Raw genomic sequence first — 115,343 nt, forward strand, 5'->3', positions numbered from 1 at the left:
ATACGTCTCGGAACTTGATCATTCGCACACCTTGATTGGCTTCCGACCGGCGCATCCTGACCCCGTTTAAAAGGTCAAGACTTACCGGACAGATCGTGTGCTACCTAAACCGGACATATCGTGTGCTACCGACACCGAGCATTCGAAAAAGATTCACCAGTGTGCGAAATCTGGTATAATGAGTACCTAAGTATTGCAAGACATATCCGCTGGAAGCCTTGGTCGGATCGACAGAGGGCAATTTCGGGGAATTGTGGCGGCAGTGTTAGATATGGCCGGGTCAAGGGAGTGATTCGCGACGATGAACCGTTCGGAACCGATTGTCCGACGCAAGCTTTCCGATGAGGTCTTCTTGCGGCTGAAGCGCCTGATCACCAGCGGCGAACTGATGCCGGGCGACGACATGCCATCAGAGCGAGAGCTGATGGAGCGCTTCGAGGTCGGCAGGCCGGCGATCCGCGAGGCGATGCAGGCGCTGAGCAATATGGGGCTCGTCGCGATCTCGCATGGCGAGCGCGCCAAGGTGCTTCAGTTGACAGCCAAGTCGATCATCAAGCAGGTCGATGGCGCGGCCAAGATCATCCTGTCGTCATCGAAGGACACGCTGGAACATCTGAAGACCGCGCGCATCTTCTTCGAGCGCGGCATGGTCAGGGAAGCCGCCGAAAAGGCCACCGCCGAGGACGTGCAGCGGCTGCGCGCCACCATTGCCGAACAGCGCGGCTTTCGCGGTGATTCCGAGGCTTTCATCTCCGCCGATATGAAGTTCCATACCCAGATCGCCGCGATCTCCGGCAATCCGATCTATGTCGCCGTCAGCGAGGCGATGCTGGGCTGGCTGAAGGAATATCACACCGAAATGCTGATCTGGACCGGTAAGGAAAACTTCACGCTGACCGAGCACGAAGAGATCATCGGCCGCATCGAGAACAAGGATGCCGACGGCGCCGAGAAGGCGATGATCAAGCACCTTGAGCGCTCGCGCGCGCTCTATGTGATGAACTCCGAAAAGTAACTTCAGCCGATCCGGACTATCGCGTAAGGGGTCATCACGAGGTGGCCTCGGCCAAAAGCTGAAATGTCGACCGGCACGTCGTCCGCCGTCAGGTTCGCCAGCCACGCGATAGTCTCGCCCGAGGCAGAACGACCTGCCAGCGCCAGCACCTTCGTCTCATCGCTCGTCCTTGCCGCCACATGCGCAAGGCCGGCCATCTCGCAAAGTCCCTTGATCGCCCTGAAGATCGGCCGGGGTGATCCTTCCGCGACGGGTTCCCCGGATGACGCCAGCACGCCGAATGGCCCGGTGAAGCTGGAAAGCGTCAGCATCTCCAGCCCGGCCGGTGCCACACGCGCGGCATATCCGATCGTCCACGCTGCGGCGAAAAGGCCGGCATGACGAGGATCGCTGTCGGCCATGGCGATGCGCTGTCCCCCGGGATTGGGCTTGGTCGCGCCGCCATAGGGGTTTTGGCGCATGGCAATCGTCGACGGACCGATCCGGTAGGGTTTTGTCCCGAAGATCGCTCGTGCCGATTGGGTGACGAAATGCAGCGCCTCCAGCGATTGCATGATGCTGAGATCATCGGCCGCATGCACGATCGGGCAGGTGCAATGGGTGATGAAATCGAGCTGGTCCGCCGGCACGCGCTTGCGGTTGAGCTCTGTGAAATAGCTGAACATGCCGCCACCGAGGCGGATATCGGGAAAGGCGCGCCGCGCCGCGGCATAGACCGCTTCGAGTGGCGGGCACTCAGGCCACGCGCTGCCCGGCGGCGTCGACTGCCGGTCGACCGAAGGCGACACCGCAATGGCCGATAGGCTCAGCCCGGCCTGGCGCACCAGGTCGGCGACGCCTGACAGCTCTGCATCGAGACCGCCGACGCAGGGAACGACGCATTCGAGGGTCGTCTCAACTGGGTAGGCAGTTGCGAGCCGGGCGAAAGCACGCAAAGCGTCGAGCCCGTGGCCGCGCGTCGGATCGTAGTGAAACAGCAGTTGTTGGGGCCCGAGTGTCGCCAGCAAAGCGAGGTTCGCCAGCGCCGTCTCGACATCCTCGGGATAGATGACCACACCGACATCGGGCAGCCTCGGTCCGGCTTCGCCGAGTTCAACGCGGACCGGCTCGCTGGCCACGGCGGCAGCCGGCGCTTTGCCTTCACCAGTGATGCGCAGGCTGATCGTCTGCCGCAGAGGTTGGCCGGCGGCCAGCACATAGGGCCATGGCAGCGCCAGCGGTCGCACATAAGTCTTGTAGGAGGCGTCCGACCAGTTGCGCTGGTCTTCCATCTCGAAAGTGTCGCCCTCCATCCGGCATTCGGCAATGACGCCAGGCCGAACTGGGTGCGTGATCGCCCGCAAATCCTTGAAAGGCTGCCAGGGATCGATCAGTTCGGGAAATCTCGTCGCGACGATGCGGCCGTCCGTATGCTCGATCGTAACCGGGCTGCCGGCGAGGCCAGCGATCGGGTGCAGGATGCAGAAGCCGCAGCGATTGGTTTCGAAATCGCCTTCGGGTAGGGCGCTGACGTCGAAGACCAGACGGCCATCGGCGGAGCCATTGATCGCGGCGCGGAAGCCCAGCCGGCTTCCGTCCGGCCCGGTGCAATTTGCCGAATAGCTGACCGAGAAAGTGTCTGCGTCTTGGTCAATGGCAAGGTCCGTCAGCACTGGCTCATAGGTGCCCCAGTCGCGATCCCTGACGATGTAGGCGATGGCGCGCAGCACTTCGGTGCCGCCATGGCGGATGGTGCGCAGATTGCCGTTGACGAAGTCGGCGGTGAGCGCGCCTGCGCTCAGCCTGACCGGCTCGGCTTCTACCGCACGCGTGCCATAGAGCGGGAAGGCGTCGGTGGTCATTTCAGCAAGGCGTCGAGCTGCACCGGTTGGCGGCTCACGGCACCCGCATAGGCGGCCTCGACCAACGCAAAGGTTTTGAGATTGTCGGCGCCAGAGGTCGCCGGTTCAATTCCCTTTGCCAGGCAGTCTACCCAGTGCTGCTGGATGGCGACGACGCTTTCCTGGATGTTGTGCCAGGGCCGCGATGTCCACGGCAGCAGCGGCGGCGAAACGTCGGTGACGGCCGTGCCGTTCTTGCCGGTCACGGTGAGCCGGTATCCCTGTGCCAGCCGGATCGTGCCATCGCTGCCGTCGATCTCGATCAGCGTCTCGGGGAACGGCTCGGTGGCGAGCTTCGTCGCGTAGCTGCAATCGACCACAGATATCGCGCCGCTCACGTGATCCATCAGCATGGTCGCGACGTCCTCACCAGCGATCGCTTGGTTGATGCGAGCCGTTCGTGTCGTGATCGTCGAGACGTCGCCGAGCAGGAAGCGGGCGATGTCGAGGATATGGATGCCGAGGTCCTCGATGATGAAGCGCTTTCCCGTCGCCAGATAGGGCTGGCCGGAAAACACGTCATAGGCTGAGCGGAAGGAGATGCGCCCGAAGAAAGGCGTGCCGATCTCGCCGCTGTCGAGCACGGCGCGTACCGCCTGGATCGCTGACTGCCAGCGAAAATTCTCATGCACCATCAGCGGCACGCCTGCGTCGGTGCAAGCCCTCACCATCGCCTTGGCGTCGGCGAGCGTCGGCGCGAACGGCTTTTGGCAGATCGCCGGAACGCGATGGGCGGCCGCCATCTCGACAAGCGGGCGATGGCTGGGCGCGGTGGTGGCGATATCGACGAAGTCGAGGCTTTCGCCGGCAAACATCTCCGCCGCGTCGATATAGCGCTTCGCGATGCCAAACTGGTCGCCGACGATCCGCAGTCGTTCCGGATCGCGGTCGCAGATGGCGACGATCGAGGCGCCTGCTATGTCGCGCCATGCATGCATCTGGTTGACGGCAAAGAAGCCGCAGCCGATCAGTGCTCCCCGCAACTCCGCCATGATCAGCCCGCCTTTGCCATTTGCATCAGCGTTACGCGGCTCTGCAGCCGGCGCTGCGCCTGGTCGACGACGACGGCGACGATGATGACGAGGCCCTTGATCACCATTTGCCAGAAGGAACTCACACCCATCATCACCAATCCGTCCGAAAGAATGCCGATGACGAACGCGCCGACGATGGTGCCGCCGATCGTGCCGCGGCCGCCCGACATCGACGTGCCGCCGAGCACCGCCGCCGCAATGGCGTTGAGCTCGAAACTTTCGCCTGTCGCCGGATGCGAAGCCATCAGCTCGGACGAGATGATTAGGCCGACGATCGCCGCGCAGAAACCTGAGAACATATAGACGAACATCTTCACCATGTTGACACGGACGCCCGAAATCCGCGACGCGCGTTCATTGCCGCCGACGGCAAAGATGTGGCGCCCGAGCGGTGTGTACTTGGCGAGATAGGCGGCCCCCAGTGCAACGACGATCAGGATCCAGATCGCCACCGGCAGGCCAAGCAGCCGGCCGGCACCGAGGAAACCGAAACCGGTGGTTCCAAGCTCCGGCTTGCCGACGAGGTTGGGGAAGGTGCGTCCGTCCGACGACAAGAGCGCCAGGCCGCGCGCGACATAAAGTACGCCCAGCGTGGCGATGAACGGCGCGACGTTCAGCCTGGTGATCAGCAACCCGTTGACGGCGCCGATTAATATGCCGACCGCCAGCGTGATCAGCGCGATCTCGAAGACGTTGAAATAGATGGTGTAGCCGATCTGCAGGTCGATGCCGTTGAGCACGAGATAGCCGGCCACCATGCCGCACAGGCCGACGATCGAGCCGACCGAAAGGTCGATGCCGCCGGTGATGATGACGAAGGTCATGCCCATCGCCAGGAACGCGTTCAGCGCCACGTGCTTCGACATCAGGATCAGGTTGGCGGTCGACAGGAAATTCGGCGCCGCGATCGAGAAGAAGATCAGGACGGCGATGAGAGCGATGAAGGTCCTGAGCTTCATCAGCGTCAACAGCACGGAGCCGCTGGAAGCGGAGGGAGCGGCCGCCTTGGCTGGGATGTCAGTCATGCGCGGTGCTCTCCATCTGTCGAACCGGTCCGTGGCCAAGCGCCGAGGCAGCGACGAGTACCGCCTCCGTCGCTTCTGCGCGATCGAATATGCCGGTCAGTTTTCCGTTGCTCATCACCGCGATGCGGTCGGACAGGGCCATGACCTCGTCGAGATCGGAGGTCGCAAAAAGAATCCCTAAGCCGTCGCGGGACAATTTGCGCATGGTGCGGAACACATCCGCCTTGGCGCCGACATCGATGCCTCGGCTGGGCTCGTCCATCAACAGCACCTTGGGTCCGGTGAGCAGCGCCTTGCCGATCACCACCTTCTGCTGGTTGCCGCCCGACAGTGACGAAACCTCCTGCGCCGGGTCGGCGACCTTGATCGCCAGTTCCCGCACCATCTGTGTCACCGCCTGCCTTTCGTCGGCGCCACGGATATGGAACAGGCTGGCAAATCGCGACAGGCTGGCCAGCGTCAGGTTGCTGGCGACCGAGAGGATCGACACCAGCCCTTCGCGCTGGCGGTCCTCCGGGATCAGTGCCAGCCCGCGCCGGATGCGCCGCGTCGTATCGTGCTCCTTGACCTGTTTGCCGCCAATGAAGATCGCACCCGTCGAATGGCTGTGGCGGCCCATGATGCAGTCGAACAACTCGCTGCGCCCGGCGCCCATCAGGCCGTAGATGCCGAGGATCTCGCCGGCTCGCAGCGACAGCGAGACATGGTCGACTGCAAGCCCGCCGGTGGCACGCGGCAGGCAAATGTCCTCGGCGCGGAAGATTTCTTCGCCGGGAATATGACCGTCGGCCTTGGCGAAATCCTTGGCATCGGAGCCGATCATCTGCCGCACGATCCATCGCGTGTCGACGTTCTTCATCTCCTCCTGGCCGGTGATGTGGCCATCGCGCAGCACGGTGATGTAGTCGCCGATGCGGATCAGTTCCTCCAGCCGGTGCGAGATGTAGACGATGGCGACGCCGCGCGCCTTGAGGTCGGCGATCACCTTGAACAGGATTTCGACTTCCGCCGCGCTCAGCGCCGAGGTTGGCTCGTCCATGATCAGGATGCGCGCGTCGAGCGAGACCGCCTTGGCGATCTCGACCAGCTGCTGCTGGCCGATGCGCAGATCCTCGACCAGCATGTCGGGCCGTATGCCGGCTTGCAGGCGTTCCAGAAATTCCGCCGCGCGGCGCTCTTGTTCCTTGCGGTCGATCTTGCCGAAGCGGTTGGTGATTTCGCGGGTGGCGAAAATGTTCTCGGCGACGCTCATGTTGCCGAACAGGTTCAGTTCCTGGAACACCATGCCGATGCCGCGGTTCACCGCATCGCCGGACGACGAGAAGGACACCTCTTCGCCCTCCAGCAGTATGCGGCCGGCTGTCGGCCGTTCGACACCGGCGATGATCTTCATCAGCGTCGACTTGCCGGCGCCGTTTTCGCCGACCAGCACGTTGACCGCGCCCTTTCGCACCTCGAAATTGGCGCGCTTGACCGCAATGGTTCCGGAATAGACCTTGGAGACGTCCTCCAGTTTCAGGATGATGTCGCGCTCTGCGGCCGCGCTCATGGCTTCGACCCGATTTCTGCCTCCGCCGGAGTTACCAGCGGCAGGTCCTGGCCGCTGCCCAGCGTATAGGCGCCGAGCACCTTGGCGCTGCGGCCCTCCAGCGCTTCCCGCGGCAGCTTGGACAGCATTGTCTTGTCGGCGTAGCTGTTGAACGCCTTGCCGAACTGGGCGAAGTCGATCTGGTTGGTGAAGTCGTTGAACTGGATGAAGTCCAGGCTGTCGCGCAGCGCGGTGCCGCGCACCGCCGGTCCGATCTGCACCCGCGCATCGGCCTTGCTGTCGCCGTCGACATCAATGTCGACCGTCGCCGCGCGGGACTGCATGTTCGCAGCGACGATCTTGCCCTCCACGCGAACCGCGAAGGTCCACGGCGCGTTCGCCTGCTTGTTCGGATTGCCGTATTTGGCGCCGGCAGAAGCGGCATCGGTTGTTGCCAGTGTGTGAACTTGCGGAAACGGTCCGGCTTTCTGTTCGAGATAAGGCACGACCTTCGCCGCCCATATCTCTTCCACCATCTTGTCCGGATCGAAGGCGGGCGCACTTCCGCCGTCTGCCGATTTCGTCGGCAGGATCTTGCAGGCGGTCAGGCTGATGCCGATCATCACGGCAAGGATCGGCCAGTTCGGCTTGGTGTTCAGCATGATGGCCTGTTGTTCAGCTGGTGGTGGTCGGCCCACAGAAAATGGCGGCGAGGGGCGAACCGAAATTCGCCCCTCGCTGTTCAAATCACGCTGGCTCAGTTGGTCAGCGCGAAGGTCTCAAGCTTGGCGGCATTGTCGCCATTGACCAGAACGCAGTCCATCAGCTGCTTTTCCTTGGCCGGCGACTTCTTATTCTTGATGAAGTCGTTGGCCTGCTCGACCGCCATCTGCGCCTGCGCGAAAGCCGGCTGCAGGACGGTCGCCTTGATGCCGCCCGAGGTGATGGAGTCGCGCACGTCGTTCGATCCGTCGAAGCCGACGACGATGACATCCTTGCGGTTCGCGGCGGCAAGTGCTGCATTGGCGCCCATCGCCATCGTGTCGTTGCCGGAGATGACGCCCTTGATGTCGGGGTTGGCCTGCAGGATCGATTCCATCTTGGAATAAGCTTCCGTCTGGCTCCAGTTGGCCGACTGCTGCGCGACCATCTTCAGATCCGGATAGTCGTCGATGACGTCGTGATAGCCCTTGGAGCGAATGCCGGCATTGGTATCGGATTCCTTGCCGACCAGCTCGACGAAATTGCCCTTCTCGCCCATCAGCTTGACGAATTCCTGCGCGCCGAGTTGGGCGCCCTGATAGTTGTTGGAGACGATCTGCGCCACGGCGACGCCGGTGGCGTTGATCTCGCGATCGATCAGGAAGGACGGGATTCCCGCATCCTTGGCCTTCTGTACGGCGGCGACTGTGGCGTCGGCGCCGGCATTGTCGAGGATGATCGCCTTGGCGCCACGACCGATCGCGGTGTCGATCAGCTCCGACTGCTTGTTGGCGTCATCGTCATGGACGAGGACCAGCGCCTCGTAGCCGAGTTCCTTGGCCTTGGCCTCGGCGCCGACTGCTTCCGCCTTAAAGAACGGATTGTCGTGCGAGGGTGTGATGATGGCGATGAGATCCGCCGCGTAGGCGGGCATCGCCGTGCCAAGCGCCAGCATGCCGGCGAAAGCCGCAAGCGTCATTCTGCGTGTGAGTTTCATGAAGTCCTCCCTTTTGAAAAATTGCCTTGGTCAACCAAGGCCTCGGCATTCGAATTCGTCAGCGGCGCGGTCGGCAGATCGCTTTCGGGCCAAAGCCGTCGATGGCTTCCCCTCCACGGATCGTTGCTCCCCGGCCATCCTCCCCTCGCCAAGGCTTCGTGCGAAACCTTGTCGATCCGAGCCAAGAACAGCTAAGCCAACTGGTATGATGAGTCAACCACAAATTCAGGTGATATGTACCTGATGATCGCAAACTGGACGCCGGAAAACAGTACGCAGGCACATCGAGGCGCGATGGCAAGCGCCTGTCGTCTGTCAGGTGATGCGCTGAATGCTGGCGGCGATCTCTTCCGGCTCGAAGACGCGCTTCCAGTCGTCACGCATCAGAACCGGCTTGCCGAATTCGATCGCCTTGTTGCAGGCGTCCGAGAACACGCCCTTGGTCTCGCCGAAGATGACGGCGCCGAGCACGTTCATATGGCCGAGCAGGAAGTCGAGCGCCGCCTGCTTGTCGACGCCGCGTGCCACGACCTCGTCGACGGCCTCCTTCATGACCACCAGCAGCGAGGCGCAGACCGTCTCCGAAAGGCCGGGCTCGAGCAGCGCCATCTGTTCGACGCTGACGCGGTGCGAGCGCATGACCGGCGCCCAGATGATTTTCGCGATCGCCTCGCCCTTGGCGTAATCCTCTTCCGGTCCCTGCATCAAGGCGCTGACCATATGCTGCTTGGCCTTGACCCCGCCGAAATAATCCTTCTTGGCCGCCATGTCGGTCTCGTCATTGAAGATTGGCGGATGGCAGGGGTGGGTGACGAAATAGGTGAGGTCCGGCCGGTTCGGCAGATGACCGGCGAAAGGTGCCGCCGCGTCGAGCACCACCACCATCGTGCCCGGCGCCAGCTGGCTCTCGATGCTAGTCGCCACTTTGCCGATATGCGTGTCCGGAACGGCCAGGATCACCACGTCGGCGCCCTTGAGCGCCTCGTCGGCGCTCACCGCATCGAAACCCAGTCCGGTCTTCAGCCGTTCGCGGCCGGCCCCGCTGACCTCGACATGGCGTATCGTGTAGGGCGATCCGCGAAAGTTAGTTGATAGGCGGTACCCCATTTTCCCGCCGGCACCGAACAGCGCAATCGTTGTCATCTGGCCACTACTCCTGATCTCATCCGACGGCATCGCCCGTCGTCAGCTTATCAACTGGTATAATCACACTACCATACCTTGGCAATCCGATAACGGTGAATGCCCCAAGTCATGACTGCCGGTCTCCGGCCGCGCGTCCCCCGTTGCCCGTAGCTCGACCGGCTCTCACTTGCGCGGATCGCGTACCCACGCCAGTCTCGTTTCTATATAGTCAGGAATCTCGCTGGAGCTGTTGCATGCAGGACGACTTTCTGACCGGGCTGAAAGGCCAGCGCGTGCTGGTGACGGCAGGCGCTGGAGGCATCGGGTTTGCCATAGCCGACACGTTGTCGCGGCTCGGCGCTCGCATCATAGTCTGCGACGTTTCCGACGAGGCGCTGGCCGCTGCTCCCGGCAAGATCGATCTGGTCGCCGCGATCAAGGCCGATGTCTCGCGCGACGACGACGTCGACCGGCTTTTCGAAGCCGTTAAGGAAAAGCTCGGCGGTCTCGATGCGCTGATCAACAATGCCGGCATTGCCGGACCGACCGGCGGTGTCGAGGAGATCGATCCGGCGGACTGGCGACATTGCATCGACATCTGCCTGACCGGCCAGTTCCTGTGTGCCCGACGCGCGGTGCCGCTGATCAAGGCGGCGGGCGGCGGCTCGATCGTCTCGATGTCATCGGCGGCAGGCCGGCATGGCTACGCCTTCCGCACGCCCTATTCGGCGGCGAAGTTCGGCGTCATCGGTTTCACGCAGAGTCTCGCCAAGGAACTCGGGCCGCACGGCATAAGGGTCAACGCCGTCCTACCCGGCATCATCGAGGGGCCGCGCATCGAACGCGTCATCTCGGCACGTGCCAAGCAGGTCGGCATCAGCCATGAGGAGATGAGGGATCGCTATCTGCAGAACATCTCGCTGCGCCGCATGACCAGCCCCTATGATGTCGCCGCGATGGTCGCCTTCCTGCTCTCCGACGCGGGCATCAACATTTCCGGCCAGTCGCTCGGCGTCGACGGCAATGTCGAAACACTCTGAGGAATAATCCATGGCCAATGTCGCAATTGTCGGAAGCGGGTTCATTGGGCGAGCCTGGGCGATCAGCTTTGCCCGTGCCGGCCATGATGTGCGGATGTGGGACCAGTCGCCCGCCGCGACAGGTGGCGCCCGCGACTACGTTGCCGGCGTGCTTGGCGATCTCGCCCGGAACGACCTCCTGCGAGGACAGGCGGTCGACGCCGTGCTCGGCCGGATCGCAATCGTCGCCGAGTTGGCGGAGGCGCTGGCCGGTGCAGCCCATGTCCAGGAGAACACGCCCGAAAACCTGGAGGTGAAACGTGGCGTATTCTCTCTGATCGACAGGCTTGCCGATCCGCAAACGATCATCGCCAGCTCCACCTCGGCGCTCTTGCCATCGAAATTCACCGACCATCTGCAAGGGCGCCATCGCTGCCTGGTCGTACATCCAATCAATCCGCCCTATCTCATTCCGGCAGCCGAGGTCGTGCCGGCGCCGTGGACGTCCGCCGAGGCGTTGGAAAGGACCCGCGCCTTCCTCATCGATGCCGGCCACGCACCGCTTGTGATGAAGCGCGAGCTCGACGGCTTCATCATGAACCGCTTGCAAGGCGCATTGCTTGAGGAAGCGTTCCGGCTTGTCGCCGACGGTTACGCCAGTGTCGAGGATGTCGACATCGGCATCCGCGAGGGACTGGCGCTGCGCTGGTCATTCATGGGTCCGTTCGAGACAATCGATCTGAACGCGCCCGGCGGCGTGCGCGACTATGTCGAGCGCTATCAGTCGATCTATTCGAACATCTTTCCGCAGATGCTGCGCCGCGTCGACTGGGCGGGCGAGGTGATGAAGACCGTCGAATCCGACCGCCGCGAACGCCTGCCGCGCGAGAACCTCGGCGAGCGTCAGGTATGGCGCGACCGCCGGCTGATGGCGCTGGCGGCGCACAAGAAAAAATCGGACCAGGAGTATGGACGATGATCGAGACGACCCGCAAGCTCGGCGTCCAGCAGACTAAGGGCAAGATCATCATCACCTGCGCGGTGACGGGCGCGATCCACACGCCGACGATGTCGCCCTATTTGCCGATCACACCCGACCAGATTGCCTCGGACGCAATCGCCGCGGCGGAAGCCGGTGCCGCGATCCTGCATCTGCATGCCCGCGACCCGGAGACCGGCAAGCCCGACCAGACGCCGGAGGCCTTCGCCCGCTTCCTGCCACGCGTCAAGCAAGGCACCAAAGCCGCTATCAACATCACCACCGGCGGCAGCCCCTACATGAAGGTCGAGGAGCGTGTGCGCCCAGCCGCCCAGTTCAAGCCCGAGGTCGCCTCGCTTAATATGGGTTCGATCAATTTCGGGCTCTATCACCTCGCCGACAAATACGAGACCTTCAAGTTCGACTGGGAAAAGCCGCATCTGGAAGCGACGCGCGACCTCGTCTTCCGCAACTCGTTCAAGGACATCGAGTACATCCTGGCGACCTGCTACGACAATGGCACGCGCTTCGAATTCGAATGCTACGACATCGCCCATCTCTACAACCTTTCCCATTTCGCCGACAGAGGGCTGGTGAAGCCGCCCTTCTTCGTGCAGTCGGTGTTCGGGCTGCTTGGCGGTATCGGCACGCATCCCGAAGACGTGGCCCATATGAAGCGCACTGCCGACCGGCTGTTCGGCGACCAGTTCCGCTGGTCGGTGCTGGGCGCCGGCGCCAGCCAACTGCGGATCGCCGCGCAATCAGCCTCACTCGGTGGCAACATCCGCGTTGGGTTGGAGGACAGCCTGTGGGCGGGCAAGGGCAAGCTTGCCAAATCGAACGCAGAACAAGTGCTCCTAGCCCGCAAGATCATCGAAGGGCTCGGCATGGAAGTGGCGACGCCCGACGAGGCACGTGAAATCCTGTCATTGAAAGGCGGCGACAAGGTCGCTTTCTGACGCGGCCCGACCAATCGCTGTGCGGCGCCAAATACCGAGATGACGGCATGAAGATCGAAGCGTGAAGACAGGCGAGCCTAGTCGGGTTTCGCCAGACCCGAATTGAACTTGCGCCGGGCGTTTTCCAGATGCTCGCGCATCGCTCGGCCGGCAGCTTCCGGGTCGTGCCGCTCGATGGCCTCGAACACGGCTTTGTGGCCGGCAAAGCTCCTGCGGTTCTCCACCTCGGTGTTGGCCATATGGATGCGCTGGTTGATCAGCCATTCCACCAGCGCTTCATGCGCGGCGAGGAAGATCGGGTTGTCGGGAATCGCGGTCAACACCCGGTGAAACGCCACATCGGTGATGGCGAAGGCGCGAGCGCGCGGGATGGCGCGCTCGTTCTCGGCAAGTGCCGCCGCCAGCGCATCGACCTGTTCGCGCGTCGCCACCTCGGCGGCATGGCGCGCGATCGAAACTTCGAGGAACAGCCGCAGCTGCTCGAAATGGCCGATGCCGTCGGGCTGGTCCATCAACAGATGCGCCGTGCCGGTCAACTGCTCCAGCATATTTTTCGACGTCGGCCGCGTCACCTTCGGCCGCTCGCCGCTGTTGATGCGCACCAACCCCATTTTCTCCAGCGCAAACAGCGCTTCGCGCACCGAGGGGCGCCCGACATCGAACATCGACATCAGGTCGCGCTCGGACGGCAGCGAGCCGCCGACCGGATAGACCTCGTCGCGGATCATCTCCTCCAGACGGAGGCGGACTTCATCGGACAATTTTTTTCGAACCGGCATATTGTGCATGGTCTACCTTTTAAGCTATTAGACCAGTCGCCGCAAGCGAGGACTTGCGGAACCGAAGGGTTGGAGGAGGTCGCCGCCGGCCAATGGCGCGGCGGTCGGCGCGGCAGGCGAGGGTCTGACGCGGGAGCAGGCCTAGAGCAGGGGCATCGCCCCGATTTCGGCCGGCGGAAAGCAATGGGAGGAGAATTCCATGAGACGACTGCTGATGAGCCTTGTGCCCGCGATGGCGCTGATGTTTGCCGCAGTGATCGCCAAGGCCGAGGAGGGCGGCACGTTCCGTTCCGCCATGCGCACCGGCTGCATCGAGATGGGAACACTGCACACCACGTGCGGCCATAGGCTCGACGAGACCGTGCTGCAGGGACTGGTCCACATCAAATGGACGGGCGATGGCGTGCAACCGATGCTGGCCGAAAGCTGGAAGACGCCCGATGGCGGCAAGACCTATGTCTTCAGCCTGCGCCACGGCGTCAAATGGCATGACGGAACGCCCTTCACCGCCAAGGACGTGGTGTTCAGCCTCAACCTCTACGCCAACCCCAAGGTTGGCTCGCCTTGGGCGCAGAAGCTCGGCGCGGTGGCCGGATACAAGGCTTTCCAGGATGGCTCGGCCTCCTCGCTTGCCGGTGTCAGGGCGCTTGACGACACGACTGTCCAGATTGAACTCGACAGCGCCAAGCCTCTCTGGGTCGAGCTGCAGCTTATCGCCATCAGCATCTTTCCCGAACACATCCTCGGCAAGGTCGCGCCCGGCGATATCAAGGGCAACGCCTTCTGGGTCAACCGCGTCGGCACCGGCCCGTTTATCTGGAAGAAATACGAAAGCGATCAGTATGTCGAGGTCGACCGCAATCCAGACTATTTCCTCGGTGCGCCGAAGCTCGAGCGCATCATCTACCAGATCTACAAGGACGTGCCGCCGATCATCGCCGCACTCGAAACGCAGGAGGTCGACGCCATGTCCTATGAGGGCGGTGGCGTGCCGATCTCCGAACTCGCCCGGCTGCAGAAGCTCGACTATCTGACGGTGCTGCCGAAATTCTCCGCCGGCTTGCCGACCTACTTGCAGTTCAACCTGGAGAACAAGCGCTTTGTCGACGTGCGGGTGCGTCAAGCTATGCTCTACGCCATCGACCGCAAGGCCATCATCGAGACGGTCAAGCAAGGCGCCGGCGAGCTGTCGAACACGCTGTTTCCGCAGGATTGGGCGCGCGCCAAGGACCTCGAGCCCTACGACTACAATCCCGACAAGGCCAAGCAATTGCTCACCGAAGCGGGCTGGGACAGCAGCCAGCCGGTCGATTTCATCTACTACTATTCCGACCAGATGAACGTCGACACCGTCACCGCCATCCAGAGCTATCTGGCCGCCGTCGGCGTCAACATCCAGCCGCGCCTGCTCGATCCGGCGGCAATCAACCAGACCTATGCCGACGGCAGCTTCCAGATGGGCTTTTTCGCCAACGGTATGGGGCTCGATCCCTCGCTCGGTTCGCCGGTCGTCGTCTGCGGCGCAAAACCACTCAGCATGGGCTATTGCAATACCAAGGTCGATGAACTGTTCAACAAGGGGCTGGAATCGACCGACCGAGCCGTGCGTGCCGAAAGTTACCAGGAAGCCTCACGCATCCTCAACGAGGAGCTGCCCAAGGCCTGGCTGTGGAACGAGGTGCGGCCGCTGGCTTTCAACAACCGCATCGTCGGCCTGGCGCAGCACTTCAAGGAGCAGCCGCTCGTGATCTTCAACCACCCGGTCTACAACGAAGTCGAGAAGTGGGAAGTGGCCAAATAGGCCGCTGCGTAGACGCCATCATCGGTTGGTTATGAGGTGGAACCTCATGACCAACCGCCTCAACAGCCGCCTTCAGCGATAGGAGAAGCCGGTGCTCAGCTATCTCTTGCGCAAGCTGCTGCTCAGCATCCCGGTGCTGTTCGGCGTCACTGTCATCGTGTTCGCGATCGCGCATGCCATGCCGGGCGATGCAGTGCTGGCGATGATCACGGCGGAGGCGCCGTCGAGCGAGGCACTGATCGCGATGCGGCGCGGCGAACTCGGCCTCGACCAGCCGTTCTACATCCAATACCTCAACTGGATCGGCCAGATCCTGCACGGCAATCTCGGCCGCTCTTTCGTCAATGGCCGCGGCGTCGGCGAGATCATCGGCGAGCGCCTGCCGATGACGCTGGAGCTGATGGCGGTGGCACTGCTGGTCGCCTTCCTTATCGGCACCACGCTGGGCGTGATCTCGGCGCTCCGGCAATACAAGTTGACCGACTATTCGCTGACGCTGGGCGGCTTCGTCGGCGTCTCGATCCCGGATTTCTTCATGGGGCTGCTGCTCGTCTACGTCTTTGCGCTTGAACTGCGCTGGCTGCCGTCGTCGGGCATCTCGACGGCCGGCGACAGCTTCTCGCTCGTCGACAATCTCAGGCATCTGATCCTGCCGGCCGCCGCGCTCGCCTTGTTCCGCGCCGCGATCTTCATGCGCTACGCCCGCGCCGGCATGCTCGAAGTGCTGAACCAGGACTATATGCGCACCGCCAAGGCCAAGGGCCTCAGGCCAAGCACGATCACGCTGCGCCACGGCCTGCGCAACGCGCTGATCCCGCTGGTCACCGTCTTCGGCCTCGCTTTGCCGACGCTGTTCGGCGGCTCGGTGGTGATCGAGACGATCTTCCAGTGGCCGGGCATCGGCCTGATGTTCATCGACGCGGTGGTCAACAGAGATAGTCCGGTCATCATGGGCTATGTGCTGATCACTGCCATCATCGTCATGCTGGCCAACCTTGCGACCGACCTTGCCTACAGCGTGCTTGACCCGCGGGTGAGCTATGACTGACGTCGCCGCCGCCGATATGACGATCGCTGCCGGCGCCTCGCGCGGCCTGTGGGCCGAGGCGGCGCGCCGTTTCCTCAACCACCGTCTGGCGACGCTCGGGCTGATCATGCTCGCCATCATCGTGCTCGCCTGCATGCTGGCGCCGCTGATCGCGCACTACGGTCCCAACGACATCGACCTGCGCGGCCGCAACCAGCCGCCCGGCGGCGTGCATTGGCTGGGCACCGACGGCACCGGTCGCGACATCTTTGCCCGCATCCTCTATGGCGGCCGCATCTCGCTGACGGTCGGCTTCGTCGCGGTGGCGATCTCGGCGGCAATAGGCATCTTCGTCGGCTGCATTGCTGGCTATTTCGGCGGCAAGGTCGACCTCTTGCTGATGGGCCTGATCGACATGGTGCTGACCTTTCCACGCCTGGTCATCATCATCGCCTTCGTCGCAGTGGTCGGCCCGAGCATCTTCAACACGATGGTGGTGATCGGCCTGCTCAGCTGGCCGTCCATCGCCCGGTTGACGCGCGGCGAGATCCTGGCGCTGCGCAACCAGGAATTCGTCCTCGCCGCGCGCTCGCTCGGTACCTCGCCGTCGGTCATCATTCTCGAACACATATTGCCCAACGTGCTGGGCCCGATCCTGGTGGCGATCACGCTCGACGTGGCCACCGTCATCCTGCTCGAAGCCTCGCTGTCCTTCCTCGGCCTCGGCGCGCAGGCGCCGGCGGCCAGCTGGGGCAACATGCTGCGCGATGCCCGCACGCTGTCGATCCTCGAGAGCCAGCCCTGGATGTGGATCCCGCCCGGCGCGATGATCGCGATGGCCGTGCTCAGCGTCAACTTCGTCGGCGACGGCCTACGTGACGCGCTCGACCCGCAGCACATCATGGGCGGTGGTGGCAAATGATGGAGGCCAACACGCTTTCCGTCGACAGGGCTGCAAAGGGGATAGGACAGCAAGCTGTGCTTTCCGTGCAAGGGCTGAGTGTCGAATTCGGCCCCAAAGGCAGCTCCGTCTATGCCGTCAATGACGTCTCATTCGATCTTGCCGAGGGCCAGTCGCTGGCCATTGTCGGCGAAAGCGGCTCCGGCAAGTCGGTCACCGTGCAGACGCTGATGGGCCTGATCCGCAAGCCGCCCGGCCGCGTCACCGCCGGCCGAGCGTTGTTTCGCGGTCGCGATCTGCTGGCCATGCCCGACAGCGAACTGCGCCAGATACGCGGCCGCGACATCGCTATGATCTTCCAGGATCCGATGTCGTCGCTGAACCCGGTGCTGACCATCGGCCTGCAACTGACCGAGGCGCTGCGCGAGCACCAGGGCCTGAGCCAGCCACAAGCACAGCGCCAGGCGCTCGACATGCTGGATCTCGTCGGCATTGCCAACGCGCCGCAGCGCATGCGCGCCTTTCCACATCAGTTCTCCGGCGGGCAATTGCAGCGCATAGGCATCGCCATGGCCTTGGTTTGCAAGCCGTCGATCCTGATCGCCGACGAGCCGACCACGGCACTCGATGTCACCATCCAGGCACAGATCGTCGAGCTGGTCGCTCGCCTGCAGAAACAGCTCGGAATGGCGATCATCTGGATCAGCCATGATCTCAGCCTTGTTGCCGGCTTTGCCGATCGCGTCGCGGTGATGTATGCGGGCTCGATCGTAGAATGCGCGCCAGTCGACGAGCTGTTCTCGGCAACAACGCACCCCTATGCGATCGGCTTGTTGAATTCGATTCCATCGCTGACGGCGGCAAACACAAGGTTGGTGCCGATCAAGGGCGCGCCGCCCAATGTCACCCTGCCGCCGGCGTTCTGCCCCTTCGCGCCGCGCTGCGATTATGCCGAGGCGCGCTGCCGCGAGCAGAAACCGCCACTGGAAACGGTCGGCGCCGGCCACACCGCCGCATGCTGGCGCTGGCGGCAAGTCGAGCGATCGCCGCGTGCGCCGGCAGCTGCGCCAAGCGCGGCACCGGCTGCGACGCTCCAGCAAGAACCGCTGCTCGTCGTCGCCGATCTCAAGGTGCATTTTCCCATTCGGCGCGGTGTGCTCAGGCGACGGGTCGGCGCCGTGCATGCCGTCGATGGCGTCAGTTTCGAGGTGCTGCGCGGCGAGACTCTGGCGCTGGTCGGTGAAAGCGGCTGCGGCAAGTCGACGACCGGCCGCGCGGTGCTCGGGCTCGAGCCGCCGAGCGCCGGCAGCATCGTCTTCGAGGGCAGGGACTATGCCGCTGCGACAGGCGAGCAGCTCAAGCAGCGCCGCCGCGACATGCAGATGGTTTTCCAGAACCCGTTCGGATCGCTCAACCCGCGCATGACGGTCGGGCGCATTATCGGCGAGGGGCTGCGTGCGCAGAAGATCGGCACGCGCGCCTCGCGCGATGCCCGCGTCAGTGAATTGCTGGCGCTGGTGGGCTTGCGGGAAGCGCTGCGCGACCGCTACCCGTTCGAGCTCTCCGGTGGCCAGCGCCAGCGTGTCGGCATTGCCCGCGCTCTGGCGGCCAATCCAAAATTCATTATTGCCGACGAGCCGATCTCGGCGCTCGACGTCTCCATCCAGGCGCAGATCGTCAATCTGCTGGACGACCTCAAGGCGCGCCTCGGGCTGACCTATCTGTTCATCGGTCATGACCTGTCGATGATCCGCTATCTCAGCGACCGTGTCGCGGTGATGTATCTGGGCCGGATCGTCGAGATCGGCACCACGGCAGGGGTGTTCGGCAGGCCGCTGCACCAGTATACACGCGCGCTGCTGTCGGCGATCCCGGTGCCCGACCCCAAGGCCGGCGGTACACGCCGGCGCATCGTGCTGGGCGGTGCGGTGCCCGATCCGTCGAAGCCACCGCCCGGTTGCCATTTTCATCCGCGCTGTCCGATGGCGAGCGACATCTGCACGCGGGTGACGCCGGAGGTGCGCGATTTCGGCTCACCCATCACCGGGCAACATCTCGTCGCCTGCCACCATGCAGGCGAGGCCACACAATGAAATTTCCGAACGGACTGAGGATTCCCAAATGACCAAGGAATTGGCGGGCATGTATGCCGCCTTGATGACCGGACTAAGCGATGCCGGCGAATTCGATCCGCAGCGCCAGCGCAACATTAACGACTACGTCCTGCGCCAGGGCCTGGCCGGGCTCTATGTCGGCGGCAGCAGCGGCGAATCCGGCCTGCTGACGGCGGACGAATTGCTGGTTCAGCAAGAGGTGGTGTTCGCCAGTGCTGCAAGCACCGGCACCAGGCTGATCGCTCATGTCGGCATGCCGAACCTGCGCGATTCCATCCGCTTGGCACGGCAGGCGCAAAAGCTCGGCTATCACGCGCTGTCGGCGCTGCCGCCGCATTCCTATCCATTCTCCGACGAAGAGGTCTTTGGCTACTACCAGGCGCTGGCGGCGGCGACGGACCTGCCGCTGATCGTCTACGAAATCCCCTTGCGCACCGGCCGGCCGCTGCCGCTCAACCTGCTGGTCCGGCTGCTCGATCTGCGCAATGTCGTCGGCATCAAATACACCTCCACCGACCTTTTCAAATATTCGCTGCTGCGCAAGCGGCAGCCGCAAAAACTATTCTACTACGGCTTCGACGAGATCTATGCCGCCGCCGGCATGCTCGGCACCGACGGCGGCATCGGCACCACATACAATTTGCTCGGCAGGCTGTACGTGGCAGTGGATCAGGCGATCCGCGCCGGCGACCTGGCACGGGCGAAAGTGCTGCAGATGGTGTCCCAGGACTTCGTCGAGGTGCTGCTGGAAACCGGCGTCCTGCCGGGCATGAAAGCAGCGTTCCGCGTCATCGGCGTCGATTGCGGCCCGACCCGTGCGCCGATGGCGCTGGCTGTCGCCGACGCCGAGGACCGGATGCGCGCGGTTCTTACTCGCCCGGCGGTGAAAGAGTGGCTGGCGTGAGAGGAGTTGGCTGAAAGACCTACAGTCGACGAATACGACAACATATATGGCGCTTGCCAGATCTGCACGACCATTCTCGGTCCGGCTTCATGGCCAAGGCCAGCTCATAGGCATCAGGTCGAGTCTCAGCCCTGCGGGGGGCCTGCGTTCGACGATGTAGATGTGGTCGGCCGCGAGCACCACTTCGCCACGCTGGTTGATCACTTCGCAGCGTTCGATTACCCGTCCTGAACCCGGCCGCTTGGGATCGTCTTCCTTGGCCGCGATGGTTGTGCGTGTGCGGATCGTGTCGCCGATGAACACCGGCTTGATGAAGCGCAACCGGTCGTAGCCATAGGAAAAGGCGACAGGGTTGACGACGGTTGCCGTCAGCCCGATGCCGACCGAGAACACCAGCGTACCGTGTGCAATACGCTGGCCGAATGGCGTCGTCTTCATGAACTCGGCGTCCATGTGGTGCGGGAAGAAATCGCCGGTGTGGCCGGCATGGACGACGAAGTCGGTCTCGGTGATGGTGCGGCCGCTGGTGAGGCGTGACGAGCCGATCTCGTAGTCCTCGAAATACTGGATCTGTTCCATCAGGGCCTTTCTGCGATCGGCGTTGCCGGTGCCGCACTCGACTGATACGCGGCCTCGACCAGCGCCATCGTGCTCCATGCGTCCTCGACCGGACTGATCAGTGTAGCATCTTCTCCGGCGGCGAACCGTTGGACATTGGCCATGCGACCGACGAATGCGTCGGGAAACCACTCGCCGGCCAAGGGCACTGCGACCCAGTCCGTTCCGCCCTTGGGATAGATCTCCAGTACATCGGGCTCGCCTGTGGGATAGTCGAGATTGAGACCGAGCTTGAGATAGGCCGCGCCCTCGGTGCCGCAGATGCGGAACTCGGAGGCTTGGTGCCGGCGACCGAACTTGTGATCGTGGTTGATCGACAGCGCGCAGCGCACGGTGTCGCCATAGTCGAGAATGGCGCTGGTGCGCGTCTGCGCCACCGAATGGTTGGGGTGGCCGAGCGTCTTGGCGTGCACGCCGCGCGGGTCTCCAAGCAGCTGCCGGATCAGGTCGAGATAGTGGATCGAGTGCATGGCGATCTCGACGCGCGGTGCCTTGAGCAGGAACTCCCACAGCTCCCACGGTGTCGCCAACGCCAGCCAGGCATCGAAGTCGACGATCTCGCCGAGCCAGCCCTTGGCGGTGGCATCCTTCAGCGCCAGCATCATCGGTGCGAAGCGCCCCTGGAAATTCACTGCGGCCTGCAGCTTCTTGGAACGGCAGATCTCGAGGATTTCGGTTGCCTCGGCAAGGTGGCCGCCCATCGGCTTCTGGATCAGCGCCACGGCGCCGTCAGGTAATGCTTTCAGCACATCGGCATGGCGGGTGGGCGGCGTCGCGAGGTCAAAGATCGCACCCTCGACGGCGGCCGCTTCCTCAAGTGTGCGAAAGGCCGTCACGCCCCATTGGCTAGCAAGCTTTTCCGCTTTGGTGTGATCGGGATCATAGAGCCCAGCGACGGGAAAGCCGGCCTTCCGGTAGGCCGGGAAATGCGCGTCCCCGACAATCGAGCCGGCGCCGAAGGTGACGATCGGCCGGGGCTTGGAGGGTTTGGGCCATGACTGTACGAGCAAGGCAGGGTCGAAACCGCTTTCAGTCATGATGGAAGACCTCGTCCATATCAGCCCACCATTCGCCTTCCCTGCGCGTCGCCAGCGGTTCCTGGCAAGGCATGCAGACCGCCCACCATTCCTGTGTCCTGGGGTCGGCAGCCATCTTGGCCATGTCGGCTTCGTAGTCGGTGCCATGGTACTCGAAGGTGCTGAACAGCAGGTTCTCCGGCCGCTTCAGGTAGATCGAATAGTTCTTGATGTTGCAGGCCGAGATCATGGTCAGCACGTCGGGCCAGACGGCGGCGTGCAGGCGGACATACTCCTCGACTTTTTCCGGCTTCAGCCCCAGAACCATCCCCATCCGCTGCATGCCCGTCTCCTATTTCGTGATCGCCGTGGTGAATTCGGCGATGCTCATGGCCTTGACCGCGTCCCAGTCCCAGTCGATGCCGATGCCCGGTTCGTCCGGCGCCAGCGCCTGGCCATCTTCGATGCGTATGCGCTTGCCGGTCAATTGGTCGAGTTGCGGAATGTACTCGACATATCTGCCGTTCTGAACAGCGCAGGTCAGGCTGACATGCAGTTCCATCAGGAAATGCGGACAGACCGGAATGTCGAAGGCCTCCGCCGCATGGGCAATCTTGAGCCAGGGCGTGATGCCGCCGATGCGGCCGACATCGACCTGCACGATCGAGCAGGCGCCTTTCTGCATGTATTCGCGGAAATGGCGGATGGAGTAAAGCGACTCGCCGATGGCGATCGGCGTCGGCGTCGAGTTCGACAGCCGCACATGCCCATCGATGTCGTCGGCCGGCAGCGGCTCCTCGATCCAGGCGAGGTCGAGCTCGCGCAGCCTTGCCGCGCGCCGGATCGCTTCATCGATCGAGAAACCCTGATTGGCGTCGGTCATGAGCTCGTAGCCATCGCCGACCGCCTTGCGCACCGCCGATAGGCGGGCAAGATCCTCCGAACCGTGCGGCCTGCCGATCTTCACTTTCGAGCCGCGAAATCCCTTGGCCTTGGCGGCCAGCGCGTCGTCGACCAGTGCCTGCGTCTCGATATGCAGCCACCCGCCTTCGGTCGTGTAGAGCGGGCAGCGGTCCTTGGCACCGCCGGCCAGTTTCCACAGCGGCAGGCCCTGCTTCTTCGCTCGCAGATCCCACAGAGCGGTATCGATCGCCGCGATCGCGATTGCGGTGATCGCGCCGATCGTCGTGGCATGCGTGGCGAATTCGAGATCGTGCCAGATCGCCTCGATCATTTCGGGGTCGCGGCCGATCAGGCGCGGCACCAGATGGTCGGAGAGGAGCCGCATCACCGACGAGCCACCGGTGCCGATCGTGTAGCTGTAACCGGTACCGACCGCGCCGTCAGAATCGGTGATCGTCACGATCGGCGTTTCCTGGCTGACGAAGCTCTGGATCGCGTCGGTGCGCTTGACCTTGGGCACAAGGTCCACCATTCGCAGTTCGACTCTCGTGATCTTGGCCATGCCGATCAGCTCCGCAATGTCTTTCCGGTCTGGGTGGCAAACAGATGCGCCTGCGACATGTCGAGGCTCATGGCCACCCGCTCGCCCGGCCTCAATGGCCTCGGGTTCAGCATGCGCGAAACCCAGTCGGTGCCGTTGAATTCGACGAACACCAGCGTCTCGTTGCCGAGCGGTTCGGTGACCGTGATCGGCAGTTCGATCTGGTGGACGTCGGCCGCACCCCCGGAGCTGATGCCGTGTCCGGTCGGATAGATGTCGTCCGGCCGCAGCCCGAACACGACCTTGTCTCCGGCTGCGACATTGGCCTTGAACTGACCGGGCAATGGCAATTTTTCGCCGCTGGCGAAAACCATCCGGCCGTCATCGATCGTGGCCTCGTGCAGGTTCATCGGCGGCGAGCCGATGAAGCCTGCGACGAAGCGCGTCGCCGGGCGCCGGAACACTTCGTCGGGCGTGCCGACCTGTTCGATATGGCCGTCTCGCATGATGACGATGCGGTCGGCAAGCGTCATTGCCTCGACCTGATCGTGGGTGACGTAGATCACCGTTGACCGCACCTTGGCATGCAGCTTCTTGATCTCGGTGCGCATCTGCGTGCGCAATTTGGCGTCGAGGTTGGAAAGCGGCTCATCGAACAGGAACACATCGGGGTCGCGCACAATGGCGCGGCCCATGGCGACGCGCTGGCGCTGGCCACCCGACAATTGCGACGGGCGTCGGTCCAGCAGCGCGTCGAGGCCGAGGATGGCCGAGGCCTCTGCGACGCGGCGCTCCATGTCTTCCTTGGCCGCATTCGCGATCTTCAGGGAGAAGCCGAGATTCTCGCGCACCGTCATGTGCGGATAGAGCGCGTAGGACTGGAACACCATCGAGATGTTGCGCGAGCGCGGCGGCAGATCGTTGACGACGCGCCCGCCGATCTCGATCGAGCCGGCGCTGATCTCTTCCAGTCCGGCGATCATGCGCAGCGTCGTCGATTTGCCGCAGCCGGATGGACCGACCAGCGCGATGAATTCGCGGTCGGCGATATCGAGATCGATCCCGTGCACGATCCCGATATTGCCGTAGCGCTTGGTCAGCTTGGTGAGGGTAACGGTTGCCATTGGATCAGCCTTTCACCGCGCCGGAGGTCAGGCCGCCGACTAGGTGTTTCTGGACGATGTAGGTGAGGGTGAGCGCCGGAATGATCATCACGACGGCCAGCGCGCACATGCCGCGCCAGTCGATGGTGAACTCGGCCGTGTAGTCGAGCAGGCCGACCGGCAGCGTCTTGGCGCTTACCGAGCGGGTCAGCTGCGAGGCCAGCGCAAACTCGTTCCAGCAGGTCAGGAAGGCGAAGATCGCGGCGGATGCGATGCCCGGCCCGGCGAGCGGGAACTCGACCTGCCAGAATGCCTGCCAGCGCGTGCAGCCATCGATCTGTGCCGCCTCAGCGAGGTCCTTGGGCACCTGGCGGAAGAAGCCGTCGATCAGCCAGATGGTGAACGGCACGTTGAGCGCGACATAGGCTAGGATCAGCCCGAAATGCGTGTCGATGATGCCAAGCCGCACATAGAGGAAGAACAGCGGCAGCGACAGCGCGATGCCGGGGACCGTGCGGGTCAGCATCAGGCCGAGAAAGACGCTCGACTTGCCGCGGAAGCGGTAGCGCGCAAAGGCATAGCCGCCAGCCATGCCGATGGCCACCGCGATGACCGTCGAGGTCACCGAGATGATCAGCGAGTTTCGGAAATATTCGATGACAGGGATGCCACCCTTGCCGATGCCGGAGAACATCGCGATGTAGGCGTCGAACGAAATCTCCTGCGGGATCCACACCGGCGGCTTGGCCATGATCTCCACCGCCGGTCGCAGCGACGAGAGCACGATCCAGAGACCCGGCAGGCAGATGGTCAGCATCGCCAGGAACAGGCCGATGCGATAGACAATGCCAATCAGCCGACGCTTCAGGCGGGCGGAAGAATTTTCGTCCATTCTCACCACTCAGCACCGATCTGCGTGCGCGCCGCGGCGAGCTTGTTGAAGAAATAGACGGTGAAGGCGATCGACAGCAGGATCGAGAAATAGGCCATGGCGTTGGCCATGCCCATGCGTCCGTCGCTGTAGGCGGTGCGCGCCACCAGTGTCCAAAGCAGTTCGGTTCGGCCCGCCGGTCCGCCATCGGTCATGATCTTGACGATGTCATAGGCGCGCGCCACGTCGAGCGAACGGATGGTCATGGCAATGTAGGCGAACGGCATGACGAACGGCCACGTCACATAGCGGAAGGTCTGCCACGGCGTGCAGCCGTCGACCCGTGCCGCCTCGATCGGCTCCTTGGGCATGGCGAGCAGTCCGGCGAGGATCAAGATCGCGAAGATCGCCGTCGACGACCAGATCTCGGCGATAGAAATGGCGATGAAGGCAAGATGGCCTTCGATCAGCCATGGTATGGCATCCCTGGTGATGCCGAGCGACTGCAGGGCATTGTTCACCAGGCCGATATTGTCGTTGAACATGAACTTGAACTGGAAGCCGACGAGGATCGGCGAGAACATCATCGGGAACATCATCAGCGTGCGCAGGATACGCTGGCCGCGCGTTGCCTTCTCGACCAGCATCGCAAGTCCGAGGCCGAGCAGCATTTCGAGATTGAGCGCGATGGTCAGCAGCAGCACCGTGCGGCCGAACGCCCACCAGAAATCGGTGTTGGACAGGATTGAAAGATAGTTCCTGAAGCCGATGAAGACGTAGAATGTCTCGGGCCGCGTCAGGCGGAAAGGCGTGAAGCTGGAATAGAGCGACAGCAGCAACGGCACCACGACGACGGCCGCCAGCACGATCATGGCCGGGAGCAGCAGCAGGAATGGCGCGGATGGCTTGAAGCCCTTCATCAGAATCCTTGAGGTGTTTTCATGGACGGCGGTGCGGGAAACGGGGACGAAGGAGCGGCGCAAACCGCCGAGCATCCCGCGAAAACGCGGTCGCCTCCCCCATTTTCTGATGGGGGAGGCAGCCTTGGGAGCCGTTGCTAGAGCTTGCCGGCGTCCTGGAGGATTTGCGTCGCCTTGGCGGCCGCTTCGTCCAGTGCCTGCTTGGACGTCTTGTCGCCGAGAATCGCCGCCTGCAGTTCGGGGTAGACGGCGTTCGAGATCTCGATCCACTCAGGCGTCTGCGGCACGGCAAAAGCGTGCTTGGCCTCTTCCTGGAAGGCGGTAAGAACCTCCTTCTTGTAAGGATCGTTTTCGGCCTGCTTCAGATCCCAGGTCCACACGGCCGTGCGGGTCGGTAGCGGACCTGCGGCAGCCTCGAGCTTCTGGCTGTCTTCGTTGGTCAGCCACCACACCAGCGAGGCCGCGGCCTCCTTGTTCGGGCAATTCTCGGTCACCGAGAAACCATGGAAGCCGGACCAGCCGGTGCGCTTGCCGGACGAGCCCTTCGGCGCAACCTTGACGCCGACATTGCCGGCGACCTTCGACGACTTCGGGTCATTGAAGAAGCCCGCCCAGCCCGGCCAGTCGAGATTGATGGCGACGGTGCCCGAAGCAAAGCCCTGGCCGAGATCGTCCCAAAGGTAATTGGTGGTTCCTGCCGGCACCGCCTTCGCCTTGTAGAGGTTGACGAACCAGTCGAGCGCCCGGATGCCGGCCTCGGAATTGAAGACCGGCTTGCCGTCCTTGTCGAGGTACTCGCCGCCCTCGGCGACGACCATCTCGTAGAAGCGGCCGTTGATCGCCTCTTCCTTGCCGGCGAACTGCGTGCCGTAGAAATTTGGCGGGTTGGCGAAGAATTCGGCCTGGTCGGTGACTTCCTTCCAGGTGTCCGGCGGCACCAGGTCATAGCCGTATTTCGCCTTGAACTTGGTCTTGTTGTCGGCATTCTCGTAGAGGCTCTTCTGGTAGTAGAGCGCCGAAACGTCGAACTGCGCTCGCGGCAGCATCTCCAGCTTGCCGTCGATCGTCGCCGAGGTGATCGTCGACGGCACGAAGGCGTCGATCTCTTCCTTGGGCAGCAATTTGCTGAGGTCGGTGTAGAGGCTCGTATACTGCGGCGCGAACGACGAATGGTTCCAGCCGACGCACCAGTTGGTGCTGCCCGAGGCAATGTCGGACTTGAGCTCCTTGTCGATGTCGAAGCCGTTCTTCTTGGTCAGGATGTTGACCTTGGCGCCGGTGGCCTTTTCCCATTCGGGAATGCGCTCGTAGAGCTTTTCATATTGCTGGCCACCGATCAGCTTCACGTCGACGGTCACGCCTTCGAACTTGCCGGGCAGGTCGCCGGCAAGGGCAGCGCCTGCACCTGACGCAAGCAACAATGCACCGGCGCACACGCCGGAAATCAGTCTGTTCATTGGTATCCTCCCTTGGTGCCGCCTCAGCGGCGACCGCAACTCGTCTGATGACAAGAAGTCATACATTCATATACAAACAAAACATTCACAGACACGTCAAGGCGAAATTTGTTTCCGCCAGCCATGTTCCTGCGTATATGAAGGATGAAATTCACTGGAGGGATGAGTCATGGACGATAGCGAAGACGAGCGCTACCGCGCGCCGGCGCTCGACAAGGGGCTCGATATCCTCGAACTGCTGGCGGGCGTCGACGGTGGTCTGACGCAGGCCGAAATCGCCAAGAAACTCGACCGCAGCCCTAACGAATTCTACCGCATGCTGGATCGGCTGGTGCGGCGCGGCTACGTCACGCGGCTCGACGGCGACCGCTATTCGCTGACGCTCAAGCTGTTCGGACTGGCGCAATTGCATGCGCCCGTCCGGCGGCTGGTTTCCTACGCCACACCGCTGATGCGCGAATTGGCCGAGACATCGCAGCAGGCCAACCAACTCGTTGTTTTTGACCGTGGTTCCGCTGTCGTCATCGGCCAGCAAGAGGCACCGAACTATTGGGGGATTTCGATCCGGGTCGGTTCGCATATCAGCCTGTTCGACACCGGTTCGGGACATGTGCTGCTCGCCTTCCGCTCACCGGAAGAGCGTCAGATGATGATCTCGGAACACGTCCGCAGCACCGACAAGACGGCGCAGTCGGCTGAGTTCTTCACCCGGCTCGACCAGATCCGCGACCGCGGTTACGAGATGATGGCCTCGATGCAGACCGCTGGGGTCTTCAACCTGTCCGCTCCGGTACGCAGTTCCGATGGCAAGGCGATCGCCGCGCTATCGATTCCCTATATCACCGTGGTCAACGCGCCTTCTGCACCCGACATCACCCGGACGATCGAGTTGTTGCTGGCAACGTGTCAAAAGCTGTCGCACCTCGCGGGCTCGGCAGTCGGCTCATCGGCGTGAATTCTTATTTGAATGAAGAATTCCTCCGTGAGATGATCTGAAACAGCCACGAGGAGGAGCCCGTCATGATCATCGACACCCATTTGCATCTCATCGATCGCTCAGCGTTGCGCTATCCCTGGCTGTCCGGCGTGCCGGCGCTCAACCGCGATTTCTCCTATGAGGAATATTCCGTGGAGGCGCAGCGTGTCGGCATCGGGCGTGTGCTGCATATGGAGGTCGATGTCGACCCGGCCGAGATCGAGGCTGAGACCCTTCGGGTCGAAGGGCTGGCACGGCAACCCGGCAGCATGCTGGCTGGAGCGATCGCATCCTGCCGCCCCGAAGAGGCGGATTTTCCGGCTTATCTTGAAAGGCAGCGAGCAAATCCGTTCGTCAAAGGGTTCCGCCGCGTCCTCCATGTCGTGCCGGATGATCTCTCGGAAGGCGCACTCTTTCGTGACAACATCAAGCGGCTTGGCGGCACCGGCCTGACCTTCGATCTCGTCGTGCTGCCGCACCAGATCCCGAAGGCATTCGCGCTGGCAGACCTGGCGCCCGATGTGACGTTTGTCCTCGACCATTGCGGCGTGCCCGATATCAAGGGCGGAGCCGAGCATCCGTGGCGCGAGCACATGAGTGAGATCGCGCGGCGCCCGAATGTCATGGCCAAGATTTCCGGTGTCGTTGCCTATGCCGATCCGGGCAGTTGGACGGCTGAGACGCTGCGGCCCTATGTCGAGCACACAATCGGCGCGTTCGGCTGGGACCGTGCTGTCTGGGGCAGCGACTGGCCGGTCTGCACGCTCGGCGGCGGCCTGTCGACCTGGGTGGCGGCGACCCATGCGCTTCTTGCAGGCTGCAGCGTCGATGAGCGCGACAGGCTCTTGTTCGCGAATGCCCGCAAACTGTGGCGGCTCGACTAGGCGAGCTCGCTCACCCTTTGGAGGCATCGCTGGATGCCGGAAGAGTCTCCCGAAACAGGCGATTGAGATCGGCAATGACCTCCGCGGCTTTGTGCCGGGAGGTCATGCCAGTAAGGATACGATCGGACGCCGCCTGCTGGAACGTCATATAGCCGTCATGGCGCGGCCGCACCCACGCACCCTCCAGCGTCGCGCGCGTGTCCCGATAGAAATTGCCTGTCGCTTCATTGACGGCCCGGTCCTCCCAGGCCGCTGCATGGCCGGGCTGCCCGCCAACGGCAGCATAGGGACCGCGCTGGACCTCGCCGCTTGCCACCCAGTAGGCGAAGTCGATCGCGGCATCCTTCGCTTTGGCAAAGGCCGATACAGCTATGCCGGTGCCACCAAGTGCCGAACCGATCGGACCGCTGGAGCCGACGACCGGGATGTCGGCGAACGCCAGCCGGTTCGCGCGAAAACCAGACATTGCATAGGAAACATAGCCGTAGATCAGCGGTGCACAGATGATGCGGGAGCCGGCCTCCGCCATGCGTTCCGAAACTGCGATCGGATCCATCTCGAAGCAGGCGGGGCCGACCAGTGCGGCTATCTCGCGCATCGTCTCGAAGACTTCGTCGGCATCGATGAGATCGCCGGACGGGTCCGTTGCGCAAGGGCGGCCAAAATTGCCGGCGAGCGTGTAGAACGCCATCAGCACGTGAGGCGGGCGCAAAGGCAGCAGCACCCGGCCTTGGCGGGCCAGATCGAGCACATCGCTCCAGCGCGCCGGCGGCGCGTCGAGCGCGTCCGGCCGCCAGGCCTGGACCTGGCTGGCCGCATCGATCGGGAAAGCCCATTGCCGCCCCTGCCAGTTGTAGCTCGGATAGGACCGGCCGACGCTGCCCGAGGCAAGTGCTGCAAGTTCCGCCTCGCGGCCAGCGACATCCAGCGGCTCGAGGCAGCGCTCCGCAGTGATCTGGCCGACATGCGGATGATCAATGACGATGAGATCATAGGCGCGCGCCAGTTCCTCGACCGGGAACGATTCGAAATCCTGCAGCGAGCGCTTGTCCCATTCGATGGTGATGCCAGTCTTCTGCTTCCACAGCGACGAGCAGGCGATCATAGGATCGTAGCCGCGCGGATGGCTCCAGGTCATGCCCTTGAGCGTGGGCACGCTCACAGGCCGAACTCCTCGCGGATTGCCGCACTGTGCTCGCCGATGCGAGGCGCTGCCCGATCGACCTTGGCTCTGACGCCATCGACCCGGAGCGGCGAACTGGTGGTCAGGATCGAGACATTATCCTCGCGCGTCACCGTCTGCAGAATATCGAGCGACTGGAAGCCCTCGCTCGCCAGCATCTCCGGCCAGGTCAGCACCTTGGCGCACCAGATGTCGGCCGGCTCGAGGACATCAAGCCACTCGTCGACGGTTTTAGTGGCTATCCGTTGCGCAATAATCGCCTTGATGTCGTCGCGCGCGGTGAACCAGGATGCAGGCAGGTCACGATAGGGCGCCAGCTCGTTAAGTGACAGCAGGTCGGCGAGCTTGGGGATCGGCGTCATGGCGATGGCGAGATAGCCGTCCTTGGCCGGGTAGACGCCATAGGGCGCCGACAGATAGGCATGTGCACTGCGGAAGCTGGAGCGGCGTGGCAAACGCCGGCCGTCGTTGAGATGCGTGGTCAGTACCTCGAACTGGAAGTCGACCAGCGCCTCCAGCAGGCTTGTCTCGATATGGCTGCCCTGGCCAGTGATGCCACGTCGCACCAGTGCCGCCAGAACGCCTTGCGCGCAGGCAGCACCGGCCAGCATGTCGCCGATGGCAAGGCCGAACGGCACCGGCCCCTGGTCTTCGTCTCCATTGAGCCACATCACGCCGGAACGCGCCTGCGCCAGCAGGTCCTGGCCCGGACGCTTGACCCAAGGGCCGTCCTCGCCATAGCCACTGATCGAGGCGTAGACCAGCCGCGGATTGAGCTTGCGAACGGCCTCGTAATCCAAGCCAAGCCGCTCGATGACGCCGGGCCGGAAATTCTGGATCAGCACGTCGGCCTTGGCCAAAAGCCCGCGCAGCGCCTCGAGATCCGCCTCGTTCTTCAGGTCGACGGCAAAACTTTCCTTGGCCCTGTTGATGGCGTGGAAGATGGTGGAATCGCCGCCGATCTCGGTGTCACTGAGATAGAGCCGGCGCGAGAGATCGCCGCCATCTGGACGCTCGATCTTGATCACGCGGGCGCCGAGGTCGAGCAGCCTCAACGAGCAGTATGGGCCCGACAGGAATTGGCTCATGTCCACGACAATGAGACCGGCAAGCGGCAATTCGGCTGCTGCCGGCATTGCTATTTCTCCGTCTTGCCGACGAAGTCGGCCGGGTTGCGGTACTTCACCGTCTGCAGATGCTCGCAATAGAGAACGAGCTCGCCTTCGCCCTTGAACACTTCGTAGCTGGCGCGGATCAGCCCCATTTCCTTGTAGCGGGGCTTCTTGTCGAGGTTGGTGCGGATCGAATAGATCGTATCGTCGATGAAGACAGGCTTTATGAAGCGCAGCTTGTCGTAGCCATAGGAAAATGCATTGACGCAGTTGGTCGCGACCAGCCCGAGCCCGGCCGAGAAGACAAAGGCGCCGGCGATCAGCCGCTTGCCGAAAATGCCTTCGGTCTCGGCAAACATCTGGTCCTGCACATAGGGGTGAATGTCGAGCACCAGCGTGTTGAACAAATGGCTGTCGCCTTCCGCCATGGTACGCCGCAACGAGCGGATTTTCTGGCCGACCGGCCAGTCCTCATAGAACCAGTTCTCGGCATTCCACACCGGCAGCGCGGCATGCTCCTCGGGCATGTTCTTAGGATGCGTCGAGGTGACACCGACGCTGGCCGCGAAGTCGTTCATGGCCGGCTCCGCCAGTCGTGCCGAAGATCTCGCGCAACCGTTTGAACACGCGTCAAGCCGCCTGATTGCACGCCGTCTCCTCCCGTCAATCTTCTTTTGTAAATATTCTTTTCACATGTGGGATTGCGATGCAAGCGCGAAGAGGCGAAATTTGGCCGCTCCCGCGCGCCGAAGCGGCGCGGGGAGGGGAGCAATTCATGCGCAAGGATTGTCAGGTATTTGTCGGCAGCCTTGACCGCGAGGCGCTGAGCGATACCGGGCACGTTACCCCATCGGCACGCGGCTGTCCGTTGGTGCGCCAAGCGCCCGCAAGCAGCCGCCTCGGACACAGCTCAAGCCTGTTGTATTGCCGACAGCTTCCAGTTCGAGCCATTCTCGCGCACGAACGTCCACAACTCGGTCGTCTCTGTCGGGTGGTCACCGTCGCCCTCGACGACCTTGCCGCTGGCCCGCTCGCGCGTCACGTCACGAGACTCGTAGCGCAATGCGGCCGTGGCATAGTCGCGGTCATCCTCGCGCCAGCTTTCCGCAATGTCGGCCTGCAGCAAAGTGATGTCCGTCACCTCGTTCCTGAGACCTTTCTGGGCATTGGCGGCCAGCTCTTCCGAGAGATAGGACACCATCTCGGGGGTCGTCGCCCGGCGCAGAGCGGCATGGTCCTCGCGCCCGAAGGCTTCCTGAACATCGGTCAACAACTGCTGGAATGTGTCGAGGTCGGTCTGGGCCAGCGTGATCTCCTCGGAACCGGTGTCCGCAGAGCCTCCCGAACCGCCGCCAAAGCCGGGAATCGTGAAAGGGCGCGCAGTCTGTTGCTGTGTCGTTGCGCGATTCTCAAACCGCGACGCCTGGGCATTGTCGGCACCGGCGAGCGCCTGGGCGGGACCGCGCGCGGATTGCGACCGGAAGAACCTGAGAGCCAGCATGATTGCGCCACCAATGAGCAGGGCCTGAAGCAGGAAACCGAACATGCCGGCCAGTCCGCCGAAGCCTTGGCCCACGAGCAGGCCGATCAGGCCGCCGAGCAGCAGGCCACGCATCATTGTCCCACCGAAGCCGCTCATGAAGCCGGGCCTCTGCATGCCGGCCTGCGGCTGCCGGGCCGCGTTGTTCACACCGGTGTTGGGCGTCATCGAACGCTCGACCGGTGCGGTCGGCGCCGGTGCGGTTCTGGTCGGCGGTGCCGATTGGAACGTGCGCATGCCACGACTGCCGAAACTGCCGCCGCGACGGGCCTCGGCATGATCCATCGCGACCATGGAAAATGCGAGGAACAGTCCTGCAACGAGGGCTGCAAATCGGCTTGTGCGCGAAATCATCGGGATGGACCTTTGTCGATGCGGTTTTGAAGTTTTCAGCAAACGCCGGCCCGGGGTATCGGGCGTGGTGCGGTCAATCGAACAACTCTTCGAAAAATGATTTCTTCCGCTTCGGATAGCGGTGGCCCTGCGAGCGGGAATAATCGTCATCGCGCCCTTGGCCATGTTGCGGCTGGGAGAATGCTGCCGGCTGCGGCGCGGGCGAAGCCCCCCTGCCGGAACGCTCGATTATCTTGTCGAGTTCGCCTCGATCAAGCCAGACGCCGCGGCACTGCGGACAGTAATCGATTTCGATACCCTGGCGTTCGCTCATCACGAGCGCGACGCGACAGGAGGGGCAAACCATACCAAGGACGGAAGATGTCATGTGGGGCTCCAAACCAAAAGTATTTGAGCCCGCTTGATCGAAAGGAATGGAAACGGGCCCGTTAAGCGGTCCGACATCACAATCGCCAAAAGCGACTGTCAGAGGGGCCCGGCCCGCACGGCACAGTTAGGAGTGCAGAGTCTCGCCTTCAAGGGCGATGCTGCTGGCAACGGTGATTTGTTCGCCATCTCTGCTCAAACCGTCACCACGATCTTGCCGAACTGCTCGTTCGATTCCAGGTAGCGATGCGCTTCGACGATCTGGTCGAACGCAAAGGTCCTGTCGATGATCGGCCTCAGCGTTCCGCTCTCCAGACCGTCTAGGATGAACGCCTTGGCCGTTTCCAGTTTCGCCGGGTCGCCGGTGATCTCATGGACGAGGTAGCCGCGCAGCGTCAGCGTCTTGCCCAACACTGCGCCCAAAGGGAACGGCGTCGGCTCGCGGCTGAGGCCACCATATTCGATGAGGATGCCGCCGCGTGCCATTGCCGCCGTCAGCGGCTCGAAAACCGGGCCGCCGATCGCATCGAAGACGACGCGCACGCCTTGCTGCCCTGCGATCTCATTCAGCCGTGCCGACAGATCCTCCTCGGCCGAGACCACGACATGCGCCGCACCGGCGTTGAGCAGCGCCTGCTTCTTGGCTGACGTTCGCGTCACCGCGATCACGGTCGCGCCGACCCAGTTGGCGATCTGGATCGCGGCAAGGCCGACACTGCTCGATGCAGCGGTGATGACGACCATATCTCCGCTGTGCAGGTTAGCGATGTCGATCAACGCCCCATAGGCGGTCAGATACTGCATCCAGACCGCCGCTGCAGTCCGCCAGTCGAGCGATGGCGGGTGCTTGACGACGAGATTGGCGGGATAGGTGACCAACTCGCCATAGGCTGGCCAAAGGATCATTGATTGCGGCGGGATGACACTAACGCTGTCGCCAGCCATAAGGTCGTTCACGCCTTCGCCCACCGCCTCGATAACACCTGCCGCCTCGAGGCCAAGCCCCGAGGGCAGCGTCGGCGTCTCGATATAGGCACCGGCGCGCAGCAGTGCCTCGGCGCGATTGAGACCAAGCGCCTTGACGCGGATTTGGACTTCGCCCGGACCCGGTCGGGGCAATTCGACATCCTCGATGCGTAGAACCTCGGGGCCTCCATGCCGGTGAAAGCGAACTACACGCGCCATTCGGTATACTCCAAATTATCTGAACCGAATGAGCTATGCAGCTAGGTTCGACGAGGATAAATGGCTGCAAAGGAGAACAGTAGAAAGCAGGAGTTCCGAATATGGGTAGGCTTGAGAGCATGGCCGTGTTCGTCAGGGCTGTCGACCTCGGCTCGTTCGCAGCCGCGGCGGTCGCACTCGATCTGTCCGGACCGATGGTTGGCAAGCATGTTCGGTTTCTTGAGGAACGGCTGGGCGTGCGTCTGCTCAACCGGACCACGCGCAGGCAGAGCCTGACCGATTTCGGACGCGCATACTATGAACGCTGCCGCGTGGTGCTGGCCGAAGCCGACGCCGCCGACGCGCTAGCCGCCGATCAGCTTGCGGAGCCGCGTGGGAAATTGCGTGTCACCATGCCGGCGCATTTCGGCCGCCACTGCGTGACGCCCGTGCTGCTGCAATTGGCGCGGCAATATCCAATGCTGGAGCTGGATCTGTCGCTCAGCGACCGCTTCGCCGACCTCGCCGAGGACGGCTACGATCTTGCCATCCGCACCGGTGCCCTCGACGACAAGGCGGGCGTGATCGCCCGTCGCGTCGCGCGCCAGGGCATGGTCGTCTGCGCCGCACCCGCTTATCTCCAACGTCACGGCGAACCGCGGCGCATCGAGGATCTCGTCGACCATCAAGCGATTGTCTACCGCCGGCTCGGCCAGATCGTTCAACCGTGGCTGTTTGTGCGCGAGGGGCAACTCACGCAAGAGATCACGCCAGCCGGCCGGCTGCGTCTCGACGATCTCGATGCCATCGCCGACGCGACTGCCGAGGGCATGGGGGTCGCCTGGCTGCCCTACTGGCTGGTGCGTGACCGAATCCGGGCCGGAGCGCTGGTGGCGCTGTTGCCGGATGAGCCGCGCTTTCTCTACGACTGCTACGCGCTTTGGCTGCAGACGCCGCATTTGCCATTGAAGGTGCGGCTGGCCGTGGATGCACTGGCCGCCGCCTTGCCGAAATCGATGGCCTGATCAGGCCCCTCCATCATGTCTGCATGGGCAAGTGGGTACGGGCGAAAACGCGATCGCCGATACGGGCGGCCTGACCTCGCGGTTAGGTGAGCAAGTCGTGCCTCTCCTGATATTCGCTCTTGGCCGGAACTGCGGGTCGTCGGAAATGATGCGGTCGATGCCCGTGGCGCCGACCGGAAACGCGCAGCCCAGACTGATGCAGACGTGATTGGGGCCGACCAGGTCGGCAAGACATCCGATGTGGTCGGGCCAGACTGTCCGACACGGATTTGATGGGCCCAGAGCTTATGAAACGGCGCAAAAATCATTTTGCCGAGCCAAACGCCTTGTGCAATGTGGGGATGGAGGATCGAAATCGTGCCATTCGTCACCATCGGCGGCATCACGCTGCACCATCGCCACATCAAAGCGACCGGCAATGTGCGCCCGATCATATTCATCAATTCGCTGGGCACCGACTTCAGGATCTGGGACGACATTGTCTCGGCGCTTGATGGTGAGATGCCGCTGCTGGTCTATGACAAGCGCGGCCATGGGCTGTCCGATATCGGCGACATCAGTTCGATCGACGATCATGTCGATGACCTCTCAGGCCTCATCGATCATTTCGGATTGAGCAAGGTCGTGCTGTGCGGCCTGTCGGTGGGCGGCTTGATCGCGCAAGGCTTCTATCGCAGGCGCCCAGAAATGGTCGAAGGCCTGATCCTGTGCGACACGGCCCATAAGATCGGCACCGCCGAAAGCTGGAACGCACGCATCGCCGCGGTCAAAAGCAAAGGCATTCAGGAGATTGCCGGCGCGGTGCTCAAAACGTGGTTCACGCCGGCCTTCCACGCGCAGCGTCACCCTGACCTGAACGGTTATTGGAACATGATGACCCGGCAGGCGCTTACCGGTTACATCGGCACTTGCGCGGCCGTTCGCGATGCGGATTTCACCGACAGCGCGCGGCGCATCGCGGTACCGACGCTCTGCGTCGCCGGCGACCAGGATGGCTCGACGCCGCCCGATCTTGTGCGATCCCTGGCCGACCTTATCCCCGGCGCGCGCTTCGAAATCATCGGCGACGCAGCGCACATTTCTTGTGTTGAACAGCCAGAGGCACTGGTCGCTCTGATCCGCGATTTTATCGCATCGCTTGCCTCCGGAGCCGAAACCGATGGATGAAGTCCCCGTCAACGAAGCCAGATATCGCGCCGGTCTCGCGATGCGCCGCTCGGTGCTAGGCGATGGCCATGTCGACCGCGCCGAGCTCGCCGCCACCGATTTCGACCTGCCTTTCCAGGAGCTGATCACCGAGGCGGCCTGGGGCACGGTGTGGGCGCGGCCGGGTCTCACCAAGCGCGAACGTTCGATCGTCACGCTGGCGCTGCTGGCCGCACTCGGCCATGATGAGGAGGTGGCCATGCATGTGCGCGCCACCGCCAACACCGGTGCTTCGCGCGACGATATCTGCGAGGCGTTCCTGCATGTCGCCATCTATGCCGGCGTGCCGGCCGCTAACCGTGCCTTCAAGATCGCCAAGGACGTGTTTTCGGAAATGGACGGAGCCAAGAATGCCCGCTAAGTCCGGCTCGAACCGGAGGCCCGAGACCGGCGCCTTCTTTCAGCGCGACCGGACATGGCATCCGCCGGCCCTGACGCCGAACTACAAGACTTCGGTGCTGCGCTCGCCGCAGAAGGCGCCGCTCGCTTTCGACAACACACTGTCGGAAATAACAGGTCCTGTCTTCGGCCACGCCATGCTGGGCGAACTCGACGCCGACCTGATCCACAATTTCGCCGGACCCGGCGAGAGCGCTATCGGCGAACGCATCATCGTCTACGGGCGGGTGCTCGACGAGCGCGGCGTCGGCGTGCCCGGCGCGCTGCTCGAATTCTGGCAGGCCAATGCCGGTGGCCGTTATCGCCACAAGAAGGATGGCTACCTGGCGCCGCTCGACCCGAATTTCGGCGGCTGCGGCCGTGCCATATCAGGCGAGGATGGCGGCTATGCGTTGCGCACCGTCAAGCCCGGTCCCTATCCCTGGCCGAACGGGCCGAACGACTGGCGGCCCTCGCACATCCATTTCTCGATCTTTGGCCATGGCTTCGCGCAGCGGCTGGTCACGCAGATGTATTTCGAGGGCGACCCGCTGATCTGGCAGTGCCCGATCGCGCGCGGCATCCCTGACAAGGCAGCCGTCGAGACGCTGATCGCCGCGCTCGACATGCAAGCGACAATCCCCTTTGATGCGCGCGCCTACAAGTTCGACATCGTGCTGCGCGGGCGGCGCTCATCGCTGTTCGAAAACCGGCTGGAGGGCAATTGATGGCCCAGTCGCTCGACCGGCTGAAGGAGAGCCCCTCGCAGACCGCGGGACCATACGTCCATATTGGGCTGACGCCTAATTTCTGCGGCATCGGTGGCGTCTATGCGAGCGACCTTGGCGCCACCATGGTCAACGACAAGACCAAGGGTGAGCGCATCGGTCTTCGAATCCGGGTGCTCGACGGCACCGGCACGCCGCTCAAGGATGCGCTGATCGAGATCTGGCAAGCGGATGCGGACGGGCTTTACAACTCGGCGGTCGAGTTGCGCGGTGCTGCAGATCCGAATTTCTTCGGCTGGGGCCGCTGCCCGACCGACATGGACACCGGCCTGTGCACGTTCGAGACGATCAAGCCGGGCCAGGTGCCGTTCAGGGATGGCAGCCTGATGGCGCCGCACATCACGCTCTGGATCGTTGCGCGCGGCATCAACCTCGGCCTCCACACACGGCTCTATTTTTCCGACGAGGAAAAGGCCAATGCCGGGGATGCGATCCTGGCACGGATCGAGCACCGCATCCGCGTGCCGACGCTGATCGCCGAGCGCCAGGGCGATATTTATGTGTTCGACGTCCATCTCCAGGGGGAGAAGGAAACGGTCTTCTTCGACAGCTAGGAGATCCGCGACATGACCGTATCGCCTTTCGATCATCCGCTGCTCTCCGCGCTCCTTGGCGACGACGAGGCATCAAGGCATTTTTCGGTCGAGGCGGAAATCGAGGCCATGCTGGCGTTCGAGCGCGCATTGGCCGAAGCGGAAGCCGAAAACGGGATCATCACCAGGGATGCGGCGGCAGCGATCGCGGCGGCGCTGGCCACGTTCCAGCCCGACACTGCCTTGCTGCGGGCCGCTGTCGCCAAGGACGGCGTCATGGTGCCGGAACTGGTGCGCCAGATCAGGGCGGCGGTCGGCGAACCGCATGGCGAGAAAGTGCATTTCGGCGCGACCAGCCAGGACGTCATCGACACCGGCCTTGTGCTCCGGCTGAAGTCCGTCGTCGAGCATCTCGGGCTGCTGCTGACCGAGACCATCATCCGGCTCATCTCATTGGAGGAGCGCTTCGGGGGCAGGGCGCTGACCGGCATGACCCGCATGCAACCGGCAATTCCGATCAAAGTGGCCGATCGCGTAAAGGCGTGGCCGGCGCCGCTGCAACGGCATCAGGAAAGACTGTCGGGACAGTCCAGACGTTTGCTGGTGGTGCAATTTGGCGGCGCTGCCGGCACGTTGGAAAAGCTTGGCGATAAAGGGCCGGCGGTACGCGCGGCCCTTGCCGCAAAGCTCGGCCTTGGCGACGCCCCGCAATGGCAGAGCCAGCGTGACGCGGTTGCCGACTTTGCCGGCTGGCTGTCGTTGGTGACGGGCAGCCTTGGCAAGTTCGGCCAGGATATCGCGCTGATGGCGCAGGGTGGAACCGAGATCGAACTGTCGGGTGGCGGCGGCTCGTCTGCCATGCCGCACAAGCAGAACCCGGTGAAGGCCGAAGCGCTGGTGGCGCTGGCCCGCTTCAACGCCACGCAGCTCTCCGGCATGCATCAGTCGCTTGTGCACGAGCAGGAGCGCTCGGGCGCGGCATGGACGCTGGAATGGCTGTTGCTGCCGCAGATGGTCGTCGCCACCGCCGCGTCGCTGCGCCTTGCCGCCGAACTCGCCGCACAGGTCGAAAGTCTCGGCCACTGATGCGCAGCCAGGTCGTTATCATCGGTTCGGGACCGTCCGGCCTGCTGCTCGGCCAACTGCTGGCTGGCATCGGCGTCGAGACGATCATTCTGGAACGGGCGACCCGCGAGCACGTGCTTGGCCGCGTACGCGCCGGCGTGCTCGAACAAGGCACTGTCGAATTGCTGGAGGAAGCGGGTGCTGCGGCACGGTTGCACGCCGAGGGACTGCTGCATTCCGGCATCTCGCTCGCCTTCGACGGACGCCTGCACCGCATCGACCTTACCGCCCTCACCGGCGGCAGGCATGTCACCGTCTACGGCCAGACTGAAGTTACGCACGATTTGATGGACAAGCGCGACGCGGCAGGACTGACCACGATCTATGAGGCGGCCGATGTCGCGCTGCACGATTTCGATTGTGAGGCACCTTTCGTCACCTATGACAGGGACGGCGTAACGCATCGTATCGACTGCGACTTCATTGCCGGTTGTGACGGCTATCACGGCATCAGCCGCAAATCTGTACCGGCGGGTGCGCTGAAGACCTTCGAGCGGCACTATCCGTTCGGCTGGCTCGGCGTGCTGGCGGAAGTTCCGCCGGCCGATCGTGAACTGGTCTATGCCAATCACGAGCGAGGGTTCGCGCTTTGCTCGATGCGTTCGACGCATCGCAGCCGCTACTATGTACAGTGCCCTGAGGACGATCGCGTCGAGGCGTGGTCGGACAAGCGCTTCTGGGACGAGTTGCGCCGCCGCTTGCCGGAACAGACGGCGGCGAGTGTCGTCACCGGCCCATCCTTCGAGAAGTCGATCGCACCGCTGCGCTCTTTCGTTGCCGAGCCGCTGCGCTTCAACAGGCTTTTCCTGGTCGGTGACGCCGCCCACATCGTGCCGCCGACCGGCGCCAAGGGCCTCAACCTCGCCGCCAGCGACGTGCGCTATCTCTTCGCTGGTTTGCGCGACTTCTACGTCGAGAAATCACACGCTGGCATCGACGCCTATTCCGGCAAGGCGCTGGCGCGGGTCTGGAAGGCGGTGCGCTTCTCCTGGTGGATGACGACGATGCTGCACCGCTTTCCCGACACCGGCGAGTTCGGCCAGCGCATCCAGGAGGCTGAACTCGACTACCTCGTGCAGTCGCGTGCCGCATCGACCGCACTTGCGGAAAATTATGTCGGCCTGCCTTTCTGAGGGCCGCGGATCATCCGGCGCCTTGCTGCCTGGCAAAATCCAACAGGATCGGGTGCTGCCCCTTGAGGATCTTCGCCTCGGCCTCGGGCAAGGTGAACCAGCCCGCTCTGTCGATTTCCGGGAATTCCTTCAGGAATCCTGACTTTGGCGGCCATTCCATGGTGAAGATGTTGCTCTTGATGGCAGCCACATCGATGTCGATGGTCGGTTCGACAGACCAGGCCACGACGATCTTTCCGCCCGGTTGCCTGTAGTCGCCGAGGCGCGTGAAGGAGCCGTCGATCTTGACGCCGAGCTCTTCCTCGGTTTCTCGTTGCGCTGCCGCCAACTCGTCCTCGTTCTCGCCGACGAGGCCCTTCGGTATCGACCACGCACCGTCGTCTTTCTTCGTCCAGAACGGCCCGCCCGGATGAACCAGCAACACCCTGAGATCGCCGTCGCTACGGCGATAGATCAGCAATCCAGCACTCCGTTTTGCCATTGTGATGCGTCCGTTTGCGATGTTGGCAACGAAGACTTGCATTCCTATCGACTGTGCGTGATCGTTGGTCCGAACCTTGCTTCACAGCATTGCGACGCTATGTCAGTTGCATCTGCATTGCGCCTCACCCACGAGTCCGGCAATCTGATAAATCGCTTATTTGGCGGCTCGAAGGCTAGGTGACGATGCAACTCGGTCTTGTTGGCTACTACAGCGACTTCGTGGTCTATCCACTGGTTATCGCCGCACTAGCAGTTGCAGGGCTGATCGAGGCCGGCGAAGACAATGCGACAGGCTGGATCGGCACGGTCCTCGCTTGTCTCTTCCTCTGGACGCTGACCGAATACATGCTGCACAGGTTCGTGCTTCATCACATTCCCTACATCAAGGACCTGCACGAGCGTCACCATGTCGAGGAGCGCAGTTCTGTGGGCACTCCGACCTGGCTCAGCCTCGGTGTGCATGCGCTGGTCGCGTTTGTGCCTGTCTGGATGGTCTCAGGTTTCGCAACCGCAAGTGCCGTAAGTTGCGGGCTGATGCTGGGGTACCTCTGGTACATCAGCATCCATCACATGGTTCATCACTGGCATCCCAGCCATCCGAGCTATCTCTACACCCTCAAGCGCCGCCACGCCGTGCATCATCACATCGACGAATCGGCCAATTTCGGTGTCACGTCGGCATTTTGGGATCGGCTCTTCGGCACGGCGCGGCTCTGATCCTCGGTTCTCACCCTTCAACGCCTCTTTCCGCGACCGCCGGGAGACCTGGCCCCGCGCGGCCCGCTCTGAACCGGCGTGTTGTGCTGGTTTTCGTCGGAAAGTTTGCGCCAGCGGGCAAGACGCTCCGGATCGAGCGTCCCGGATTTCAAGGCAGCCTGCACCGCGCAGCCCGGTTCATGCACATGCGTACAGTCGCGGAACTTGCAGAGTGGGGCGAGTTCGGTGATTTCAGCAAACAGCATGTCGATGCCGGAGGCGACATCACTGACGTGCAATGTCCGCATGCCGGGCGTGTCGATCACCCAGCCGCCGCCGGCGATGGCGTGCAACGATCGCGACGTGGTGGTGTGGCGTCCTTTGGAATCGTGTTCGCGAATGCCCCCGGTCTGTTGCGGCGATTGCTGCGCCGGTCCGGCAAGCGTGTTGACCAGCGTCGATTTGCCGACGCCGGAGGAACCGATCAACGCCACCGTCTGGCCGACACCGCACCAGACAGCCAAGGCGGTTGCCGCATCTGAGGTGCGGGGATTCAGGATCACGACCGGCAGTCCACGCTGCAACGCGGCAGCCTGCCTTTCATACGCTTCGGCATCCTCAGCGGTATCGGCCTTGGTCAGCAGGATCACAGGCGTCGTTCCGGCCTCGTTGGCCAGCGCCAAATAGCGCTCGAGCCGGGCGGGATTGAAGTCGGCATTGCACGAGGTGACGATGAACAGCGTGTCGACATTGGCCGCGGCAAGCTGTGGCACCCTGCCGCCCTGGGTGCGGCGCTCGAGTACCGTCTTGCGGGTCAGGCGGCGTTGCACAAGCTGGTCATGCACGTCGACGAGCACCCAGTCGCCGACGGCATAATCGCCGGTGTTCGCCTGCGCCGGCAGTGTCAGATCGACTGGCCCTGCCTGCGACAGGCCGGTCAGGCGGTCGCGATGGACCGTGGCGATGCGCGTCGGGACGAGATTGGCTTCGCCGGGCTCGAACTGGTCGCCGAAGAAATCCGTCCAGCCCAGGCTGGCGAGCGATGGTGTGGAGTGACCCGTCAAGGCTTTGACCGAGGCGTCGCAGACATGGACAGTATCCCTGGCAAAATTGAAAGTGAGGCGGACCACAATCTCGGGTGGGCTGTGTATGGGCGGCGTGGCGGCATTTGGCAAGCAGGGCCGATGCCGTGGCCGATCAGCGCCGTAGCCGGCGGTCAGTCCGTCGCGCTGCCCCATGCCACACTTTCCATCCCGAACCCTTTGTCTCCGGTTTTAAAGCGTCCATAAATAATTAACGCGCGCAATATTTCTGCTTTGTATTGAGAAGTGTGAAAACTTGACTGAATAAGTTCGGTCAAGCATTGCTGCTTCCGGTCAACGGACGCATGTGGTAGCGGCTCGTCCGGTCGGCAATGACGGTAAGGAGATCAGGATTATCGATGGCGGAGAAGACTCACCGCACGATGGATGACTTCGCCCAGGCATGCGGCGTGTCCCGACCGACTTTGTCCAAATATTTCGACGACCCGGCAAGCGTCAAGCCGGCGACGCGGGCGCGTATCGAAGCCGCACTGCGCTCCTCGGATTATCAGCCGAACCTTTTCGCGCGCAACCTCAACCGCAAGCGCACACGAAACATCGGCATCATCGTGCCGACGATCACCGATCCGTTCTACGCCGAGATGGTCAGCCGCATCGAATTTCGCTGCCGCGACGAAGGCTACTGGCCGATCGTCATCTCTTCGCATGGCTCGCCGAAGCTGGAGGCGGAGTCGGTCAGGACGCTGCTGTCACTGAAGGTGGCGGGCGCGATCATCGCCCCGCTGGGGCTGGCCTCCGACCACGGCGTTTTCGACAAGCTCGGACAGGACATTCCGATCGTCTATTTCGACACCTACATCGAGGGCGATACGCCGTTCGTCGGCAATGACAACCGGCAGAGCGTGTCGACCATCGTCGATTATCTCTGCCGTTCCGGTGAGCCGCCGGCCTATCTCGACATTCCGCATGTCAACCACAACTCCGGCGAACGCCAGCAAAGCTATATCGTCGCGATGGAAACCGCCGGCTTCAAGCCGGTCGTCATCGAGGCTGCGCGCGACTACACCTGGGACTTCGAACGCATTGGCTACGAGCAGATGGAAAGAATGCTGGAGACCGGCACCTTGCCCGGCCGTACCATCCTGTGCGCCAATGATCGTCTCGCCTTTGGCGTGATGGCTGCCGCGTACTCGCGCGGCCTGAAGGTCGGCCGCAGGCCCGACTGCGATCTGCGCCTTGCCGCGCATGACGATCATCCGCTGAGCCGCTACACCTGTCCGGCGCTGACCACCATGGCGCAGGATTTCACCGCCATGGCCGGGCGCAGCGTCGAGATCCTGCTGGCTCTGCTGGACGAGGCCGATCCGCCAAAGCAGGGCCTGGCGCGCACGGTCAAGCTCGGCGCGACGCTGGTGATGCGTCAGTCGGCCTGAGCGTTGGTCGTCGGCGAATTCCTCTCGAACTGGCGCCAGGCCGCCACTGCCTCGGCTACCGCTTGTCGGGCCCCAGGTATATGGCGTCCCATCGAGACGAAGCCGTGGATCTGGCCCGGCCATTGCCGCAGAATTAGTGGCACGCCTTCGCTTTGCAGGCGCGCGGCATAGGCTGTCCCTTCGTCGGCCAGGATGTCGTAGCCGGCAAGCGCCACGAAAGCCGGCGCGACGCCGGTGAGGTCAGGGGCCAGCAGGGGCGAGACGCGCCAATCCAGCATGTCGTCGGGCGTTCGCACATAGTGGTCGCGGAACCAGGCCATGGTGCTTGCGGTAAGACCGAAGCCGTCGCCGAAGCGCCGATAGCTGTCTGCCACCTGGCGGGCGTCGGTGTTGGGATAGATCAGGATCTGCGCCGCAACGGGCGGCGCCAATCCATCGCGGGCGAGCAGCGCCAGCACGGCGGCGAGATTGCCGCCGGCACTATCGCCGGCCACGCCGATGCGCGCCTTATCGATGCCGAGGCCGGCGGCATTCTCCGCCATGAAGCGCAGCGTTGCCAGCCCATCTTCCAGCCCGGCGGGGAATTTGTGTTCCGGCGCCAGGCGATAGTCGGGACAGACAATGACGGCGTTGCCGAGGTTGGCCAGCCAGCGGCAGATCTCGTCATGCGAATCCAGATTGCCGATCACCCAGCCGCCGCCATGCAGATAGAGCAGCGCCGGTGCCCCGTTGGGTAGTGCGCCGATGCCGCGATGGATGCGCACGGCAATCGGGCTGTTCGGCCCCTCGATCTGCTGTTCCAAGGTCGTTGCTACCGGCTCGTGCTCGCCCTGCAGCGTCGGGAACGAAGCATTGTAAGCGGCGCGCGCCGCCGCCACGCTGCCGGTCTCGAACGGTTCGCCGCCGGCTGCGCGGCTGATTTCGAGGACGCGCAGCGCATCCGGGTCGAGCATCATCGTCATATCCTCAGGCCAGCAGACTGCTTGCTTCCTCTTCGGTCAACAGGGCCGGCTGGACGACATCGCCCGCGATGGCGATCGAGTCCTGTGTTTCGCCGGAACGCAGGATCGCCTCCATGATCTCAAGCACATGCAGCGCAAGGCTGCCGGAGGCGCGCGGCGTGTTGCCGGTTCGAAGCGAACGCAGCAGATCGGCGACGCCGAGCATGCGGTAGTTGGCGCGGTCGGGCGCGGCATAGGGCCAGTTGCGGGCGCCATAGAGTTCGCCTTCGCTGGCGAAATCCTTCCACTCAGTGCCGCGTTCGGACAACGACACGGTGCCACCGAACGTGTCGGGGTCGGGCAGGCGCAGCGAGCCTTCCGTGCCGTGCAGCTCGATCGGATGGTTGGAGTGGCGAAAGACATCCCACGAGGCGCCGAAGGTGACGGTCGCGCCGGAGCGGAATTCGAGCAGCGACAAAACGTTGGTCGGCGTGCCGACCTTGAATGTGGTGTTCTTGAACGGCCCTTCGGCTGATATCAGCCGTTCCTCCTGGCCGCGCGTCGCCATCGCCATGACGCGCTCGACCGGGCCGAGCAGATTGACCAGCATGGTCAGATAGTAGGGGCCCATGTCGAACACCGGACCACCGCCGGGCTGGTAGTAGAATTGCGGGTTTGGATGCCAGTGCTCCATGCCGCGGCCCATCATGAAGGCGGTGCCGGTGACGGGGCGGCCGATGGCACCCTCGTCCATCAGCCGGCGGGCGCGGCGTCCGGCGGCACCCAGGAAGGTGTCGGGCGCCGAGCCGAGCAGCAGGCCGCGCGATCTCGCCTCGTTGACCAGACGCTGTCCATCGGCGGCCGAGGTGGCGAGCGGCTTTTCGGTGAAGACGTGCTTACCGGCCGAAAGCGCGGCAAGTGAAATTTCGAAGTGCGCCGCCGGAATGGTCAGGTTGAGGACAAGATCGATCTCGGGGTCGGCCAGCAGCGCATCGACACCGAGCGCCTGGATGCCATATTCCTTCGCTCGCATCGCCGCCATGTCAGCCGAGATATCGGCGCAGGCGCGCAATTCGATCCCGCCGAAGAGAGCGGCATTGCGCAGATAGGTCATCGAGATATTGCCGCATCCGACGACGCCGATCCCGAGTTTCGTCGTTGATTTTCCGTGCATTTCCGATCGTACCTCCCAATGCGGTCATTGTCTGCCGGCCCCGCCTAACCGGTAACGTGATCGCCTAGGATCGGGCTATACAGCATTTCAAATATTGACGCGCGTAAAACTTTTATACAACATACGAAAACGCTGGCTCGATATCGGGAGGCTGCCAGCCCTAGGAGGAGAAGATGACAGACATGAAAAACGGCCAACCGCCGGTACTGAGCCTGTGGGTCATGTGCGCATTTGGATATTTCCGTCGCCGCTAGGGACCGCGACGGGTCAGGCATAGATCACCTTGGCCCCGGTCCTATCAAGCTGGCTGCGTATCGCGCCGGACAGGCCATCGTCGGTGATCACAACATCGACGCTCGACAGCGAAAATGCCTTGGAGGTCCCGCTGACGCCCCATTTGCTCGAATCCGCAAGGAGGACAACGCGCCGGGCCATGCGCACGAGGTTCCGCTTCGTTCGCGCCATGTCTTCGTTCACGTCGACCACATCCAGTGACGCGTCGATCGCATGCGCTCCAACAAAGACCTGATGCGCTACCAAGCCGCCGAGAGCCGTGTCGGGATCGGTGATCAGCGTGCTCACCGTGTCTGGATAGACCCGGCCACCGATCATGTGAACGTCGAGTCCGGGCCGATGCATCAGATGCTGCACGATATTCATCGCCGTGGCCGCGACCACGACATTGCTGAGCGGCGGTAAAAGCATGGCAACCTGCATCAATGTCGAGCCGCCGTCGAAGATGACCGATTGGTTGTCCTCGAACAGGTCTATCGCTGCCCGGGCGATGCGTTTCTTTGCATCGAGGTTCGTTTGCATCCGCCGGGCAAACGCGGCCGTGGTCGAATCTGTGGTCCGGGTCACCGCGCCTCCACGGGTCTTGGTCAGCAGTCCCTTGCGGTCCAGTATCTCGAGGTCGGAGCGCACCGTGACTTCCGACACGCCAAAATCGTCTGACAGGTCCTTGATGCGAACCTGTCCGCTGCGTTGCACTTCACCCAGGATCGATTGGCGTCTCTGCTCCGACAACATTGCCTGTCCTTGCCTCCATGCGCCAAGCGATCGCCCTGGCCTCGGTTCACTCTACCAAAAATACGCGAATTCGAAAGCTTTCGAAAGATTGCATTTATCCTTTCTTTCGCAAACACTGATCCAGGATTTTGAAATCAATCGATTGGAGAGTTTTGGACTCATGAGCCTCGGAACCAAGGTGCGCCTGGCACGCCTCTTCTCACATCCATCTGGGAATCTTTTTGGCGGCGCGGTCGACCACTTTGTCGGCTATGGCGACGTGCGCAAAGGAGGTCTTGCCGACCTGCCAGGCGCGCTTGCACGCGTCATGGTGGGCAAACCCGACTACGTCAGCATCCAGCCCGGCACCGCGCGCCATCTGTGGCCGCAATACGCGGGCAAGGCTTCCCTGGTGATCCAGGCAGGCTGCTTCACCCCAGACGATCGCATCAGTGAACTGATTGCAACGCCCGAGGATGCGGTGCGCGCTGGCGCCGATGCGTTGGCCGTGGCCATTCCGGTGCGCGGCGCGACCGAGGGCAAATACATACGCTGGCTGACCGATTCGGTGAATGCGGCGGCCCGTTACGGCATGCCGGTGGTGGCGCATATCTACCCTCGCGATTTCACCGACGGGGCAAAAATCGTCTTCACCCCCGACGAGATCGCCTATGCGGCACGCATCGGCTACGAGTCCGGCGTCGACGTGATCAAGATCGGCTACACGGGCGATTTCGAGTCGTTTCGGGAGACCGTTCGGACCTGCCCGGTGCCGGTCGTGATCGCCGGTGGTCCGAAGACCGACACGCTGCTCGGCGCCCTTCAGCAGACGGCGGACGCGATCCGTGCCGGCGCGCGCGGTGCCGTGGTGGGCCGCAATCTCTGGGGGCATGGCGATCCGGAAAAGGCAGCGATTGCCTTTCGGGGCGTCATTCATGACGGCCTTTCGGCGCAAGACGCCTTGGCGAAGGCGGGTGCCTGAACGATGCCCACCGTCCCTTCAATCCTCGGCTTCGGAGCTATTGCGATCGACGACATCGTCTATGTCGATCAGCCGTTGTCGGCGGGCAAGGGGAAGGTTGTGCAAAGTGCCCGAGCTTTCGGGGGAAATGTCGCGACGGCACTTGCCGCCGTCGCGCGGCTCGGCGGGACCGCCGGCTTCGTCGGATGGCTGGGCAGTGCCGCCGACGACGCCGTGCTATGCGATCTCGTTGCGAGTGGGGTTGAAACCGCGTTCGCGCCGCGCCACCCGCACGCGCGCCCGATACGCTCGCGGATCACCGTCGGTTCGGATGGGGAGCGGTTCATCGCGTATGACGACGACGCGATGCTGGGGACCGCGCCGGACTTTCCGGACGAGGTCCTCAGCCGCGCGACCGTCCTGATCGTCGATAGTTACGGGATCGGGTCGCTGGATGTCGTGGCTCGGGCTCGCGATCTCGGCCTTGCGATCCTCGGAGATGTCGAATGGAGCCGCGGCCCAGCCACCGAGAGACTGATAGGGCTCTGCGACCATCTCATTCTTCCGCTCGGCTTTGCGCGGACCGCCACGGGCCGCCGCTCACCGGCCGAGATACTCGATGCATTGTGGTTGCCGTCGCGGTCCGCCGTGGTTCTGACGGATGGTGGCAGGGGCGTATTCTATCGCGGGCGCGACGAGACAGGGCTCTGGCACCTGCCTCCGCACCGGGTTGCCGTCGTCGACTCGACCGGCGCCGGTGACTGCTTTCATGGCGCCTATGCCCTTGCATTGACGCGCGGGGCCGGCACCGCGGGCCGGGTCGCATTCGCGGCCGCGGCGGCGGCCCTATCGATAACGGGGCGGGGCGGGCGCGAGGCGCTCCCGACCCACGACCAGGTCACGGAACTCCTGGCATCGACGAACGCGCCGTCGGCGGTCGAACTGAAATATGCGCGGCTCGATACCGGAACATAGCCCGAACTATCCGAGGAAATATTTCGCAGGTGAACATAAGCCGAGCATAATCATAAAAATCAGTGGCTTAGACTTGTGGAGGAGGAATATGGCAGAAGTCGTTCTTGAGAATATCTGCAAGACATACGGGAACAATTTTCACGCAATCGACCAATTGAACCTGTCGGTTGAGGACGGCGAGTTTTTGATTCTCGTCGGGCCTTCCGGCTGTGGCAAATCCACCGCGTTGCGGATGATCGCGGGATTGGAGGACGTCACCAGCGGCAGCCTTCGGATAGGCGGAGTCGACGTCGTCGACATGCCGCCAAAGGACCGCGACATCGCGATGGTCTTCCAGAGCTATGCCCTCTACCCGCATATGTCGGTGTTCGAAAACATCGCCTTTTCGATGCGGTTGGCAGGCAAGCCGAAGGCCGAGCGCAAAAAGCGCGTGGACGAGATCGCCAAGACCCTTCAACTGACGTCTCTGCTGGACAGCAAACCCGCGAACCTTTCGGGCGGACAGCGTCAAAGGGTTGCCATGGGCCGCGCCATGGTGCGCGAGCCGGCAGCCTTTCTCATGGACGAACCCCTTTCCAATCTGGACGCGAAACTGCGTGTTCAAATGCGCGCCGAAATCACCAGTCTGCAAAAGCAGCTCGGCGTAACGACCATATATGTGACCCACGACCAAACCGAAGCCATGACGATGGGCGATAGGGTCGCGGTGTTGAAAGGCGGCGTGCTGCAGCAGGTCGACACACCCAAGAGGCTCTATGAATCGCCGGTGAACGCCTTCGTTGCCGGCTTCATCGGGTCTCCTTCGATGAACCTTTTCGAGGCGATCCTGACGGGCGACGAACTGATGTCCGGCGTCGTGTCCATCCGGCTACAGAATGCAGCCTTCGTGCGCAGGCCGGGCTTGAGGTCGTATGCAGGGCGCAAGGTCGTGTTCGGGATACGACCGGAGGATCTCTTTGACAGCAGCCTCGAATCCGGCCGCAAGTATCAGACGATACCGGCAAAGGTGACTTCGATCGAAGAACTCGGATCCGAACATATCGTCCATCTCAACATCGACGCGGTCCGGGTGGACTCCGGCGACCCTGACGCGGTGCAAGATTTCGGCCTGGCGTCGAATGCGGTGGCGAAATTCGAACCAGCCAGCACAGTCCGCTCCGGCTCGGAGATCAGGTTGGCCCTGGATGACGCCAAGCTCCATTTCTTCGATTCCGAGACGCACCTGGCGATCTGAATATCCGCGACAAGACCCGCGGGCGAGGGGAGGCGCCTGCATAAGGAGACTTCTGAATAACCAGACGATCGGCCGCATTGTGCGGTCGATCCTAAAGAAGGAGGAGAAAATGACGTTTCGTATAAGACCCGCGATGCTGAAAATAGCCGCGGCCGCATGGTTGCTTGGCGCAACCGGCGCCATGGCGGATACGACGCTGGAATTCACCCAATGGTGGGAGCCAGAATTGCCGGCTGGCTCGCTCAGGGCAATCATGGATGACTTCGAGGCCGCAAACCCCGGAATCAAGGTGACACTGGTCAGCGGCCCCTACGCGACCACGCGAGACCAGATCTCGGTTGGTGCTGCAACCGGAACCCTCAGCGACGTCATCGGTCTCGATGGTGCCTGGGTGAACAATCTGAATGCGCAGAACGCACTCGCCGACATGAATCCGATGATGGATGCGAGCGGTTTCGACAAGAGCCAGGTCGCGGACATCATCAAGGTGGACGGCAAGGCGGTGATGTTTCCCGTGGCTTCCTTCGTCTATCCGGTCTTCGTGAATTTGGACCTCGCCGCCCAGGCAGGCGTGACCAAGCTGCCGTCGACCCGTGCGGAGTTTCTCGAAGCCGCCAAGAAGATGACGCACGCCGACAAGAACCAGTATGGCTGGGTGCTGCCCCTGTCGCTGCAAACGCCATCCGGCGTCCAGAACGACATGATGTCGTGGGTTTGGGCTTCGGGTCAGTCGATGATGGCGAACGGCAAGCCAGACCTTGAGGGCAAACCGGTGGTCGATATGCTCACCTTCGTCAAATCACTCAACGACGCCGGCACCATCTCGCCCGGCATCGCCACCAAGACCGAGCAGGAAAAGGTCGAGGAATTCGTCAACGACCGCGCCGGGATGATGATCGACTCGCTCGCGCATGTGAACCTCATCCGCAAGCGCAATCCCAAGCTGAACTTCGACCTCATCCCGGTCCCGGTCGTGGAAAACTATACCGGCAAGCGCGGCCTTCCCTATGCCTCCTGGGGCATCGGCATCTCTGCTGCCTCGAAACATCAGGAAGAGGCCTGGAAACTCGTCCAATATCTGATGAGTGAAAAGGTGAACGCCAAGCTCGTGTCGCTTGCGAACGCCTTCCCGGGTAACGTCAACGCCAAGCCGGATTTCGTGACCTCGGACAAGGCTTTCGGCAAGGCTTTTGAAATCTTCAAGACCGGTTATCTCGCCAACGAGTTCACGGGCCTGCCGGTGGCTGAAGACCTGATGACCCAGTTCGACGTGCAGGCTCAAAAGATGCTCGCTGGTGAGCAGTCTCCGGAACAAGCCGCAGCCACCGCTCAGAAGGGCTGGATGGCGAAATTCTGATCGGCCTGTTCCCGTTTGCTATCTTCGACCGGGTGGCCTGACTTCGGGCAGGCCATCCGGCAACAACGGATCGGCAATTTGAGATGGACCTGTTTCCAAAGCTTACCTTCTCTTGAAGGCGTATCCCAAGGTTGGCACATGACCCGGCAAAAGCGCTCCCACCATAAGCTGAAACGAGCGGTCGCACCCTACCTCTATCTGTCGCCCTCGCTGCTCATAATCGGGCTTCTGATGTTGCTGCCGATGGTGACGGTGATTGCCTACTCGTTCCAGAACAGCGCGGTGCTGCGTCGTGACCCTTCCTTTGCCGGACTGAAACACTACCAGGCGATCTTCGACGACCCCGTGTTCTGGGCTTCGCTGTGGCACACGCTCTACTTCACATGCATGAGTGTTATTTTCCACATGACCATCGGCATGGTCTTCGCGCTGATGCTGAACAGCGACCGCATCAATCCGATGCTGCGCAATATTCTGCGCGTGCTCTACATACTGCCCTGGCTGTTCACCGCGGTGATTATCGCCGTGATCTGGCGCCTCCTGCTTGAGCCGAACGGTGTCGTGAATAGCATTCTCATGCAAATCGGCATCATCGGTTCCAAGGTCGAATGGTTTTCCTCGCCTGAGACCGCGCTGCACGCCGTCACCTTCGCCAATATCTGGGCGGGCTATCCGCTCTTCATGGTCAGCCTGCTCGCGGGTTTGCAGGGCATTCCCAAGGATTTCTACGAGGCCGCCGATATCGACGGGGCAAAAGCCTACCAGAAGCTGATCTTCATCACCATTCCTATGCTGATGCCGATCATCATAAGCATCTCGCTGCTCGACTTCATCTGGACCATGCAGGTCTTCCCGTTAATCTGGATAACGACGGGCGGTGGCCCGATCTACTCGACCGAAGTCCTCAGCACCTACACGTACAAGCTGGCGTTTTCGAGCTACAACCTGTCGCAGGCTTCGGCGAGCGCTGTGGTCATCTTGTTGATCTCTCTCGGCCTGACGCTGTTCTATATTCGCTATCAAAAGGCTCGGTAGTCACCATGAGGAAAAGACATACGCCGAAAGACAGGCTGATCACCGTCGCGCTCCATGTAGCGCTTGCTGCGGGGCTCTTTTTCGCGGCATTCCCGATCTACTGGATGCTGAGCAGTTCGTTCAAATCGAACACCGAGATCTTTGCCCTGCCACCAACAATCCTGCCAAAGGCCTTCACGCTGGAAGCGTATGCAGCCATCCTTGGCGACCCGGTAAAGCTGCGCTTCTTCTTCAACAGCTATTTCGTGGCGGGAGCGGTGACCGTGCTGACGGTGTTGATCGCCTTGATGGCGGCCTACGGCTTCAGCCGCTTCAACTTCCGCGGCAAGGGCAGCCTGAACACACTCATCATCAGCACGCAGACGATTCCGCCGATCACACTTTTGATCCCCTTCTTCGGGCTTGTCGTCTCATACGGTATCTTCGATACCTACGTCGCACTGATCCTGACCTACCTGGTGTTTACACTGCCGTACGCGATCCTGCTGATGACGGGATATCTGAACACCTTGCCCCGCGATCTCGATGAAGCCGTGGCTGTCGATGGCGGCACCAGTTGGACAGCGCTTTGGCGGGTGATCGTCCCGATTTCACTGCCTGGTATCGTGGCGACGGCGGTCTACACCTTCCTGTTGTGCTGGAACGAATTTCTCTTTGCGCTGACGCTGACGAAGTCAACGTCCATGCGCACCGTCCCGATCGGCATCCAGCTGTTGATGGGGCAGCACGCCTTCGAATGGAACCAGATGATGGCGATGAGTGTGCTCGGCTCGCTACCGCTCTTGCTCATCTACCTCGTTGCCCAGAGGTACTTCCTCGCCGGCATGACCGCGGGCTCGGTCAAGTAGGATGTCCATCCCAGGGTCACCGTTCCGCCGATCGTGCTCGTGCTGCTCTTCCCGCGCCACATCATCGAACGGCTGACGCAGGGCGCATCAAGAAACAGGCGGTGTCAAGGAATGAAAGGATGAACGTGAAAGACCTCAAAGTCGGCTGCCAGACCTTCACCTGGGAAATGCTGGGAGACCGGTTCACCAGCGGCCCCGATGATCTGTTGAAGGCGATCGCCGATGGCGGCTATGCCGGCATCGAGATCACCGACACCATGATCGGCCATTATGCCGACAGAACGGCCGAGTTCGCCGCCGCGCTGAAGGCGTCCGGGCTGATGCTGGTCTCCTTCGCCTTCGGCTCGAACAGCGGTTTCACGCTGAAGGAGAAGATCAGCGCCGATCTTGAGACCGCCAAACGCTGGATAGACTTCGCGGCTGCGTTTCCCGGCGCGCTGGTCTCGATGGGCTCGGCGACCGTGGTGTCCGAAGGGCCGCGCGACGACAAGTTCGCCATCGCCGCGGAGGTTTACAACAAGGCCGCCGAGATCGGCCGCAAGGCCGGTGTGGATGTCGCGGTGCATCCAAGCTCGCACCACAACACGCTGCTGTTCGGCCGCGCCGACTACGACACGATCTTTGCCTTGCTCGACCCCGATCTGGTCGGCTGGGTGCCGGATACCGGCCATATCCTGCGCGGCCACAAGGACATGTCCGACACGCTGCGCACCTATCGCGACCGCATCCGCTACATCCACTTGAAGGACGTAGATGCCAGCGGCACCTGGGCCATGCTCGGCGAGGGCGTCTGCGACACGCCTGCGGTCATCGAGATCGCCGGCACCGCGCCACGCTTCAACGGCTGGGTGGTGCTGGAGGAAGAATCCGAGACGGCCGCCGCCGATCCCGCCGGCGCGGTCAAGACCAACCGCCAGACAATGCGCTCCTACGGCGCCTGAAGAACGAGACGATGATCAAGAAACAGGACAGACGCCTCAGGGTCGGCGTGCTCGGCTGCGGCCCCATCGCGCAGTTCGCGCATCTGGAATCCTGCGTCAAGGCCGGCAATGCCGACCTCTACGCCATCTGCGACGCGGCCCCCGATCTGCTTGCCCGCATGGGCGCCACCTACGAACCGCGGAAGACGTATGGCGACTATGACGCAATGCTCGCCGATCCCGAACTGGAAGCGGTGATCGTCGCCACGGCGGACGCCTATCACGTGCCGATGTCGATCAAGGCGCTCGATGCCGGCAAGCATGTTCTGTGCGAAAAGCCGATCGGCACTTCGGTCGAGGAAGGCGAGGCGCTGGCTAAGGCGGTTAGGCGCTCGGGCAGGGTGCTGCAGGTCGGGCACATGAAGCGCTTCGACCCGGCGCTGGAAGCAGCGCGCGACTTCGTCCGCGACGAGATCGGCGAGGTGCTGGCGCTAAAGGCCTGGTATTGCGATTCCACCCATCGCTACACCAACACCGATGCCGTGCAGCCGCTGCCCGTCACCAGCAAGCTGGCGAAGAAGCCGGCGGGAAATCCCAAGGCCGATCTGCGCCAGTATTTCATGCTGGCGCATGGCTCGCATCTCGTCGACACCGCGCGCTTCCTGTGCGGCGATATCGTCGCCGTGCGCGCCCGCCTCAACGAACGCTTCGGCGCCTATTGCTGGTTCGTCGAGACCGAATTCGCCAGCGGTGCGCTCGGCCATCTCGACCTCACCGTCGCCGTACGCATGGACTGGCACGAAGGTTTTCAGCTTTACGGAGAGAACGGCTCCGTCATCGCCAGGACCTTCAACCCCTGGTACTTCCGCGCCAGCGAAGTCGAGATCTTTCATGAGAAGACGGCCACGGCTCACAAGCCGCTGGGTGCAGACGGCCATTTCTTCCGCCGCCAGCTGGAAGGTCTTGCTCAAACCGTGCTGGACGGCGTGCCGATGCGCGGCGCCAATGTCGAGGACGGCATCGCCTCGATCCGCGCCATGGTTGCCATTGCACGCTCGGTGGCATCAGGTGAACGCGTTGAGCTCGCCTCGGTTTCGGGAGCGGTTTGATGCGTCTAGGCATTTTCGCCAAGATCTTTCCCGGTGCCGAGCCGGCCGCGGTGCTCGCAGCCGTTCGGCAGGCGGGATACGAGGCGACGCAGTTCAATCTCGCCTGCGCCGGCCTGCCGTCGATGCCGGATGTGGTGCCGGCGGATGCCATTGCAGCCATCCGCGCCGCCGCGCAATCGAGCGGTGTTTCACTCGCCGCACTGTCGGGCACGTACAATATGGCGCATCCCGACAAGGCCGTGCGCGACGAGGGCCTTCGGCGTCTCGCCGTCGTCATCGAAGCGGCTGCTGCCCTTGACATTCCGCTGGTCACGCTCTGCACCGGCTCGCGCAACGCCGTCGATCAGTGGGCGTATCATCCTAACAATGCCACGCCTGCCTCCTGGTTCGACATGGCCACCGAGATGTCGAAGGCGCTGGCGCTGGCCGAAGAGGCCGGCGTCGATCTCGGCATCGAGCCCGAACAGGCCAACATCGTCACCTCGGCGAACGACGCGATCAGGCTGATTGCCGAGATGGGATCGAAGCACCTGAAGATCGTGCTCGATCCGGCGAACCTGTTCGAACACGCGACGCCTGACGAGGCGCGTTCGATCGTCGCCGCAGCGATCGACGAGGCCGCCGGCCACATCGCCATGGCGCACGCCAAGGACCGGTATGGTGACGGCCGCTTTGCGACCGCCGGGCAAGGCGTTGTCGATTTTCCGGATTTCGTCGCGCGGCTGAAGGCAGCCGGCTTCGAGGGATCGCTTGTCACCCATGGCCTGTCCGCCGAGGAGGCTCATGGTGTCGCTGCCTTCCTGCGGGGGCTGCTCTGATGGGCGCAGCGCCGGCGATCCTGCTTCGCGACGATGCGGCACTTCGTGTTTTCGACACGCGGCAAGCCGGGCTACCCGTCGTCTTCCAACATGGCCTTGGCGGCGATGCCGCGCAGGTGGCGCTGAACTTTCCCGACAATCCTTCCTATCGCCGGCTGACCGTCGAATGCCGCGCGCAGGGCGGCTCCGGCGCCGGCAGCGGTCGCCCCTTTTCGATCGACATGTTTGCCGACGATGTGCTGGCTGCCGCCGATGCTGCTGGCATCAAGCACTTCGTTGCCGGCGGCATTTCGATGGGCGCGGCCATCGCCTTGCAGCTTGCCGTCCGGTATCCGGACCGCGTCCTGGGTTTGGTGCTTGTGCGCCCGGCCTGGGCTTTCGAAGCAGCGCCGCAAAACATGCGCCCTTACGTGGAAGTGGCAAAATTCATCCGCAATGGTTCGCTTGATGAGGCGCGCGATGCCTTCGCGGCCTCGGCAACGGCAGCCCGGCTTCGCACAGAAGCGCCCGATAATCTCGCCTCGTTGCTTGGCTTCTTCGCACGTGAAAACGCGGCTGTCTTCGCCGAGGTGATGCAGGCGATCGCAGCGGATGGGCCTGGCGTCACGCGGGTGGCGGCCACTGGCCTCGCAATCCCGACGCTCGTCATCGGCAGCGGTGCCGATCTCGTCCATCCACTGGCGACCGCCCGCGGCCTCGCCTACGTCATCCCCAACGCCGCCTTTGCCGAGGTGACACCGAAGGCCGTCGACAAGGATCGCCATTTCGCCGAGGTCCGTGCTGCCATCGGCAGCTTTCTCGACACAAATTTCAACAACCAGGACCCATCATGATCTCGAAACCACACTCAGGCCTGGCCGCTATCGCCGCATTGCCACGCGATCGCATGATCGCTGAATTCTCGCTGTGGTCAGCCGACCTCGCCAATTTCGAGAGCGACCTGAAGCGCATCGAGCCCTATGTCGACCTTCATCATATCGACGTGGCCGATGGGCATTTTGCCCCGTCCTTCCTGTTCTTTCCTGATCTCGTCGCCCGCATCGCCAGGCTGACGGCCAAGCCCATCCATGTCCATCTGATGGTCGATGAAGCAATCGTCGAGGCGCAGACGCGCCAGTTCATCGAGGCCGGCGCCGACATGATCAGCGTCCATGCCGAGAATGGGGAAGCGGGGTTGCGCGCCGTGCGGCTAGCCCGCGAACTCGGCGCCGAAGCCGGCGTCGTGCTCAGACTGGAGACGCCGGTCGAGACGGTGACGCCTTTCGTCTCCGAGGTCGCGTTCGTCACGCTTCTTGGAACGGCAATCGGCGTCAAGGGGCAAGGCCTCTCGGACAAGGCCTGCGACAGGCTGGGCGCTGCCCGTACCATCCTGAGGCAGGCCGGCCGCGAGGCGCAAGTGGTTCTTGCCGCCGACGGCGGCATCCGCCACGAGACCGTACCGTTGCTGCGTGCCGCCGGGGCCGAAACCGTGGTTCTCGGTTCGCTCGCCTTCGGCGACAAGGATCTCGCCAGTCGCATCGGCTGGCTGCACGGACTGAAGGTCGCGACATGACAATACAAGCCGCCCTCGCGATCGATCTTGGCGGGACGGAGCTTCGCGCCGCCCTGGTCGACCGTGACGGCAAGATCATGGCATTCGCGGCGGTGCCGACGCAGGCGCAGGCTGGTCCCGACGTGGTGATCGGCCAGATCGAGGCGCTTGCGGCGACCGTCTATGCCGAGGCCCCGGCGCTCGCCGTCGTCGGCGTTGGCGTCGGTGCGCCGGGGCCGCTCGATCCGCTGGCCGGCATTGCGGTCGGACCGCCGACGCTCGCCGGCTGGCTGGACGTGCCGCTTGCCGATATCCTCGAACGGCGGCTCGGTCTGCCGGTGCGGCTGGAGAACGACGCCAATGCCGCCGCGCTCGGCGAATGGCGCTTCGGCGCCGGTCATGGTGCGCGCTCGCTGGTCTTCGTCACGGTTTCCACCGGCATCGGCGGCGGTGTCGTCGTCGACGGGCGCATCCTGCACGGCCGCCGCGGCCTTGCCGCCGAGATCGGCCATATGACCATCACCAATGAAGGCGAGCGCTGCATATGCGGCGTCGTCGGCTGTTTCGAGGCGATCGCTTCGGGAACAGCGCTGGGCCGCCGCGCCACCGCCGCCACGACCGCCGGCGACTGCTCGACTTTGCGGCGCCTGTCTGCGGACGCGGAGGTGACTGGCCGCCATGTCGTCGAGGCGACGCGGCTGCGGGATGGCCTTGCCTCGGCCTTGCTGGACGAGGAAGCCCGCTGGCTAGGCGTCGGCTTCACCAACCTCTTGCATCTCTATTCGCCCGATGTGCTGGTCGTCGGTGGCGGCATTGCAAATGGCCTCGACCTGATGCTGCCGACCATCGAGGCGACGATCAGGCAGCGGGCCATGCGCGCCTATCGCGACGTGCCGGTCGTTCAGGCCCAACTCGGCCGCCACGCCGGTCTCGTCGGCGCCGCCAGCCTTGTCCTGTTCGATGACGTGGTCACCTTGGCGGCTCGCATGCCTGTCGGCCCGAGCACCTGTCCGGACCGGAGGAGGGACTTCAATGGCTGAGCTCAAGCTGCGCGGCGTGCGCAAGTCCTTTGAGTGGAGGTGATCAAGGGCGTCGACCTTGATGTCGGCGACCGCGAATTCGTCGTCTTCGTCGGGCCGCGGAAAATCGACGTTGCGACCTGAACAACAACGGCCGGAGGCAGCATGCCTCCGGCCGTTGTTGGTATCAGACCGCACGGACTATTACTCGGCGGGAACGACATCCGCCGGCAGGTTGTCATCCGCGGTGCCTGCCAGGGCTCTCGCCAGCTTGGCCTCGTCGAGTTCGCCTTCCCAGCGCGCCACCACCAGCGTGGCGACGGCATTGCCGACGAAGTTGGTCAGCGCCCGGCACTCCGACATGAAACGGTCGACGCCAAGGATCAGCGCCATGCCGGCGACCGGCACCGCCGGAACAACCGAAAGCGTGGCGGCAAGGGTGATGAAGCCTGCCCCGGTGATGCCGGCGGCACCCTTGGACGAGAGCATCGCAACCAGCAGCAGCAGGATCTGGTCGCCCATCGACAGGTGGATGTTGGTTGCCTGAGCGATGAACAGCGCAGCCAGCGTCATGTAGATGTTGGTACCGTCGAGGTTGAACGAATAGCCGGTCGGAATGACTAGACCGACCACCGAGCGCTTGGCGCCGGCCTTCTCCATCTTCTCCATCAGCGAGGGCAGGGCTGCCTCAGACGATGAGGTGCCCAGCACCAGCAACAACTCTTCCTTGATGTAGCGGATCAGCGACAGGATGGAGAACCCGTTGTAGCGGCAGACCGCCCCCAGCACGACGAAGACGAACAGAAACGACGTCACGTAGAAAGTGCCGACCAGCATGGCGAGGTTGATGACCGCGCCGATGCCGTATTTGCCGATGGTGAACGCCATGGCGCCAAAGGCGCCGATAGGGGCTGCCTTCATCAGCACGCTGACCAGCTTGAAGATCGGCGTCGTCAGCGCCTGCAGGAAATTGAGGACGGGCGTGCCCTTGTCGCCGACCAGCGCCAGCGCAATGCCGAACAGCACCGAGAAGAACAGCACCTGCAGGATGTCGCCGTCGGCAAAGGCACCGACGATCGTCGTCGGGATGATGTTCATCAGGAAGCCGGTGACCGACTGGTCGTGCGCCTTCGCGGCATAGGTGTTGACGGTCGAGGCATCGAGCGTCGCCGGGTCGATGTTGAAGCCAGCGCCCGGCTGCACGACATTGGCCACAACAAGGCCGATGATCAGCGCCAGTGTCGAGAAGGTCAGGAAGTAGAGCATCGCCTTGCCGGCGACACGCCCGACCTTCTGCAGGTCGCTCATGCCGGCAATTCCCGTCGTCACGGTCAGGAAGATGACCGGGGCGATGATCATCTTGACCAGCTTGATGAAGGCGTCGCCGAGCGGCTTCATGCTCTCGCCGATCGACGGATAGAAGTGGCCGAGCAGGATGCCGACGGTGATCGCGACGAGCACCTGCACGTAGAGTTGGGCATAGAAAGGCTTGCGCCGCGCGGAAGCCGCGCCTGAATGATCTGCGATGTGCATCGAACTCTCCCTGCCGGATGGGGCGGAATGCACCGCCCTGCGTGACTTCTCCCATCGCGGCGCTCCGGTCGCACGCCGCTGCAAGGACTTTTGCAAGCGTCGTGCCAGATCGGGAAAAGGCCGGAATCCCGGTATTTCGGCCCTTGTTCGAGGTTAAGCGGGCGATGCCTGTGCGGATTTCCGCACAGGCATTGTTTGCCTGGGCGGATTTTCGCATTACACTGGCCGCAAAGCCGGGAAGGCTTGAGGAAGAGGAGCGGGCAGACGTCGCAAGCAGGCACCGATAGCGAATCCCCTGGATTTGCCGGACGTCAATTGCTGCGCGAGGTGGCGGCCCGGCTGCGCGATGGCCGCTGGCTTGTCGTGGTCGTCGCCCTTGCCTTCCTGGTTGGCGCGATCGCAATTGCCGGGCGCATTGCCTCCGGCCAAGCGGCAGACAATCTACGCGACACAGCACTTGCGGCCCTGCCGCTGGCGGCGGGGACGCTGACCGGCGAAATCGAAAAGCAGCGCCTGGTTCCCTTGGTGCTGGCACGTGACGACGCTGTACGCGGCGCTCTGCGCCGAGCCGGAAAAATGCAAGAAAAGGCCCTAGACGACAAGCTCAAGGCGATTGCCGGCGATGCCTCGGCGTCCGCCATTTATGTCATCGACACGGCAGGCATCGCCATATCAGCCAGCAATGCCGGCGAGCCGACCAGCTTTGTCGGCATTGACTACAATTTTCGGCACTATTTTCAGGAGGCCATGGCGCAGGGTGCCGCCAGCCAATATGGCCTCGGCACGATCAGCGGCAAGCCAGGCCTTTACCTGGCCAGCCGGGTCGACGATGGCGCCAAGCCGCTTGGCGTGGCGGTGTTGAAGGTCGAGCTAGACAGCGTCGAAGCCAATTGGCGCTCCAGCGGTTTTCTCGTCTTCGTCACCGATGAACGTGGCGTGGTGCTGGCTACCAGTCAGCCCGACTGGCGGTTTCGTGCCCTCGCACCACTCTCCGCGCAGGACACCGCCGCTGCCCACGAGCAGCTCCAGCTGGCCGATGCCGGCTTCAAACCCCTGCCGATCCGACGCGGCGCTGGTGACGGCCTGGCGACGATCGAAAGTGCCGGCAAGCAGCGCCAGTTCGTCGAGGTGGTGCAGGACCTGCCGGGTGCTGTCCCCGGTTGGCGTCTCTGGCTGCTGACGCCCGCCGATGCTGCTCTCTCCGCCGCCGCCAACACGGCGCGCCTCACCACACTGCTCGGCTTGCTGCTGATGGGCTTGCTAACCTTTGTGCTTACCCGGCGCCGGCGCGCCCACCGGCTGAGGCAGGAAGCGCTGGCGCGGATGAATGTCGAACTGGAGAGCCGGGTCAGCATGCGGACGGCCGAGCTGACGCGCTCCAACGCCGCACTTGCCGGCGAAATCGCCGAGCGCGAGAACGCCGAAGCCAAGGTCCGCCGGCTGCGTGACGACCTCGCCCAGGCCAACCGGCTTTCCATCCTCGGCCAGATCGCGGCCGGCGTGGCGCATGAGATCAACCAGCCGGTCGCCGCCATCCGCACCTATGCCGAGAATGCCGGCCGCTTTCTAGACAGCGGCAAGACCGTGCCGGCCAGCGGCAATCTGACGTCGATCGTCTCGATGACCGAACGTATCGGCGCGATCACCAGTACCTTACGCACCTTCGCCCGCCGGCCAGGCGTCGCCGCCTCGCCGCTGCCGGTGCGCGAGGCGATCGACGGCGCGCTGTCGCTGCTGTCCGGCCGCATCCGCGATTCCGGCGTGACCATCGTCAAGCCGCGTGGCAACGCGTCGCCGGTCGTCATGGCGAGCCGCATCCGGCTGGAGCAGATCCTGGTCAATCTGTTGCAGAATGCGCTCGACGCCATGAAGGACCAGCCTGATCCCCGCATCGAGATTGAACTCGCCGAGCGCGACGATCGGGTGCTGATTTCGGTGCGCGATAACGGCCCTGGCCTTGGGTCGGAGGCCGCCGGAAATCTGTTCATGCCGTTCCAGACCACCAAGGAGAAGGGGCTTGGCCTCGGACTGGTGATTTCGCAGGAGATCGCCCAGGAACTCGGCGGCACGCTGCGGCTCGATCCCGGCAGCGCCAGCGCCCCCGGCAGCGCCAGCGGCGCATCCTTCACCATCGACCTGAGGCGGATAGAATGACGGACCGATCAGGACTGGTGGCGCTCGTCGACGACGATGCGGACCTGCTTCACGCCACCACGCAATTGCTCGAGCTTGCCGGCTTCACCGTGGTGGCGCTCGACGCCGCCGGGGCCGCGCTTGATGTCGTCGACGGGAATTTTGAGGGCGTGGTCGTCAGCGACATCCGCATGCCGGGCATGAACGGTCTGCAACTGTTCGACCGCATCAAGGCGATCGATCCGGACATACCTGTGATCCTGGTCACCGGCCATGGCGATGTCGATCTTGCGGTGGCCGCGCTCAAGGACGGCGTTTACGATTTCATCCCGAAGCCCTATGCCGGCGATCGCCTTGTCGAGGCGCTGAAACGAGCATCGGAGAAGCGGCGGCTGGTGATGGAGAACCGCCGCTTGCGCGAGGCAGCGGCGCAGGCTGCCGACGGCCTGCCGCTGATCGGCGAAGCGCCATCCATCCGGCGCCTGCGCGAAACCTTGCGCCAGATCGCCGACATGGATGTCGACGTGCTGGTCGAAGGGGAAACCGGAACCGGCAAGGAAGTGGTGGCGGATCTTCTGCACAGATGGGGGCGGCGCCGGGCAAAACCCTTCGTGGCGCTGAATTGCGGCGCGCTGCCTGAGACTGTCATTGAAAGCGAACTGTTCGGCCATGAGGCGGGCGCGTTCACCGGCGCGCAGCGGCGGCGCATCGGCCGCATCGAGCATTCCAGCGGCGGCACGCTGTTTCTCGATGAGATCGAATCCATGCCGCCAGCCCTCCAGGTCAAGCTGCTGCGGGTGCTTGAAACGCGCAGCGTGACACCGCTTGGCTCGAACGAGACCCGCCGCGTCGACCTCAGGGTCGTCGCGGCGACCAAGGTCGATCTCGGCAGGCCGGACCAGCGCGGCGACTTTCGCGAGGACCTGTATTTTCGCCTCAACGTGGTGACGCTGCGCATACCGCCACTGCGCGAGCGCCGCGGCGACATCCCGATGCTGTTCGGGCATTTCCTCGGCAAGGCCTCGGAGCGGTTCGGCCGGCCCGTCGCCAAGGTGAACGCCGCCGTTAGCGATCATCTCCAGTCGCATGCCTGGCCGGGCAATGTGCGCGAGCTCGCCCATTTTGCCGATCGCGTCGCGCTCGGCCTCGGCCCGGACGATGAGACGAAGGTGGTTCCCAATCGTGTACCGGAACCAGAGGCGACGCTGCCCGAACGGGTCGGCCTCTACGAGGCAGAACTCATCCGCGATGCGCTGCGCTACCATGGCGGCGATGTGCGCAGCGCCATCGATGCGCTCGGCGTGCCGCGCAAGACCTTCTACGACAAGCTCAAGCGCTACGGCATCGCCGCGTCCGAATTTCGCAATGGCGGCGATCAGGACGCGCACCCTGTTCGGGGATCGATATGAAGACGACACTTGAAACGACGGCAAATCCCCTGCCGGAAGAACTCACCTTTCTCGGCGAGCGTCTGACGGCGTTCAACGATGGCGATGTCGGTGCTTCCGAAAGGAAGGCCCTGGCCGTGTTCGTGCGCGACGAGGCCGGTGCGGTCGTTGCCGGCATTTCGGGCTACACCGCCTGGGGCTGGCTCTATGTGCAATGGCTGTGGGTCGATGAGAGGCTGCGCGGCCAGCACGTGGCCGGCACTATGTTGGACGCGGCCGAACAGGAAGCTGTTGCGCGCGGCTGCAACAATGCCTGGATCGATACCTTCAATCCAAACGCCGCCAAGGTCTATCAGCGCCAGGGTTATCAGCCCTTCGGCACGCTGGCCGATTTCCCGGTCGGCCGCAGCCGTATCTTCCTGCAGAAGAAACTGGTTGGCTGACTATCCGGCCAGCCGTCCGCCGCGCATCGGTTTCGGTGCGCCTGTCGTGCTCGGGAAACTGATCGGCAAGCCGCGTAGCACGCGAACCGCGAGGAACGCAAAGCACTCCGCCTCGACCGCGTCCCCGCTCCAGCCCAGGGTCTCGGCCTGCACCACCTCGACGCCGGCGCGGCTGGCGAGCATTGCCATCATCGTCGGGTTGTGGCGCCCGCCGCCGCTGACCACCAGCTTTCTAGGCCGCCGTGGCAAAAGGTCGAGCGCCTTGCCGACGGCAGCAGCAGTGAAGGCGGTGAGCAGGGCAGCACCGTCTTCGGCGTTCAAACCGTCCGCCATCGCGGCACCGAAGTCGAATCGGTCCAGCGATTTGGGATAGGCTTTGGTCAGATAGGGGTGCTGCAACAGCTTGGCGAGCCTTGCCTCATCGACCGTTCCCGCTCGGCCAAGTGCGCCATCGCGGTCCATTTCGCCGAGCCCTTTCGATTTGATGAAATCATTGAGCGGCGCATTGGCGGGGCCGGTATCGAAAGCAACGACATTGTCGGCGCCGTCCCACCAGGTGATGTTGGCGACGCCGCCCAGATTGAGCACCGCCACCTCGCCATTGGCGCCGGCGCTGCGCATCAGCGCCGTGTGATAGACAGCGGCCAAAGGCGCGCCTTGCCCACCGGCGCGCATGTCGGCCGAACGGAAATCGTAGGCGACCTTGGTGCCCAACAGGGCGTGCATCAGTTCGCCATCGCCGAGCTGCCGGGTCTGGCCAAGCCGTCCGGCCTGCGGCGCACGATGCAGCACCGTCTGGCCGTGAAAGCCGACGACGCCGATGTCGGCCATCGTCATGCCATAGCTTTCGACCAACTCCTTGACCGCCGCCGACTGGGCTCGCGTCAGCGCCTCCTCCGCCTTGCGAAAGATCGCCGGCTCCGGCCCGGTGAAGTTCCAGGCCCGTGCCTCCTTCAGCGTCTCTTCCAGCAGGGAGCGGATCGACGAGGGATAAGGCATCAGCCGATAGGTGCCGAAATCCTCGATCCGTTCGCCATCGGTCTTGATCAGCGCGACGTCGATGTTGCCGTCCAGCACGGTGCCGGTCATCAGGCCGACGGCCCAGATTGGTTCCATTATTGAGCTCCATTGACGAGATCGCCGACCGCCTGCCGAAGCGAACCGATTCCACTGTCGAAATGACGTGTCGGATGGATCCGGTTGGTGAGCAAGGTCCAGGCCTTGCCTCCGTAGAAGTCGATCCACAGTCCCGTGCCGGTGAAGCCGGTGTGGCCGATAGTGCCCGGACCGCATCGGGCCCCGCCGGACCAGCCTTCATACGGGCGCTCCCAGCCATGGGTGCGCGTGGCGGACAAGGCTGTGCGCATCAGTGCGATCGAACGTTCGGAGGCGCCGCTCAGCAGCCCTTGCGCGAAATCGAGCACCGAGGCCGCCGTTCCAAATAGGCCGGCATGCCCCGCGCCTTGCAGCGCCGAGCAATTGTCGTCGTGGACCTCGCCGGACAGCACGCGATGGCGCCAGCTGCAGTCCTCGGTCGCGGCGGCAGCATCCGGTTCGGCGGACCAGGCGAATCCGGGGCCGGGATCCATGTTCCGGATCGTCTTCCCCGACAGCCGCTCCAGCACAAAGCCGAGCAGGATGAAGTTGATGTCGGAATAGACCGGGTCGCGGGCCCGCCATTCGCGCTGCAGGATGAAGGCGCGCAGCAGTTCGGGGTCGCGCCCATACGTGTAGATCGGCTCGACCGCCGGAAAGGGCGTCTGGTGGCCGAGGCACTGCCGAAACGTCACCTTCCGCTCCCAGGCTTCGGCATCATACTGGCGCAGGTCCGGCAGCACCGAGACCAGCGGCGCATCGAGATCGATGACCCCATCTTCCGCCAGTGCCAGGATGCGCGGCGTTGTGAAGATGACCTTAGTTAGCGATGCCAGGTCGAACCAGGTGTTGTCCCGCATGGGGCGGGGTTTCGGCACGAGCTGCGCGGAGCCGATCGATCGGATGATGCGGCCGCCGTTTTTATCGGCGATGCCGAGCACGCCGCCGGGTATGCGCTTGGTGGAAACTGCCGTTGCTAGCGGTTGGAATGCGCGATTGAAGAGTTGGGAGAGGTGGTTCAATGTTGGCCTCCGTCCGAGAGGCCGTGATCCGTCACACCCCCCTCTGTCCTGCCGGACATCTCCCCCGCAAGGGGGGAGATTGGCAGCGTTGATGTCCCGCCAACCTTCCAATTTTGGAGATTGGCGAAAGCCGAGGCGACATCAGATCTCCCCCCTTGCGGGGGAGATGCCCGGCAGGGCAGAGGGGGGTGCTGTCCCGCCGAGTTTAGAAGTGTCTGCGCGCCACCCATCACACCTCCACCCTCGCCATATGATCCCCGCCAAACTGCTCCCACCGCGCCGGAGCCGGCTCAAACCCCTGCGGGCGGACCAGCGAAGGAACCTGGCGCGTATCGATCTCGAAATGCTCGTGCCGTCGGTCGATGGTCGGAACGGCGGCGATGAGCTTCTTCGTATAAGAATGCTTCGGTTGCGACAGCACCGAGGTCGCATCACCGATCTCGACGATCTGGCCGGCATAAATGACGGCGATCCTGTGCGCGATCCGCTCGACGACCGCCATGTCGTGCGAGATGAACAGATAGGCTAGCCCGAACTCGCGCTGCAAATCGACCAGCAGCTCCAGCACTTTGGCCTGCACCGAGACATCGAGCGCCGACACCGCTTCATCCAGAACGACGACGGAAGGGTTGAGCATCAGCGCGCGGGCGATGCACAGCCTTTGCCGCTGGCCGCCGGAGAATTCATGGGGGTAGCGCTCCAGGCTGTTCTTGGGCAAGCCTACGCGTTCGAGCAGGCTCGTCATTCTCGTGCGGATCTTGGCGTCCACCCGACCGCCGGTTGCGATCACCGGTTCGGCCAGGATGCTCTCGATGCTGAGCCTCGGATTGAGCGACGCGTAGGGGTTCTGGAACACCATCTGCACGGGCAGGGCGCTTTGCTGAGCAGAAGCTTTTCTCGCGCCGACCGAGAAGCTGCCGCGCGTCGACCGCACCAGCCCCAGGACGGCACGCGCGGTGGTCGATTTGCCCGAACCGCTCTCGCCGACGATGGCCAAAGTTTCGCCTGGCATCAGGTCGAAATCGACGCCGTCGACGGCATGCACGGCGCCAGTGGCGCGGCTGAAGAAACTGCTCTTGAGAGGAAACCGCACCACGAGGCCGTCGACCTTCAAGGCCGGCTCGTGGCTCGCGCCCTTGTCGCGCCGTCCGTCCGAACGCGTGGTGCTGCCATTGGTGAAATGCGGCACGTCCTGCAGCAGATGCTGCGTATAGGGATGCTGCGCATTGTCGAGGATCTGGTTCAACTCGCCTTGCTCGACGTGATGGCCGTTCTGCATCACCATCACCTTGTCGGCGATGCCGGCGACCAGGCCAATGTCGTGCGTGATGAAGATCATCGACATGCCGGTTTCCCGCTTCAGTTCGGCAAGCAGCGCCATGATCTGCGCCTGCACCGTCACGTCGAGTGCCGTCGTCGGCTCGTCGGCGATCAGCAGGCGCGGATTGCAGGCCAGGGCAATGGCGATCATCACCCGCTGCAACATGCCGCCCGACAGCTGGTTGGGCGTGTATTTCAGCCGCCGCGCGGCGTCGGGAATGCGCACGCGGTCGAGCGCATCCTTGGCCGCTGCCGTGGCTTGCCTGCCGGTCAGGCCGCGGTGCAGGCGAAAGGATTCCTCGATCTGCCAGCCGATAGTCAGCACCGGGTTGAGCGAGGTCATCGGCTCCTGGAAGATCATGCCGATCTCGGCGCCGCGAATGCCGGTCAGTTGCGGTTCGGTCGCGGTCATCAGGTCGAAAAGGCTGCCGTCGGCGCGTTTCAGCGTCATGGCGCCGCCGGTGATGCGGCCGCCGCCGAAATCGATGAGGCGGTTGATCGAGAGCGCGGTGACGGACTTGCCCGAGCCGCTTTCGCCGACTATGGCCAGCGTCTCGCCATCAGCCAGATCGAAGCTTATGCCGCGCACCACCTCGTTGGCTTGCGGATCGCGGCCGAAGCCAACGCGCAGGTCGCGAACGGACAGCAGCGGCATCATGCCGGCGCTCTCCGCATCTTCGGGTCGAGGATATCGCGCAGGGCATCGCCAAGCAGGTTGAAGCCGAGGATGCTGATCATGATCGTCAGGCCCGGAAAGATCATCAGCCAGGGGGCGGTCTCCATCAGATTGCGGCTGTCGCTCAGCATCAGACCGAGCGAGGCCGCCGGCGGCTGTGTGCCGAGGCCAAGAAAGCTCAAACCGGCTTCGGTCAAAAGCGACCATGCCAGCGCCAGCGTCACCTGCACGGTCAAGGGCGCCACCAGATTGAGCAGCAGATGGCGCGTCACGATGTAGCTCGAACTGCTGCCGAAGGTGCGTGCGGCATCGACGAATTCACGCGCCTTGAGCGACAGCGCAGGGCCACGCACGACGCGGGTGAATATCGGCGTGTAGACGATGCCGATGGCAACGACGCTGGTCCAAGTGCCGGGTCCGGCGACGGTGACGATGAGCAGCGCCAAAAGGATGGCCGGGAAGGCCAGCAGCACATCCATGATCCGCATGACAGCACCGTCCCAGCGGCGTCCGAGCCAGGCGGCGGCCAGCCCGAGCACGGTGCCGGCCAGAGTGGCGAAGGCCACCGAGAAGAAGGCAACCGTGAAGGACTGGCCGATGCCTGCCATCAGCCGGCTGGCCACATCGCGACCGAACAGGTCGGTACCCATCCAGTAGACGCCGTTGGGGGCATGCAGCCGGTCGACGCGGTACTGCGTGATGGGATTGTGCGGCGTCAGCCCCAGCATGGCAAGCATGGCGACCGTGATATAGACGCCGACGATGACGCCGCCGATGCGGCCGCTGCTATGGCCGAAGATGGCGCGCAGGATGCGCATCAGGACTCCCCCAGCCGGATGCGCGGATCGAGCGCGACATAGGCGAGATCGACCAGGAGATTGACGATCATGAAGTTCAAGGCGATGAACAGAACGCTGCCCTGCACCAGCGCGTAGTCGCGCTGCTGGATCGCGTCCAGCACCATGCGACCGAGGCCGGGCAGCGCGTAGATCTGCTCAACGATTACGGCGCCGCCCAGGAGGTAGCCGAACTCGATGCCGCTCAGCGTCACGACCGGGATGAGCGCGTTGGGCAGAGCGTGCCGCCAGATGACGCTGCGCGCCGAGGCGCCCTTGCTGCGCGCGGTCCGCACATAGTCGTCGCTCAACACATCGAGCATGGCCGAGCGCGATATGCGGGTGACCGACGCCGCGAAGGCGAAGCCGAGCGTGATGGCGGGCAGGATCAATTGGCTGAGATTGCGCAAGGGATCCTGCCAGAGCGGCGCGAATTCGCCCATCGCCGGCAGCACGCCGAAGCCGGCCGACAGCGTGTAGATGATCAGCAGGCCAAGCACGAAGCTCGGCGTCGACTGGCCGATCATGGCGACGATGCGCACTCCCAAATCGGACAGCTTCTCGTTGTGGGTGGCGGCATAGATCCCGGCCGGCATGCCGGCAGCGAGCGCGATGACCATCGATAGAACGGCCAGTTCAAGCGTCAGTGGAAAGCGCTCGAGGATGACGTCGAGCACCGGCCTGCCATAGGTGACCGAGATGCCGAGATTTCCATGCAGGATGCCGCCTATCCAGCGCCAGTACTGGACGAACCAGGGCTGGTCGGTGCCGAAATAGGCGGCGAGCGCGTCGCGCTGTGCCGGCGTCAGCAGCCCGGCTTCGGTGCCCAGCATCGCCGTGATCGAATCGCCCGGCACCATCCGGATCGCCACGAAGACCAGGACGGATACGCCAAGCAGGACGAGAGGAAACGTCGCCAGTCGTCGCATCAGATAATTCACGCGAAGAAGTCCTCTCGTCTAGAGCATGATGCCGAAAAGTGTGAAGCGGTTTTCTCGGACAAACGGATATCGTTTGTCCAGACATCATGCTCTATCTCTACAGCCTGCGGTGGCTACTGCTGGATGGTAACCTTGCTCAGGCTGAACAGCGTACCCGTCGGCGTCGGCACGAACTCGGCGATGTTCTTCTGCTGGGCCGTATAGCTGTAGGACGTGTAGAGCCAGATCCACGGCGACATTTCGGTGAGATGCTTCTCGAACGCGGCGAAGATCGCCTTGCGTTTTGCCGGATCGGTTTCGGCGCGGCCCTGCTGCATCTGGCTGTCGAGCGTGTCGTCGATGTAGTTCGCCACCTTCTGCAGATTGCCCGCCTTGGTCCAGTAGCGGTTGTACATGGTGTAGGGATCGGCGCGGCCGCCGTTCAAGGCGATCGCCATGTCGAAGTCGCCCTTCAGCCAGGCATCGACATAGACGTTGAGCTCCATCATCTTGATGTCGAGCTTGACGCCGATTTCGGCGAGCTGCGACTGGATGACCTGGGCCTCCGCCGCTGCCGTCGGCGGTTCGCCGGTGGCGCCGATTACGGTCGCCGAAAAGCCGTCGGCATAGCCGGCCTCTTGCATCAGCTTCTTGGCCTTTTCGACGTCGCGCTTGTAGCAGAACAACTGACTCGGGTCGGTCGCGAGCGCCGGAATGGTAAGCGGCCCGGTGACCTTGCCTTCGCCCAGCGAAGCGGTGTCCAGCACTTCCTGGCGGTCGATGGCGCAGGAGATGGCCTGGCGCACCTTGAGCTCGGTCATCGGCTTGCGCGACGGATTGAGCTGCAGCACGTGATAGGCGAGCACCGGCACGCGGTTCAACTGCAGGCTGGATTCCTTCGGCACCAGCGTGGCGACGAGCGGGTCGTTGAGCAGCGCGAAATCGATCTGCTTGGTGCGCATGGCGGCCAGGATCGCCGCTTCATCGGGAAGCACGCTGATTTCGATGCCATCGACACCGGTTGCGCCCCCGGCCCAATCCTTGTTGGCGCTCAAGACTTCCTTTGCGTTAGGGTCCCATTTGTCGAGCTTGAAGGGTCCCGAGCCTAAAGCCTTGGTGCCGATCGAGCCGGCCTTGATTTCGCCGGCCGGGACGATGGCCGCGTTGACGTCGCTCATTGCCGTCAGGATCGGCACATCGGGCTGCGAAAGATGGAACACGACGGTGGCAGCATCCGGCGTATCGATGCTGGCGATCGACAGGAAGTTGGCACGAGCCGCAGCCCCCGTCTTCTCGTCGAGGATGCGTTCGAACGATGCCTTGACGTCGGCCGAGGTCACGGCAGCGCCGTCCTGGAATTTCGCCTTGGGGTCGAGCTTGAAGGTCAGCTCCTTGCCGTCCTTGGAGAACTCCCAGGAGGTGGCGATGGCGGGGATGATCTGCAGGCTGGCGTCGACCCGCACCAGCGGCTCATAGATCAGCTCCAGCAGCCGCAGCGACGAAAACGCCGTCTGCTTGTGCGGATCAAGTCCCGTGGCGTCCTGTGACCAGGCCATGTGCAGCGTTGCTGCGTGGCTCGAAACCGTCGCAATGCCGAGCATCGCGGCCAGCGTGATACCTGAAAGCAGTGTTCTTGTGAGATGCCTTGCCATTTTCGTCTCCCTTTGTGATTTGACTCGATGCCTTGCAGTTCTGCCGACCGCTTCCAAGACACACATGCTTTGGACCATCGGCCCAGTCTATGCGGCTCACGCCGTCATGTCGCTGATTGCCTTTCGCAGGAACCCGCAGGCCTTGCCGAGAGCCGCGCGCGCCTCCTCGACACCCATGCCGGTGATCGTCACCAGAATCGCCAGCTTGACATCGTTGCCGGTCTGGCCGAGCGCCTGTTTTGCCTGTCGCGCCGTACAGCCGGTCGTCTGCATGACGATCCTGATCGCCCTGGCGACAAGTTTCTTGTTCGACGGGTTAAGGTCGACCATCAGGTTCTGGTAACTCTTGCCGATGCGGATCATCGAGGCAGTGGTCAGCATGTTGAGCACCAGCTTCTGCGCGGTTCCGGACTTCAGCCGGGTCGAGCCGGTGAGCACTTCCGGGCCGACAACCGGCGAGATGGCAATGTCGGCGATGCCGGCGGTGGTGGAGGCCGGATTGCAGGACAGGGCGACCGTCGTTGCGCCCACCTGCCGGGCATAGTTCAATCCGCCGATGACATAGGGTGTGCGGCCGCTGACCGCGATGCCGACCACCACGTCGTCTGCTGTGAGCGTGATCTCCCGCAATGCCTTGGCGCCCATTTTCGGATCGTCCTCGGCGCCTTCCATCGACCGCACCAGGGCGTCGGCACCGCCGGCGATCAGGCCGACCACCATGCCTTCGGGCACGCCGAAGGTGGGCGGACACTCCGATGCATCGAGAACGCCAAGCCGGCCGCTCGTGCCGGCGCCCATATACACAAGCCGCGCGCCGTTCTGGAAGGCAAGCACGATACGGTCCACCGCGGCAGCGATTTCAGGCAGGACCTTTTCGACAGCCGCTGCAACAGCCTTGTCCTCGTCATTGATCTTGCGCAGGACGTCTATGGTCGGGAGCAGGTCGATGTCCATCGTCCTCGGGTTCCGGCCCTCGGAGACGAGCCGGTCCAGCTCAGACATCAACCCTTGCTCGGTCATCCCAGTGCTTTCAAGAGCCACGCGGCACAGCCGGATGAGCATGGCTCGCCGATCGGGAGCAGCATACACGGGCCAAGAGCCCGTCCTCGCACCCTGATTTCTCTGTTAACTTTTTAGAATTGGATATTCGTATCGTCAACAGAGATATGGAATATTCTATTCCTTTGTAGCAAGACGCTGCCGTCGGTGAAGGGACTTCCTGGCAAGGATGATCGCGCCGGACACGGCATCGCCGTCAGCAGGCTTCAGGCGGCGCCGGACATCGGGGGAGAGCCACGGTTCGAGCGCGCTGGCGAGGCCGCCGAGCAAGGCCACGCGCGGCGCGCCTTTTTCGAACAGCACCCGCACCAGCGTATCGATCTGCTCGGCCGCACTTTGCACGATGCGCCGTGCGACCGGATCGCCCTGATCGGCGTGGCGCATCACCATCGGCGCCAGGGCGGCATAGTCCGTAGGGCTGGCGCGGTCCATCCAGGCGACCGCTTCCATCGGATCGTCTTCGAAACGCTGCATCACTTCTGCCAGAAGTGCTGTCCGCTCATGGCGGCCGTCATGGGCGCGCAACGCCAGCTGCACGGCTTTCAGGCCGAGATCGGCGCCGCTGCCCTCGTCGGAGATCGGAAAGCCGTAGCCGCCGACACGCAGGTCGCGTCCGTCGACAAAGCCGAGGCCGATCGAACCGGTGCCGGCGATGACGATGGCGCCGTCCTGGCCCGAATGCGCGCCCAGGCAGGCGCCGACTCCGTCGCTGACGAAATCGATGCTGGCGAAGGGATGCGCGATCGCCCTGAGTGCTTCCAGCGCGCCTTTGCGGCCGATGCCGGCAAGGGCGATACCGGCGTGGGTCCGGGCGATCTCCGCAGCCCCGAAGCCCGCTTCTTCGACCGCCGTGCCAAACGCTTTCGCGACCGACGCCCAGGCGGCGTCGATGCCGAGCCGCGTCGTCGCCGGGCCCGACAGTCCTTGTCCCAGCACAGTTCCATCCGAGTCCTCGATGCGGGCGCGACAGCCGGTGCCGCCTCCGTCGACGCCGAGAAAGTAGCGCCCCGGGCTCATGCGCTCAGCCGCTCGATGTCGGCGCCGCACAGGCGCAGCTTGTGGTCCAGTTGCTCATAGCCGCGGTCGAGGTGGTAGACCCGGTTGATGATGGTTTCGCCCTCGGCGACCAGAGCCGCCAGCACCAGCGACACCGAAGCGCGCAGATCGGTGGCCATCACCTGCGCGCCGTACAGTGTCGCCCCGCCGCGCACCAGCGCCGTCGTGCCCTGCAGTTTGATGTTGGCGCCGAGCCGCATCAATTCGGGAACATGCATGAAGCGATTCTCGAAGATGGTTTCACGCAGCAGCGATGCGCCGTCAGTGCAGCACATCAGCGCCATGAACTGCGCCTGGAGGTCGGTCGGAAACCCCGGATAGGGTTCCGTGGTGAGATCGACAGCCTTGAGCGGCCTATCGCGCGAGACGATAAGCCCGCGGTCGCCGGGCCAGACGCTGACGCCGGTGGCCTCCAGCAATTGCACCACCGAGGCCATGTGCTCGAGCCGGGCGTGGGTCAGCTCCAGCTGGCCGCCGGTGATCGCAGCGGCAATCGCATAGGTGCCGGCCTCGATCCGGTCCGGGATGATGTCGTGCCTGGCCGCATGCCAACTCGTGCCGCCGGCAATCAGGATGCGGTGCGTGCCGGCACCCTCGATACGCGCGCCCATGGCGTTGAGGCAAGCGGCGAGATCAGCCACTTCAGGTTCGCGAGCCGCGTTGAGGATTTCGGTTTCGCCCTTGGCCGTGGTCGCCGCCATCATGGCGGTTTCCGTCGCGCCGACCGACGGTGAGCTCAAGACGATGCGCGTGCCGGTCAGCCCGTTCGGCGCCGATGCGACGATCGAACCGTTCTCGATGGCAATCCTGGCGCCCAGCGCGGCAAGTGCTGAGACATGCATGTCGACCGGCCGCGCACCGATCGCGCAGCCGCCCGGCAGCGAAACCCGGGCATGACCGAAACGGGCCAGCAGCGGCGCCAGCACCAGCACTGTCGCCCGCATTTTTCGCACCGTGTCGTAGGACGTTTCCTTTGATACGGCGGCACTGGTGTCGATCGTCGCGGCATGCGCCGACCGCGTCACTTGGGCGCCATGAAGCCGCACCACGCCGAGCATGTTTTCGACATCGGTCACATCAGGCAGATTGGTCAGTTCGAGCGGGTAGGGGTTGAGCAGCGCGGCCGCTATCTGCGGCAAAGCCGCGTTCTTGGCGCCGGATATGGTGACCGCGCCTTCCAGTCTTTGTCCGCCGACGATCCGCAATCTGTCCATGGTTTAAAACCTTTGTGCGAAAGCCGGCCACGCAGGGGCGGCTCGCTCTGGAGATGTTGCTCCGAATTCCGGATCTTGGCCCGTTCCGGTCGAGAATTAATTCTACGTTCTTGGCTGTCAATCAGAATTGGAATATTTTATTCCTTTTGCCGTCACCTGAAAGTGCGAGGGAATCCGTGTCAGTTCTGAACAGGATCAATGCGAAGCTCGACGGCATGGCGCCTGGCGATCGTGAGATCGGCCAGTACATCGTCGACAACCCCGACCAGATGCTGCGCCTGTCGACGGCGGCTCTTGCCGCCGAGATCGGACGCAGCCAGTCGAGCGTCGTCAAGTTCAGCCAGAAGCTCGGCTATGCCAGCTATCAGGAGCTCAAGCTCGCCGTCAGCGAGGCCAAGGCGCAGGAATGGCAGGTGCCGGCGGGCATGATCCACGGGTCGATCGAGGTCGGCGACAACTACCAGGTCATTTTGAAGAAGCTGATCGGCAGCAAGCTCCTGTCGATGCAGCGGACGGTCGCCGCCAACACCGAGCGCATCATCTCCAGGACGCTGGAATTGCTGGATGGCGCGCGCCGCATCCATCTGGCCGGCGTCGGTGCTTCCTCGCTGGTGGCGCGCGATTTCTCCTACAAGCTGATGAAGCTTGGCCGCAATGTCCTGCATGACAGCGACAGCCACATCCAGATGGCCAATGTCTCGACGCTCGGGCCCGGCGACGTGCTGTTCGCACTCTCCTATTCCGGCGCCAGCATCGAAACCTTGCGCATCGCCGAGCTTGCGTACAAGCGCGGCACGACCGTGATCGCGGTCACCGGCCTGCACGACAATCCGCTCAGCCGCGTCGCAGACATCTGCCTCTACACCATCGCCGACGAGGAGCGGGCGCGCTCGTCCTCGATCACCGCGCGCGACGCGCAGCTGGCGCTGACGGACTTGCTGTTCATCCTGCTGGTGCAGAAACAGCCGGACGCCAACGAGTATGTCCACAACAGCGAAGCGGCGGTTTCGGTGCTGAAAGCGGAACGGCCTTCGTAGCACTTCAGGCGATATTGGATTGCACCGCCACGACCCTTTGCGGCAATTCAAATGCGATCTTCTTTCTTGAAGCTTATTTCGGCTGGCCCCAGCTATATGATGGGAAAGTTTGGTCGGCAGGGATCGACATGAAGGTACTTGGACGCGAAATCTATTGGCCTCCGCTACGACCAGGAGACGCTACTGGCATCCTATTGACGTTGGCGTTGTTGGCAGTCGTAGTTATTGCGTTGTCGATTTTTCCGATGCAAACGCGAGAGATACAGACGCAAGGGAATTTTGGCTTCGGACCGGAATGGGACTGTGCGTGGCCCGGTAGGGGCGGACCAGTGTGCGTCAAATCTTCCAAGACGCAACCGGCGCCGAGAACCCCGGTGCCTTCCACCCACAACCAAAATTCAAACTGAGACACTACCCAGCAATTCCATCTCTTGCCTGTCACCCGCGAAGGCGCGACCCTGCCCAATAGGCGAAACGCTTCCGCCGAAATCCGCAAGGAGAGAAAAATCATGACATCCGATGTGGCCGTCATCGCAGGCGCCGGCGCTGGTCTGAGCGCCTCGCTTGCGCGCCTTCTCACCCGCGAGGGCTTTCGCGTGGTTCTGGCCGCCCGCAACGTGGAGAAGCTGAGCGCTCTGGTCGACGAGACCGGTGCGCTGGCCGTCGAGACGGATGTCGCCGACGCCGCATCCGTGGCCAAGCTGTTCGACGCCGCCGACAAGGCCGGCCCGCTGGCGCTTGCGGTGTTCAACGCCAGCGCGCGCACGCGCGGCCCGATCGCCGATCTCGATACCGAAGCGGTCAAACAGGCATTGCTGGTCGGCGCCTATGGCGGCTTCCTGGTCGGCCAGCAGGCGGCGCGTCGGCTGCTTGTCCGGGGTTCCGGATCGATCCTGTTCACCGGCGCCACCGCCAGTGTGAAGGGATTTTCCGGCTCGGCCGGCTTTGCCATGCCGAAGTTCGGCCTGCGCGGCTTGGCGCAGTCCATGGCCCGCGAACTCGCCCCGAGGAACATCCACGTCGCCCACTTCATCATCGACGGGGCGATCGAGCCGCCCGGTCAGCCCGGTGACCCGGACCGGCCGGACCGCCGCCTGTCGCCGGACGCCGTCGCCGAGGCCTATCTCGCGGCCCATCGCCAGCACCGCAGCGCCTGGAGCTCGGAGCTCGAGCTGCGGCCCTGGGTCGAGACGTTTTGACAATCCAACGGGTCGCCCAAGGGGCGACCTCATCGTGCAAGCCTTGGTCAGTCTGGCCTCAAACGCTCTCGAGGTATGTCTCGATCTCGAAATCGCTGACATTCAGCGCGAACGTGTTCAGCTCCTGGCGTTTGCAGGCAACGAAGGAGTCGCGCAGGATCGCCGGAAAGATCTCCGCCACATGCGTGCCGCTTTCAAAGGCGGCGATCGCAGAAGCCCAGTCCGGTGGCAGCTTTGCCGGCGGAAGTCCCTGGCCATCGCTACCCGTTGGATCGCCAGGCGACAACTGTCTTTCAATGCCAATCAGTGCTGCGCCCAGTATGGCGGCAAGCACCAGGTAGGGATTGGCGTCCGCTCCCGAAACGCGATGCTCGATACGGCGCGCACCGCTCGGTCCGCCGGGAATGCGGATCGCCACCATGCGGTTCTCGTAACCCCAGGCGACGGCGGTCGGCGCGTAGGATCGTGGGCGTAGCCTGCGGTACGAATTGAAGTGCGGGGCGAACACCAGCGTGCTCTCGGCCATCGCCGCAAGCAGGCCGCCGACCGCATGGCGCATGATCGACGAACCCTGATCGGTGCCGTCGTCGAACACGTTGCGCCCTTCTCCGTCGACCAGGCTGAAATGGACATGAAAGCCGTTGCCGGCCCGGTCGCCATAGGGCTTGGCCATGAAGCAAGCGGCAAAGCCGTGCTTGCGGGCAATGCCCTTCACCGTGCGCTTGAACAGCACCGCATCGTCGGCAGCCCGCAAGGCGTCCGCGACATGGTTCAGGTTGATCTCGAACTGACCGACACCGTTTTCGGCGATGGCCGTGTCGACGGGAATGCCTTGCGTCCGGCAGGCCTCGTAGACGTCATGGATGAAGGATTCGAAATCGTCGATCTCGTCGATCGACAGCGCCGCGTCGGAATCGAGACGGCGCCCGGTTACCGGCGAGACAGGTCCGACCGGCCGCTGCGATTGCGGATCGACGAGGTAGAATTCGAGTTCCGTTGCCGCGACCGGGGTCAGGCCCAAGGCCTTGTAGCGATCGAGGATGCGGGCCAGCGCCCGTCGTGGATCGCCGAGATAGGGCGCGCCGCTTTCGTCCGCGAGCCAGAGCGGGATGAGCGCCGTCGGGTGCGCCGTCCAGGCGACCGGCAGAATGCCGCGCCCCGTCCATTGGCACAATCCATCGGCATCGCCCGTCGAGAATACCAGGGTGTTGCCTTCGATGTCCTCGCCCCAGATATCAAGCCCGATCAGCGAATAAGGCATGCGTAGCTTGCCTTCCAGCGCCTTCCTTGCCTGCTCGACCGGAATGCGCTTGCCACGCATGATACCGTTGAGGTCGCACACCGCCGCCCTCAGGCTCTGGATGTCGGTTCTGCTGTCAAGCCAGTTCAAAACGTCCGCAATTGCATCGCTCAATTTCTGACCTCTGGTTTTGGAAGGCGCCGCAGCCTGCTCGGCTGCACTGTCCCTGGTAAATAGCTTGTGAGTTTTCGGGAAGCACATCCGGCTAATGCCAGATATTTTCCTTATTTTTTCAATTCACTAGCTGGGATGTCGGGAGGCATTTCAAAACCAATTGCGCGATCTGCGATCGCAACATAGAGGCAACGGGACGGAAAGCCAAGTGGCATCCAGGCTGTGATGTCGGCCCCCCAGCTCCTGGGCCGATGCCTGCTTCTTCGGCGAGAAAGTCTTGACGGTGACGAACCGCATGCCTTCGATTGGCGGAAACGTCGGTAAATTCGTCATCCACGGGCGGAGCAAGGAGCGTAGCGACGCGGCGCAGACCCGACGATCCATGCCGCGATGTCCGAGCGTTGCTGCGTTGCAGAATTCTGCTCCGTTGCATTCTTCAACCAAGGTCGCGGCATGGATCCCAGGGTCTCCGCGACGGAGCTTCGCTCCTGCTTCGCCCAGGGATGACGACGTTGGGGAGGCTTCAGCCAATCGCGAAGGTTTTGCGACAGTCCGCTGAAAGGAACGATAGGCGGCGCCTTTCGGGTGATCCATTCTAACCTCTAGCGTCCGGAAATCTGGCCTGCTGAAGGATGTGCGCGGCGCCTTCTTCGATGTCGCGCACGATGGCCATGCGCGCTCGATCCCCAACCTGGGCTTCGATCGCCGCGACGACTTCCTCGTGATAGTCGATGTCGAGAATCGAGGCGAGGTTATCCTCGAACCCCATGGCAAGGTTCCTGAGAAACGGGCCGACCTGCATCCACACGGTCTCGATCAGGAAGATCATCTGCTCGTTGCCGCAATGGCGATAGATCGAGAATTTGAACTCGTGGTTCTTGCGCAGGTAGTCGTCGATATCGCCCCTGCGGGCCGCCAGGGTCAGGTCAGTGCAGTGGCGTCGGATCGTCCGCAGATTGTTGCCGTTGATGCGTTTTGTCGCCATCTCGGTCGCCGAGCCTTCGAGGATCGTGCGCACGGCGGTCAACTGCGAAAACCGCTCGGCCGAAATGACCGGCACTTCCACGCTGCCGTTCGGCAGTGGGCTGAGCGCGCGCAGTGCCTGAAGCCGCATGAAGGCGCTGCGCACCGGCATGTCGCTGGTGCCGAGCTCCTTGGCGAGCTTGCGCGAGGTCAGCTTCTGGCCCGGCGCGAACTGGCCCGACATCAGCGCCCGCACGAGTTCCAGATAGACTTTCTCATGCAGGGGAACGGTGTCGACGGCGGTCAACCCGAATTGTGTCTTGTCGGCCATTGGCGGGGGCGCTGCTTCATTCGTTCTGAAATCTACCCTGGCGAAAACAGCCGCGTATAATCCTGCCTGGCCGATCGCGGCGAGAATGCCAAGTCAGCGATTTATCGACGCATGATAGACGCTTCGATCGTCACGCGGCAAGCCAGCTCGTCACCTGCCGGCCGTTGCAGCAAACAAGCCTTTCCAGAGACGGTGCGATTCTCCCGGCGGCCATCGCAACCGCATCGGATTCGATCTGGCATATCCGCGCCGGATACTCACCTCCGCGATCCCCCTGTCCAAAACGGTCATCACAAATCTTGACCTAGCACGCACTTGCACCTCTGGCCGCTCTCTGGCTTTTTGGGGTACCCATCCGAACGGACTGATTCGCGTCGTGCCGCTCGATTGCAATGTCCCAAGGCAGTCTGGGGGTGGGCCGTGAAGCGCGCGCAATTAGCGAAGGAGAAGCAGGCATGGCCGAGTTCAAGAAGCCCGAAATCTCCGAGATGAGGCCCAAGATCACCGTTATCGGCATTGGCGGCGGCGGCGGCAACGCCGTCAACAACATGATCGCGGAGCAGCTTCAGGGCACGGAATTCATCGCCGCCAACACCGACGCCCAGGCGTTGACCATGTCGAAGGCGACGCGGCTGATCCAGCTTGGCGCTCACGTCACCGAGGGATTGGGCGCTGGCTCGCTTCCCGAGATCGGCCGTGCCGCGGCCGAGGAATCGCTCGACGAGATCATGGATCATCTGGCCGGCACGCATATGTGTTTCGTCACCGCCGGAATGGGCGGCGGCACCGGAACCGGTGCAGCTCCCATCATCGCCCAGGCGGCGCGCAAGGCCGGTATCCTGACGGTGGGTGTCGTCACCAAGCCGTTCACCTTCGAAGGCCGGCGCCGCATGCAGATGGCCGAAGAGGGCATCGAGCGGCTGCGCGAGAGCGCTGATACGGTGATCGTCATCCCGAACCAGAACCTGTTCAGGATCGCCGATGCCAAGACCACCTTCGCCGATGCATTCGTTATCGCCGACCGGGTGCTCTATGCCGGCGTCAGCTGCATCACCGATCTCATCGTCAAGGAAGGCCTGATCAATCTCGACTTCGCCGATGTCAAATCGGTGATGCGCGACATGGGCCGCGCCATGATGGGCACCGGCGAGGCTTCCGGTGAGGGCCGGGCGATGAAGGCGGCGGAAGCCGCGATCGCCAACCCCCTGCTCGACGAAGTGTCGATGAAGGGCGCCAAGGGCGTCTTGGTCTCGATATCGGGCGGCAGGGACATGACGCTGTTCGAGGTCGACGAGGCTGCCACCCGCATCCGCGAAGAGGTCTACGAGGATGCCGACATCATCGTCGGCGCGATCTTCGACAAGAGCATGGAAGGCCGCTTCAGGGTCTCGGTGGTGGCGACAGGCCTCGACCGTGCGTCTGGAGCAGAGGATGGCGATGCCGGCATCGCCCGGGACCACCTCGGCCAGAGCGCGCGGACGCTTCAGTAGGGTCTGGCCGACCCGGATGCGGAGCGCTAGCCTCCAATGTCGTCATCCCTGGGCGGAGCAGCCGCGAAGCGGCGTCGCGGAGACCCTGGGATCCATGCCGCGACCTTAATCGTAGAGTGCAGCGGAGCAGAGTTCTGCACCGCGGCAGCGCCTGGAAGTCGCGGCATGGCAACAACACACAGGATCCTGGGGTCTGCGCCGCGTCGCTTCGCTCCTAGCTCCGCCCCAGGATGACGATTGACGGGTGTTCCCGCAATCTTCTGGGCACGCCCAAACCCACCACACCGATGATCGGATCGCTTGTCAGTCCGCTTTGGATAGAAATTTAAAACGTTTGCATTTTTGCGAAAGGCAATTACAAACGTTTCAAACTTGTTCGAGGGAGAAGGATGACGACCCGCGTCATCACGCTCAAGGAGCTTGCCGCAGGCCTCGACCTGTCGATCACGACGGTGTCGCGGGCGCTTGCCGGCCATGAACAGATCGCGCTGAAGACGCGTGAACGTGTCGCGCACGCGGCACGTCAGGCGGGCTACGTGCCCAACACCGCGGCGCGCACGCTTGTCTCCGGCCGCAGTGGCTTCGTCGGCCTCGTGTTGCCGATCCGCGGACCGAACCTTGTCGATTCCTTCCTTGGCGAATTCGTCACCGGGCTCGGCGAAGGGCTGGTATCGCACGGCGCCGACCTGATCCTGGCCACGGCCGCCTTCGGCCATTCGGAATTGTCGGTGCTGCGCCATGTGGTCGAATCCGGACGCGCCGACGGCGTCGTCGTCACGCGTATCGCCGCGGTCGACGAGCGGCTCGCCTATCTGCGCGACCGCGGATTTCCGTTCGTTGCCCATGGCCGTTTGCTCGACAGCGACTTCGGCTACAACTGGCTCGATACTGACGGTGCTCATGCCTTCGGCGAAGCCTTCGACATGCTTTACGATCTCGGCCACCGCCATTTCGGCCTGGTGACGATATCCGAGCCGATGACGTTCCGGCATCTCAGACAAGACGGCTTTGCCGCGGCCATGGCCCGTAGGGGCGATCCGTCGGTGCGGCTCGACGTGGTGACGGCGCCGCGCTTTGACCGTGAGGCCCGTGTCGATGCCGTCAACCGCATTCTGCAGCGGCCTGACAGGCCGACGGCCATTGTCGCTCTGTTCGACGAACTGGCTTTGACCGTGATGGAGGAGGCCGCCCGCGCAGGCCTCAGCGTGCCGCGCGACCTCTCCGTCATCGGTTTCGACAACATCGCTGCTTCGGCCTACGCGCCGCCGGGCCTGACCACATTCGATGCCTCGATCCGTCAATGCGCGCGCGAGATCGCCGACATGCTGCTCACCATCATCGCCGACAAGCCCGCCGCACCGTTGACGCGGCTGATCCGGCCGACGCTGGTTGCGCGCGCAAGCCATGGACCCGCACCGCAGATGAGAAGCTGACGCCGCCGTGACGGCGCATATCCAGGGAGGAAGACCGTGATGAAAGCATTGAAGACACTGCTCGGCGCCGCGCTGGCGTTATCGATCGCCTCAGGCGGCGCGCAGGCCCAGCAGGTGCTGTTCTGGTCGACGCAGGCGCGCCCCGTCGAGGAAACCCAAAAGATGCGCGACGAGGTGCTGAAGGGTTTTGACGGTGCGGTCGACTATCAGGTCGCCGAGACCGGCCCCTGGCTCACCCGCTTGCAGGCCGAACTGCAGGCCGGCACCGGCACTATCGGCGTGCTGGGTGGCCTGCATGGTGATTTCTCCAATGTCGGCGCGAACTTTGTCGATCTGTCCGGCGTCGATGTCGGCGGCGTCAAGCTCAACGAAGCTTACAAGAAGCTTGGCATGCTCGGCACCGGCGAGCAGAAATACCTGCCATGGATGCAGGCCACCTATTTGATGGCGGCCAACAAGCAGGCCTTGCAATATCTGCCGCAAGGCGTCGATCTCAACACCATCACCTATGACCAGCTGATCGAATGGTCGAAGAACATTGCCGAGAAAACCGGCTCGCCGAAATTCGGCTTTCCCGCCGGTCCAAAAGGGCTCAAGCACCGCTTCTTCGAGGGGTTCCTCTACCCGTCCTACACCGGCTCGATGGTGACCAAGTTCCGTTCACCGGAAGCCGAGATCGCCTGGAACAAGTTCAAGGAATTGTGGCAATACACCAACCCGAACTCGACCAACTATGCCTTCATGCAGGAGCCGCTTTTGACCGGCGATGTCTGGGTGGCGTTCGACCATGTCGCGCGGCTTGCCGACGCCTTCAACAAGAAGCCGGATGAGTTTGTTGCCTTTCCGGCGCCGGCCGGCCCCGCCGGTCGCGGATTCATGCCTGTCGTGGCCGGTGTCGCCATCCCGAAGACCTCGCCCGACATCGACAAGGCCAAGGCGCTGGTCGCCTACATGCTGAAGCCGGAAACCCAGATCGCGACGCTGAAAGCCACGAATTTCTTCCCGGTCGTCGACGTCAAGCTGCCTGACGACATGCCGGCTTCGGTCAAGGCCTTCGGTCCGGCGATCACCACCATGACCGGGGCTCCCGATGCCCTGCCGGCACTGCTGCCGATGGGGCTCGGCGATCTCGATGGCAAGTTCAACCAGGTCTACACCGACAGCTTCGAGCGCATCGTGCTCGGCGGCGAGGACGTGCATGGCGTGCTTGGCGAAGAGGCCACGGTGCTCAAGGGCCTGATCGACCAGGCCAAGGCGCCGTGCTGGGCACCTGACAAGCCATCCACCGGCGCTTGCCCCGTCGACTAAATCCTCCCGAGGGGGGGCCGGGTGTTTGTTGCACTCGGGGCGCCCAGACCCGCACCCACATGGCCGCAGCATCGCAAAGGACACCACCATGCACGGCAAGGCTCTGCCCTATCTGCTGCTGATGCCGGCGACCTTGTTCCTCTGCATCTTCTTCCTTTACCCCTTCGCGCTGGTCGCTTTCGAGGCGGTGACCCGGGACGGCGCCTTCACCCTCGACAATTTTCGCACCATGGCCGACAGCTGGAAATTCCCCGTCACGGTCCGCAACACGCTGCTGCTCGCGGCGATCGTCGTGCCGATCCAGCTCGCCATGGCGTTGCTGATGGCAAGCGTGGTGGCGCGGCTGGAGACCGGACGAAGCGCGGCGCTCTATGTGTTCGCCATTCCGCTCGGCATTTCCGACCTCGCCGCGGGCCTGATCTGGCTCGCTATCTTCGACCAGTCCGGCTTCCTCAACACGCTGCTCTCCAACCTTGGCGTCGTCGACAAGCCGATCATGTTTCTCGGCTATCAGAGCAAACTGACCATCTTCATCGCCGTAGCGCTGGCCGAGATCTGGCGTGCCACCGCGATCATGATGGTCATCCTGGTCGCCGGCATGGGCCTGATCCCCAAGGAATATTACGAGGCGGCGGAGGTGTTTGGGGCCAGCCCATGGCAGCGCTTTGTGCGCATCACGCTGCCATTGCTGCGCCCCAGCCTGCAGACGGCGATCATCCTGCGGGTGATTCTTGCCTTCGAGGTCTTTGCCGTCGTCGCAGCGCTTGGCGGCACGAACCTGCCGGTGCTGATGGGCGAGACCTACAATTGGCAATTCACGCTGCAGGACCGCAATGTCGCCGCCGCTTCGGCGCTGCTCATCCTCGCCATCTCGATAGGCTTCACGTTGTTCTTCCTCAGGGTGCTGCGTGTACCCAAGGAGGCGCGCATATGAGCGTAGTCACTGAAGTGCCGGCTGCCGTCACCGCCGACGCACGTAAGGCCGGCGACTGGCTGCTGATCGCCACCGCCATCCTGCTTTGCGTCTGGGTGCTGCTGCCGATCTACCTCTTGATCGTCAACGCGCTGTCGTCGCCGGATGAGGTCACGGCCTTCCCCAAGCGTTTCTTTCCGTCCTTTGATCCCGGCAGCCTGTCCTTCTTCATCAATTTCGCCGGTGTCGCCAGGGCGTTGTGGAACTCGGTCCTCGTCGCCACCCTGACGATGATCCTGTCCATCGGCTTCGGCGCTCCGGCCGGCTACGCGCTGTCGCGCTTCGACTTTCCCGGCAAGGAGACCTTCCGTTTCCTGGTGCTGATGACGCGCGCCTTCCCGTTGCCGCTGCTGGCATTGCCGCTGGCGGTGATGTTCATCCGCACCGGCCTCGACGACACCGCCATTGGGCTGGCGCTGGTCCACACCACGCTGGCGCTGCCCTTCGCCGTGCTGATCACCTTCTCGCTGTTTTCTGGCATTCCCGTCGAACTCGAAGAGGCGGCCTGGACGCTCGGCTGCACAAGGCTGCAGGCCTTTCGCAAGGTGATCTTGCCGCTGGCGTTGCCCGGTATCGCCGCCTCGGCGGTGTTTGCGTTCACCATCTCCTGGAACGAGGTGTTTGCCGCCGCCGTGCTCACCATCGAGAACCGCACGCTGACCGCCTTCCTGCTGCAAAGCCTCGGTGAATCGCCGCTCTATCTCAAATTCGCCGGCGGTGCGGCACTGGTCGTGCCGGCGCTGATCTTCATCTTCGCCGTTCGAAAATACCTGTTTGCCATGTGGGGGATCGCCAACCGATGACGCGAGACACGGAGACCGCACATGGCTGAAATCGCGATCAAGGGTGTGGCCAAGCGCTTCGGCGGCTTCACCGCCCTGCATCAGGTCGACCTCACCATATCAGATCAGGAGTTCATGGTGCTGCTCGGCGCCTCTGGCTGCGGCAAGACCACGCTGCTGCGCATCGTCGCCGGGCTGGAAACACCAAGCCAGGGCGAGGTCTGGATCGGCGGCCGCCGCGTCGACCATCTGCCGCCGCGCGACCGCGGCATCGCCATGGTGTTCCAGAATTATGCCGTCTTCCCGCACCTGACCGTGTTCGAGAACATTGCCTTCGGCCTGCGCATGAAGAAATTGCCGCAGGCCGACGTCAATCGCCGCGTCACCCGCACCGCCGAGCTTATGCATATCGAGCAATTGCTGAAACGCTATTCGGGCCAGCTGTCCGGCGGCCAGCGCCAGCGTGTCGCCGTCGCCCGCGCGCTCGCCATGGAGCCCGACGTCATCCTGATGGACGAGCCGCTGTCGAACCTCGACGCGCTGCTGCGGCTGGAGATGCGTGCCGAGCTCAAGGGTGTGCTCGCCGCCTCGAAGACCACCACCATCTATGTCACCCACGACCAGGTCGAGGCGATGAGCCTCGCCGACCGCATCGCCGTCATGCATCAGGGCCGCATCGTCCAGGCCGCGTCGCCGGTCGAGGTCTATCGCAATCCGGCCGCGCGTTTCGTCGGCTCCTTCATCGGCAATCCGCCGATGAATTTTATTCCAGCAACCAAGGCCGCGAATGGCAGCTGGACCGTTGCCGGACTGACGCTGCCCGGCCCCAAATCGGACAAGCAGAACATAGACTTCGCCATCCGCCCCGAAGACGTGGGTGACGGCAGCGAGGGCCTGCATGCCACCGTGCGCGTCATAGAGCCGCTCGGACCACACACGCTGGTCACCTGCGATGTCGAGGGCGGCCTGTTCCGTGCCATCCTGGACTCGAATGCCGGCGTCCAGGTCGGCGATCACCTGCGGCTCGCGCCCAAACCCGACCGCATCCGCTGGTTCGATCCCGAAACCACCAATGCCCTTTGATGCCGAAAGCTCCGAACGCTCATGACTGCTTCCGCCGCCAGTGACATCATCGCCCGCGCCGTCGAGGTGCTGAAAGAGAACGACAAGGGCGCCTACACCATCCCGACGAGAGGGCTTTATCCGTTCCAGTGGAACTGGGATTCCTGCCTCACAGCGCTCGGTCTTGCTCATTATGACGAGGCCCGCGCCTGGACCGAGATCGAGACCTTGTTCGCACACCAATGGCCGGACGGCATGGTGCCGCACATCGTCTTCCATGTCTGGAGCGACGGCTATTTTCCCGGGCCGGAAGTCTGGCGCACCGGCCGCCCGACGGCCACCTCCGGAATCACCCAGCCGGCTGTTGCAGGTTTTGCCATACGCCGCCTGTTCGACCGGGCCAAGGACAAGAAATTGGCTGCGGAGCGGGCCCGCGCGTTGCTGCCGAAGATCGATGCCTGGCACCGCTGGTTCTACGAAAATCGCGACCCCGCGGGCGAGGGGCTGGTCGCCATCATCCACCCGTGGGAGTCCGGCCGCGACAACTCGATCGACTGGGACGAGGCCTTCGAGCGTGTGCCGACCGAGGGCGTCGAGCCCTACATGCGCCGCGACATCCTGCATGCCGATCCGGCGCACCGCCCGACGCAAGGCCAGTATGACCGCTACATTTGGCTGTTGCAGCACTTTCGCGGGCTTGGCTGGGACAACACCAAATTGCATGACGCCTCGCCATTCCAAGTCGTCGATCCCGGCTTCAACGCCATTTTGGTCCGCTCCTGCGCCGATCTCGCCAATCTGGCACAATTGCTGGGCGAAACCGGGATCGCCAGCGCCAATCGTGCCCGCGCTCGAAAGGGCCTGGATGCGATGGAGCGGCTGTGGAGCGATGCGCACGGCCAGTATCTCTGCCTTGACCGCGTCACCGGCAGACTGATCGACAGCGCCTCCGTCGGCGGCATCCTGCCGGCCTTCGCGGCCGTCCCCGAGGCTCGCACCGCTGCGCTGGCCGCAACCGTCGAACGCCTTGCCGCCAAGGCACGCTACATCGTCCCGTCGCATGATCCAAACGATCCACGTTTCGACGCCAAGCGCTACTGGCGCGGCCCGGTCTGGCTGGTGGTCAACTACATGATATCAGACGGCCTCGCCGCCGCCGGCCACAACGACGCGGCACGGCGCATCACGCAATCCAGCCTGGACTTGATCCGGGAAAGTGGCTTTGCCGAATATTACGACCCGCTCACCGGCGAGCCGCTCGGCGGCGGCCGCTTCACCTGGACGGCGGCAATGGTGATCGAGTTTTTGAGGGGGGCGTAGGGGCAGCACCGCCCTCTCTTTCCCTTCTCCCCTTGTGGGAGAAGGTGGCCGAGCGAAGCTCGGTCGGATGAGGGGTGCTCCAGAAGACACCGCCGCCTCACTCCGCTGGACCTCAACCGTCTCGGCGCTGCGCGCCGATCCACCTTCTCCCACAACAAGGGGAGAAGGGAGAACCGCCAAGGCAGGCTATCCGAACTTCGGATCGAGACTGCCCGACTTGTAACGCTTGGCCATTTCCGCGACTGGCAGCGGCTTGATCTTCTGTGCGTTGCCGGCGGTGCCGAACTGTTCGAAGCGCTCCTTGCAGAGCTTGCGCATGGCCGCCATGGCCGGCGTCAGATATTTGCGCGGATCGAATTCGCTCGGGTTCTCGGTCAGCACCTTGCGGATCGCGCCGGTCAGCGCCATGCGGTTGTCGGTGTCGATGTTGATCTTGCGCACGCCGTGCTTGATGCCGCGCTGGATCTCCTCGACCGGGACGCCCCAGGTCGGCTTCATCTGGCCGCCATATTTGTTGATGATCTCCTGCAGATCCTCCGGCACCGAGGACGAGCCGTGCATCACCAGATGCATGTTCGGAAGGCGGCGGTGGATATCCTCGATGACGTTCATGGCCAGCACCGCGCCGTCAGGCTTGCGCGAGAACTTGTAGGCGCCGTGGCTCGTGCCCATGGCAACCGCCAGCGCATCGACATGGGTGTCCCTAGCGAACTCCACAGCCTGTTCAGGATCGGTCAAAAGCTGGTCGTGGCTGATCGCGCCTTCGATGCCGTGGCCGTCTTCCTGCTCACCGCCGCCGCTCTCCAGCGATCCGAGCACGCCGATCTCGCCTTCGACGGATACGCCGCCCCAATGCGCCATGTCGACGACGCGCTTGGTGATGCCGGAATTGTAGGCGTAGTCGGCAGGCGTCTTGCCGTCTTCCTTCAGCGATCCGTCCATCATGACCGAGGTGAAGCCGTACTGGATCGCGGTGACGCAGGTGGCTTCGTTGTTGCCATGGTCGAGATGCATGCAGACCGGAATGTCGGGATGGATTTCGACCAGCGCGTCGATCAGCTTGGCCAGCACCACGTCATTGGCATAGGCCCGCGCGCCGCGGCTTGCCTGCAGGATGACTGGCGATTTGGTCTCCTCGGCGGCCTCCATGATGGCGAGGCCCTGTTCCATATTGTTCATGTTGAAGGCGGGCACGCCGTAGCCGTATTCGGCGGCGTGGTCGAGCAATTGTCTCAGTGTTATGCGAGCCACCCAATAGTCTCCCGTATCTGGTTTCAAGCGCAACGTCGCGGGCCGACCGGTAGCCGGCCGGCCCTTGATGCTTCTGGCCGGATTTCAGCGGAACCGCAACCTTCACGGGTCTTCTTGATCGCAATTCTTGTTGCAGGGCTGAAATCCGGGCTCTTTGGTCAGGCCGCGATCAATTCCCGCGCCGCCAGGAGTTGCACGCAGGCATTGGCGGCTTCCTTGCCCTTGACGGCGAAGTGCTCGAAGAAGAAGCGGTGATGCTCGGCGCTGTCATGGTAGTTGTGCGGGGTCAGCACCGCCGACAGCACTGGCACGCCGGTCGACAGCTGCACGTTCATCATGCCGTCGATCACCGCGCTGGCGACGAACTCGTGCCGGTAAATGCCGCCATTGACGACGAAGGCGGTGCCGAGGATCGCGGCATAGCGGCCGGTTTGGGCCAGGGTCTTGGCGTGCAGCGGAATTTCATAGGCGCCCGGCACGTCGAAGACATCGACGGCGAAGCGGTTCTCCCCAAGCGCGGAAAGCTCCGCTTCGAAGGCCTGCACACATTGGTCGACGATGTCGGCATGCCAGCGCGCCCTGATAACGGCGACGCGGGTCGTTTCATAGTCTTTATGGGAATGCTGATTCATGGGTCCATCCTTCCGTTTCGAACCAGAATCAGGACGCACGATACGGATTAAGCCCGCGAAAAGCGGGCCGGCTTCCGTTTCGTTCTCTTCCATCCGGACTGTAACCGTCGGCTCCGGATTCACACCGGATCTGCTGACCCCTCCGACCATCGGAGGGCGCTCGCGGGCTCAGGCCGAAACCTTTACCGCCGGTGGGGACTTTCACCCCGCCCTGAGAACTTTAACGGCTTTGTATGGAAGGGCAGGGGTGCCGCTGTCAACCGGACGAAGAGCCGATGACCAATACAGTCTGTCAAATGGATCGGCGCCACGCCGCCGCCGACGCCGCAACCAGCATCAGCACTGCTGCGACCGCCGCGCATGTCGCAAAACCAAAGCTGGAATAAAGCGGCCCGAAGCTGGTGGTGCCGACGAAGACCGCAAGATAGGTTACCGCGCTGTTCAAGCCCATGATCGTGCCGCGGCGCGACGGATCGAGTGCTGACAGACGCATCACCAAGACGTTGAGGCCGAAATGATTGGCCAGTCCCCAAACGGCCACCATGGTCAAGGTCAGCCCGAAACTGCCGCTCGTCGCGGCCATTGCGACATAGACGACGGCGACCAGAAGGTAGGCGAATGGCATGACGCGTCGTGCACCCAGCCGATCGATGACGCCGTCGAGGAGAGCAGCGGTGCCGAACCCGATCCCATAGGCGAGTGCGGCGAGCCCATTGGCGCTGACCGGCTCTCCCAGCCCAACGTGAAGGTGGTCGCCGAGATAGCCATAGACACCATAGAAGGCGGTCATGAACGCGGCGCAGGCAATGAGAAGCGGGACGATGCCGGGAATGCCGAGCGCGTCCAGCGGGGTCGGTGCCGGACCGCTTTTCCTGACATCGTTTAGCGAGGAGAGTGAGAGGCCGGCCAGTGCAAGCACTGCCAGCAGAGCGACTGCTGCGAAGACGGCGCGCCAATGCACGAGATCGGCCAACACCGCCGACAGCGAGACGCCGGCCACCATGCTGAGCGTCCATCCGGTCAGCACGACGCCGATCGTGCCGCTCTCCCTGCCCGGTGGAGCGATGGCCGCCGCACTGGCATAGATCGCCGGCATGGCGATGCCTGCAGCGATGCCCGCCAGCAACTGTGCCGCGACCAGCATGACCACTGTGGGCGCCATTGCACTTGCTACCAGCGCTATCGCCAGCAACAGCAATGCGCCCTGCAGCATCCGGCGCGCGCCGAGGCGGTCGATGTAGCGGGCCAGGAACAGGGCGCTTGCGGAGGTGCCGAGGCCGAACGCGGCCGCCGCGATCATCACGGTCGGCACGCTGGTACCGAACGAGGAGGCCACGGCCGGTGCGATCGGACCCAGCACAAGCGAATTCGAGCCGATGACCGCGATGCATCCGGTCAGCAGGTAAGCCAGCGCCGGGATCGGCGCGCGAGCGCTTGGCGCCAGAGATGCAACTTGATCTGCGTTCGACATATCGTCATGATCGCCGTATTTTATTCAGCTGCAATCGGGAAATTCGTCATGGATGAAGAAACAGATGGTATTCCGCAGAACAAGGCTGCGACCCGCGACCTCGACGCGATAGACCGAAGAATATTAGGCGTCCTGGTCGATGACGCCACGATCAGCTACGCCGAGCTCGGCGATCGCGTGGGCTTGTCGCCTCCTGCCGCGCACGAGCGGGTCAAACGTCTTCGGCGCAGCGGCGCCATACGCAACACTGCGGCAATCATCGATCCCCGGGCGGTGAAAAAGCCTTTGCTTGCCTTTGTCCATATCGACACCAAGGGCTGGGGAAAGACCCCGGAACTGATGGCGGTCTCGGAGTATCCGGAAGTTGAGGAGATCCATTCGGTCGCCGGTGACAGCTGCATGCTGCTCAAGGTCCGCACCGAGGACACCAGGGCACTCGAAGGACTGCTGTCCCGCCTTTACGAGACGCCTGGTGTCACCTCGACCCGCAGCTATGTGGTGCTGTCGACCTATCTTGAGCGGCCGGTGCAGCCCGGCACCACCATCGAGTGGCCAACGCCAAGGCATATGGCCAAGCCGCTGTATTGAGGGTTCGACGGTCGGCTGCTACCCGCGCTCGGGAAACAGCGCCTTCAGGCCTTCGCGCGACGCCTTGGCGACGCCACGCTCGGTGATCAGGCCGGTCACCAGCCGCGCCGGCGTCACGTCGAAGGCCGGGTTTGCCGCGGGCGTCGTCGCCGGCGAAATGCGCACCTGGGCAATCTCGCCGCTGGCGGTCTTGCCCCAGACCAGCGACACCTCGTCGGAAGAGCGCTGCTCTATGGGGATCTCGGACAGGCCGTCATGCACCGTCCAGTCGATGGTCGGCGACGGCAGCGCGACATAGAACGGTACGTCATTGTCTGCGGCGGCGAGCGCCTTCAGGTAGGTGCCGATCTTGTTGCAGACATCCCCACTGGCAGTCGTGCGGTCGGTGCCGACGATGACCATGTCGATCTCGCCACGCTGCATCAGATGGCCGCCGGCATTGTCGACGATCAGCGTGTGCGGCACGCCGTGGCCGGCCATCTCCCATGCGGTCAATTGGGCGCCCTGGTTGCGTGGCCGCGTCTCGTCGACATAGACGTGGACCGGAATGCCGGCCTCGGTGGCCAGGTAGATCGGCGCGGTGGCGGTGCCGTAGTCGACGGTGGCCAGCCAGCCGGCATTGCAATGGGTGAGGATGTTAACCGGCTCGCCCTGCTGCTTGCCCGCCGCGATCTCCTTGATGATGGCGAGACCGTTCTCGCCGATGGCCCGGTTGAGCCCGACATCCTCGTCGGCGATTTCCCTGGCCCGCCGATAGGCTGCTTCGGCGCGTTGCTCTGTTGGCAGCGGCCGCAGGAAGCGCCGCATCTCGTCCAGCGCCCAGCGCAGATTGATCGCGGTCGGGCGCGTCTCGTGCAAGGTATCCCACGTGGCGTCGAGCGCCGCATCGGACGGATCGTCCGCCATCTGCATGGCGACGCCATAGGCGGCAGTGACGCCGATCAACGGCGCGCCGCGCACCCACATGTCGCGGATGGCAATGGCGATGCCGGCGACCGTGCCGATCGTCTCGATGCGGAAATCATGCGGCAGCCAGCGCTGGTCGATGATCTCCACCGAACGCCCGTCGCCGCTCAGCCAGATGGTGCGATAATGGCGGTCGCCGACGTTCAAATGCTGCTCTCCTGTTCGATCAGCGCGGCCAGTTGGTTGACCTCGCCGATGCTATGGATATGGCGCCGGTTGACGGCGATGTGACGACCGAATTTCAGCGCCTTTGCCTCACAACTGGCGCGCAAATCCTCGTCGGCAATGGTCTCGAAGTCGGCATTGTGGGCGAGGCCGAGGATGCGCCGGTGCACCTCGATGCCGGCAAAGCCGAGCAGGTCGGTCCAGATCTGATGCAGCACATGGTCGAGCGCCTGCTCGGCGCCAAGCCTGTCGCCCTGATCCTCGAACAGACTCTTCTGATAGAGCATGCCGGTGCGTTCGGTGCGCCACAGATGCGAGAACTCGGCGCGGAACACTGACCAAGTCTCGACTGTCACCTCGAGCAGATAGGCGCGCATGGCATCGCGCTTTCCTTCCTGCTCGTGCCCGCGCTGCGAGAAGAACGACATCCAGAAATTGGCGAGCAGCATGCCGACATCGAAGGCCATCGGGCCGTAGAAGGCGAATTCCGGATCGATCATCCGGGTTTCGGTATCGGTGACCATGATCGAGCCGGAATGCAAATCGCCATGCAGCAGCGTTTCGGCATTGGCGGCAAAGATGTGCTTCAGCCGCTGCGCCTCGACCTTGAGGTCGCGGTCGGCGCGCAACTCGGCGACGATGCCATCCAGTTGCGGGCTGGTGTGCCGGTTCATCTTGGCGTCGAAATAAGGATCGGAGAACACCAGGCTCTCGGTGATGTCGCAGAGTTCGACATTGTCGGCGAACAGCGCCAGGTCGGCCTTGCGGTCCTTGGCCGCCATGTGCAGGTCGGAGCCGCGAAACAGCGTGCGGGCCATGAACAGGCCGATATCCCGGGCAATGTTCGGCAATTGCCGGCCTTCGATCAGCGCGCGGCGCAGGATGATGTGCGGCGGCGCCAGATACTCCATGATGATCAGCGCCTGGCGTTCATCGAAATAATGGATCGCCGGCACCGATCCGGGGGCACGCGCTTCTTGCCTTGTCAGCGCGTGATATTCGAAGAAGGAGCGTTTTAAGGGCAGCGGCCAGCTGTCGCCGACCAGGCGGACATAGGGCAGGGCCTGCTTGACGACCGCCGCACCGCTGGCGCCCTCGACGATGAACACCAGGTTGAGATTGCCGTCACCGACCTCGCGGACCTTCCAGGCGCCAGTGTCCTTGCCGATCTTCGCGCACAGCGCATCGTTTGTGGAAAGGCGGACTGCCAGGGTCTCGACCGACAGGGCTTCGAACGGCAAATCTTCAGTCATCGTCATCCTCCCGCATATGCGCTCCCAACATAATTGAGGCATGGCGGCTGAGCCAAGCTAGGAAGCGATCTGGCAATTGTCAATCGTGTTGACAATTGACGATGCAGCCCATAGCGTCATGTCAGGGAGGAGCGCATGGTCGGCAATGCCGTGTTCCGCATAGAGGGACTGAGGAAATCCTTTGGCCATAACGAGGTGCTTGGCGGCGTCTCGCTTGAATTGCATGCGGGCGAAGCGACCGTGCTGATGGGCGCCAACGGCGCCGGCAAATCCACCCTGGTCAAGATCATCTCCGGCGTCTATGAGCGCGGCGGCGGCACGATGGCGCTCGCCGACCAGGATTTTGCGCCGAAAACCCCGGCTGAGGCGATCCGCGCCGGCGTCGTCACCGTTCACCAGAACATCAATGACGGTGTCGTCGCCGATCTCGACGTCGCCACCAATTTGACCCTCGACAGGCTGAGCGGCAGCGGCGCGCCGACTCTGTTCAATCCGGTCCGGGTGCGCCGGGAGGCCAAGGCGGTTGCCGATCGCATGAGGCTGACCATCGATTTGAAGGCCCGCGTCAGCGATCTTTCGCTGGCCGATCGCCAGATGGTGGCGATTGCCCGCGCGCTGGCACACCAGCCGAAAGTGCTGATCCTCGACGAGCCGACCTCATCGCTCTCCAGCGCCGAAGCCGATCGCCTGTTTGCGCTGATCGACAGGCTGCGCGAGCAAGGCGTGGCGATCCTCTACATCTCGCATCGCATGTCGGATATCAGGCGGTTGGCCGACCGCATCGTCTCGATGCGCGACGGGATCATCTCAGGCATCTTCGACAAGAAGCCACTCGACTATGAAGGCGCGGTCAACGCCATGCTCGGCCGCAAGATCCATCTCGACCAGATCGTTGTCAGGAATTCGGCCAAGGCAATCCTGACGATCGAGGGCCTGCGCATCGCGCCAGGTGCCCGGCCGATCTCGCTGACGCTCGGAGACGGCGAGGTCGTTGCCATCACCGGCCTCGTCGGCGTCGGCAAGACAGCACTCGCCGAGACGCTTTTTGGCGTGCGTAGGCCGCTTTCCGGCACCATGACGATGAACGGCAAGCCTTATGCGCCGCGATCAACGGGTGAGGCGATCGCCGCCGGCGTGTTCCTCGTCGCCAAGGACCGTGGTGAGAACGGCATTGTCGGCGGCTTCAACATCCAGGAAAATATCAGCCTGCCGTTTCACAAGCGCATGTCGCGTTTCGCTGTTCTCAGGCGCCGTCTCGAACGCGCCACGGCTCGCCGGCAGATCGAGGAACTGGGCATCGTCTGCCGCTCCGAGAAGGACGACATGTCCGAGCTGTCCGGCGGCAACCAGCAGAAGGTGATGGTCGCCCGCTGGATGGCTCAGGATGCAAGACTGTTCATTCTGGACGAGCCGTTTCAGGGCGTCGACATTTCCGCGCGGCGCGACATTGCCGCCAAGTTGAGAGCGAGTGCAAACGGCCGCGCCACGTTGTTGTTCGTCACCGAACTCGACGAGGCGCTGGAGACCGCCGATCGCATCCTGGTGATGTCGGAGCAGACCATCGTCGGCGAGCATCGCAATGCCGACGTCGATCTCGATCGTCTGCTGGCCGAGGTGGCGGGCGGACCGCTGCACAGCGCCGCCTGAGGGTCACGGTGAATAGGATTGGGAATGGAGAGAGCATGGGTTCGAGTTGGGTAAAGACGACAGCGGCGCGCGGGAGCACTGAATGACCTTGCGCGACAACGCCATCCGCTACGGCTTCATCCTGCTCTTGTTCGGGCTCGTCGCCTATTTCGCCATCGCCGCCGACGGTTTTGTTTCGCCGCAAAGTGCCGTCTTCATCTTCCAATCGGTTGCCATCACCGGCGTGCTTGCACTCGGCGTCACCGCGACGCTCGTCGTCGGCGGCTTTGACCTGTCGATCGGCTCGGTCGCCACGTCGGCCATGATGGCGGCTGCCTATGTCATGGTGGTGCTGGAGCAGAACGCCTTCGTCGCGGTCGTCGTCTGCCTGCTGATCGGCGCCGTTGTCGGCCTGATCAACGGCTGGCTGATCGTCTACATGCGCGTGCCCGATCTGCTGGCGACGCTCGGCATGATGTTCCTGCTCGTCGGCCTGCAGCGCATCCCGACCGAAGGCCGCTCGATCGCCACAGGCATGACCATGCCGGACGGTTCGGTCGCCAATGGCAAATTCTCTGACGCTTTCCTCGCGCTTGGCCGCCACCGCTTCGATTTCTTCATCCCCAACCTCATCCCGGTGTCGGTGGTGGTGCTGCTCGTGCTCGCCGTGCTGATCTGGTTCTTCCTCGAATACACCCGTTTCGGCCGCATGATGTATGCGGTCGGCAGCAACGAGCGCGCCGCCGAACTCGCCGGCGCGCCTGTCAAGGCATACAAGATCTGGGCCTACGTCATTTCAGGAGTTGTTGCCTCGATCGGCGGCATATTGCTCGCCGCCCGGCTTGGACGCGGCGACATCGCCTCGGGTAATAATCTGCTGCTCGATGCCGTCGCTGCGGCGCTGATCGGCTACGCGGTGCTCGGCGCCGCCAAGCCGAACGCTTTCGGCACCGCCGTCGGCGCGCTGTTCGTCGGCATCTTGCTGCAAGGCCTGACGATGATGAACGCGCCTTACTACACGCAGGATTTCGTCAAGGGCGTGGTTCTGGTCGTCGCCCTTGTCTTCACCTTTGCACTTTCGGGCAGGGGCAGGAGGTAGTTTCGACCGGAACAGGATTTTGGATTCAACAAGAGTGGAGGAAAACAAAGTGAGCATTACAAGAAGACTTCTGGGGAAGGTGGCGCTCGGATTGGCCGGCGCAACCATGCTGATGCAGTTCCCGGCCCTGGCCGCCGACAAGCCGGCGCCTTTCGACAAGCCCGGCGTCAAGATCGCGCTGGTGCGTTATCTCTCGACCGGTGACTTCTTCCAGGCTTATCTCAGCGGCGTGGAGGCACAGTCGAAGGCGCTCGGCATCGACCTGCGCGTGCTCGACAGCCGCCAGGACGCCGCCCTTCAATCCGACATGGTCGACCAGGCCATTGCGCTCGGCGTGCAGGGCATCATCATCCAGCACGGCCTGACGGAATCGATGAAGGACGCCGCGCAGCGTGCGGTCGACGCAGGCATCAAGGTTGTGGCTTTCGACGTCAATGTCGAGAACCCCAAGATCCCGCAGGTCGAACAGTCCGACCGCGACTTGGCCCGCCTCGCGCTTGAGCAGGCGGTCAAGGACAATGGCGAGAGCTGGGATGCCGGCTATGTCTATGTCGCCGGTATCGCGCCGCTCGACCGCCGCAACGAGACCTGGGTCGACGTGAAGAAGAAGTATGCCGGCATCAAGGAAGTCGCGATGTTCGGCACGCTCGACAATCCGATCGCCAATTCCGTCGCCAACCAGGCGCGCTCGGTGCTGTCGGCCCATCCCGACATCAAGGTGATGTTCGCCCCCTATGATGAATTCGCCAAGGGCGTGAAGATCGCCGTCGACGAAGCGGGTTTGAACAAGGGCATCAAGATCTATTCGGCCGACATCTCGACCTCGGATATTTCGGCGATGCGCGAGCCCGACAGCGCCTGGGCGGCGACCGCCGCCACCAACCCGGCCGTCGTCGGCCAGGTCTCGGTGCGCGCGCTGGCGCAGCTGCTGGCCGGTGAAGACCCCGGCCACAACGTTATCGTGCCGCCGACGCTGATCACCCAGAAGGACCTCATCGACAAGGACATCAAGAACATGGAGGATCTGTCAGCCAAGCTGCCGCAGTTCGCCCATGCCGATGTCGCGATGCCAGCCTGGATGCCGAACCCGAACGCGAAGTAGGCGTCGCTATCGAAGGCCGCTTGCAGCAGCTTGTTGCAGGCGGCCTTCTTGCCGAATATTTGTAGAGCCAGTCCGCTGGTTCTGATCGAGGAAGACCTCTCCGGTGCCGTCGCCGGAACATTTTTTCGATGCCCACTGACCACCACTGGCGTCGTGGTGTTGGGCGGATCGAGTGGCCGCGTCGATGTCGGGCGCGCGCGTTTTTTTGCAAACGAGGGTGCTCTAGCAGACCGGTTTCGGGCTACTCATTGAACAGATCGGAGTGAGAGCCGGTGCGAGCAAGCTGTAATTCGTCGCTGGCCACCCGATAGATCAAGAGCCAGTCTGGTTCAATGTGCGCGTCACGATAGCCTTTCCAGTCGCCCTTCAAGGGGTGATCCTTATAACTCGCCGGCAGCTCATCTCCGGCGATCAGCCGGCCGAGCAGTTCGCGCAATTTGCCAAGGTCTTTGCCACGCTTCTCCATACGTTTCACGTCGCGACGGAATTGCCCGGAGCGAACAGGCGTCAGCACATCAGATGCCCAAATCCTTGAACAGCTCATCGGCCGAGGTGAAACGCTTGCCCTTGCCCTGTTCCAATTCGGCCATGGCCTTTCGAGTGGTTGCGTTAGGCACCTTCACCGGAAAGGGAAATTCCTTGTCGGCAGCGACGCGAACCAGAAGCAGGCGGATGGCGTCGGAAACCGACAGGCCCATTGCCGCCAGGGCTTCTGTTGCCTGATCCTTTGTCGCCGTATCGATCCGAGCGCGGACCACGGTATCAGTTGCCATGTTATAACTCCTCTGAGTGAGCTACAATGTAGCTACGGATTGCTAGCTGCGCAAGCCGGTTGATGCTCTCTCAATCTACCGCAACGCCGCCGCGATATTGCCGCCGTCGACCGTCGTCACGTCGGCGGTGGTGCGATCAGCCAGCGCATGATGGAGGAATGCCTGCGCCACGTCCTGTGCCGTCACTTCCTGGCCGAGCAGATTTCCGGACATGTAGTCCTTCTCCGACACGCCGCGCGCGCCCGATCGGCTGGCGATCATGGCGTCGGTCAATAGACCTGAGCGGATACGGTCGGCGTTGACGGCGTTGGAGCGGATGCCATGCGCGCCATAGTCGAGCGCGTATTGCCTCGACAGGAACAGGGTCGCTGCCTTCGGCACGCCATAGGCGCCGAACTTCGGCCCCGGATTGACCGCTTGCTTGGACGTGTTGAACAACAACACGCCGCCAGTGCCTTGCTCGAGCATGATGCGCACGGCGTTCTGCGCCACCGACTGATGGGCGAAGAAGTTGAGCTCGAAGCTTTTGCGCAAAAGCGCATCGTCGAGTTCGCCGATGCGGCCTTCCCAGGCAGCGCCCGCATTGGAGACTAGGATGTCGACACCGCCGAACACGGCGACCGCTCTGTCGAAAGCGGCGCGCACCTGTGCCGGGTCGGTAATGTCGGCGGCGACGCCGATCGAACTGTTGCCGGCTTTCTTCGCCGCCTCTGCGGCCCTTTCGGCGTCGAGATCGACGACAACGGCATGGGCGCCATTGTCGGCGAACAGTTTTGCTGTCGCTGCACCGATTGCGCCGGCGCCGCCGGTGATCAGCACCACTTGGCCGGTCAGCGGCTTCGGCTTGTTGGAGGCAAGCTTGGCCTGTTCGAGCGACCAGTATTCGAGCGGGAACAGGTCGGCCTTGGAGAGCGGATGGAACCGGCCGACCGCCTCGGCGCCGCGCACCGCCTCGATCCACATCTCGCCGACATCCGACGCGATCTTCGCATCCTTCAAGGTGCGGCCATGGCCGAACATGCCGAGGCCCGGCACCAGCGTCAGCCGCGGCATCTGGTCGAGCATGGTGCGCTTGACGTCGTCGAGCGCATCATTGGCTTCGAAATACGCGCGGTAATCCTTGGCGAAGGCGTCGACATGGTCCTTGATCACCGCCTTGTAGTCGCCGGCCTTGTCGGCATCGGGCGCCGGCAGCGCCATAGGTCCGGTCTTGATGCGGATCGACAGATCAGGCGTCGACACGCCGCGTCCGGCATAATCGGCAATCTCGGCCGAATTGATGAAATCGACGATTGCCGGCGAAGTGCGGAAGTCGCTGATCATGCGGTCGAAGCGGCCTTCGCCGCGAGCCACGGCAACGGCACCACGCAGCATCGGCGCGATGGACGCCGGTGTCGCGAGCTTTGCCGGCAAGGCCGCCTTTGCCACCTTGGGCTTGCCGCTTGCGGCAATATAGTCCTCGGCGACGTTCACATAGTGGATCATCCGGTCGTAGGCCTGCCTGGCATCGTCGCCGAAGGTGAAGATGCCATGCTTGTCGAGGATCAGGCCCTCGACCGTGGGGTCGGCGTCGAAGATATCGGCCGCCGCCTTGGCAAGGTCGAAGCCGGGCATGATGTAGGGCACGTAACCCATCTTGCTCCCGAAGACCGTCTTCACCAGCGGCTTGGAGTCTTCCTGGTCGACGATGGCGAGAATGGCGGTCGAGTGCGTGTGGTCGACGAATTTGTGTGGCAGGAAGGCATGCAGCAGCGTCTCGACCGAAGGGTTTGGCGACGACGGATCGATGAGGTTGACGCGCTGCAGCGCGACCATGTCCTCGTCGGCCAGTTTGTTCAGCGCGCGCGCCTTGAGCAGTGGCTTGAGCTTGACCGCCGGCAGGCCCTGCGGCTCGATGACGCCCATATCCCAGCCGCTGCCCTTGACGCACAGCACGTCCCACTCGTCGCCGACAAGATCGACGGCCGTCGTCTTGCAGGAGGTGTTGCCGCCGCCATGCAGCACCAGTCTCGGTTCACCGCCCAGCAGCCGCGTCGTGTAGACGCGCAAGGCCAGGTCGCGGCCGACGCCCTTCCTTGCATAGTCGGCAACGAGCTTTTCGGCTGCATCGTCATTCCACAGGTTCTTCATGTTCGCTTCGTCCAATTGCTGTCTTCGATGGTGAAACAGGAATGCCGCGACGCTTTGATGACAATGCGACGGCGACGGGAGTGCTGATTGTTAGGAAGCCTTTTCTGTCGTGGCGGCCGCATGATCCAAGAGCCGCTGCGCCATGCGCGCGCCGACCACCAAATGCGTGCAAAGGCCACCGGCGATCGCCGCGAGCAGCGGTTCGAACTTGCTGTCCTCCTGTACGACCATCAGCCGCCGGGCGATGGCGCGCAGTGAGGCAAGTTCGGCGGAGATCACCCGCCTGTTATAACTGCAGTCGAGCACTTTGCCCCCGGCGTCGATGATCTGCCCGGCAATGACGCCGGCAGCACCCTGCTTTCGCAGTTCCGCCATTTCACTTGGTGTCAGCGCGCCGCATTTGACCAGATGGCTGTCGGCATCGACCGCGCCGACCGAGTATAGCGCCAGATCGCATTCGCCGACGCCCGATAATTGTTCGCGGATCACCGGTTCGGCACGCAGCGCGCGCGCCAGCTCTTCCGTCGACAGCACCAGCGGTGCGTAGAAATTGAGCCCCTTGGCGTTGAGCCGCCGCGCGATTTCCATCGTGCATTGATCGGGCCGGTAGGAATAGGGCGCGCCGAGATTGCCGCAGAGCTGCACCACCGTGACATCCTGCAGGTCGGCATAGGACATGATGTCGGCGATCATGTAGACGGTGCGGCCCCAGGCGACGCCAATGCGGTCGCCCTTCTTGACCAGTTCGAGAAAGACGCTTGCCGCCAGCACGGCGATTTCCGTCGATGGGTCGGCGATATGGTCGTTTTCAGGCGCGATCCAGACGGCGTCGAGGCGCAGCGCATCCTCGAGCTTGCGTGCCAGCACATCGTCGGTGAAAAGTTGGGTCGAGGTCGAGATGTTGACGATGCCGGTCTCGCGCGCCTTGCGCAGATACATGGCGACCGAGGCACGGGAAATGTTAAGCTGGCTCGCCACCTGGTCCTGCCGCAGGCCATGGGCATAATAAAGCCAGGCGGCCTTGTGGATAAGTTGTTCTGCCGGTCTGATCGCCATGCCGTCTCCTCGGCTGACATTATTCACGGCTCTCGACAAAAGTCAAACTGGACACGGGTATGCGATGCCCTTTGGCGCGGCGAATCTGGATCATCATTGCGCCAAATGCGCTCCAACGGGGCATCGTTGATGGTGACGCGGCCCTAGCCTGTGATTAGAAGATCTGAAGAAAGAACGCGGGGAGTATGGGATGGGCAATCCTTACGAACAGGATCTCGACAAGAACGCGGCCAACCATCAGCCGCTGACGCCGCTCACCTATCTGGAGCGCGCGGCCAGGACCTATCCCGACCATATCGCCATCATCCACGGCCGCCAGCGCATCGACTATCGCAATTTCTGGCAGCGCTCGCTGAAGCTTGCCTCGGCGCTCGACAGGCGCGGCATCGGGAAGGGCGACACTGTCACGGTCATGCTGTCCAATACGCCGCCGATGCTGGAGGCGCATTTCGGCGTGCCGATGACCAAAGCGGTGCTGCATTCGCTCAACACACGCCTCGATGCCGCGGTCATCGCCTTCCAACTCGACCACGCGGAGACCAAGGTGCTGATCGTCGACCGCGAGTTCTCCAGCGTCGTCAAGCAGGCCCTGGAACTTGCCAAGGTCAAGCCGCTGGTCATCGACTATGACGATCCCGACTACGCCGCCGACGCGCCATACCCAAAAGGCGAGCGGATCGGCTCGCTCGACTATGAGGCCTTTGTCGCCGGTGGTGATGCAAGTTTCGTCTGGTCGATGCCCGACGACGAGTGGGATGCGATCTCGCTCAACTACACGTCCGGAACGACAGGCAATCCGAAGGGCGTCGTCTACCACCATCGCGGTGCTGCCCTGATGGCCTACACCAACACCATCCATGCCGGCATGGCCAAGCATGCCGTCTATCTGTGGACGCTGCCGATGTTCCACTGCAATGGCTGGTGCTTTCCCTGGACGCTCGCCGTCCAGGCCGGCACCCATGTTTGCCTGCGCTGGGTGCGGCCGAAGCCGATCTACGATGCGATTGCCGATCATGGCGTCACCCATCTATGCGGCGCACCGGTCGTCATGTCGGTGCTGATCAATGCGAAGGACGGGGACAAGCGGGAATTCCCGCAGACGGTCACCTTCAACACGGCCGCCGCACCGCCGCCGGAAGCCGTGCTGTCGGGGATGGCCGACGCCGGCTTTGCTGTCACCCACCTCTACGGCCTGACCGAGACCTACGGCCCGGCGGTCGTCAACGAATGGCACGGCGCCTGGGACGACCTCGAAAAGGGTGAACGCAGCGCCAAGAAGGCACGGCAGGGCGTGCGCTACGCGGCACTCGAAGGCTTGACGATCATGGATCCAGAGACGATGCGGACGACGCCGGCGGACGGCGAGACCATCGGCGAGGTCATGTTCCGCGGCAACATCGTCATGAAGGGCTATCTGAAGAACCGCAAGGCCAGCGATGAGGCCTTTGCCGGCGGCTGGTTCCATTCTGGCGATCTCGGCGTCATGCATCCCGACGGCTATATCCAGCTCAAGGACCGCTCCAAGGACATCATCATCTCGGGGGGCGAGAATATCTCCTCGATCGAGGTCGAGGATGCGCTCTACAAGCATCCCTCCGTCGCCTCTTGCGGCGTCGTCGCCAGGCCCGACGACAAATGGGGCGAGGTGCCCATCGCCTATGTCGAATTGAAGCCCGGCAAGTCGGCGACCGAGGCCGAGATCATTGGACACTGCCGCGCGCTGCTTGCCCGCTTCAAAGTGCCGAAGGCGGTGATCTTCGCCGAAATCCCGAAGACCCCGACCGGCAAGATCCAGAAGTTCCGGCTGCGCGAAATGGCAAAGGCCGCCTGAAGCGCCGACGGCCTCTCGCGGGAAATATTTTCTACAGTCCGCATCCTCCGCTGGCTTCGTGACGTCTATCGAATGTCACCATATGTCAACAGGCGTACAAGTACGTCGAAATCGCATTGACAGGTCACTCGTTTCGATTTACGAGTGACGAAAATTGAAATTCGTCATTCATAAAGCAACAGAGGTCATGTCCGAAGCCGCCACCATCGTCGCCGACGCCGCCCGACAGGAAAATGTGACGCGCATTCTCGATTGCGCCGAGCGCTTGTTCCGCCACTACGGCTACGGCAAGACCAATGTCGCCGACATCGCCCGCGAACTCGGCATGTCGCCGGCCAACATCTACCGCTTCTTCACTTCCAAGGTGGAAATCCACCAGGCTGTCTGCGGTCGGATGCTCGGCGCAAGCTACAAGATGGCCTACGATATTGCGCATTTGCCGGTCAGCGCCGAGGAGCGGCTTCGGCGCTACATACATGCCCAATACAAGATGACGACGGAAGTCATGCTCGACGAGCAGAAGGTCCACGAGATTGTCGTCGTCGCACTCGAACGAGACTGGGGCGTCATCGACAAGCATGTCGACAGCATTCACGACCTGATTGCGGACGTGATCCGCGACGGCATCGAGGCCGGTGAGTTCAGGGAACAGGATCCGGTGATCGCGTCTCGGTGTTTCGGCGCCTCGACCGTCATCCTGTGCCATCCGCAGATGGTGGCGCAATGCCTTGCCAAGACCAACCGGGCGATGCCCGACGACCTGATCGACTATGCGATCAGGGCTTTGAAGTAATAGCCGCCGAACGCCGGTGTCGACCGTTCATCTCCAGTCGGGAGTACAAGATGTCTTTGTCCAGTTCCATCCTCCGCAAACTGCCAGTTGCCGGCCTGATGGTCGCGGCCCTCGGGCTCGCCGGCTGCAGCCAAGAAAAAGCCGAAGTCAAGGAAATCATCCGGCCGGTCAAGGTCGTCGAGATCGCCCAGGCGCATGATACCCGCACGCTCTCCTATTCCGGCTCGGTGCGGGCCCGCACCGAAAGCGCGCTGGCTTTCCGGGTCAACGGCAAGATCACGGAGCGCCTCGTCGACATTGGCCAGCACGTGACCTCGGGCGATGTGCTCGCCCGCATCGATCCCATCGACTACGACCTTTCGGTCAAGAGCGCGCAGGCAGCCCTTGATGCCGCCGATCGGCAGGTCGAGACATCGGAGCTTGCCCGCAAGCGCGCCGAACAGCTGTTCGACAAGAAGTTCGCGCCGAAATCGCAGCTGGAGCAGGCGACCTTGGCCTACGACCAGGCCGTCGCCACCCGCGATTCCGCCCGCTCGACGCTTGCCCAGGCCAGGAACCAGGTTGGCTATACCGATCTCAAGGCCGACAGGGATGGCATCGTCACCGCAGTCAGCGCCGATGTCGGCCAGGTGGTCGGCTCCGGCTCGCCGGTGGTCACCGTCGCGGTCGACGGCGAAAAGGAAGTCCTGATCGCCGTTCCGGAAATGGAAATCGCCGAATTCAAGCCGGGCAAGGTCGTCAAGGCGGGCTTCTGGTCCGACGACGCGTTGGCGCTGGACGGCAAGGTCCGTGAAGTCGCCGGCAGCGCCGATCCGCAATCGCGCACCTTTGCCGTCCGCGTCAGCCTGCCAAACGACCCGCGCGTGCTTCTCGGCATGACCGCCAGCATCGAAGCCTCGGCGGCCAATGAGCGGCAGCTCGTCTCGATCCCGCTGAGCGCATTGGCTGAGAAAGACAGCCAGTCGATCGTCTGGACCGTCGATCGTGGCGCCGACACCGTTCATGCCCGTCCGGTCAAGGTCGCGAAGTTTGCCGCCGATGGCGTGCGTGTCGCAGCGGGTCTGAAGCCCGGCGACGTCGTGGTTGCTGCCGGCACGCAGTTCATGACCGAGAATCTCAAGGTGAAATTCGCCGGTGACACGGTGCTGCAATCCGCCTCTGCGGCGGGTGACGGCGGCGACACCAAGCAGGTGCGCTGACTCAAGACAACCGGCTGCGCGTTCCCGCAGCCGCTGGTTTCCGGGCGGCAAGCGCCCACCCGAGACGCTCGATTGATGTAACCCCCACATCGATTTTCGCGTCCCACCGCGATGAGCGTTTCTCCTCTCGGAGAGCCTTGCCGCCCGGAAGCCACTCCGAACCTCGATTGCTGAACAGATGGATCTGCATCCATGACCAATTCCACGGAAGAGAAGCGGCCCTTCAACCTGTCGCGCTGGGCAATCGGCCACCCCGCCATTGCGCGGTTCCTGTTTGGCCTGATCATCATTTCCGGCGCGCTCGGCCTGATGCGCATGGGCCAGAAGGAAGATCCCGATTTCACCTTCCGGGTCATGGTCGTCCAGGCAATCTGGCCGGGCTCGTCGATCCAGGAGATGGAAGACCAGGTCGTCAACAAGATCGAGCGCAAGCTGCAGGAGACGCCGCATCTCGACTTCGTCCGCTCCTTCACCCGCGCCGGCAGTGCCATCATCACGGTCCAGATCAAGGGCGACACCAACACCGCCGAGGTGACCGACGCCTTCTATCAGGTACGCAAGAAAGTCGGCGACATATCAGGCGACCTGCCGCAAGGCCTGCTCGGCCCCTATTTCAACGACGAATTCGGCGACACCTTCATCACGTTGCATTCGATCAGCGGCGACGGCTTTAGTTATCCCGAGCTGAAGAAGTTCGCCATCCAGGCGCGCGACATGCTTTTGACGACGCCCGGCGTCGAAAAGGCCGTCATCATCGGTGATCAGCCGGAAAAGCTCTATATCGACGTCTCGTCCAAGGCGCTCGCCGAACGCGGCCTGACGCTGACCGATCTGCAGAACGCGATCAAGGGACAGAACAATGTCGATCCGGCCGGATCCGTCGACACCGGCACCAATTCGGTGCGCATTTCCGTCGAAGGCGACGTCGCCAAGGTCGAGGATATCAGGAACCTGCGCCTGCGCGCCGGCGGCCAAGTCACAAGGCTGGGCGACATCGCCACGGTGACCTCGGGGCTGGAAGATCCGTTCCAGCGCAAATACCGTTTCAACGGTCATGACAGCGTGCAGCTTGGCGTCGTCATGGCCAAGGGCTTCAAGGTTACCGATGTCGGCAAGGACGTCGAAGCCACCTACAAGCGCTTCGAGGAGGCGCTGCCCTATGGTGTTTCGGTCGACCAGATTTCCGATCAGCCGGGCGTCGTCACGGATGCGGTGGCCGAGTTCATGCATGCGCTCGGCGAAGCGCTGCTGATCGTGCTCGTCGTCTCGTTCCTGTCGATCGGCTGGCGCTCGGGCCTGATCATCGCCATCACCATCCCGCTGGTGCTCGCCGCCACCTTCGCCATCATGTACGAACTCGGCATCGACCTGCAGCGCATCTCGCTCGGCGCCCTGATCATCGCGCTCGGCCTGCTTGTCGATGATGCCATGATCGTCGTCGAGATGATGGAGCGGAAGCTGGAAGAGGGGCTGGTCAAGATCGAGGCGGCAAGCTTCGCCTATTCCTCGACCGCCTTCCCGATGCTGACCGGCACGCTGATCACCACGGCCGGCTTCATCCCGGTCGGCTTCGCCGCCTCGACGGCCGGCGAATATGTCCGCACCCTGTTCTATGTCGTCGGCATCGCGCTGGTCGTCTCCTGGTTCGTCGCGGTGTATTTCACGCCGTGGCTTGGCAACATGATCCTCAAGCAGCGCAAGCATGCTGGCAGCCACCACGACGCCTTCGACACGCGCTTCTATCGCCGGCTGCGCGGAACCGTCGGCTGGGCGGTGCGCCATCGCATCATCGTCCTGGCCATGACTTTGGTCACCTTCGGCACCAGCCTGTGGGCGTTCCAGTTCATCCCGCAGAACTTCTTTCCGCAGTCGTCGCGTCCGGAAATCCTCGTCGATCTCTGGCTGCCGGAAGGCACCAGCATCAAGGAGGTCGAGGCACAGGCCAAGGCGCTCGAAGCCAAGATGATGGACGACAAGGACAAGCGCTTCATCGCCACCTATATCGGCGAGGGTGCGCCGCGCTTCTTCCTGCCGCTCGACCAGCAGCTGAGCAACCCGAACTTTGCCCAGCTGCTCGTTATGGCCAATGACGAACCGGCCCGCGAACGGCTGATCGTCAAATTGCGCACCGTCCTGGCCGAGGATTTTCCGTCGATCCGCGCCAAGGTCGACCGTCTGTTCCTCGGTCCGCCGACCGGATGGCCGGTGCAGATGCGCGTCATGGGGCCGGATCGCCAGGAGGTGCGCCGCATCGCCGACCAGGTGAAGGCGAAGTTCCGTGAGGATCCGCTGCTTGGCGCAGTCCATGACGACTGGCTCGAACCGGTGCCGGCCATGAAGCTGGACATCGACCAGGATCGCGCCCGTGCGCTCGGCGTCACCTCGCAGCGCATCCGCCAGACGCTGCGGGCGGCCATGTCCGGCGTGCCGCTCGACGACTTCCGCGACGGCGAGGAGACGGTGTCGATCGTCGCCCGCGAGCCGGATGCCAGCCGCAGCCTGCTGTCCTCGGTCGACTCTGTCTATATTCCGACCGATTTCGGCGGGTCCGTGCCGCTGTCGCAGGTGGCCAAGGTTGTGCCGGTGATGGAGCAAGGCATCGAATGGCGCCGCGACCGCTTGCCGACCATCAGCGTGCGGGCGACGCTGCCGGATGGCGTGCAGTCCAACGACGTCATCACCAAGATGTACAAGGACATGCAGGGCCTGCGTGACGGGCTGGCGCCCGGCTACAAGATCGAGATCCAGGGCGGTGCGGAGGATTCGGCGGAAAGCCAGGCTTCGATCGCCGCCAAGGCGCCGATAATGCTGGCCGTCATCGTCGTGCTGTTGATGATCCAGCTGCAGCATTTTGGCAAGGCGATGCTGGTTCTGGCGACCGGCCCTCTCGGCATCATCGGTGCTGCGGCGGCCCTTTTGATCAGCGGCGCACCATTCGGCTTCGTCGCCATCCTCGGCGTCATCGCTCTGCTCGGCATCATCATGCGCAACTCGATCATCCTGGTCGACCAGATAGACCAGGACATTGCGAGAGGCATGGACCGCTGCGAAGCGATCATCGGCTCGGCCGTGCGCCGCTTCAGGCCGATCGTGCTGACAGCGATGACGGCGGTGCTTGCACTGATCCCGATCTCGCGCGGCGTGTTCTGGGGGCCGCTCGCCTACGCCATGATGGGCGGCATCCTCGTTGCCACCGTGCTGACCATCCTGGTCCTGCCGGCGGGCTACGCCCTGTTCTTCGGCCGCGAGCCAAAGAGGATTGCCGACAAGGAAGACGATTTGGCATCCAGCGAAGAAGCCGAAAGGCCTCGACTGGCCCTGGCGGCTGAATAAGCGATATCGGCCGGTCGAGTTTCGACCGGCCGATTGTCCATCCTGTTACGGCTTTCCGCTGCCGGCTTTTTCGTCGGCCGTCAGATGACGAAGTACCAGTTGGCGAGCAGCATCACCACCACGCCGGCGACCAGCGTCAAATAGGGCAGCATGCCCGCCTTTTTGACCGCAAGGTCGGCTCCCGTCATGCCGAGGTCGGCCAGCATGTGGTCGGGGAACTTGCCCTTGTCCTGGACGTAGTGACGGAAGCAGAACACCGGGATGATCAACGCCGCTGTGATCAGTCCGGCCCACAGCGCCATCGGGTTCCACACCTTGGCGCCGGCGCCCATGAAGATGGCGTTGACATAGGCGAAGATCGCCCCGATCCCGAGCAGCCAGCTCGGCGCCTTCCAGGGCCGCGCGATATGGCCGTTGTCGATGCGGTGGATCCAGCCGGCGTTGAGGTTGAGGAAGTTGAAGATGATGTAGCCGCAGTTCGACACGGCGAGGATGAAGAAGAAGCTCGTCGCGTCGGCCGAGGCGATGGCCAGCACGATCAGGTTGAAGACGAGATCGGTCCACATGGCGCGGGTCGGCGCGCCGTGCTCGTTAACGTGGCTGAGATAGCGCGGCAGCCAGCCGTCGACCGAGCCCTGGTAAAGCGTGCGCGAAGAGCCGGCCATGGCGGTCATGATGCACAGCACCAGCGCCAGGATCATCAGCATTACCAGCAGGCTGTGGATCAGCGCGCCGCCACCGACCATGCCGGCCAATGCGTCGGCGACGCCGGAGCCGTCGACGATCGGGGTGGCCAACATGCCGTTAAGGCCGAGCACGCCCTGGAAGGTGAAGGGCACCAGGATGAACAGCAGCATGCACAAAAGGCCGGAATAGAAGATGGCCTTGAAAGTGTCGGTACCGGGGTTCTTGAACTCCGAGGTGTAGCAGACGGCGGTCTCGAAGCCGTAGGTCGACCACGCGGCGATGAACATGCCGCCGAGCACCAGCGTCCAGCCAGCGATATTCCAGACGCCGGGTTCTGGCGCATAGGCAGCCGCCAGCGGTACAAATGGCGAAAAATTCGCCCAGTTGATCTGGCCGGTGATGATCGGCACCACGCCGACGATGAGCATCGGGATGATGACCAGCAGACCGATATATTTCTGCACGTTGGCCGTCCCGAGGATGCCGCGATGCTGGATGGCGAAGATGATCAGCATCAGCACCGCGCCGATGAAGAAGGTCGCGTTGAACGTGAACGAGACCGGTCCCAGCGTGTGGCTGTAGAGCGTCCAGTTGCGGATCGCCGGCGTTGCAGCGGCGGTCACCGCAGTGATGGCGTCGGCGGCACTCGTTCCTGCATGCGCGGCAATATAGGCGACGACATCCGGCGAGGCGTCGGTGAACAGCGGCACCGGCGCCAGCGCGTTGAGGATGTAGGCGGCGGCGATCGAGCAGCCGAGCGACAGCACCGGCGACCAGGCGAACCAGTTGCACCACACCGACAACGGCGCGATGAACTTGGAATAGCGCAGCCACGCCGTGGCGCCGTAGATCGAGGCACCGCCGGATTTGTTCGGGAACAGGCCGGCGATCTCCGCATAGGTGAAGGATTGCAGGAAGCCCATGATCATGGAGAAGATCCAGATCGCGAAGGCCAGCGTGCCGGTCGTGCCGGCAATGCCGCCGATCGAGAACAGGACGAGGGCAGGGACGCCGCTCGCCACCCAGAAGGCGCCGCGCCAGTCGATATTCCGGTGCAGCTTGCCTTCCGCAAGCGGCTCCAGGGCAGTTACTATTGTGCTCATGTGTCTTGGTTCCCCTTTTTGATGTTCCCCGTTCGTGACGGCCGCGACTTCGCGAGGCTTCATCATCGACGCATGCATTGAGCGACTGCCCGGTGTTTCCACTCAGTCGTATTTTTTTCTTAACAGTAAAGATTGATCCGGCGCGCTTTCAGGTCAAGCGTTTTGTGAAGCCATGCACATCACGCTTGTGAGCGTAGGATTCACGCGACCGGTGAAATTACAGACCGGCCGACCTGTTTGTCGTGAAAACGGTCCTCATGAGCGCGGTTTTGTCTTCTGCGGATCGTAATGTGCGAAGGCAACGACCCGCGCCGGCAGCCGCTTGGCATGGCCATCGAGCTTGCCGATCTCGACCTCGGTGCCAATGGCCGAATGAGTGACATCGAGCCTCGCCAGCGCGATATTCTTGTTCAGCACCGGCGAACGCATGGCTGAGGTGACGACGCCGATCTGGGCGCGGCCGACATGCACGCAATCGCCATGGCCGACGGCGACATTGGCGTCGATGTCGAGCCCGACCAGCTTCGTCCGCGGGTGCTCCTTGCGGCGGATCAGCGCCTCGCGGCCGATGAAATCGTCGGTCTTGCTCTTCAGCGGCACGGTGAAGCCGATGCCGGCCTCGAACGGATCGGTCTGGTCGGAGAATTCGTAGCCGGCGAAGATCAGCCCGGCCTCGATGCGCACCATGTCGAGTGCCTGCAGCCCCATCGGCTTCAGCCCATGTGGCTGGCCGGCCGCCCAGATGGCATCGAACACCTTTTCGGCGTCGCGCGGATGGCACCAGATCTCGTAGCCGAGCTCGCCGGTGTAGCCGGTGCGCGAGACGACGACCGGAATGCCGTTGCCGCCACCGATGCGCGCCACCGCAAAGCGGAACCATTCGAGTTCATCGATCGACGGCTGCAGCGGCGACGTCCAGATGACTTCACGCAGGATGTCGCGGCTCTTCGGCCCTTGCACGGCGACATTGTGCATCTGGTCGGTGGAGGAGCGGACCAGCACGTTGAGCCCCAGCTTTGCCGCTGTCTCGCGCAGCCATTCGCCGGACAGATCGTCGCCGCCGACCCAACGGAAATTATCCTTGCCGAGGCGCAGCAGCGTGCCGTCATCGATCATGCCGCCATGTTCGTAGCACATGGCGGAATAGACAACCTGGCCGACGCCGAGCTTCTTGACGTCACGGGTCAGCGCGTACTGCAGCACCGCTTCGGAGTCGGGACCGGTGACCTCGAACTTGCGCAGCGGCGACAGGTCCATGATCACCGCGTCCTGCCGGCAGGCCCAGTATTCGGCGATCGGCCCTTCCTTGGCGAATGAGTTGGCCAGCCAGTAGCCCCTGTACTCCTGAAAGTTGCGGGTATGCTTGGCAAAGCTCGAATGAAAGGATGTCTCGCGGGTCATTTTCGGTTCCGAATCAGGCGTCATGCGTCTGGCGATCGCTCGCGAGAACTTGTGCTGGCCGGAATAGGTGCGCACATGGATCTCGGTCGGGTTCCAGCCATTGGCCGGCGTCGTGTCGTCGGGGCAGGCGGAGGAAACGCAAACAATGTCGGTGATCGCGCGCAACAGCACATAGTCGCCCGGCCGCGACCACGGCTCGTCGGATACCATCACGCCATGGGCGTCGATCGCCGTGTTGAAGAAGAAGTTGATCGCCATCCAGCCGGCGCGTGGCGTGACGCCCTTGTCGGCCAGCGCGCGATTGAAATTCTCCGAGCAGTTGGTGTGGCCGGGATAGCCGATGTCGTCGTAATATTTGGCCGCGCAGGCGAGCGCGAACGCATCGTGCCGGCCGCACGTATCCTGCACCACTTCGACCAGCGGCTCCATGTCCTGGTCGTAATATTTCGAATGCAGGCCGGGCATCGGGTAGTTCGCGCCCATCAGCGTGCGGGTCGTCGTCACGTCGAGCGGATGGTCGAGGCCCTTGTCCAGCTTGCGCGCCGAAAAGCACTGGAAGTCGGTGCACTGGCGCCCGTCGACATCGATGATCTGCAGATAGTCGCCCGCCTTGACGAAATAGGATTCCGCCGTCGCCGAATGGACGCGCAAGTCCAGCACCGGATCGGCCAGCGGATCGGCCAGTTGCGATTTCGCCGCCGGGCGGATCGTGGCGCGGCGCACGATAATCGTGAGCGGCGTCGCGGTGTCGTGGCCATCGACCAGCATCGGCCCGCCGGGTGCGGCGATGACCATCGAGCCGTCGCGCGCGACGGTGAAAGCCTGCTCGCTGCCGGCAGGCGTGGAGCCGCCGAACACGCGCACCGCCTTGGCCTGGTCCAGCTGCACCTGCCGGCGTGAGAGCCCGCCCCGCAGGGATGCGAGACTATCGTCGCCATCGTCCAGCAGCGCCTTGATGCCGGCTGCATTGCTGTTCGACGTTTCTCCAAAAATGCCGGGATCGGTCGCGCCGGTCTTGTCCCAGGCCAGCAACTCGCAGGCCTGGCCGCCCTCGACATTGCGCACGGTGATCGTATCGCCGGCCTCGATGTCGATCAGCACGGCGCCGTTGCCATGGATCGTGTAACGCTCCATGCCCGGCGGCAGCGCAATCTGGCCGGGTCTCAGGATGAGGCTCGGCCGGGGCGGTCCGGCTGCAATTGCGGGGTAGGGCGACCGGCTCATCTCAGCCTTGCGGTTAGAGAAACAAGTTTGCCTGTGTGTGAAATTATTTTAGCAGCAAGAATAGCAGTGCGGTTGCGTTTGGCAAGGCGGAGGGCGCGCACAAGCGCTACGCCAGTTCCTCGGAATGGCTGACGTCGACGCCATATTCAGCCGCCGCATCAAGCATCGTGCCCCACAGGCTTTCGGCAAACGTCGCAAACACCAGTAAATTGAACACCGCCTGCCCATCCGGCCGGTCGCCGCCGCGCCAGAGCGTCACGCTGGTGTGGTCCATCGAGGTTGCGGCGGCGGCGCCAATCGGAAATGCTCCCGCGTGCAGATCGATCGACGACAGTTTCACCAGCATCATCCGCGCCTTGGCTCCGGAAATGCTGATCATGGCGCGCGCATGCGATTGGTCGGACAGCGAGGCGGCACCGGACAATGAAGGC

General features: G+C 63.2%; 103 protein-coding genes and 1 riboswitch (1 of these 104 running past the window's edge). Of the genes, 52 read left to right on the top strand and 51 right to left on the bottom strand.

Translation table 11 applies throughout. The features are described 5' to 3' along the window. Positions 1-301 precede the first annotated feature (301 nt). Complete coding sequence (locus NKH57_RS10315; protein WP_352600665.1) at positions 302-1,015, top strand: transcriptional regulator NanR; 714 nt, start codon at positions 302-304, stop codon at positions 1,013-1,015. 2 nt (positions 1,016-1,017) lie between these two features. Here NKH57_RS10315 and apnL read toward each other — a convergent pair whose 3' ends face one another. The 7 genes from apnL to NKH57_RS10350 all read right to left on the bottom strand — a co-directional run bounded on the left by apnL (position 1,018) and on the right by NKH57_RS10350 (position 9,324). Next, a complete protein-coding gene (gene apnL / locus NKH57_RS10320) occupies positions 1,018-2,856 on the bottom strand; it encodes a D-apionate lactonase (protein WP_352943935.1) in 1,839 nt (612 codons plus the stop codon). Continuing rightward, positions 2,853-3,887 (bottom strand): Gfo/Idh/MocA family protein, encoded by a 1,035-nt coding sequence (locus NKH57_RS10325; RefSeq protein ID WP_352943937.1) that lies wholly within the window; start codon positions 3,885-3,887, stop codon positions 2,853-2,855. The genes apnL and NKH57_RS10325 overlap by 4 nt, the downstream gene beginning before the upstream one ends. A 2-nt stretch (positions 3,888-3,889) precedes the next feature. After that, entirely contained in the window at positions 3,890-4,954 is a 1,065-nt protein-coding gene (locus NKH57_RS10330; protein ID WP_127412150.1) for an ABC transporter permease, read from the bottom strand. Further along, the gene (locus NKH57_RS10335; RefSeq protein WP_352943939.1) at positions 4,947-6,503 is read right to left on the bottom strand and encodes a sugar ABC transporter ATP-binding protein; all 1,557 of its coding nucleotides are present in this window, start codon (positions 6,501-6,503) and stop codon (positions 4,947-4,949) included. Before NKH57_RS10335 ends, NKH57_RS10330 begins: the two co-directional genes overlap by 8 nt. Further along, entirely contained in the window at positions 6,500-7,144 is a 645-nt protein-coding gene (locus NKH57_RS10340; RefSeq protein WP_352943941.1) for a DUF2291 family protein, read from the bottom strand. Before NKH57_RS10340 ends, NKH57_RS10335 begins: the two co-directional genes overlap by 4 nt. A gap of 95 nt (positions 7,145-7,239) precedes the next feature. Further along, complete coding sequence (locus tag NKH57_RS10345; RefSeq protein WP_352726189.1) at positions 7,240-8,181, bottom strand: D-ribose ABC transporter substrate-binding protein; 942 nt, start codon at positions 8,179-8,181, stop codon at positions 7,240-7,242. Positions 8,182-8,496: 315 nt separating this feature from the next. Then, positions 8,497-9,324, bottom strand: a complete 828-nt coding sequence (locus NKH57_RS10350; protein ID WP_352943943.1) for a phosphogluconate dehydrogenase C-terminal domain-containing protein — start codon at positions 9,322-9,324, stop codon at positions 8,497-8,499. Between the two features lie 236 nt (positions 9,325-9,560). Between NKH57_RS10350 and NKH57_RS10355 the strand changes: the two genes are divergently transcribed. The 3 genes from NKH57_RS10355 to kce are packed head-to-tail and all read left to right on the top strand — an operon-like array spanning position 9,561 to position 12,263. Further along, positions 9,561-10,346: an SDR family oxidoreductase gene (locus NKH57_RS10355; RefSeq protein ID WP_352943945.1), complete on the top strand. Its 786-nt coding sequence runs from the start codon at positions 9,561-9,563 to the stop codon at positions 10,344-10,346. A gap of 10 nt (positions 10,347-10,356) precedes the next feature. Continuing rightward, the gene (locus NKH57_RS10360) at positions 10,357-11,304 is read left to right on the top strand and encodes a 3-hydroxyacyl-CoA dehydrogenase (protein ID WP_352943947.1); all 948 of its coding nucleotides are present in this window, start codon (positions 10,357-10,359) and stop codon (positions 11,302-11,304) included. Then, positions 11,301-12,263, top strand: coding sequence for a 3,5-dioxohexanoate:acetyl-CoA acetone transferase (gene kce, locus NKH57_RS10365; protein WP_352943949.1), 963 nt, complete (start codon positions 11,301-11,303; stop codon positions 12,261-12,263). Before NKH57_RS10360 ends, kce begins: the two co-directional genes overlap by 4 nt. A 77-nt stretch (positions 12,264-12,340) precedes the next feature. On the opposite strand, the gene nanR is transcribed toward kce, so the two are convergent. After that, entirely contained in the window at positions 12,341-13,051 is a 711-nt protein-coding gene (gene nanR / locus NKH57_RS10370) for a transcriptional regulator NanR (protein ID WP_352943951.1), read from the bottom strand. Between the two features lie 190 nt (positions 13,052-13,241). Between nanR and NKH57_RS10375 the strand changes: the two genes are divergently transcribed. The 5 genes from NKH57_RS10375 (at position 13,242) to NKH57_RS10395 (ending at position 19,789) form a co-directional block, all read left to right on the top strand. Continuing rightward, the gene (locus tag NKH57_RS10375) at positions 13,242-14,843 is read left to right on the top strand and encodes an ABC transporter substrate-binding protein (RefSeq protein ID WP_352943953.1); all 1,602 of its coding nucleotides are present in this window, start codon (positions 13,242-13,244) and stop codon (positions 14,841-14,843) included. 91 nt (positions 14,844-14,934) lie between these two features. After that, the gene (locus tag NKH57_RS10380) at positions 14,935-15,891 is read left to right on the top strand and encodes an ABC transporter permease (RefSeq protein ID WP_352943955.1); all 957 of its coding nucleotides are present in this window, start codon (positions 14,935-14,937) and stop codon (positions 15,889-15,891) included. Continuing rightward, complete coding sequence (opp4C, locus tag NKH57_RS10385; RefSeq protein WP_352943957.1) at positions 15,884-16,792, top strand: oligopeptide ABC transporter permease; 909 nt, start codon at positions 15,884-15,886, stop codon at positions 16,790-16,792. The genes NKH57_RS10380 and opp4C overlap by 8 nt, the downstream gene beginning before the upstream one ends. Then, positions 16,789-18,864 (top strand): dipeptide ABC transporter ATP-binding protein, encoded by a 2,076-nt coding sequence (locus tag NKH57_RS10390; protein ID WP_352943959.1) that lies wholly within the window; start codon positions 16,789-16,791, stop codon positions 18,862-18,864. Before opp4C ends, NKH57_RS10390 begins: the two co-directional genes overlap by 4 nt. 28 nt (positions 18,865-18,892) lie before the next feature. Beyond that, positions 18,893-19,789, top strand: coding sequence for a dihydrodipicolinate synthase family protein (locus NKH57_RS10395; protein WP_352943961.1), 897 nt, complete (start codon positions 18,893-18,895; stop codon positions 19,787-19,789). Between the two features lie 87 nt (positions 19,790-19,876). Here the strand turns inward: NKH57_RS10395 and NKH57_RS10400 are convergent, their stop codons facing one another. The 8 genes from NKH57_RS10400 to NKH57_RS10435 form a co-directional block, all read right to left on the bottom strand. Further along, positions 19,877-20,371, bottom strand: a complete 495-nt coding sequence (locus NKH57_RS10400; RefSeq protein WP_352944082.1) for a MaoC/PaaZ C-terminal domain-containing protein — start codon at positions 20,369-20,371, stop codon at positions 19,877-19,879. Continuing rightward, a complete protein-coding gene (locus tag NKH57_RS10405; protein WP_352943963.1) occupies positions 20,368-21,444 on the bottom strand; it encodes a Gfo/Idh/MocA family protein in 1,077 nt (358 codons plus the stop codon). Before NKH57_RS10405 ends, NKH57_RS10400 begins: the two co-directional genes overlap by 4 nt. After that, entirely contained in the window at positions 21,437-21,766 is a 330-nt protein-coding gene (locus tag NKH57_RS10410; RefSeq protein ID WP_023756704.1) for an L-rhamnose mutarotase, read from the bottom strand. Before NKH57_RS10410 ends, NKH57_RS10405 begins: the two co-directional genes overlap by 8 nt. Before the next feature lie 9 nt (positions 21,767-21,775). Beyond that, on the bottom strand, positions 21,776-22,888 hold the full coding sequence (locus tag NKH57_RS10415) for a mandelate racemase/muconate lactonizing enzyme family protein (RefSeq protein WP_352943965.1): 1,113 nt from the start codon (positions 22,886-22,888) through the stop codon (positions 21,776-21,778). A 5-nt stretch (positions 22,889-22,893) separates the two neighbouring features. Further along, a complete protein-coding gene (locus NKH57_RS10420) occupies positions 22,894-23,991 on the bottom strand; it encodes an ABC transporter ATP-binding protein (protein ID WP_352943967.1) in 1,098 nt (365 codons plus the stop codon). Between the two features lie 4 nt (positions 23,992-23,995). Beyond that, positions 23,996-24,862: a carbohydrate ABC transporter permease gene (locus NKH57_RS10425; protein ID WP_352726164.1), complete on the bottom strand. Its 867-nt coding sequence runs from the start codon at positions 24,860-24,862 to the stop codon at positions 23,996-23,998. Positions 24,863-24,864: 2 nt separating this feature from the next. Continuing rightward, positions 24,865-25,761 (bottom strand): carbohydrate ABC transporter permease, encoded by an 897-nt coding sequence (locus NKH57_RS10430; RefSeq protein WP_352600623.1) that lies wholly within the window; start codon positions 25,759-25,761, stop codon positions 24,865-24,867. Between the two features lie 137 nt (positions 25,762-25,898). Further along, positions 25,899-27,218: an ABC transporter substrate-binding protein gene (locus NKH57_RS10435; protein WP_352943970.1), complete on the bottom strand. Its 1,320-nt coding sequence runs from the start codon at positions 27,216-27,218 to the stop codon at positions 25,899-25,901. A 169-nt stretch (positions 27,219-27,387) separates the two neighbouring features. Between NKH57_RS10435 and NKH57_RS10440 the strand changes: the two genes are divergently transcribed. Together NKH57_RS10440 and NKH57_RS10445 are read left to right on the top strand one after the other, a co-directional pair. Continuing rightward, on the top strand, positions 27,388-28,173 hold the full coding sequence (locus NKH57_RS10440) for an IclR family transcriptional regulator (protein ID WP_023756698.1): 786 nt from the start codon (positions 27,388-27,390) through the stop codon (positions 28,171-28,173). Between the two features lie 65 nt (positions 28,174-28,238). Beyond that, positions 28,239-29,078 (top strand): amidohydrolase family protein, encoded by an 840-nt coding sequence (locus tag NKH57_RS10445; protein ID WP_352943972.1) that lies wholly within the window; start codon positions 28,239-28,241, stop codon positions 29,076-29,078. A gap of 10 nt (positions 29,079-29,088) precedes the next feature. Here the strand turns inward: NKH57_RS10445 and NKH57_RS10450 are convergent, their stop codons facing one another. The 6 genes from NKH57_RS10450 to NKH57_RS10475 all read right to left on the bottom strand — a co-directional run bounded on the left by NKH57_RS10450 (position 29,089) and on the right by NKH57_RS10475 (position 34,818). Continuing rightward, positions 29,089-30,240: an extracellular solute-binding protein gene (locus NKH57_RS10450; RefSeq protein WP_352943974.1), complete on the bottom strand. Its 1,152-nt coding sequence runs from the start codon at positions 30,238-30,240 to the stop codon at positions 29,089-29,091. Beyond that, positions 30,237-31,397: a CaiB/BaiF CoA transferase family protein gene (locus tag NKH57_RS10455; protein ID WP_352834606.1), complete on the bottom strand. Its 1,161-nt coding sequence runs from the start codon at positions 31,395-31,397 to the stop codon at positions 30,237-30,239. Before NKH57_RS10455 ends, NKH57_RS10450 begins: the two co-directional genes overlap by 4 nt. Before the next feature lie 2 nt (positions 31,398-31,399). Beyond that, on the bottom strand, positions 31,400-31,951 hold the full coding sequence (locus tag NKH57_RS10460; protein ID WP_352943976.1) for a MaoC family dehydratase: 552 nt from the start codon (positions 31,949-31,951) through the stop codon (positions 31,400-31,402). 332 nt (positions 31,952-32,283) lie between these two features. After that, entirely contained in the window at positions 32,284-33,267 is a 984-nt protein-coding gene (locus NKH57_RS10465) for a Tim44 domain-containing protein (RefSeq protein ID WP_352943978.1), read from the bottom strand. 73 nt (positions 33,268-33,340) lie between these two features. Next, positions 33,341-33,634 (bottom strand): TFIIB-type zinc ribbon-containing protein, encoded by a 294-nt coding sequence (locus tag NKH57_RS10470; protein WP_352943980.1) that lies wholly within the window; start codon positions 33,632-33,634, stop codon positions 33,341-33,343. Positions 33,635-33,828: 194 nt separating this feature from the next. After that, positions 33,829-34,818 carry a zinc-dependent alcohol dehydrogenase family protein gene (locus tag NKH57_RS10475; protein WP_352943982.1) on the bottom strand — a complete coding sequence of 330 codons (990 nt, stop codon included), beginning with the start codon at positions 34,816-34,818 and terminating at the stop codon, positions 33,829-33,831. A 101-nt stretch (positions 34,819-34,919) separates the two neighbouring features. Here NKH57_RS10475 and NKH57_RS10480 point away from each other — a divergent pair, with 101 nt between their 5' ends. The 7 genes from NKH57_RS10480 (at position 34,920) to pobA (ending at position 40,985) form a co-directional block, all read left to right on the top strand. Beyond that, positions 34,920-35,822, top strand: a complete 903-nt coding sequence (locus NKH57_RS10480) for a LysR family transcriptional regulator (protein WP_352943984.1) — start codon at positions 34,920-34,922, stop codon at positions 35,820-35,822. Positions 35,823-36,179: 357 nt separating this feature from the next. Then, positions 36,180-36,989, top strand: a complete 810-nt coding sequence (gene pcaD, locus NKH57_RS10485) for a 3-oxoadipate enol-lactonase (RefSeq protein WP_352726147.1) — start codon at positions 36,180-36,182, stop codon at positions 36,987-36,989. Then, positions 36,982-37,389: a 4-carboxymuconolactone decarboxylase gene (pcaC, locus tag NKH57_RS10490; RefSeq protein WP_352726145.1), complete on the top strand. Its 408-nt coding sequence runs from the start codon at positions 36,982-36,984 to the stop codon at positions 37,387-37,389. The genes pcaD and pcaC overlap by 8 nt, the downstream gene beginning before the upstream one ends. After that, complete coding sequence (gene pcaH, locus NKH57_RS10495; protein ID WP_352726143.1) at positions 37,379-38,134, top strand: protocatechuate 3,4-dioxygenase subunit beta; 756 nt, start codon at positions 37,379-37,381, stop codon at positions 38,132-38,134. Before pcaC ends, pcaH begins: the two co-directional genes overlap by 11 nt. Next, positions 38,134-38,748 carry a protocatechuate 3,4-dioxygenase subunit alpha gene (gene pcaG / locus NKH57_RS10500; protein ID WP_352943987.1) on the top strand — a complete coding sequence of 205 codons (615 nt, stop codon included), beginning with the start codon at positions 38,134-38,136 and terminating at the stop codon, positions 38,746-38,748. Before pcaH ends, pcaG begins: the two co-directional genes overlap by 1 nt. Before the next feature lie 12 nt (positions 38,749-38,760). Then, the gene (locus NKH57_RS10505) at positions 38,761-39,813 is read left to right on the top strand and encodes a 3-carboxy-cis,cis-muconate cycloisomerase (protein ID WP_352943989.1); all 1,053 of its coding nucleotides are present in this window, start codon (positions 38,761-38,763) and stop codon (positions 39,811-39,813) included. Then, positions 39,813-40,985, top strand: coding sequence for a 4-hydroxybenzoate 3-monooxygenase (pobA, locus tag NKH57_RS10510; protein WP_352943991.1), 1,173 nt, complete (start codon positions 39,813-39,815; stop codon positions 40,983-40,985). Before NKH57_RS10505 ends, pobA begins: the two co-directional genes overlap by 1 nt. A gap of 10 nt (positions 40,986-40,995) precedes the next feature. Here pobA and NKH57_RS10515 read toward each other — a convergent pair whose 3' ends face one another. After that, complete coding sequence (locus tag NKH57_RS10515; RefSeq protein ID WP_352943993.1) at positions 40,996-41,466, bottom strand: NUDIX hydrolase; 471 nt, start codon at positions 41,464-41,466, stop codon at positions 40,996-40,998. Positions 41,467-41,651: 185 nt separating this feature from the next. Between NKH57_RS10515 and NKH57_RS10520 the strand changes: the two genes are divergently transcribed. Next, complete coding sequence (locus NKH57_RS10520; RefSeq protein ID WP_352600599.1) at positions 41,652-42,185, top strand: sterol desaturase family protein; 534 nt, start codon at positions 41,652-41,654, stop codon at positions 42,183-42,185. Positions 42,186-42,202: 17 nt separating this feature from the next. On the opposite strand, the gene rsgA is transcribed toward NKH57_RS10520, so the two are convergent. Then, the gene (rsgA, locus tag NKH57_RS10525; protein ID WP_352943995.1) at positions 42,203-43,402 is read right to left on the bottom strand and encodes a ribosome small subunit-dependent GTPase A; all 1,200 of its coding nucleotides are present in this window, start codon (positions 43,400-43,402) and stop codon (positions 42,203-42,205) included. Between the two features lie 203 nt (positions 43,403-43,605). Between rsgA and NKH57_RS10530 the strand changes: the two genes are divergently transcribed. Continuing rightward, positions 43,606-44,640 (top strand): LacI family DNA-binding transcriptional regulator, encoded by a 1,035-nt coding sequence (locus NKH57_RS10530; protein ID WP_352600595.1) that lies wholly within the window; start codon positions 43,606-43,608, stop codon positions 44,638-44,640. Here NKH57_RS10530 and NKH57_RS10535 read toward each other — a convergent pair. The 3 genes from NKH57_RS10535 to NKH57_RS10545 form a co-directional block, all read right to left on the bottom strand. Further along, positions 44,628-45,596 carry an alpha/beta hydrolase gene (locus NKH57_RS10535; RefSeq protein ID WP_352943998.1) on the bottom strand — a complete coding sequence of 323 codons (969 nt, stop codon included), beginning with the start codon at positions 45,594-45,596 and terminating at the stop codon, positions 44,628-44,630. The two genes, NKH57_RS10530 and NKH57_RS10535, sit on opposite strands and share 13 nt — an antisense overlap. 10 nt (positions 45,597-45,606) lie before the next feature. Further along, complete coding sequence (locus NKH57_RS10540) at positions 45,607-46,755, bottom strand: Gfo/Idh/MocA family protein (protein ID WP_352944000.1); 1,149 nt, start codon at positions 46,753-46,755, stop codon at positions 45,607-45,609. Positions 46,756-47,022: 267 nt separating this feature from the next. Further along, on the bottom strand, positions 47,023-47,784 hold the full coding sequence (locus tag NKH57_RS10545; protein ID WP_023756677.1) for a DeoR/GlpR family DNA-binding transcription regulator: 762 nt from the start codon (positions 47,782-47,784) through the stop codon (positions 47,023-47,025). 160 nt (positions 47,785-47,944) lie between these two features. On the opposite strand from NKH57_RS10545, the gene NKH57_RS10550 reads away from it, so the two are divergent. The 12 genes from NKH57_RS10550 (at position 47,945) to NKH57_RS10605 (ending at position 59,591) form a co-directional block, all read left to right on the top strand. Continuing rightward, positions 47,945-48,745, top strand: a complete 801-nt coding sequence (locus NKH57_RS10550) for a beta/alpha barrel domain-containing protein (protein WP_023756676.1) — start codon at positions 47,945-47,947, stop codon at positions 48,743-48,745. 3 nt (positions 48,746-48,748) lie between these two features. Next, positions 48,749-49,699: a PfkB family carbohydrate kinase gene (locus NKH57_RS10555; RefSeq protein ID WP_352944002.1), complete on the top strand. Its 951-nt coding sequence runs from the start codon at positions 48,749-48,751 to the stop codon at positions 49,697-49,699. Positions 49,700-49,787: 88 nt separating this feature from the next. Then, positions 49,788-50,933, top strand: coding sequence for an ABC transporter ATP-binding protein (locus NKH57_RS10560; protein WP_352944084.1), 1,146 nt, complete (start codon positions 49,788-49,790; stop codon positions 50,931-50,933). A 109-nt stretch (positions 50,934-51,042) separates the two neighbouring features. Beyond that, entirely contained in the window at positions 51,043-52,290 is a 1,248-nt protein-coding gene (locus NKH57_RS10565; RefSeq protein ID WP_352944004.1) for an ABC transporter substrate-binding protein, read from the top strand. A 138-nt stretch (positions 52,291-52,428) separates the two neighbouring features. Next, on the top strand, positions 52,429-53,325 hold the full coding sequence (locus NKH57_RS10570; protein ID WP_352944086.1) for a carbohydrate ABC transporter permease: 897 nt from the start codon (positions 52,429-52,431) through the stop codon (positions 53,323-53,325). A 5-nt stretch (positions 53,326-53,330) separates the two neighbouring features. Further along, a complete protein-coding gene (locus NKH57_RS10575; protein ID WP_023756671.1) occupies positions 53,331-54,173 on the top strand; it encodes a carbohydrate ABC transporter permease in 843 nt (280 codons plus the stop codon). Positions 54,174-54,292: 119 nt separating this feature from the next. Continuing rightward, on the top strand, positions 54,293-55,114 hold the full coding sequence (locus NKH57_RS10580) for a sugar phosphate isomerase/epimerase family protein (protein WP_352944007.1): 822 nt from the start codon (positions 54,293-54,295) through the stop codon (positions 55,112-55,114). An 11-nt stretch (positions 55,115-55,125) separates the two neighbouring features. Continuing rightward, on the top strand, positions 55,126-56,202 hold the full coding sequence (locus NKH57_RS10585) for a Gfo/Idh/MocA family protein (RefSeq protein WP_352944009.1): 1,077 nt from the start codon (positions 55,126-55,128) through the stop codon (positions 56,200-56,202). Beyond that, positions 56,202-57,020 carry a sugar phosphate isomerase/epimerase family protein gene (locus NKH57_RS10590; protein ID WP_352944011.1) on the top strand — a complete coding sequence of 273 codons (819 nt, stop codon included), beginning with the start codon at positions 56,202-56,204 and terminating at the stop codon, positions 57,018-57,020. The genes NKH57_RS10585 and NKH57_RS10590 overlap by 1 nt, the downstream gene beginning before the upstream one ends. Next, positions 57,020-57,853, top strand: a complete 834-nt coding sequence (locus NKH57_RS10595) for an alpha/beta fold hydrolase (protein WP_352944013.1) — start codon at positions 57,020-57,022, stop codon at positions 57,851-57,853. Before NKH57_RS10590 ends, NKH57_RS10595 begins: the two co-directional genes overlap by 1 nt. Then, positions 57,850-58,572 carry a ribulose-phosphate 3-epimerase gene (locus NKH57_RS10600; RefSeq protein WP_352944015.1) on the top strand — a complete coding sequence of 241 codons (723 nt, stop codon included), beginning with the start codon at positions 57,850-57,852 and terminating at the stop codon, positions 58,570-58,572. Before NKH57_RS10595 ends, NKH57_RS10600 begins: the two co-directional genes overlap by 4 nt. Next, on the top strand, positions 58,569-59,591 hold the full coding sequence (locus NKH57_RS10605; protein WP_352944017.1) for an ROK family protein: 1,023 nt from the start codon (positions 58,569-58,571) through the stop codon (positions 59,589-59,591). Before NKH57_RS10600 ends, NKH57_RS10605 begins: the two co-directional genes overlap by 4 nt. A gap of 183 nt (positions 59,592-59,774) precedes the next feature. On the opposite strand, the gene NKH57_RS10610 is transcribed toward NKH57_RS10605, so the two are convergent. Next, positions 59,775-61,103, bottom strand: coding sequence for a dicarboxylate/amino acid:cation symporter (locus NKH57_RS10610; RefSeq protein ID WP_023756663.1), 1,329 nt, complete (start codon positions 61,101-61,103; stop codon positions 59,775-59,777). 315 nt (positions 61,104-61,418) lie between these two features. Here NKH57_RS10610 and NKH57_RS10615 point away from each other — a divergent pair, with 315 nt between their 5' ends. From NKH57_RS10615 to NKH57_RS10625, 3 genes are read left to right on the top strand one after another with little or no spacing between them, the layout of a single operon-like run. Continuing rightward, on the top strand, positions 61,419-63,257 hold the full coding sequence (locus NKH57_RS10615; protein ID WP_352944088.1) for a sensor histidine kinase: 1,839 nt from the start codon (positions 61,419-61,421) through the stop codon (positions 63,255-63,257). Next, a complete protein-coding gene (locus NKH57_RS10620) occupies positions 63,254-64,645 on the top strand; it encodes a sigma-54-dependent transcriptional regulator (RefSeq protein ID WP_352944019.1) in 1,392 nt (463 codons plus the stop codon). Before NKH57_RS10615 ends, NKH57_RS10620 begins: the two co-directional genes overlap by 4 nt. Next, a complete protein-coding gene (locus NKH57_RS10625; RefSeq protein WP_352944021.1) occupies positions 64,642-65,067 on the top strand; it encodes a GNAT family N-acetyltransferase in 426 nt (141 codons plus the stop codon). Before NKH57_RS10620 ends, NKH57_RS10625 begins: the two co-directional genes overlap by 4 nt. Here NKH57_RS10625 and NKH57_RS10630 read toward each other — a convergent pair whose 3' ends face one another. From NKH57_RS10630 to murA, 9 genes are all read right to left on the bottom strand, one after another. After that, positions 65,068-66,183: an anhydro-N-acetylmuramic acid kinase gene (locus tag NKH57_RS10630; protein ID WP_352944023.1), complete on the bottom strand. Its 1,116-nt coding sequence runs from the start codon at positions 66,181-66,183 to the stop codon at positions 65,068-65,070. Next, positions 66,183-67,184, bottom strand: a complete 1,002-nt coding sequence (locus tag NKH57_RS10635; protein ID WP_352944025.1) for a serine hydrolase domain-containing protein — start codon at positions 67,182-67,184, stop codon at positions 66,183-66,185. The genes NKH57_RS10630 and NKH57_RS10635 overlap by 1 nt, the downstream gene beginning before the upstream one ends. 229 nt (positions 67,185-67,413) lie before the next feature. Beyond that, the gene (locus NKH57_RS10640) at positions 67,414-69,162 is read right to left on the bottom strand and encodes an ABC transporter ATP-binding protein (protein WP_352944027.1); all 1,749 of its coding nucleotides are present in this window, start codon (positions 69,160-69,162) and stop codon (positions 67,414-67,416) included. After that, positions 69,159-69,998 (bottom strand): ABC transporter permease, encoded by an 840-nt coding sequence (locus NKH57_RS10645; RefSeq protein ID WP_352944029.1) that lies wholly within the window; start codon positions 69,996-69,998, stop codon positions 69,159-69,161. The genes NKH57_RS10640 and NKH57_RS10645 overlap by 4 nt, the downstream gene beginning before the upstream one ends. Beyond that, on the bottom strand, positions 69,998-70,957 hold the full coding sequence (locus NKH57_RS10650) for an ABC transporter permease (protein ID WP_352944031.1): 960 nt from the start codon (positions 70,955-70,957) through the stop codon (positions 69,998-70,000). Before NKH57_RS10650 ends, NKH57_RS10645 begins: the two co-directional genes overlap by 1 nt. A gap of 113 nt (positions 70,958-71,070) precedes the next feature. Further along, positions 71,071-72,588, bottom strand: coding sequence for an ABC transporter substrate-binding protein (locus NKH57_RS10655; RefSeq protein ID WP_352944033.1), 1,518 nt, complete (start codon positions 72,586-72,588; stop codon positions 71,071-71,073). Between the two features lie 96 nt (positions 72,589-72,684). Then, positions 72,685-73,608 (bottom strand): N-acetylmuramic acid 6-phosphate etherase, encoded by a 924-nt coding sequence (gene murQ / locus NKH57_RS10660; protein ID WP_352944035.1) that lies wholly within the window; start codon positions 73,606-73,608, stop codon positions 72,685-72,687. Positions 73,609-73,764: 156 nt separating this feature from the next. Next, complete coding sequence (locus tag NKH57_RS10665; RefSeq protein ID WP_352944037.1) at positions 73,765-74,664, bottom strand: glucosamine kinase nucleotide-binding domain-containing protein; 900 nt, start codon at positions 74,662-74,664, stop codon at positions 73,765-73,767. After that, on the bottom strand, positions 74,661-75,917 hold the full coding sequence (murA, locus tag NKH57_RS10670) for a UDP-N-acetylglucosamine 1-carboxyvinyltransferase (RefSeq protein WP_352944039.1): 1,257 nt from the start codon (positions 75,915-75,917) through the stop codon (positions 74,661-74,663). The genes NKH57_RS10665 and murA overlap by 4 nt, the downstream gene beginning before the upstream one ends. Before the next feature lie 176 nt (positions 75,918-76,093). Between murA and NKH57_RS10675 the strand changes: the two genes are divergently transcribed. Beyond that, on the top strand, positions 76,094-76,954 hold the full coding sequence (locus NKH57_RS10675) for a MurR/RpiR family transcriptional regulator (protein ID WP_352944040.1): 861 nt from the start codon (positions 76,094-76,096) through the stop codon (positions 76,952-76,954). A gap of 509 nt (positions 76,955-77,463) precedes the next feature. Continuing rightward, positions 77,464-78,153: an SDR family NAD(P)-dependent oxidoreductase gene (locus NKH57_RS10680; RefSeq protein WP_352944042.1), complete on the top strand. Its 690-nt coding sequence runs from the start codon at positions 77,464-77,466 to the stop codon at positions 78,151-78,153. Between the two features lie 58 nt (positions 78,154-78,211). Here NKH57_RS10680 and NKH57_RS10685 read toward each other — a convergent pair whose 3' ends face one another. Further along, on the bottom strand, positions 78,212-79,567 hold the full coding sequence (locus NKH57_RS10685; RefSeq protein WP_352944044.1) for a glutamine synthetase family protein: 1,356 nt from the start codon (positions 79,565-79,567) through the stop codon (positions 78,212-78,214). Positions 79,568-80,162: 595 nt separating this feature from the next. After that, positions 80,163-80,861, bottom strand: a complete 699-nt coding sequence (locus tag NKH57_RS10690) for a GntR family transcriptional regulator (RefSeq protein WP_352944046.1) — start codon at positions 80,859-80,861, stop codon at positions 80,163-80,165. A gap of 455 nt (positions 80,862-81,316) precedes the next feature. Between NKH57_RS10690 and ftsZ the strand changes: the two genes are divergently transcribed. The 7 genes from ftsZ (at position 81,317) to NKH57_RS10725 (ending at position 89,229) form a co-directional block, all read left to right on the top strand. After that, positions 81,317-82,351 carry a cell division protein FtsZ gene (gene ftsZ / locus NKH57_RS10695; RefSeq protein WP_023758975.1) on the top strand — a complete coding sequence of 345 codons (1,035 nt, stop codon included), beginning with the start codon at positions 81,317-81,319 and terminating at the stop codon, positions 82,349-82,351. A gap of 389 nt (positions 82,352-82,740) precedes the next feature. After that, entirely contained in the window at positions 82,741-83,784 is a 1,044-nt protein-coding gene (locus NKH57_RS10700) for a substrate-binding domain-containing protein (RefSeq protein WP_352600535.1), read from the top strand. Between the two features lie 39 nt (positions 83,785-83,823). Then, positions 83,824-85,092, top strand: coding sequence for an ABC transporter substrate-binding protein (locus tag NKH57_RS10705; protein ID WP_352600533.1), 1,269 nt, complete (start codon positions 83,824-83,826; stop codon positions 85,090-85,092). Between the two features lie 88 nt (positions 85,093-85,180). Further along, the gene (locus tag NKH57_RS10710; protein ID WP_352600531.1) at positions 85,181-86,026 is read left to right on the top strand and encodes a carbohydrate ABC transporter permease; all 846 of its coding nucleotides are present in this window, start codon (positions 85,181-85,183) and stop codon (positions 86,024-86,026) included. Beyond that, a complete protein-coding gene (locus NKH57_RS10715) occupies positions 86,023-86,868 on the top strand; it encodes a carbohydrate ABC transporter permease (RefSeq protein ID WP_352600529.1) in 846 nt (281 codons plus the stop codon). Before NKH57_RS10710 ends, NKH57_RS10715 begins: the two co-directional genes overlap by 4 nt. Before the next feature lie 21 nt (positions 86,869-86,889). Further along, positions 86,890-87,930 carry an ABC transporter ATP-binding protein gene (locus NKH57_RS10720; protein ID WP_352600527.1) on the top strand — a complete coding sequence of 347 codons (1,041 nt, stop codon included), beginning with the start codon at positions 86,890-86,892 and terminating at the stop codon, positions 87,928-87,930. A gap of 21 nt (positions 87,931-87,951) precedes the next feature. Continuing rightward, positions 87,952-89,229: an amylo-alpha-1,6-glucosidase gene (locus tag NKH57_RS10725; RefSeq protein ID WP_352944050.1), complete on the top strand. Its 1,278-nt coding sequence runs from the start codon at positions 87,952-87,954 to the stop codon at positions 89,227-89,229. Between the two features lie 186 nt (positions 89,230-89,415). Here NKH57_RS10725 and fba read toward each other — a convergent pair whose 3' ends face one another. The 3 genes from fba to NKH57_RS10740 all read right to left on the bottom strand — a co-directional run bounded on the left by fba (position 89,416) and on the right by NKH57_RS10740 (position 92,583). Continuing rightward, entirely contained in the window at positions 89,416-90,480 is a 1,065-nt protein-coding gene (gene fba, locus NKH57_RS10730) for a class II fructose-bisphosphate aldolase (protein ID WP_352944052.1), read from the bottom strand. 158 nt (positions 90,481-90,638) lie between these two features. Next, the gene (locus NKH57_RS10735; RefSeq protein ID WP_352487136.1) at positions 90,639-91,112 is read right to left on the bottom strand and encodes a 6,7-dimethyl-8-ribityllumazine synthase; all 474 of its coding nucleotides are present in this window, start codon (positions 91,110-91,112) and stop codon (positions 90,639-90,641) included. A 77-nt stretch (positions 91,113-91,189) separates the two neighbouring features. Beyond that, positions 91,190-91,335: riboswitch (FMN riboswitch) on the bottom strand. A gap of 69 nt (positions 91,336-91,404) precedes the next feature. Next, positions 91,405-92,583, bottom strand: coding sequence for an MFS transporter (locus NKH57_RS10740; protein WP_352944054.1), 1,179 nt, complete (start codon positions 92,581-92,583; stop codon positions 91,405-91,407). A 48-nt stretch (positions 92,584-92,631) separates the two neighbouring features. Here NKH57_RS10740 and NKH57_RS10745 point away from each other — a divergent pair, with 48 nt between their 5' ends. Continuing rightward, on the top strand, positions 92,632-93,171 hold the full coding sequence (locus NKH57_RS10745; RefSeq protein WP_352944056.1) for an Lrp/AsnC family transcriptional regulator: 540 nt from the start codon (positions 92,632-92,634) through the stop codon (positions 93,169-93,171). Positions 93,172-93,189: 18 nt separating this feature from the next. Here NKH57_RS10745 and mtnA read toward each other — a convergent pair whose 3' ends face one another. After that, positions 93,190-94,284: an S-methyl-5-thioribose-1-phosphate isomerase gene (gene mtnA, locus NKH57_RS10750; protein WP_352944058.1), complete on the bottom strand. Its 1,095-nt coding sequence runs from the start codon at positions 94,282-94,284 to the stop codon at positions 93,190-93,192. Next, the gene (gene mtnK, locus NKH57_RS10755; RefSeq protein ID WP_352944060.1) at positions 94,281-95,555 is read right to left on the bottom strand and encodes an S-methyl-5-thioribose kinase; all 1,275 of its coding nucleotides are present in this window, start codon (positions 95,553-95,555) and stop codon (positions 94,281-94,283) included. Before mtnK ends, mtnA begins: the two co-directional genes overlap by 4 nt. 135 nt (positions 95,556-95,690) lie before the next feature. On the opposite strand from mtnK, the gene NKH57_RS10760 reads away from it, so the two are divergent. From NKH57_RS10760 to NKH57_RS10770, 3 genes are all read left to right on the top strand, one after another. Further along, positions 95,691-97,202, top strand: a complete 1,512-nt coding sequence (locus NKH57_RS10760) for a sugar ABC transporter ATP-binding protein (protein ID WP_352944062.1) — start codon at positions 95,691-95,693, stop codon at positions 97,200-97,202. 82 nt (positions 97,203-97,284) lie between these two features. After that, positions 97,285-98,280 carry an ABC transporter permease gene (locus NKH57_RS10765; RefSeq protein WP_352944064.1) on the top strand — a complete coding sequence of 332 codons (996 nt, stop codon included), beginning with the start codon at positions 97,285-97,287 and terminating at the stop codon, positions 98,278-98,280. A 49-nt stretch (positions 98,281-98,329) separates the two neighbouring features. Continuing rightward, positions 98,330-99,382 carry a substrate-binding domain-containing protein gene (locus NKH57_RS10770; protein WP_352600511.1) on the top strand — a complete coding sequence of 351 codons (1,053 nt, stop codon included), beginning with the start codon at positions 98,330-98,332 and terminating at the stop codon, positions 99,380-99,382. Positions 99,383-99,623: 241 nt separating this feature from the next. Here the strand turns inward: NKH57_RS10770 and NKH57_RS10780 are convergent, their stop codons facing one another. From NKH57_RS10780 to NKH57_RS10795, 4 genes are all read right to left on the bottom strand, one after another. After that, complete coding sequence (locus NKH57_RS10780; protein ID WP_352944066.1) at positions 99,624-99,896, bottom strand: type II toxin-antitoxin system YafQ family toxin; 273 nt, start codon at positions 99,894-99,896, stop codon at positions 99,624-99,626. 1 nt (position 99,897) lies between these two features. Then, the gene (locus NKH57_RS10785) at positions 99,898-100,155 is read right to left on the bottom strand and encodes a type II toxin-antitoxin system RelB/DinJ family antitoxin (RefSeq protein WP_352729236.1); all 258 of its coding nucleotides are present in this window, start codon (positions 100,153-100,155) and stop codon (positions 99,898-99,900) included. 75 nt (positions 100,156-100,230) lie between these two features. Then, entirely contained in the window at positions 100,231-102,285 is a 2,055-nt protein-coding gene (locus NKH57_RS10790) for a bifunctional aldolase/short-chain dehydrogenase (protein ID WP_352944090.1), read from the bottom strand. A 90-nt stretch (positions 102,286-102,375) separates the two neighbouring features. Beyond that, positions 102,376-103,341 carry a sugar-binding transcriptional regulator gene (locus NKH57_RS10795; protein ID WP_352729234.1) on the bottom strand — a complete coding sequence of 322 codons (966 nt, stop codon included), beginning with the start codon at positions 103,339-103,341 and terminating at the stop codon, positions 102,376-102,378. A 190-nt stretch (positions 103,342-103,531) separates the two neighbouring features. On the opposite strand from NKH57_RS10795, the gene NKH57_RS10800 reads away from it, so the two are divergent. The 4 genes from NKH57_RS10800 to NKH57_RS10815 all read left to right on the top strand — a co-directional run bounded on the left by NKH57_RS10800 (position 103,532) and on the right by NKH57_RS10815 (position 110,497). Further along, entirely contained in the window at positions 103,532-105,172 is a 1,641-nt protein-coding gene (locus NKH57_RS10800) for an acyl-CoA synthetase (RefSeq protein ID WP_352944068.1), read from the top strand. A gap of 187 nt (positions 105,173-105,359) precedes the next feature. Continuing rightward, on the top strand, positions 105,360-105,965 hold the full coding sequence (locus NKH57_RS10805) for a TetR/AcrR family transcriptional regulator (RefSeq protein WP_352600501.1): 606 nt from the start codon (positions 105,360-105,362) through the stop codon (positions 105,963-105,965). A gap of 50 nt (positions 105,966-106,015) precedes the next feature. Further along, complete coding sequence (locus tag NKH57_RS10810; protein WP_352944070.1) at positions 106,016-107,164, top strand: efflux RND transporter periplasmic adaptor subunit; 1,149 nt, start codon at positions 106,016-106,018, stop codon at positions 107,162-107,164. Between the two features lie 192 nt (positions 107,165-107,356). Continuing rightward, positions 107,357-110,497 carry an efflux RND transporter permease subunit gene (locus tag NKH57_RS10815; protein WP_352944072.1) on the top strand — a complete coding sequence of 1,047 codons (3,141 nt, stop codon included), beginning with the start codon at positions 107,357-107,359 and terminating at the stop codon, positions 110,495-110,497. Positions 110,498-110,577: 80 nt separating this feature from the next. Here NKH57_RS10815 and NKH57_RS10820 read toward each other — a convergent pair whose 3' ends face one another. The 3 genes from NKH57_RS10820 to NKH57_RS10830 all read right to left on the bottom strand — a co-directional run. After that, on the bottom strand, positions 110,578-112,287 hold the full coding sequence (locus tag NKH57_RS10820; RefSeq protein ID WP_352944074.1) for a trimethylamine N-oxide permease: 1,710 nt from the start codon (positions 112,285-112,287) through the stop codon (positions 110,578-110,580). Between the two features lie 255 nt (positions 112,288-112,542). Beyond that, complete coding sequence (locus tag NKH57_RS10825) at positions 112,543-114,912, bottom strand: trimethylamine N-oxide demethylase (protein ID WP_352944076.1); 2,370 nt, start codon at positions 114,910-114,912, stop codon at positions 112,543-112,545. 106 nt (positions 114,913-115,018) lie between these two features. Continuing rightward, positions 115,019-115,343, bottom strand: partial view of a sarcosine oxidase subunit gamma gene (locus NKH57_RS10830; protein WP_352944078.1) — the 3' portion only. 305 nt of this gene lie beyond the right edge of the window; only the last 325 of its 630 coding nucleotides appear in the window; its start codon lies beyond the right edge, outside the window; it ends in the stop codon at positions 115,019-115,021.

This window comes from Mesorhizobium sp. M1050, from assembly GCF_040318715.1.
Classification (GTDB): Bacteria; Pseudomonadota; Alphaproteobacteria; order Rhizobiales; family Rhizobiaceae; genus Mesorhizobium.

Coding starts and splice junctions, on each gene's coding strand:
- NKH57_RS10315 (WP_352600665.1), top strand. CDS start 302: ATGAACCGTTCGGAACCGATTGTCCGACGCAAGCTTTCCGATGAGGTC.
- apnL (WP_352943935.1), bottom strand. CDS start 2,856: ATGACCACCGACGCCTTCCCGCTCTATGGCACGCGTGCGGTAGAAGCC.
- NKH57_RS10325 (WP_352943937.1), bottom strand. CDS start 3,887: ATGGCGGAGTTGCGGGGAGCACTGATCGGCTGCGGCTTCTTTGCCGTC.
- NKH57_RS10330 (WP_127412150.1), bottom strand. CDS start 4,954: ATGACTGACATCCCAGCCAAGGCGGCCGCTCCCTCCGCTTCCAGCGGC.
- NKH57_RS10335 (WP_352943939.1), bottom strand. CDS start 6,503: ATGAGCGCGGCCGCAGAGCGCGACATCATCCTGAAACTGGAGGACGTC.
- NKH57_RS10340 (WP_352943941.1), bottom strand. CDS start 7,144: ATGCTGAACACCAAGCCGAACTGGCCGATCCTTGCCGTGATGATCGGC.
- NKH57_RS10345 (WP_352726189.1), bottom strand. CDS start 8,181: ATGAAACTCACACGCAGAATGACGCTTGCGGCTTTCGCCGGCATGCTG.
- NKH57_RS10350 (WP_352943943.1), bottom strand. CDS start 9,324: ATGACAACGATTGCGCTGTTCGGTGCCGGCGGGAAAATGGGGTACCGC.
- NKH57_RS10355 (WP_352943945.1), top strand. CDS start 9,561: ATGCAGGACGACTTTCTGACCGGGCTGAAAGGCCAGCGCGTGCTGGTG.
- NKH57_RS10360 (WP_352943947.1), top strand. CDS start 10,357: ATGGCCAATGTCGCAATTGTCGGAAGCGGGTTCATTGGGCGAGCCTGG.
- kce (WP_352943949.1), top strand. CDS start 11,301: ATGATCGAGACGACCCGCAAGCTCGGCGTCCAGCAGACTAAGGGCAAG.
- nanR (WP_352943951.1), bottom strand. CDS start 13,051: ATGCACAATATGCCGGTTCGAAAAAAATTGTCCGATGAAGTCCGCCTC.
- NKH57_RS10375 (WP_352943953.1), top strand. CDS start 13,242: ATGAGACGACTGCTGATGAGCCTTGTGCCCGCGATGGCGCTGATGTTT.
- opp4C (WP_352943957.1), top strand. CDS start 15,884: ATGACTGACGTCGCCGCCGCCGATATGACGATCGCTGCCGGCGCCTCG.
- NKH57_RS10390 (WP_352943959.1), top strand. CDS start 16,789: ATGATGGAGGCCAACACGCTTTCCGTCGACAGGGCTGCAAAGGGGATA.
- NKH57_RS10395 (WP_352943961.1), top strand. CDS start 18,893: ATGACCAAGGAATTGGCGGGCATGTATGCCGCCTTGATGACCGGACTA.
- NKH57_RS10405 (WP_352943963.1), bottom strand. CDS start 21,444: ATGACTGAAAGCGGTTTCGACCCTGCCTTGCTCGTACAGTCATGGCCC.
- NKH57_RS10410 (WP_023756704.1), bottom strand. CDS start 21,766: ATGCAGCGGATGGGGATGGTTCTGGGGCTGAAGCCGGAAAAAGTCGAG.
- NKH57_RS10415 (WP_352943965.1), bottom strand. CDS start 22,888: ATGGCCAAGATCACGAGAGTCGAACTGCGAATGGTGGACCTTGTGCCC.
- NKH57_RS10420 (WP_352943967.1), bottom strand. CDS start 23,991: ATGGCAACCGTTACCCTCACCAAGCTGACCAAGCGCTACGGCAATATC.
- NKH57_RS10425 (WP_352726164.1), bottom strand. CDS start 24,862: ATGGACGAAAATTCTTCCGCCCGCCTGAAGCGTCGGCTGATTGGCATT.
- NKH57_RS10430 (WP_352600623.1), bottom strand. CDS start 25,761: ATGAAGGGCTTCAAGCCATCCGCGCCATTCCTGCTGCTGCTCCCGGCC.
- NKH57_RS10435 (WP_352943970.1), bottom strand. CDS start 27,218: ATGAACAGACTGATTTCCGGCGTGTGCGCCGGTGCATTGTTGCTTGCG.
- NKH57_RS10440 (WP_023756698.1), top strand. CDS start 27,388: ATGGACGATAGCGAAGACGAGCGCTACCGCGCGCCGGCGCTCGACAAG.
- NKH57_RS10445 (WP_352943972.1), top strand. CDS start 28,239: ATGATCATCGACACCCATTTGCATCTCATCGATCGCTCAGCGTTGCGC.
- NKH57_RS10455 (WP_352834606.1), bottom strand. CDS start 31,397: ATGCCGGCAGCAGCCGAATTGCCGCTTGCCGGTCTCATTGTCGTGGAC.
- NKH57_RS10460 (WP_352943976.1), bottom strand. CDS start 31,951: ATGAACGACTTCGCGGCCAGCGTCGGTGTCACCTCGACGCATCCTAAG.
- NKH57_RS10465 (WP_352943978.1), bottom strand. CDS start 33,267: ATGATTTCGCGCACAAGCCGATTTGCAGCCCTCGTTGCAGGACTGTTC.
- NKH57_RS10470 (WP_352943980.1), bottom strand. CDS start 33,634: ATGACATCTTCCGTCCTTGGTATGGTTTGCCCCTCCTGTCGCGTCGCG.
- NKH57_RS10475 (WP_352943982.1), bottom strand. CDS start 34,818: ATGGCGCGTGTAGTTCGCTTTCACCGGCATGGAGGCCCCGAGGTTCTA.
- NKH57_RS10480 (WP_352943984.1), top strand. CDS start 34,920: ATGGGTAGGCTTGAGAGCATGGCCGTGTTCGTCAGGGCTGTCGACCTC.
- pcaC (WP_352726145.1), top strand. CDS start 36,982: ATGGATGAAGTCCCCGTCAACGAAGCCAGATATCGCGCCGGTCTCGCG.
- pcaH (WP_352726143.1), top strand. CDS start 37,379: ATGCCCGCTAAGTCCGGCTCGAACCGGAGGCCCGAGACCGGCGCCTTC.
- pcaG (WP_352943987.1), top strand. CDS start 38,134: ATGGCCCAGTCGCTCGACCGGCTGAAGGAGAGCCCCTCGCAGACCGCG.
- NKH57_RS10505 (WP_352943989.1), top strand. CDS start 38,761: ATGACCGTATCGCCTTTCGATCATCCGCTGCTCTCCGCGCTCCTTGGC.
- pobA (WP_352943991.1), top strand. CDS start 39,813: ATGCGCAGCCAGGTCGTTATCATCGGTTCGGGACCGTCCGGCCTGCTG.
- NKH57_RS10515 (WP_352943993.1), bottom strand. CDS start 41,466: ATGGCAAAACGGAGTGCTGGATTGCTGATCTATCGCCGTAGCGACGGC.
- NKH57_RS10520 (WP_352600599.1), top strand. CDS start 41,652: ATGCAACTCGGTCTTGTTGGCTACTACAGCGACTTCGTGGTCTATCCA.
- rsgA (WP_352943995.1), bottom strand. CDS start 43,402: ATGGGGCAGCGCGACGGACTGACCGCCGGCTACGGCGCTGATCGGCCA.
- NKH57_RS10530 (WP_352600595.1), top strand. CDS start 43,606: ATGGCGGAGAAGACTCACCGCACGATGGATGACTTCGCCCAGGCATGC.
- NKH57_RS10535 (WP_352943998.1), bottom strand. CDS start 45,596: ATGATGCTCGACCCGGATGCGCTGCGCGTCCTCGAAATCAGCCGCGCA.
- NKH57_RS10540 (WP_352944000.1), bottom strand. CDS start 46,755: ATGCACGGAAAATCAACGACGAAACTCGGGATCGGCGTCGTCGGATGC.
- NKH57_RS10545 (WP_023756677.1), bottom strand. CDS start 47,784: ATGTTGTCGGAGCAGAGACGCCAATCGATCCTGGGTGAAGTGCAACGC.
- NKH57_RS10550 (WP_023756676.1), top strand. CDS start 47,945: ATGAGCCTCGGAACCAAGGTGCGCCTGGCACGCCTCTTCTCACATCCA.
- NKH57_RS10555 (WP_352944002.1), top strand. CDS start 48,749: ATGCCCACCGTCCCTTCAATCCTCGGCTTCGGAGCTATTGCGATCGAC.
- NKH57_RS10560 (WP_352944084.1), top strand. CDS start 49,788: ATGGCAGAAGTCGTTCTTGAGAATATCTGCAAGACATACGGGAACAAT.
- NKH57_RS10565 (WP_352944004.1), top strand. CDS start 51,043: ATGACGTTTCGTATAAGACCCGCGATGCTGAAAATAGCCGCGGCCGCA.
- NKH57_RS10570 (WP_352944086.1), top strand. CDS start 52,429: ATGACCCGGCAAAAGCGCTCCCACCATAAGCTGAAACGAGCGGTCGCA.
- NKH57_RS10575 (WP_023756671.1), top strand. CDS start 53,331: ATGAGGAAAAGACATACGCCGAAAGACAGGCTGATCACCGTCGCGCTC.
- NKH57_RS10580 (WP_352944007.1), top strand. CDS start 54,293: ATGAACGTGAAAGACCTCAAAGTCGGCTGCCAGACCTTCACCTGGGAA.
- NKH57_RS10585 (WP_352944009.1), top strand. CDS start 55,126: ATGATCAAGAAACAGGACAGACGCCTCAGGGTCGGCGTGCTCGGCTGC.
- NKH57_RS10590 (WP_352944011.1), top strand. CDS start 56,202: ATGCGTCTAGGCATTTTCGCCAAGATCTTTCCCGGTGCCGAGCCGGCC.
- NKH57_RS10595 (WP_352944013.1), top strand. CDS start 57,020: ATGGGCGCAGCGCCGGCGATCCTGCTTCGCGACGATGCGGCACTTCGT.
- NKH57_RS10600 (WP_352944015.1), top strand. CDS start 57,850: ATGATCTCGAAACCACACTCAGGCCTGGCCGCTATCGCCGCATTGCCA.
- NKH57_RS10605 (WP_352944017.1), top strand. CDS start 58,569: ATGACAATACAAGCCGCCCTCGCGATCGATCTTGGCGGGACGGAGCTT.
- NKH57_RS10610 (WP_023756663.1), bottom strand. CDS start 61,103: ATGCACATCGCAGATCATTCAGGCGCGGCTTCCGCGCGGCGCAAGCCT.
- NKH57_RS10620 (WP_352944019.1), top strand. CDS start 63,254: ATGACGGACCGATCAGGACTGGTGGCGCTCGTCGACGACGATGCGGAC.
- NKH57_RS10625 (WP_352944021.1), top strand. CDS start 64,642: ATGAAGACGACACTTGAAACGACGGCAAATCCCCTGCCGGAAGAACTC.
- NKH57_RS10630 (WP_352944023.1), bottom strand. CDS start 66,183: ATGGAACCAATCTGGGCCGTCGGCCTGATGACCGGCACCGTGCTGGAC.
- NKH57_RS10640 (WP_352944027.1), bottom strand. CDS start 69,162: ATGATGCCGCTGCTGTCCGTTCGCGACCTGCGCGTTGGCTTCGGCCGC.
- NKH57_RS10645 (WP_352944029.1), bottom strand. CDS start 69,998: ATGCGCATCCTGCGCGCCATCTTCGGCCATAGCAGCGGCCGCATCGGC.
- NKH57_RS10655 (WP_352944033.1), bottom strand. CDS start 72,588: ATGGCAAGGCATCTCACAAGAACACTGCTTTCAGGTATCACGCTGGCC.
- murQ (WP_352944035.1), bottom strand. CDS start 73,608: ATGACCGAGCAAGGGTTGATGTCTGAGCTGGACCGGCTCGTCTCCGAG.
- NKH57_RS10665 (WP_352944037.1), bottom strand. CDS start 74,664: ATGAGCCCGGGGCGCTACTTTCTCGGCGTCGACGGAGGCGGCACCGGC.
- murA (WP_352944039.1), bottom strand. CDS start 75,917: ATGGACAGATTGCGGATCGTCGGCGGACAAAGACTGGAAGGCGCGGTC.
- NKH57_RS10680 (WP_352944042.1), top strand. CDS start 77,464: ATGACATCCGATGTGGCCGTCATCGCAGGCGCCGGCGCTGGTCTGAGC.
- NKH57_RS10690 (WP_352944046.1), bottom strand. CDS start 80,861: ATGGCCGACAAGACACAATTCGGGTTGACCGCCGTCGACACCGTTCCC.
- ftsZ (WP_023758975.1), top strand. CDS start 81,317: ATGGCCGAGTTCAAGAAGCCCGAAATCTCCGAGATGAGGCCCAAGATC.
- NKH57_RS10700 (WP_352600535.1), top strand. CDS start 82,741: ATGACGACCCGCGTCATCACGCTCAAGGAGCTTGCCGCAGGCCTCGAC.
- NKH57_RS10705 (WP_352600533.1), top strand. CDS start 83,824: ATGAAAGCATTGAAGACACTGCTCGGCGCCGCGCTGGCGTTATCGATC.
- NKH57_RS10710 (WP_352600531.1), top strand. CDS start 85,181: ATGCACGGCAAGGCTCTGCCCTATCTGCTGCTGATGCCGGCGACCTTG.
- NKH57_RS10715 (WP_352600529.1), top strand. CDS start 86,023: ATGAGCGTAGTCACTGAAGTGCCGGCTGCCGTCACCGCCGACGCACGT.
- NKH57_RS10720 (WP_352600527.1), top strand. CDS start 86,890: ATGGCTGAAATCGCGATCAAGGGTGTGGCCAAGCGCTTCGGCGGCTTC.
- NKH57_RS10725 (WP_352944050.1), top strand. CDS start 87,952: ATGACTGCTTCCGCCGCCAGTGACATCATCGCCCGCGCCGTCGAGGTG.
- NKH57_RS10735 (WP_352487136.1), bottom strand. CDS start 91,112: ATGAATCAGCATTCCCATAAAGACTATGAAACGACCCGCGTCGCCGTT.
- NKH57_RS10740 (WP_352944054.1), bottom strand. CDS start 92,583: ATGTCGAACGCAGATCAAGTTGCATCTCTGGCGCCAAGCGCTCGCGCG.
- NKH57_RS10745 (WP_352944056.1), top strand. CDS start 92,632: ATGGATGAAGAAACAGATGGTATTCCGCAGAACAAGGCTGCGACCCGC.
- mtnK (WP_352944060.1), bottom strand. CDS start 95,555: ATGACTGAAGATTTGCCGTTCGAAGCCCTGTCGGTCGAGACCCTGGCA.
- NKH57_RS10760 (WP_352944062.1), top strand. CDS start 95,691: ATGGTCGGCAATGCCGTGTTCCGCATAGAGGGACTGAGGAAATCCTTT.
- NKH57_RS10765 (WP_352944064.1), top strand. CDS start 97,285: ATGACCTTGCGCGACAACGCCATCCGCTACGGCTTCATCCTGCTCTTG.
- NKH57_RS10785 (WP_352729236.1), bottom strand. CDS start 100,155: ATGGCAACTGATACCGTGGTCCGCGCTCGGATCGATACGGCGACAAAG.
- NKH57_RS10790 (WP_352944090.1), bottom strand. CDS start 102,285: ATGAAGAACCTGTGGAATGACGATGCAGCCGAAAAGCTCGTTGCCGAC.
- NKH57_RS10795 (WP_352729234.1), bottom strand. CDS start 103,341: ATGGCGATCAGACCGGCAGAACAACTTATCCACAAGGCCGCCTGGCTT.
- NKH57_RS10800 (WP_352944068.1), top strand. CDS start 103,532: ATGGGCAATCCTTACGAACAGGATCTCGACAAGAACGCGGCCAACCAT.
- NKH57_RS10805 (WP_352600501.1), top strand. CDS start 105,360: ATGTCCGAAGCCGCCACCATCGTCGCCGACGCCGCCCGACAGGAAAAT.
- NKH57_RS10810 (WP_352944070.1), top strand. CDS start 106,016: ATGTCTTTGTCCAGTTCCATCCTCCGCAAACTGCCAGTTGCCGGCCTG.
- NKH57_RS10815 (WP_352944072.1), top strand. CDS start 107,357: ATGACCAATTCCACGGAAGAGAAGCGGCCCTTCAACCTGTCGCGCTGG.
- NKH57_RS10820 (WP_352944074.1), bottom strand. CDS start 112,287: ATGAGCACAATAGTAACTGCCCTGGAGCCGCTTGCGGAAGGCAAGCTG.
- NKH57_RS10825 (WP_352944076.1), bottom strand. CDS start 114,912: ATGAGCCGGTCGCCCTACCCCGCAATTGCAGCCGGACCGCCCCGGCCG.